The organism is Rufibacter roseolus (assembly GCF_017916365.1).
GTDB classification, from domain to species: Bacteria; Bacteroidota; Bacteroidia; order Cytophagales; family Hymenobacteraceae; genus Nibribacter; species Nibribacter roseolus.
The window spans coordinates 865,072-980,414 of record NZ_JAFMSU010000002.1; the positions used below are offsets into that span (position 1 = coordinate 865,072).

The window sequence follows — 115,343 nt, forward strand, 5'->3', positions numbered from 1 at the left end:
TAAGAATCCTTAAAGAATTTAGTAGGGTAACTGGAAGCACTTTTCTTTTGGTCTATTTGTGTCTCTTATACGTGTTTTTACGGTTGGGTTACCTAACTGTGGCCCCGTAGGCACAAACTTTCCGGCCTCCTGGGCAATGGAATTACCCCAGCTTCTTTTTCATCACTTTTTTTAGGTAGGCTTAAGTACGTTTACCTATACAATTTACCGTTTGCACCCGTGGAAATTATAATTAGATTGATATCTTTGGGAAGAGAAAGTTTTACCCTGTTACTAACTAACCTCTAGACATTTGAAAAAAGAAACTCCCCTCCGCTCAATAATTATTGATGATGATGAACTAAGCCGGATGATTCTGGAGCGTCATATAAAGGCTACTCCCAGCCTGGAACTGGTGCAAACGTTCAGCTCCAGTGTGGAGGGATTGGCCTGGTTGCTGAAGAACGATAGCGTGGACCTGCTTTTCCTGGACGTGGAGATGCCCGAGATGACCGGCATGGAACTGCTCAAGACTCTGCCCCATAAACCACAGACCATCCTCATTACCTCGCATAAAGATTTTGCCTTACAGGCTTTTGAGCTACAGGTAGCCGATTACCTTTTAAAACCTGTTGATTTCACCCGGTTTACGCAAGCGGTACTCAACGCCACCAAAAAGCTGGATACCAGAACCAACGGTACACCAGTTACCAACGGCAACTCAGAGGAGCTTTTTGTGAAGGTTGACAACAAGATTGTAAAGCTGAACCTGAACAATGTATCATTTATTGAGGCCAGAGGTGACTATGTGGTCATCAACACCGATACCAAAAAGCACATTGTCTATACTACTATGAGCGCCATTGACCAGAAACTGCCGCAAGACATGTTCCTGCGCATCCATAGGTCATTTATTATCAACCTGAAGAAAATAGAGCTCATTGAAGACGACTCAGTGTTCATGCAGGACAAGTACATTCCCATTGGTGGTTCTTACCAATCTAAGTTCTACAGCCGCCTGAACAAACTTTAGTCTTTCAATCTTCCTTATACCGAACTCCTGTTTAAGGCTCCTTTTTAACAAAAGAGCCTTCAATAGGAGTTTTTTGCTATGAAAGGATTTTTCTTTTAATTAATTTGAACATACGTTCATTCAATATAAATATAGCAGCCTATCTCAAAAAGGGTAACCCAACGCGAAACCAGCACCCAGAAAATCATTGACACAGCACTAGAGTTGTTTGCTGAACAAGGATTTGACCGCACCTCAATCAGGCAGATTGCGGCCAAGGCAGGCATTTCCCTGGGATTACTCTATAACTATTACCCAAGCAAAGAGGACCTCCTCAAAGAGATTCTGGTAAGAGGCAGGCAAGACATTCTGCAATCCTTTGAGAAGCCTGAAGGGCTTTCCCCTTATCAGTACCTGGAACACCATATCCGGACTACCTTCCGGCTGATGGAGCAGAACAAAAACTTCTGGCGCCTCTACCATAGCCTCAGGATGCAGTCTGAAGTTTTGAAGGCCTTGGAGAGGGAAGTACAAGCTGAAAACCATCTGGTGCTCCAATTGCTCTCCCAGAACCTGGCTGAGGCCGGGTCTGCGAACCCCACTATTGATGCGGTACTCATGTTTGCCACCATTGACGGAGTTGCCCAGCACTACCTCATACTCCCGGAATACCCGCTGCAGGAGGTAATAGAGAGTTACCTTATACAATTGAAGAATCATTTAGCCACTTAATCTTTACCGTTATGCAAGATCAATCATGGCTTGACAAAAGTGCCTACCCCTTCAAACAGCATTATCTGGCAGTACCCGGAGGACAGCTCCATTATGTGGATGAAGGTCATGGAGCTCCCATTTTATTTGTGCACGGCACGCCTTCCTGGTCCTTCCTCTGGCGAAACCAGATAACGGCACTTTCCAAAAATTATAGGTGCATTGCGGTAGATCACTTGGGTTTCGGACTTTCTGAGAAACCCCAGAACTTCTCTTATTTATTGGAGGATCACCGAGACAACCTTACTAGACTGGTAGAGCACCTGCAATTGGAGAACGTAACGCTGGTGGTTCATGATTTCGGGGGACCCATTGGGCTGGGCTGGGCCGTAAAGCAGCCCGAGAAAGTGGCTAAGGTGGTAGCGCTCAACTCCTGGATGTGGCCCCTTACCGAAGTTAAATCCATAATGCAGGCAAGCAAACTGTTCGGCAGCCGGTTTGGGAAGTTCCTGTACGTGAACCTGAACTTCTCCCCAAAATTCCTGTTGCCGCAAGCCTTTTACCAAAAGGAAAAACTTACCCGGGAGGTGCATCAACAATACCTGGGACCGTTCAGGGAAAGGAAAGACCGGCTAGGCACCTGGTACTTTGCCAAAGCCTTGGCCGGCGAGACTCCATATTTCACCAGTTTGTATAACCAAAGGCAAGTTCTGGACGGCAAACCTGCACTAGTGTTGTGGGGCACAAAAGACAAATTGATTCCGGCCTCATTTCTGGAAAACTGGCGAAAAACACTGCCGCAGCTAAAAGTATTGGAATTGGAAACCGGGCATTTTCTTCAGGAAGAAGCACCTGACAAAGTCACGAAAGCCATTCAGGCTTTTTTAGAGCAGCCGGTTTTACAGTAGGTTCTCTTACAGGACAGCCTGTGTAGCTCTTCCTTTTTTAGCTAGTACATTACTCGCCAGTATCTGTTTTCTTAAGGATGCCCTTCTCCACGGAACTGTCCAGGAGGGCTTTGGCGAATTCCCAGATGGTTTGGGAGCCATTCTGAAGCCCAACTGTTTTCTCCATCACTCTGTCATAAGGTACGTTGTACTCCATCCAGGTACCGCCTTCGTTGGAAACGTTCTGCAGAAGTGGCTCCAAACGGTCCATGGTGCGGGCAAACTTTGCCTCGGCGGTTTCACCCGCCTCAAATTCTTCCCAGATGTGCAGGAACTCCTCGGCTTGTTTTTGGGGCAATAAACCAAAGATCCGCTGGGCAGCTTTCCGTTCCACCTCGGTGTTGGTGTGGTTTAAAACAGTATCAAACAGGAAGGTATCGCCGGCATCAATCTCTACCAGGTCATGAATGAGTAGCATCTTCACCACTTTGAGTACATCCACCGGCTCGTTGGAATGCTCAGCTAATACCAGTGCCATCATGGCGAGATGCCAGCTGTGCTCCGCATCATTCTCGTGGCGGTTGCTGTTGAAGAGACGGGTTTTACGGGTAATATATTTCAGCTTATCAATCTCGTGGATGAAGGCGATTTGCTGAAGAAGAACATCAAAGGTTGTCATGATCAATCTCGTAGTTTGAGTAAAAGCAATTATCCTTAAGAAGTAAGTCTTTTTGATTCTACACCTGAGTCAAGTTGCTGGAGAAGCGCCAAGCCTTGAGGCCACTCCCCGAATCCTGCGGCTACGTTAATATGGCCCGCCGCTCCAATGTTCAGGAAGCTGCTGCCCCACTGCTTTGACAGGTATTCCGCCCGAACTAGTTCCATGTAAGGATCGTTGTCGCTGGCCACCACCACCGAGGGAAATGGCAGTTTTAGCAACGGAATGGGCCTGAATCCGGAGGTTCCCTCCGGAAAAGAAGCAGCTTCTGTGTCGCTGGGCGCAACCAACAGAGCTCCTTTGATCCTCCTATTGTATTTAGCGGCCCAAAACGCAATGGTGACACAGGCCAGGCTATGTGCCACCAGGATGAGGTTTTCGGGATTGTGCTGTTTTACGGCGGCCTCCAAAGTCTCTACCCAATCGGCACAGTCAGGGGTTTCCCAATCCAGCTGCTGCACCCTAGGAAAGTTAAATTGCTTTTCCCATAGCGATTGCCAATGCAGCTCACCGGAATTTCCCAAACCAGGGACGATGAGAATGGTAGCGTTAAAAGTCATTTCACTTCAATTAAAACTAACCCCTATTCGCGAGGCTTATGACGGCTTTCCAGTACCTGCACTACTTCAGCTAGTGAAAGCCCTGAGGCCTCTAACAGCACCAACAAGTGGAAGATCAAGTCAGCTGCTTCGCCTTTCATCGGTTCTGTGTTTCCGGCAACTGCATCAATGACCACCTCCACCGCTTCCTCCCCTACTTTCTGGGCCATTTTGTTCAGGCCTTTGTTAAACAGGTGATTGGTATAGGAGCCTTCAATAGGATTCTTTCTACGGTCTTTAATGGTTTGCTCCAGATTCGCGATGAATTGTAGCGCTTGCTCGGTTGGGGTGAAGTTCTGGAAGCTTCTCAGATGATAAGAGTCTCTGTCGCTCTCCACATCAAAGCAGGTTTCGGTGTTGCGGTGACAGGCTGGTCCGGTGGGGTCCACCAAAATCAGAAGTGTGTCCTGATCGCAGTCCAGTTCCATCTTCACCACCTTGAGCGTATTCCCCGAAGTTTCGCCTTTGGTCCAGAGGCGGTTCTTAGAGCGGGAGAAGAACGTCACCAAGCCTGTTGACTGAGTTTGCTCAAAGGCCTCCTCGTTCATGTAGCCCAGCATCAATACTTTACCGTTAGCGGCATTCTGGATGATGGCGGGTACCAGCCCCTCTCCTTTGTTGAAATCTATGGTCATGTTTTTAACCTATGTCTGCTTTTTAGATTCTCTGTTTTTGACATGAATTCAGAGAAACGAATCTTAAATAGCCTGTGCCTGTAAAGAAAAACCTCACAGGTTTTCAAAACCTGTGAGGTTTGGCTCTAACATCTTATATCAATTTTATTCTGCGCCAAAAACTTCTTCAAGCCGGGTAGCGGTACCTCCTGGAAGTGGAAGATACTGGCAGCCAACGCGGCATCGGCACCGGCTTCAAACACGTCTAAGAAGTGTTGCTCATTCCCGGCCCCGCCAGAGGCGATCACTGGAACAATTACGTTGCGGGAAATCTCGCCCGTAATATCTAGCGCGAAGCCGTTCTTGGTGCCGTCGTTGCTCATGGAGGTCAGCAGGATTTCTCCGGCGCCACGCTCTACCACTTCCTTGGCCCAATCCAGTGCCCAAAGTCCGGTATCTACTGTACCTGCCTTACTGAAAACCTTCCAGCCCTCCGGAGTGCTCTTGGTGTCAATGGCCACCGTCACGCACTGACTCCCGAAACGACTCGCCAGTTCAGTAATTAGTTCAGGACGGTGAATAGCCGAGGAGTTTACTGATACTTTGTCGGCGCCATTCTGTAACAGCACTTCAACATCTTCTACGGCACTGATGCCGCCACCCACGGTGAATGGGATATCAATGTAGCGGGCCACTTCGCGCACCAGTTCCACCAGCGTCTTCCGCTTTTCATTGGTTGCAGTGATGTCCAGAAACACCAATTCATCGGCGCCTTGTTTCGCGTACAAAGCCGCCAGTTCCACCGGGTCACCGGCATCGCGGATATCTTCAAAACGTACGCCCTTCACGGTGCGTCCGTTCTTGATATCCAGGCAAGGGATAATTCGTTTTGTGAGCATTTATAGATGCTAGTATTTAGATGTTAGATGCTGGACTTAAGAGTCAAGTCTGAACATCTTACTTATTTAATTCTTTTATTCCGCTGGCGCGAGCGTCCCGCTCGTGTCCGTAATCATACCTGAATCTTTTTTGCTTCTCAGCGAAGTCAGAATCAGCAATGCGTGGGGACACGAGCGGGACGCTCGCGCCAGCAAACCTTGTTAACTAGATAACTTCTTTAGCCAAATCTTCCAGGGAAATGGTGCCTTCATAGATAGCTTTACCGATGATAGCACCGTGTAAGCCTGCTTTGCGGAGCTGATGTACTTCTTCAATAGTAGTTACGCCGCCACTGGCGATGAACTGCAAGGTTGGAAACTGCTCCAGTAAACGCTGGTAAACCTCAATAGAAGAACCTTGAAGTTTACCGTCTTTGCTTACATCGGTGCAGATGAACGTTTTTCCGCCTTTTTCAGCAAAAGAAGCCAAAAACGATTCAAGTGTTAATTCACTTTGTTCGGCCCAGGCATTAATGGCGATGCGGTTGTCTTTGAAGTCAGCGCCTACAATGATGCGGTCAGCACCGTACTCCTTCAGCCAAGCTTCTACTGTTTGCGGCTCCCGTACGGCAATGCTACCAGCAGTGATTTGTTTGGCTCCGGCATCAAACGCCTGACGGATGGCTTCTGAGCTTTGCAGGCCTCCACCGTAATCAATGTGCAATTTAGTCTGGCTGGCGATACGCTCCAGTACCGGAAGGTTCACGGGTTGTTTGGCACGGGCACCGTCTAAGTCTACCAGGTGCAACCGACGTAAGCCGAGGCCTTCAAACTGTTTCGCTACTTCTACCGGGTCTGTGTGGTACGTAGTCTGCTGGGAAAAATCACCCTCGGTGAGGCGAACGCACTGGCCGCCAATAAGGTCAATAGCCGGAATAATGTCCATGGCTTAGAGATTTAAGAAGTTCTGAAGAATGTGCGCTCCCGCAGGGCCGCTTTTCTCGGTATGAAACTGAACCGCGTAGAAGTTCTTGTACTGCAGGGCGGCACTGAATGGCTCTGGATAAGAGCTCTGCGCAATGGTATGCTCTGTTACCGGAGCATAAAAGCTATGCACGAAGTAAGCGTACTCCTCTTCCTGTATACCAGTGAATAAATCACTCTTCAAGTGGTGCAGATTGTTCCAGCCCATGTGCGGCACTTTGATAGCCGCATCAAATTTCTTCACGGGCACTGGAATAATGCCCAGCATTTCAGTATCACCTTCTTCAGAGTGCTGGCAGAGCAATTGCATACCGAGGCAAACACCCAGGAATGGCTGCGTAAGCGTAGGCAACAGCAGATCCAGGTTATTAACCTTAAGTGCCCGCATCGCCGATGAAGCTTCGCCTACACCCGGAAAAATCACTTTATCGGCTGACTGAATCTCTTCGGTATTAGAGGTAACGGTGGCGTGAGCACCCAATCGCTCCAGGGCGAAAAGCACACTCTGCACGTTACCCGCTTTATAATCTACTATGACGATTTTCATTATAGAACACCTTTGGTACTTGGAATCTCCATCTTGTTCACGTCACGCACTAACGCCATCTTGATAGCTTTGGCTACTGCTTTGAAGATAGCCTCAATTTTGTGGTGCTCGTTCTCGCCTTCGGCCTTGATGTTGAGGTTAGATTTAGCCGTGTCTGAAAAAGATTTGAAGAAGTGCATGAACATTTCGGTTGGCATGTCTCCTACTTTCTCGCGGGAAAACTTAGCATCCCACACCAACCACGGGCGACCAGAAAAGTCAATAGCTGCGTGTACTAAGGCATCATCCATTGGTAACAGGAAGCCGTAGCGGTTAATACCGCGTTTGTCGCCAATGGCTTGCGCGAAGGCTTCCCCTAAAGCCAAAGCGGTGTCTTCAATGGTGTGATGCTCGTCAATGTGCAAATCGCCTTTCACGTGAATGCGCATGTCTACGCCAGAATGCCGCGCCAATTGGTCCAGCATATGGTCAAAGAAGCCAACACCCGTCTGCATGTCAGATTTACCTTCGCCGTCCAGGTTGATTTCAACACTGATTTGCGTTTCATTGGTGTTCCGCTGAATAGTAGCGGTACGGGCAGGCAAACGCAGGAAGTTATAAATGGCATCCCAATCTGTGCTGATGAACGAAGCATCTTCATTTGCGATATCTTGTAACAAGATGCTTTTAGAACCTAGATTCTTCGCCATCTGCACATCGGTAAGGCGGTCGCCAATCACGTACGAGTTCGCCAGGTCATATTCACCGGTCAGGTACTGGCCCAGCATGCCTAAGCGTGGCTTGCGATTCGGGCTGTTTTCGTGCTCAAAGCTGCGGTCAATATGGATGTGCGCGAACTTGATGCCCTCGCCTTCCATAATCTCCAGCATCTTGTTCTGGTAAGGCCAGAAGGTATCTTCAGGGTAAGAATCTGTACCTAAGCCGTCCTGGTTAGTTACCATCACAAACTCATAGTCCAGCTCTGTAAATATTTTGTGGAGGTTACGAATGACCTTCGGGTAGAAAGAGAACTTCTCAAAAGAGTCTACCTGATAATCGGTAGGTGGTTCCAGGAGAATGGTACCGTCGCGGTCTATAAATAAAACTTTTTTCATGGTTTACAGAGTGGCTTCTTGAGCGGAATAAGCGTTCAGTGATTCTAAAAGATTATCGTTTTCGGCAGGTGTGCCAATGGTGATGCGCAAGCAATTCGCACAACCCGGTTGAGTTGAACGGTTACGAACTACTACGCCACGCTCTAATAAGTAGACATACAGTTCATTGGCGTTCGGCACCTGTACCAGCACGAAATTGGCATCTGACGGGTACACCTTTTCAATCAGCGGAAGTGCTGCAAAAGCTACTATCAAACGAGAGCGTTCCTGGATGATAACTTGCAGCATATCCTCCAGTTGTGCAGTTTTATCTAAAGCGGCACTTACCAGCTCCTGCGTTACTACGTTAATGTTGTAAGGAGGCTTGATTTTATTCAGATAACCGATGATTTCCGGTGAAGCGAAAGCCATTCCTAAACGAAGACCAGCCATTCCCCAAGCTTTGGAAAGCGTCTGCATCACCATCAAGTTCGGGAACTCGTTTAAACGGGTGATCCAGCTAGGCACATTGGTGAAGTCTATGTACGCTTCATCCACTACTACCAAACCGTTGAAAGAACGGATAAGCTTTTCTACCGTGGCAGGCTCCAGAATATTTCCGGTGGGGTTATTAGGCGAGCACAGGAAAAGAATCTTAGTAAGCTCGGTTTGTTTTTCGGCTATTTTCTCAAAAACAGGCTGAAAATGCTCATCTAACGGTACACGCTGAATGCCAATGTTATGGATGTTAGCACTCACCTCGTACATGCCGTAGGTTGGAGGCAACAACAAAACCTCGTCACGGCCCGGCTCACATACCAGACGCATCAGCAGGTCAATAGCTTCATCAGAACCGTTTCCTATGAAGATTTGCTCTGGTCTAACCCCTTTCAGCTTTGACAGTTTTTCTTTGATGATTTTCTGGTAAGGGTCTGGGTAGCGGTTGTAATCAACGCCCCCTGCCAGACTGCCCAGGTTATTTTCGTTTGCGTCCAGATAGACGCTGGCTTCGCCTTCAAACTCATCACGCGCCGAGGAATACGGCTTCAGTGACTTCAGGTGCGGACGAATGAAATTATCTATTGAAAACATTGGTAAATGTGCTAATTAAGTAATGTGCTGATGTGCTATTTTAAGTGCTTCAACACATCTTCTTCTGTACAATCTAAATCCTTCTTTCTCATTTTGTCATCTTGGAAAGATCTTGTGGGCCAACAGCAGGTGCGATGAATAAAAGCTCTTTCAGTACGCTCACCAAATCCTTTCAGGATGACAAAGAGGTTTTTCTTAGGCGAACCGTCACTGCATTCTTGTGCGCGTGCAACCCTTCTGCCTCCGCCATAGTTTCCACCGCTGGTCCTATGCGCTCTAATCCCTCACGAGTCAGTTGCTGGAACGTAATCTTTTTCACAAAGCTATCCAGGGAAACACCGCTGTAGTTACGGGCGTATCCATTAGTAGGTAGCGTGTGATTTGTTCCTGAAGCATAGTCACCTACAGACTCTGGACTAAAGTGGCCCATGAAGACAGAACCAGCCTGCGTTACTCCTTCGGCTAGTGCTTCTGGTGCCTCTATTGAAAGGATTAAGTGCTCAGGTGCATACAGGTTAGAGAAGGCCAGCGCTTCCTCCAACGTATCTACCACCACCCCAATACTGTTGTTCAACGCTTGTTCAGCTACCGTTTGCCTAGGCAGTTTCGCTACCTGGTCTGCTACGGCAGCCTGTACGTTTTTAAGCTGATTTTCAGAATTCGTAACAAAAACAACCTGTGAATCTGGGCCGTGTTCTGCCTGTGAAAGTAAGTCAGCCGCAACAAAGTCTGGATCAGCAGAGTCATCGGCAATCACCAATACTTCAGAAGGACCTGCCGGCATATCAATGGCTACTCCCATTTGGGTCACCATTTGCTTAGCTGCGGTTACATACTGGTTACCCGGTCCGAAAATTTTATCTACAGCCGGTACCGTTTCCGTCCCGAATGCCATAGCGGCAATGGCCTGCGCTCCACCTGCTTTCAGGATGCGTTTAATGCCAAGTCTGTTGGCGGTATAGAGAATAGTGGCGTTGATAGAACCGTCTGCGCTGGGCGGAGTAGAAAGAATGATTTCGCGGCAACCGGCAATCTGGGCGGGAATACCCAGCATGAGCAGCGTAGAGAACAAAGGTGCAGAACCACCCGGTATGTACAAACCAACCTTCTGAATTCCCACTGACTTTCTCCAACAAGTAACCCCTGCCATGGTTTCTACTTGTTGAACCGGTTCACGCTGGGCTTCATGAAAACGCTGTATATTGCTGTAAGCTAAATCTATAGATTCCTTTAACTCTTCAGATACTTGCGGAATGGCAGCGGCAACTTCTTCCTCGGTTACCCAAACGCTTTGCAGCGTGGCCTTATCAAATTTGGCCGCTAACTCAATCAGAGCTGCATCTCCGCGTTGCTGAACCTGGTCAAAGGTCTGCTGCACGCCTGCTCGCAACTGGTCCAGCTTTTGAACCGGACGCTGAGTAAGAGCTGCCCATTCCTCTTGTTTAGGATATAGATAGGTTTTCATGCTTACCCAATCATCTTTTCAATTGGAACCACCAAAATACCCTCCGCCCCTGCTTCTTTCAGTTTCTGGATGATATCCCAGAAATCATCTTCGTTCACCACAGAATGCAGCGAACTCCAGCCTTCTTCGGCTAACGGAATAATGGTGGGCGACTTGATACCTGGCAACAGCGGCTTGATCTGCGGAATGGCCGAGTTAGGCGCGTTCAACACCACGTACTTAGACTTCTGTGCTTTCTGCACCGCCTCCATCCTAAACAATAACTGCTGTAATAGACGGTTTTTTTCCTGGTCCAGGTTTTGGTTAGAGATGAGCACCGCTTCAGATTTGAAGACCGTTTCCACCTCGCGCAGACCGTTGCTGATCAAAGTAGAGCCAGAAGATACAATGTCACATACTGCATCTGCCAGCCCAATGCTGGGGGCAATCTCCACCGAGCCGCTGATGGTATGAATATCGGCTTGTACGCCTTTAGAGGTTAAAAATTCCTGTAACAGGTTGGGGTAAGAAGTAGCAATGTTCTTTCCCTGTAAAGAGGTGACATCGGTGTAAGTATCTCCTTTAGACACCGCCAAAGACAAGCGGCATTTACTGAAGCCCAGGTTCTTGACAGATAATTCCTGCAAACCTTCCTCTACCAGAACGTTCTGGCCCACAATGCCAATATCAGCCACACCGTCGGCTACGTAGCCGGGAATATCATCATCGCGCAGGAACAAAATTTCAAGCGGGAAATTAGTGGCTTCGGTCTTGAGTTTGGAAGAAGTACTGATAAAGGAGATGCCGCATTCACGGATCAGTTTCAAAGAGTCCTCTGAAAGGCGCCCGGATTTCTGGATGGCTAGCCGAATCATAAATTATGTAAGTGCTTTTGAAAGCGTAGAAGAAGAAACAAAGATAGTAGCTGATTCGCTGATCTCTGAGAAAAGCGACGGCTTAAATGGGGCCCTGCCCCTGAATGGACGATATGATGATATAATTCCTCCTAAGAGGAATGATGGAAAAGATGGCAATGCACCCCATGAACCGCGGTTGCGGCTTTTGAAAGGGAAATATTTTTGTAGGTGCTGCTCATAATGTAGTCCAAAGGTAGTACGTTCTCCCTTTAATCAAATAGATACGTCTTCTTTTTTGACTTGTTTTCTTCAGTTAAATACGCAATATTTGTATTTTACAATTTAAACATGAAAAAGGATAAACTAAATTGGCGATTTGGTTTGCCTTTTGCTTCTGACTAAAAGTTGCAGCAGTTCTGTTTTAGTGTTCAACCCGTAATTACTATGCGAAAATACCTGATAGCGGTCACACTCCTTTTCTTTACCGTCTCTGGCTTTGCCCAGACTATGCTCAAATTACCTCAGGCTAGTCCAAGAGCCAACCTTACCTACACCATTGGAGTCACCGATATCACCATCAACTATGGCGCCCCCGGCGTGAAGAACCGCGAAATTTGGGGCAAATTGGTTCCTTACGGGAAAGTCTGGCGTGCCGGTGCCAATGAAGCCACCACTATTAAGTTCAGTACCGAGGTTCAGATTGCACAGGAGAAAATCCCGGCTGGTACTTACACCTTATTTGTATTGCCAACAGATTCTACCAATTGGTCTTTGATCTTGAGTAAGCAAAAAGGCCTGTGGGGTACCGATGGCTACGATCAAAGCCAGGATATGGTCCGGATTCCGTTTTCCCCGCAATGGTCAGTCTTCCACGAAACCCTGCAGTACTCCGTTCAGGACATCACCCCAAACAGCGGCCGCCTTTCTTTGAATTGGGCAAACAAGCAACTAGTCATCCCTATTAAGGTAGACGCGCACAACCAGACCCTGAAACTCATCAAAGATTCCCTCTCCTCGGCTAAGCCGACTGATTGGGCTATTCTGGCCCAGGCCGTTGGTTACCTCCTCCAGCAGAACTCAGACCATGAGCAAGCCCTTGAATGGATAAATAAGTCCATCAACATTGAAGAGAATTTCTTTAATACCTGGCTTAAAGCCAAATTGCTGGCCCAAAAACATGAATACGCCGAGGCTCTTGAGTTGAACAAGAAAGCACAGAAACTGGGTAGGCTGTCCAAAGAATCGTATCAAGCATACGCTGATGAAATTGAAGACGCTGCCGTTCTTTGGAAGGAAAAGCGTTTCGCAGTGAATTAGTTTTTAGGCTCTTTTTTTTAAATTGACTTAAATACAGCGAGGCCGCCCATTAATTGGCGGCCTCGCTGCATATACAGTGAATATTGCCTTCGTGTTGAAGACAACGACGAATCCAGTCTAGTGATGCTTCTTCATATATGTTTTTGAGGGCCCTTGATTTATTTAGTGCTTTTTTCAAAGTCAAATCCCTCCAGGTAAGAGACTTTCCACTGGCCATTTGATTTCTTAACCTTAAATCTATACCTGAATTCCTTCCAATCTGGGGAATGGTTCAATCCAAGTTTACCCCATTTCCACTGAAAGCTCCCTTCGTTATCTTTCAATACCAATGCCTCTACCTCAACAGAAGCCCATGGGTTAGGGGTATCATAGGGAACGTCTTGACATAGGCACCAGGGATCTACGTCATTCGCAAAGGAAAACGTTGGTAGTTCGCCCACCAGCCATTCATCCAATTCTTTGTTTTTGAGTTTCCTATTTAGCGTCAGGATTATTCTATCATAATCCTCTATAAACTCATCCGAAAATATCCCGGTTTTTCTAAGACTTTGTAGATTAGCTCTGTGCATGCTCATATCAAAACCTATGTAAACGGCCCCTTTGCCATCGGTCAAGGCGGGTAACAGGGTTATTGCCTTTTCTGAGTTGCTCCAACTCAAAACTTGCCTTATCAGGTTTTGGATTTCCTCTTCGTCTTTTGACAATACATTTGGTTTCGCGGCCTCAGTGTTGCTTTCTTTTTCTGCAGCCACCACCTGAAAATTTTGCCTGCCACTCTGAGCTTGTGCCAAGGCAAGACTATCAATTTGCCTAATGGTTTCTGTTTCTACCTTGTTTTTCTGATTACAACTAAAAAACACCAATAAGGAAACCAGAGCCAGCGACCTAAATATTACCATGGGGATTTTTTTAAATCTATTCTATCCAGAGACTGCCAACTAAAGACAAACCGCATTAACCTGTTTTAAGGCCGTTTTCTACAATTTGGCTATAAAACGAAGGTTGAACAAGCGGCCTGTCAGGTAATTAGGTACGGCGTAAGTAATGCCATTATAATCACGCACGTAGTTGTAGGAGATCACGTTATTGGCGGCAATAAGGTTAAGGACTTCCAGGCTTAGCCAAAGGCTTTTGAGCCCAAAGTTGCTGGAGTTCTCCGTTCCCCTGATGGTGATGAGCTTAGAGAAACCTATGTCAACCCGTTTATACGACGGCCCAGGGAAACCGCTTCTCAGGCTCAGGTTACTAGGCGGACTGAAGGGCAATCCGGTACTGAACACCATGTTCAGGTACATGCGCAAAGTGGGGTTGTTTGGCAGATGGTCCTGAAAGAAAACCCCGAAATTAAGTAACTGATCAGTGGGCCTCCGGATATAACCGCGAGGTTCTTTCTTAACTATTTGGCCCGTCTCCGGATCGGTGGTAATGGTGGAGTCACCCGACAGATTCTCGCGCGTTCTTAACAAACCCAAGCTAAACCATGATTCCTCTCCTTTAATAAATTCCCCGTTCACCCGTACATCAACCCCCATGGCATAGGCAGTGGCTTTTACCTGGGGCAGGTACCGGATGCGCATGTTGTCCTGATCATATGGAATCACCGAAGGCAGGTATTTGTAGTAGGCCTCAGCAGTCAATTTAAATGGCCGACCCCATTTCTGGAATCGGTACTCGGTTCCTGAGATGAAGTGCCAGGATTGCTGATTGCTCAGGTCTGTTATCAGGTTGCCCTGGACATTCCGCAGCTCCCGGTAAAGGGGTGCTTGTACGTACAGGCCTGTAGCCAGCTTGAAAGACCAGTCCGGCAGACTTGGGAATTGCATGGCATACTGTATTCTGGGGCTTACGGAAAGCTGCTTGTTCACCGACCAATAATGGAACCGTAAACCATACGTGAGGGTCTTCAGGCTGTCCAAGTTCCATTGGTGCTGGGCAAAACCCTGGTAGCGCCAGGAAGCCAACTCCTGTTCGTTTTGCAAGTTGGTAAGGTCAAAGACGTAATCTGAGGAATCCTGGAAAGAGTACTCGTTCAGGACATCCCTGATGTTCTCACGGCTGCCTTTGATACCGGCACTGAACTGGTTTTTGGTTGATGGTGACCAGGTGGTTCTTAATTCCATGGTCTGTAGGGCCGCCCGCAAGCGATTACGGGAGTACTCATACCGCGTTCCCACTCCCCGTTCTCCGGCGCACCGGTTGAAAGGCGATACCCCGGGTGTAGGCATGGCGTCACAGAACCGGTAACCCGCTTCTAGATCACGGAATTCTCTTTCCTGGCTGTATAATCCAGAATAAATGAATTCCGTCCGGAATTCTGGCGAGAAGTCATGCTTCAGCCGTAATCCGCCCTGGTAAGTGGTGTAGCGCATTTGTTCCTGCCCGTCATAACCTACCAGCAGGCGCAGCATCTGGAACTGGTTCCCGAAAGTGGTTTCGCGGGTTTCAGGGCGAACCTGATAGTTGTTGTTGGCCACGTTGCCTAAAAAGCTGAGTTGCGTTCTCGGTTCCAATCCTGTCTTCCGGTGTTCTTCAGAAGACAAGTCATAGGTGAGATACGTCTGCACATCGCCGAACTTAGGCCGGTAATCACCTTCCACTTCCAGGCTGTTCAACACGTAGGCCGCGGTTTTATAACGGGCGCCTACCAGGTATCCAAGCCGTCCTTTGCTGGCAATGCCTTCTGCGTGCACAGATCCACCAGTTAGGCTCCCCGAAAGTGAAGTCGCAAATTTAGTGGGTGTTCGGTACTGGATGTCCAGGACAGAGGAGAGTTTATCGCCGTACTTGGGCTGCCAACCACCCGAGGAAAATGTGACATCCTCCACCAGATCAGGGTTAACGAAGCTGAGACCTTCCTGCTGGCCGCTGATGTTAAGGAAAGGCCGGTATACCTCAATGCCATTCACATACACCAGGTTCTCGTCAAAATTGCCGCCCCTTACTGAGTAACTGGACGACAGTTCATTGTTGCTGGTAACGCCAGGCAGTGTGAGCAGTATTTTATTGAATTCCTGGAAAGGCGCCGGCAAAGTCTGGGTCAAGCGCGGATCCAGCCGGGTAATACTTACCTGGTCTCGGGTGTCTTCCAGATTTCGCCCCCTGATCCTGACCTCGGAGATCTGGCTATTTTCTTCCTGCAACTCCACGGTGACAAATCTCCTTTCCTGGGGCAGCAACTGGATTTCCTCGCGTTTGGTCTGGTAACCTATGTAGCTCACTACTAACCAGTACCTGGTATTGGGTTCAAGCTTTAAAGTAAACCTGCCTTGGGCATCTGAGATGGTGGAAATCTCATGGCCCTGCAAACCGACGGTAGCGCCAACCAGAGGTTTTTGGGCATCGTCCTGGACAATGCCTTGCAGGTAAGCCTGCTGGGCCATGGCCGGTAAACCCAGTAAAAAAAAGAAAACCCAACACCAACCCGTCCGCATGCGCATGACTTTTAAAAAGAGATTTGTTTCAGGTCCTGGATGGTTTGTGTGGGATCCTGCGCATTAAACACAAAAGACCCGGCTACCAAAACATCTGCCCCCGCCTTTAGCAGCAAAGGCGCATTCTCCACATTCACCCCACCATCAATTTCTATAAGGCAGGAAGATTCCTTAGCGGTTATCAGGGATTTCAGTTCTTTGATTTTCTGGTAGGTATTAGAGATAAACTTCTGCCCGCCAAAACCAGGGTTCACAGACATCAGAATCACCACGTCAATGTCCTGAATCACCTCAGATAGCAGGGAGACTGGCGTATGCGGGTTCAAGGCCACCCCAGCCTTGGCGCCACTGGCTTTGATTTGCTGCAGGGTACGGTGGAGGTGCGGACAAGCCTCATAATGCACCGAGATAATATCGGCACCGCCATCCCTGAATTGCTCAATGTACAGCTCTGGGTGCTCAATCATGAGGTGAACATCCAAAGGCTTTTGGGCCACTTTCTGGATGGCTTGCAGAACTGGAAACCCGAAGGAGATATTAGGTACAAAACGTCCGTCCATTACATCCACGTGGATCCAGTCGGCAGCGCTTTGGTTGAGCATTTCAACATCATGGTCTAACTGGCCAAAATTGGCAGCCAAGACTGAAGGGGCAATTAAATGAGGCATCAGGGAAGATTTTCTATTTATGCAAAGCAACACTTTCTAGCCGCAAAAAGCAATGCGTAGTATAATACTGGTTTAAACCGGTCAAGGGTTTAATGTTTAAAGCCTGTATTCTCAAAGGATGGTCAAAACGAGGTGAATGAAGATAAACAAAAAAGCCTCGCCATGGAAATCACAACGAGGCTTTGTCTTTTTTTTAAGGAGAGCTTATTCTACTTTTCCGGTGCTTTCCAGAGATTCCACCCGGTCTGAACCGGTTATTATGTAGTCCTCGCCATAAGGGCAGCTTGCTCCCGAGGAATCTTCGCAATAGGTATAGTCCTTATTCGTACGGCTAACCGGCCCAACTCCTAACGCCAGAACCTCATTTCTTTTCTCCAGCTCAATTGTATTCTTACTTTCAGCCTGCACCAGGGTTAAGGTATTCTCATAGTTCTTACCGTTTTCTGAGAAAGCATCCCCTAAATTGGCATAGGTGTAATAAACCGGATTCTCGTGGTCTTCGTTCTTGAAGGCATTGGAAACAAAAGAATACCCGTCCTGTACCGGGAACACCATATGAACCGTGGTCTGGTTGTTTTCCAAGATGCGCAGATCAGTGGAAGACATGGAGATAAGCTTCACGCCAGAAACGGTCCAGGCACTTTCTGGAGAATTCCTGCGGCTAACCTCTACCCGGAACCACTCACGACCGGTCTGGTCGGTGGTGATATCCTTGATTAGTTCGCGAGTTTGGAAAGTAGTGGTTTTGGTGACCTGATTTCTGGAATACTCGTTCTCTGTGACGTTGAAAATCCAAAATCGTCCCACCTCAAGGGGGAAATACTGGTAACCCAAGCTATTTGGGTCTCTGGTGATTTCATCATCTCCGCAGGAGGAAAGCAGGCTGGTCAACAGGACCACAAAGAGCAAGATTCGTTTCATATATTCTGTTTGACTTCTTAGTCTACAATAAAGCTGGTTTCAATCCAACCACCGCCAATCACGTCGTCTCCTTCGTAGAAAACGGCGGCCTGGCCAGGAGCGATAGCATTCACGCCCGCATGGAATTTTACCAGCATTTTGTCGCCTACCTGTTCAATGGTGGCAGCGGTGCCTGGGTCATTGTAACGCACTTTGGTAATGGTTTCAGTAGGTAGCCCGTACAGATTCTCGTACTTGACCATGCTCAGTTTGCCCACGTTCATGCCGTTCTTCGCTAATTGCTCATAATTGCCCAGCACTACCCTATTCGTTTCTTTCTCAATTCTGGTTACAAACGCTGGGTAACCAAGGGCCACGCCCAAACCTTTCCGCTGCCCGATGGTGTAGAAAGGGTAGCCTTCGTGTTTGCCCACTACAGTACCGTCTTCCAGCACGAACTCACCGCCGGCTACTTCGGCCTGCAGGTTGGGCACTCTTCTTTTCAGGAAGCCACGGTAGTCATTATCCGGGATAAAGCAGATCTCGTAAGACTCGGCTTTCTTCACCAGCGCATCAAAACCGCGGTCCGTGGCCATTTGCCGGATCTCTGTTTTATGCAGTTGACCCAACGGGAAAATGGTGCGGCTCAAACTCTCCTGCGAGATTCCCCACAGCGCGTAAGACTGGTCTTTGTTGTGGTCTTTTCCTTTGGAGATGACAAAGCGCCCGTTCTCTTCGCGTATGTTGGCGTAATGGCCTGTAGCGATGAAGTCACAGCCCAGTTTATCGGCGCGACGCAGCAAGGCGTCCCATTTTATGTGGGTGTTGCACAGCACGCAAGGGTTTGGCGTGCGACCGGCAATGTACTCATCGGTGAAATGGTTAATGACGTAATCCCCAAACTCCTCGCGGATGTCAATGATATAATGCGGGAAACCCAACTGCACCGCAATGTCACGGGCATCGTTGATGGAATCAAGGCTGCAGCAGCCGGTTTCCTTTTTGCTTCCCCCGGAACTGGAGTAGTCCCAGGTTTTCATGGTCATGCCCACTACTTCGTATCCCTGCTCGTGCAACAGCACCGCTGCCACGGAGGAATCAATGCCGCCACTCATAGCGACCAATACTCTTCCTTTTGAACTCATTTTTTCTGAAATAAAACGGGATTCACAGTCCCGCCGAAAAACAATGCTGCAAATATAGTGAATTTAAGGGGCTTTTGCGTCCGCTGAGGATCAGGTACTTACTTAAAGCTCCTTCTAAAACCCTGAAGACAAAAAATAAGTTTAACAGTTCACAGACTAGGTTTAGCGCCGGAAATACGCAAAATTATGAGGCTGTTGTAGGCTGCATAACCTAAACAGCTTACTTTTGGACCCGGAAACCCCCATTTTATGGCTCTTTCCCAGAAAACAAGTAAAAAACAAGCATGGCACTTAATACAATTGTTCTTGTAAACCAGATTACCAATTTAAGTGATGCCCGCTACTGCGCCGGAATGGGCGTGGAAATGCTGGGCTTTTCTTTGCAACCTGGCCACCCGCAGCACCTTACCCCGGCAGCTTTCAAGGAGATCTCAGGTTGGGTTTCCGGCGTTAAACTGGTGGGCGAAGTGACTGACCTGCCCGCGCAGGAATTAGAGGAATTGCTGCTGGAATATAAGGTAGACATGCTGCAACTCAACAGGCTTTACTTTATAGAGGAACTGGACGAGTTGCCTTTACCCATTATCCTGCGCGTGCTCATTGACAAAGACACCGTAGAGGAAAACCTCCTCAACACCCTGGAGACCTACCATCAACACGTAGAATACTTCCTGATTGACTCAGAGGACTTCTCTTTCATAGACAATACCAACCTCCGTTTCCTGCGCGATATTTCCAAAAAGTACCCTATCCTGCTAGGCTTCGGTCTTACCAAGGAAAACACCCGCGAGGCCCTGGAGAAAATCCACCCTGCTGGGATCGCCCTCAAAGGCGGCACGGAAATCCGCCCTGGCTTTAAGAACTTCGATGAACTGGAGGAGATCTTTGAACAGCTGGAAGATTAGGGTAATGTGCTAATTTTTTGATTTGAAGATTTGAGGATGTGGAGATTTGAAAATGTGCTGATGTGCAGATATAAAAATCACACCTATTCCTTTCCTACATCTAGTTAAGAAATTGAAATCCCTTTTGGGCCTGTTTTCATGAAAACAGGCCCAAAAGGGATTTCTCATTGGAGAGCTGCAAGTCTTGCCTGCTATGCTATGGCTAAATTAAAAAGCTAATCAGAGGATCATCTTATTTAGAAATTTACACACCAACACATTTCCAAATCTTCACATTTCACCATAAGCACATTAGCACCTTACCTCATTAGCACATTAATGAAAGCACATTAAAGCTGGTACTGCAGGTATTTGATAGGGACGCCCAACTCCAGGTACTTTTTCTCGAAGGTGGTGTAGATACCCATTGTGTGCTCCAGCAGGTCAGACTCGTATAGGTCTTTGGTGTAAAGGAGTTTAGGTGCGCCGCGTTCCTGTAGCACTTCCAGGGAATAGTCAAAAAGAAGCTCGCTATCTGTTTTTAGGTGGAGCTTGCCACCGGGTTTCAGGATGCGCTCGTACATCTCCAGGAACCGCGGGGAAGTGAGCCGGCGTTTGATGTCGCGTTTGCGGGGTTGCGGGTCTGGGAAGGTGATCCAGATCTCGTCTACCTCCTGCTCCCCGAAATGCTGGTCCAGGTTCTCCAGGAAGATGCGCAGGAAACCTACGTTGTATAGACCGGCTTCCTCGGCCAGGGAGCTCCCTTTCCAAATACGGTTGCCTTTGATATCAATCCCGATAAAGTTCTTGTGGGGGAACATCTGGGCCATGCCCACGGTGTACTCGCCTTTTCCGCAACCTACCTCCAGGATGAGCGGTTGCTCCTTCAAGAAGAAGTCGCGGTTCCAGTGCCCTTTCAGTTTCTCAAAATTATCTTTGCCTGGTTCTACCACGTTTGCTCGGGTGGCATTCACCGCAAATTTCTCTAGTTTTCCTCTGCCCATTAATTATAGTTCGGGTATTTCTGCAACCACAAAGGTACTACCGCCAATGAAAATTACCTCATCCTCCTGGGCAAAGGCTTTAGCGGCCAGAATGGCGTCTTCCACGGTGGGGTAAGCAGAACCTTTTAAACCGGCAAACTGCGCCTCCTCCCAAAGCTTTTGCACTGGCAAGGCCCTCGGGATCTGGGCTTCGCAGAAATAGTAACGGTAACTAATCGGTAGTAAGCGCAACACACTGGCAATGTCCTTGTCATTCACGGCCCCAAAAACAAAGTGTACTTGATTGGGCTGCATGGCCAGCAGTTGGGTAACTACCGCCCGAAGCCCGTCAACGTTGTGGCCCGTGTCACAGATGGTCAGAGGATGCTGCCCCAGCACCTGCCAACGGCCTTTCAAGCCGGTAAGCGATTGTACATTGCGCAAGCCCTCGCGCAGGTGTGCTTCCGTAATGGTAAAGCCTTGCTCATTCAGGTTTTCAACGGTAGTCAGAACACCCGGTAAGTTAAAGCGCTGGTAACTCCCAAGCAGTGAAAGCTCCAGTTGATCCAGGTACAGGTCATCTCCTTTATAGATAGCGTAGTAAGAAGACAAGCCTTTGATAGCTTGCAACGCTACCCGGTATGTTTGGTCTGCGAAGGTGAGCGGACTTTGGGTTTGGCGGCTCTTTTCCTCAAAGATGCCTGAAACCGAGCTTTGGGTGGTGCTGATGACCGCCGGCACCCCGGGTTTGATGATCCCGGCTTTCTCCCCGGCAATCTCCTGCACAGTGTTCCCCAGCAGAGCCTGATGGTCCAAGCCTATGTTGGTGATAAGCGAAACTAGCGGGGTAATGATATTGGTGGAATCTAACCGGCCACCCAAACCCACTTCAATGATAGCGATGTCTACCTGCTCCTCCACGAAATAGTCAAAGGCCAAGGCTACCGTCATCTCAAAAAAGGAAGGCTTCACCTCTTCAAACAACGCTTGGTGCTGTTGGGTAAAAGAGGCCACCTTCCCGCGGGAGATCATCTCTCCGTTCACCCTGATGCGCTCGGTGAACTCTTTGAGGTGGGGCGAGGTGTACAGGCCTGTTTTATAGCCGGCCGCTTGCAGCACAGCCGCCAGCATGGAAGAGGAACTGCCTTTGCCGTTGGTGCCGCCTACGTGCACGGTTTTGAACTTGTGCTGGGGTTGATCTAAGGCATCAGTGAGAGCCACAATGTTGACCAGGCTCTTCTTAAAAGCAGCGTTGCCGATGCGGTGAAACATCGGCAACTGCTGATATAGGTATTCTAAGGCTTGTTCGTACGTCACGAAGGTCGTCTTTAGTTGGATCTTATAATAAAGGTGATGGTTCCGGTAGCGCCTGCGCTGGCATTGCCTCCGGTGGTTCGGCTAAAAGAGGTTCTCTGTACTTGCTCCTTATACCAGTTCACTACTTTAGGGCTTACGTTGCTTTCCAGTACTTTCACGCTTACCAATTCCCCGTTCCCGTCAATCTTAATCTGGAATTTCACCACCCCGGTTTCATCATCAAAGGGGTCTGGTTTTGGGGCTACGTCGTAACGCCAACCGGGCATGTTCAAGCCGCTTCCACCTCCACCGCCGCCGTTGCCTTTGCCGGGAGTGCCGTAAAGCGCCCGGGAGTCAAGCGAGCCGTTAGGATCACCCTGGTCGCCCACTTTGCCGGGACGGTCCCCGTTGTTGTTGCCGGTGGGTTTATTGCTGGTACCGTTTGTTCCGTTAGCACCTGCTGTGGTGGATTTTCCGGGGTACAGGGCTCTGGGTTTCTCCACTACCGGTGTAGGCTTGGCTACTTCGGTTTTCGGGGTTTCACGGGGCGTGGTGACCGGTTTTGCCTCTTCCTTGGGCGGAATGGAAACTGGCCCTTCGTCAACGGTGGTTACTACTTTCTCCTGCTGGGTTTCCGTTGCGGGAGCCTGTGGTTGCGGGGTTGGCGCCGGAGTTGCTGGCTGGTCCAGTTGGCGGGCTGGTTTGCTGTCTTCCCGGTTATCTGAGGCATTGGCGCTGGCCGTGGTCTGCAAATCCCCGAAGCCCTCGGCGTCTAAGCCATAGTTAAGCACGATTCCTTCCCCTCCGGACAAGGGCGGATCGGGCGACTTGAAAATCACAAAGTAGAAGACCGCGAAAAGCACCATGTAAAAAAGGATGGTACCTGCCAGGGCTTTCAGCTGATCTTTCTTAACTACTGAATTCTGCATACACTAAATCAGGAAGCGGCACTTGGGCTTTGCGTAGCCATAATCATTTTCACCTTTAGCTTGGAACCCACCTCCAGAATGTCTACCAGTTTCTGTACGTTCAAAGAGGCATCCACGCGCAAAACCACAGTGGCTTTCTCAATATTTGTGCCAGTCAGTTCCTTGGCCAATTCCATCTCCAGGTTCTCAGGCGCCACCGGGCGCTTATTGACGAAATACTCCCCCGTGGAGGTCACCGATACGTTAATTGGTTCCTGCGCCACTTCTTTAGAAGACTTGGCACTAGGCAAAAGTAATTTCACGGCGTTTGGGTTGGCCATGGTAGAGGCGATCAGGAAGAACAGCAACAGGAAGAACATGATGTCGTTCATGGCCCCTGTCTCTACGTGCGAGGTAGAGTGTCTTTTTTGGCGAAGCTTCATAAGCTTAGTTCTCCTGTAATAAGTCTGTAAACTCTAAGGCGTTGTTCTCAATCTTGAACACCACTCTGTCCACCATCAGGCTGAGGTAATGGTACCCAATGTGGGCGATAATCCCCACAATAAGACCTGCCGCCGAAGTCACCAGTTTCTCATACAAACCACCTGAGATCTGGTTGATCCCGAAATCATTGGAAACGGAGATCTGATAGAAGATTTTGATTACCCCGGAAATCGTTCCCACGAAACCAAGCATTGGCGCAATACCGGCAATAATTCCCAAAATGCTGATGTTTTTCTCCAGACGGGAAACTTCCAGTCTACCCACGGCCTCAATAGAGGTTTCAATGTCTTTCAAAGGCGAGCCAATGCGGCGGATCCCCTTTTCAATCATGCGGCTCAGCGGAGTAGAGGTTTGGATGCAAAGCAATTTAGCGCCCTGTAAATCACCTCTGAGCACCAGGTTCTTCACGTTGTCCATGAAGCTGGCTGGCTCCCGGCTGGCTCTTTTAATGGCCAGGTAACGCTCAATCATGATAAACACCGCCGCAAAAGCCAAGATGAAAATAGGCACCATAACCCAACCTCCACGCCAAACCATGTCTAAAAGAGAAATAGAGGGAGCAGCTTCTGCGGTGGCTGCGGCATTAGAGGCAACATTCACCGCTGTGTCAGTAGCGGTGGTAATCTGAAGAAGAAAGAAATTCATGTTAATAGTTATATACCCAAAGTTCATTGCTGATTTTAGAGCGCAACGCCGGTAATGCAGCGAAGGCCTCGGCCTCAGTGGCGTAGTCCGCTACAGAAACCCGTTGGTGTTTGGTATCATAGATGGAGGTAATGATCTTAGCCTCCAGGCCTTTCTTAGCAAAGCGCTTCTGGTGCATGGCCGCGTATCCGTTTGAAGAGGAGAACACGCCCATGATGATGTAAAAACGGCCGGTCTTGCGTTTAATTGTAGCAGGCTCCGCAACTTCTGCTTTTTCCGCCTTTTTAATTATTGGTTTAGCTACGGCTACCTTTACTTCTTTCAAAGGAGCAGGATCGGTCACCTTCGGAGCCGTTGCAACCGCCACTTCTTCCTTCACTGCGGCTAATGCTTCCGCCGGTTTATTTTCTTCCGTTAACGTTACAGGGCTGGTTTTTGGAAAAGAGGCCAAAAGGGAGTCTTCAGTGGCCAGTTCCTCCTCTAGCGTTGGATCTACCGGCAAAGCCGACTTATATTGTTCCGTTAACTGGGCTTGCTCAAAAGCATCTACTTCAGGAACTTGGGGTTCTTCTTTCTGAACCGAGGCCACGTTCTCAGAACCGGTCAACAGAGAGACAGGGTTCAGGGAGCTTAAAGCCACATCGCCTTGCATAGACAGCAGGTAAATGGTAGCTACAGACACGCAACCCACCACCAGGCTGGCACCAATACGGTATAGCTTCCGGAATTTGCTTCCTGCTTTTTTGCCTTCCTCGGGTTGAAGAGTCTGGTCCTGGTATTTACCTCTGAGGATAAGCGTCTCTTTACCGGCTATAGGTTTGGCAACCAGTTCCGGTAACCCAAAAGCCTGCTCCAGGAAGTTGTCGCTCTCCAGGTTCTCAAACACCAGCTTGTGCTCGGCGTTGTAGCGGAACACACCTACGTCTTCCAGTTCAAACCGGTGCTGGGTTCTCAGTTGCTCTTTCAGTTCGGTCACAAACTCCGCTACCGCCAGCTGGGCCTGCGGCATAGGCCATTTTTGTTTCTGGGCCAGGGTGGAGATCAAAAGCCCATCGTTCACCTTCAGTTGCTCATTGAAGGCAACCCTTTTGGAAGGCGGCGAAAACATGTGTTTCACCGGATGGATTTTGGCCGGCGTATAATGCGTAATCAATCCCCCGAAGTTGGGGATGATTACGCAGTCATAGGCGTACAGCAGCGATTTTATGTGGCTTTGAACCATATTTTTTTAGAATGAATAGGTAACCCCACCAATAAAGGAAATTCCTTGGGTTGGATAATTCACGAAACGTTGGTACTTGCTGCCCAGCAGGTTATTACCCATTAAGAAGGCAGAGAACCTTGGCGTGAAGCGGTAATCGCCCTTCAGGTTCAGGTCCACCACGTTGTCTGTCTCTTGCAGCAGCTTAGTACCATCTGTACGGGTTATTTCCCCGAACGAACTGCTAATATAGTAAAGTTCACTGTTCAAGAGAATCTTGTCAGAAAGATTATATGAAGCGAAGGCCGTCGCGATCATGTCTGGCCGGTGGAAAGGCTCACGCAATGAGGTAGTTGTGTAGTTGTTGCTTTCCACCTTGGCACCCAGCCTTAAATCCTCAGCCTGGTTAAAGGTCAATTGCCCGAAGAACTGGAACACCTTAGTTACCCCGTCGTCATACAGCAGGTCAAACTTAGCCGAATCTGCTACCGAGTTGTTGTAGAAGTACAGGTTGCGGTAGTTCTGGAGGGCTACCCTGCCCGTAAAATTAACTGATTTGCTGATGCTACCGTTCACCCCTCCGTAGATTTCCAGGCCTTTGTTTACGTCCGCGATCTGCAGGTTCTGGTTCAGCCAGGGATTTTCCTTGCTCAGGGAGAACAGCGTGTTCCGCTGCAAATCTCCACCAGCCCCCACAAACATGGTCAACTTGTCCTGGATCACCTGGTAATTTGCCTCCAGGGCCGGGTAGACGTTGAATTTGCGGGCATCATTTACCGTGTCACCGGTATAGGCGATAGTGGCACCCAGCATTAAACCCAGACGGTCCATCTTCAGGGCGTACGCCGGACGAACCTTGAAGAACCCACGGCCATAGGTATCATTGCCTTTCAGGCTGGTGTAGGCGAGATCCAGATCCACCTTGATCTTTGATTCTGCACTCAGGTCATAAGCCGTTTCTACCCTCCCGAACAGGTGCGTCTCTTTGGCGTTGTAATCATCTCCTGTGTAAGTGAGCCCTACTTTTCCATCGTAATGGAAGATGTTCTTTACATCCGTCAGGTTATTCAAGTGACCCTCTACCAAAAAACGGTTATATACCTGTTTAATAGAGTTCTTATCAACTTCTGCAACATTGCTGCCACCGTAGAAATAGTTCTGGTCGCGCTCGTACCGTACCCGACCCCCTACAGCTACCGGACCATAGTAAAGTTCTCCGTTGCCCTGAACGTAACTACTGGCCGAGCCGGAGTTCTCAATGGGACCGTGTGCCGAGGAAAGGTGCCCTACCTGCGCCCCGAAGGAAGACTTGTCGTTTCGGGTATTATGGAAATAGCCCTGCCCGTAGAATGTACCATAGTTCCCGAGACCGCCTTTCACGTAATTGCCATATTGCTTGGAAAGTTGCTCAGACTCTATGGCCAGCACCTTCATGGGCAGGTTTATGTAATGCTCAGGTAAGCGGTACTCGTTGAAGCGGTACGTTACCTTGCGGTCTCCCAAAGTGGGTGGCTGAATGAGGAACTTCTGAAAGTTACGATTGGCCTCCGGGAGCTCCAGTGTACGGTTCTTCTCAACTACAATTTCGGTGCTTTCCAGTTTGTTTCCTTCGCCCCAACCCGTCTGCTGTGCCTGAGCGGCCGGTATCAAGCCTAATAAAAAGAGAGCAGAGACACCCGCCCATTTAGTTGTATATCTCATGGTCTTATTCTTTAGGGGTGCTGGTTGACGGGGTAACACTATTTTCCAATGCAGCCAGCTTCGCTTTCGCCTCGGTTTTGATTTCCTCCAGCGGTGAGTTCTCGATAATTGAATTCAGAGTGGCTTTGGCCTGGAAGGCCTCGTTCTGCGCCACGTACACATCGGCAATGAGCAGGAAGGATTTTCCCAGCCAAAGTTCATAATCACCGAAGGTCTTGCTGAAGTCAAAGGCGTGGTCTAAGGCTTCTTTGAGTTTCTTCTGTTTGAAGTAGATCTCGCTGAGCAGGTAGTGCGCCTCGGCCCCGTTAATGTCGGTGGCCGAAGTGGCTGCGGTAGCGAATTCCTTTTCCGCCTGCTCCAGACGACCCAAGGCATAGCTAGCCTTTCCTCTGTACAGCAAGGCTGAGTTATAGGCGTTAAGAGTGGCGTTGCCCCGGGCAATCAGGTCATCGGCAATGAGAATGGTGTTGTTGTAGTCACTGGTGAAGTAGAAACTCTTCATCAATCCTAACAAAGCACTGGCCTGCTCCTTTTTGTTGGCAGCCAGGTCACGTAATCTGGAGTAGAAATTGGCGGCCTCCGTGTAGTTGCCGTTCTCAAACTCCATATCGGCTACGCGTTGTACGGCTTTGCTCAGGTACTCAGATTTTCCTTCAAGGGCCACTTCTTTGAGGCTGCGCAGGGCACTGGTCGTGTCACCGCTCCGCAGGTAAGAATCACCCAGGAAATAGCGGGCGTTGGGTACTGAGGCACTGGCTGGATAACTCTTCAGGAAACCTTCGAACTTAGGAATCGCCTGCTTGTACTTTTCATTAAAGTAAAGCGACTTAGCCGCTTCAAACTCAACGCTTTCCAAGGCATCACTTTCTGGGTTCGCCGACTTAAACTTGGCCAGGTAAGTATCCAGTTGCTCGGTTTCGTTCGTGGCGCCCAGTGCTTCCTGCAGACTGTACAAGGCACTGTTGGCTACCTCATGGGTTGGGTATTGGTCAATGACCCGTTTGAAATCGGCAATGGCCTCATTCTGGCGCTTGAGGTTTAGGTAGGCTACCCCGCGTTTCTGCAAGGCGTTTGGCACCAAAGTGCTGGAGGAGTAACTGTCCACCAAAGTGGTGAAAGAAGCAATGGCCGGGGCGTAGTTCGAGCTCTCAAAATCAATGATCCCCTTCTGGTACACGGCGTCATCGGCGTAGCGGGACTTTGGATATGACTTGAGCAAAGACTGCAAGCTCTGAATGGCCTGGTCTCTCCGGCCGGTCAGGTTATAGACCACTGCCTTCTGGAAGTACACGTAGTCGGCATCCGGGGTACGGGCGGCCATGGCTTGGTCATAGTAACTCAAAGCCTGGCTGTAGTCCTTGGTCACGTAGTAGCAATCCGCCAGCCGGATCATAGCATCAGCGTAGTTGGGGTTGCCGGCTTTGATGGTGTTATCATTCAAGTAAGCCTTGAAGTGCACCAAGGCTTTGTCGTACTGCTTCTCGTTGTAGTAGGCGTACCCAATTCCGTAACGAGACTTCACGTAAAATTCGGTGCGGCCCGAGTTTACGGTCTGGAACACGGCGCCATAGCTGTTGATGGCTTGCGGCCAGCGCTGCCCGATGGAATAAGCCTCACCCTTCAGGAAGTTACTACCGGCCTCAATCTCTTTGTTGTAAGGAAAGCCCAGTGACTTGTCCAGCATGGCCACGGCCTGCTGAAACAGCTGGTCATTGTAAAGTTTTACGGCCTGGTAATAGGTTACCCGTTGGTAGGTCTCGTTGATGCGGTGACTGCGCTTGGGCAATTTCTCAATGTGCTGGATGGCCTCTAGGTAATTGCTGGAGTTCAGGTAAGCCTCACTGAGGATATCGTCTACCTCGCCACTGAATCTTGAATCTGGATAATCTTTGGTAAAGGAAGCCAGCGAGTTGATCACCTCAGAGTTGTTACCCAGTTCATAGTTGAGCTGCGCGTATTTCACGGTAGCCCCTTCCTTCACATTCTTGTCAATGTTGAGTTTGCGGGCCTGGTCAAAGGCGCCCAGCGCAAATTGCTTGTTGTTGTCTTTGAGGTAACTCAGACCCAGGTGATAAGAGGCGTTCTGCCCCAGGGAGTCGGATTGGAAAGCCACCGCCTTAAGGTTCTGGATAGCGCTTTTGAAGTCATTGTTCTTGTAGTCGGTGATACCCATCTTGTATTGCACCGTCTTGTCAAGGGACTTCTTGCCTTGCGCGTAGCTCTTGAAGTACTTGGAGGCGTTCTTAAAATCATTGCGCTGGAAATACGCGTCGCCAACGAGGACTTCAATCTCTTTGGGGTTCTGCACCGGAGGCGTCATCTGCAGCGATTTCTCCCCGTAGCTGATTACCTCTTGGAAGTTCTTTTCTTTGTAGAGCACCTCGGTGAGCATGTAAGGTACTACCGGGCGGTACGTCTCATCTTTCTCCGCTACCTGCAGGTCCAGCTTGGCTCCAATGTAATCTCCCTCACGGTACGCCAGGTAACCGGCGTAGTAGCTGGAAGCATAGGTATACTTGTGGTTGCCTTTCTTATTGCGGTCAAACAGCTCTTTGGCCTTGGCGTAGTTCTTCTTGGAATAATAGGCGTACCCCAGCTTGAAGTCAGATTCTTTCAGTTGGGCATCGTCCAGGCGGTCGGCCGGGGCCTTCTCCAGGTACTCAATGGCTTTGTCGTAGTTCTTGTTGTCAAAAAAGGTAGTGCCTAGCTCGAAGAAAGCAGTGGCCGCCTTTGGGTGCGCCGGGTACCGGGAGGCGAACTGCAACACTAACTGTTCTGCATCGGGGTGGAACAGGTGCAGGCCGCTCACAGCGTAATAATACTGAGCATCGGCGGTTCTCAGCGGGTCATTGATGAGCCGGATGTACTGGGCGAAGGCCTGCTGGGCTGCCCCGAACTTCTCGCGGTCAAACAATTCTAACCCTTCCTGGAAAAAACGCTCTTCTGAGCGGAATGTCAGGGATTGCTGCGCGTGGGCAACCTGAGTCCCTCCCAGCAAGGCGGTAGCCAGGGCTAACTTGTGCGGTAGTTTCATAGTCAATTAGGCTTTGGGCCGATGCCTGATGGTAAACAGAATCTGCTCTGCTCCGGCGGGCCTGTCCTTCAAAATTAGAAAAATTAGAAAGAAAGAATCCAGCTTATTTTCGCAAACGGCTCTTTCTGGGAACGTTAATATAGTGGTTTTAGCATAAAGGCAGCCTACAAAAATTCCTGTTTCAAAGCGTCTTTTTGTAAATGGGGCCCTAAACGCATTCTAGCTGTAAACCGGCACCTGGTGCATCATTTTAAACACCAATTCCTTGAGAATGGCAGCGTCTGACATGGAGCCACCCTCAATGCCTTTGCTCTGCAAATCTGCCACGTGGATGAACTGGATGATCTGCAGCACGCGCCTGTAAGGGTACACCCTGAGGGCCTGCATATACTCTTTGGCGAGGAATCCGCGGTTACCCAGCTCTTTGGCTACCGTTTGCTCCGTGATCTGCGGCAGCAGGTGCAGGGTCATCAGTTTGGAGAAAAAGGAAAACAGCAGCACCAGGTTGGGGATGAGCGGGTTGTCCTTGGGGTTTGATTCAAAGTAATTGAGGATACGGTTGGCCTTGAGCACATCTTGGCGTACCAAGGCATTCTGCAGTTCAAAAATGTTATATTCCTTGCTGATGCCGATGTTCTCCTGCACCAATCGCTCGTCTATGGTTTGCCCAGGCTTGAGGTTAATGGACAATTTCTCAATTTCATTCGCTAAACGGGAAAGGTCTGACCCGATGAACTCGCCCAGCATCATGACCGCCTGCGGCGAAGCCATGAGGTTCTTGCCCTTGATGAACTGATTTATCCAGCCGGGCACCTGGTTGTCGTAGAGCTTCTTGGTGGTGAGGAACACCGCCTGCTTGCTCAGCAGTTTGCCCAGCCGTTTGCGGCCATCCACGGTTTTGTGCTTGTGGCAAAACACCAGGATGGTAGAGGTGAGCGGATTGGTGAGGTAGGCTTCCAATTGTTTGGCCGCGGGGTCCTTTTCGGGATCAGCTTCCAGGTTGGGCAGGTTCTGCGCCTCCTTCACAATCACCACCTGCCGGTCAGACATCATGGGAAACCGCTTGGCCTGAAGTAGCACGGTGGGCACATCAGTGTCCTTGCCGTACATCACCACCTGGTTGAAGCCTTTCTCCATGTCATTCAGGGCATGCTGCTCAATGTAGTCAGAGATAAGGTCAATGTAGTACGGCTCATCGCCCTGCAGGAAATACACAGGGGCGAACTCACGGTTCTTCAGTTGCTTCAGGATATCGTCTGCGGTAAGCGCCATGGATAGTGGTTCTCTGGGAATTGGAAAGTAACGGAATCCCAAAGTTACCCATTTTTAGTTTTTAGTTGTTAGTTGTTCGTGATTAGTGTGCCTTGTTCAAGTGCCCGGGATTTTCTGTTTTCGGGCACTTTCCTTAAAAAAAGCCATAAATCGCAGAATCAAGAAGTTTACATTCTAAGGGAAAAAATCATCCTTTTCCTCTGGCACCTTGCTCTAAAAACTAATTAGGAACAACAGGCAACTGCCCCCTCCTTTTAAAAGATTCTTATCTTTGGCGCAAGCAAACTAGAAGCACATGAATTTAATTGAAGAACTGCGTTGGCGCGGCATGTTGCAGGACACCATGCCCGGTACTGAAGAACAACTGAACGCAGGCATGACCACCGGCTACATAGGGTTTGACCCTACCGCCTCCTCCCTCCACATAGGTAACTTGGCCACCATTATGCTGTTGGTTCATTTGCAGCGGGCGGGCCACAAACCAATAGCCTTGGTAGGCGGCGCCACCGGCATGATCGGGGACCCATCTGGAAAGAACGCGGAGCGCAACCTGCTCTCAGAAGATGTTCTGCGCGCAAATCAGGAAGGCATCAGAAAACAACTGGAGAAGTTCCTGCAATTTGAGGGCGTAGCCAATTCCGCCGAGATCGTGAACAACTATGACTGGTTCAAGGAGTTCTCTTTCCTGGATTTCCTGCGCAACGTGGGCAAGCACCTTACGGTGAACTACATGATGAAGAAGGAATCTGTGCAGAAGCGCATTACGGCCCAGGAAGGCGAGAACGGCGCCGAGGGTCTCTCCTTCACCGAGTTCTCTTACCAGTTGCTGCAGGGCTACGACTACTATCACCTTTACAAGCATAAGAACGTGCGCCTGCAGATGGGCGGCTCTGACCAGTGGGGGAACATCACCTCGGGTACCGAGCTTATCCGGCGGATGGATGGCGGCAAAGCCTTTGCCCTCACTACTCCCCTGGTGACCAAAGCCGATGGCAGCAAATTCGGTAAGTCTGAGAGCGGAAACGTGTGGCTGGACCCCAACATGACCTCGCCCTACAAGTTCTACCAGTTTTGGCTCAACGTAGCCGATGAAGAAGCCGAGAAACTGGTAAAGCGCTTCACCTTATTGACGCAGGAAGAGATTTCAGCCCTTGTAGCCGAGCATCAGCAGGCACCGCACCTGCGTGTGCTGCAGAAAGCCTTGGCCAAAGAAGTAACCACCACCGTTCACTCCGCAGCAGAGTACGAAAGCGCAGTTGAAGCCTCCCAAATCCTGTTCGGGAAAGGCGATCTGGAGACCCTTCGCGGTTTACCAGAGTCTACCCTGCTGGCCGTGTTTGAAGGCGTGCCCCAGATTGAGGTAGCCAAAGATTCTTTAACCGCTGAAACCCTCTCGGTGGACTTTCTTTCTGAGCTGACCCAGAACCAGATTTTTGAGTCAAAAGGTGAGGCAAAAAAAATGATCCAGAACGGCGGCGTGAGCATCAATCGGCAGAAAGTGGGGAAACCAGACGAGGCACTGAGCCAGGATCTGCTGCAGGGAAAATACCTGGTAGTGCAGAAAGGAAAGAAGAATTACTACCTGGTGAAAACAGTGTAATGACCTAAGTTGGCCTAAAAAGCCTTGTTATTATTTATCTCCTATTTCTGGCCTGTTCTCTTGAAAACGGCCCTGAAATAGGAGATTTCCTTTTTAGGCAAGGGCGTAAAAAAAGGTGGGCTTTTGGACCCACCTTTTTTTATAATATCTTATAACAGAGCAACTTATTATTTTGCAGCGCCTTCGCTGTTTTTCATGTCCTGAACTTCCTTACGGATGTCTTGGGCCATGTTTTTCAGATCTTGCATGCCTTTTCTTACACGGGTACCGGCAGCTGAGTTCTTCTTGTCGTAGAATTTCTCGAAGTCGGCTTCCAGGGAAAGAACCAGATCCTTAAGTTTGGAAAAATTGTTCATTAGAGCTTGTTTAAATGGTTTAACATGTTGTTTAATGGCTCTAATATAGGAATTTTAAAATAAGGTGCAAAAAAATAAGCGTTTGTATTAAATTCTTAAAAAGTCCCTTTCTAGGCAGGAACTGAGGTTTTTGTGTAAAGCCCTTTGTCAAGCTTAGCCGAAATGGCTTCGAAAGCAGAAATGGTTTCTGCCACATCTTCCAGGGTGTGAGCAGCGGTTGGGATAAGGCGCAGCATAATTACATCCTTAGGCACTACCGGGTACACCACAATAGAGCAGAAAATATTATAATTCTCGCGTAAATCAAGGGTAAGCGCAGTAGCGTCAGGAATCTGGCCGTTCAACAACACAGGCGTTACCGGAGACTCGGTGGTACCAATGTTGAAGCCTTTCTCCCGCAGGCCAGACTGCAATGCATTCACAACGGTCCAGAGGTTGTCTTTCAACTCTGGTTTAGTGCGCAGCAACTCCAGGCGCTTCAGGGCACCCACCACCAGGGTCATGGGCAGGGATTTGGCATAAGTCTGGGAACGCATGTTATAGCGGAGATATTCAATTACCTGCTCATTGCTAGCCACGAACGCGCCAATGCTAGCCATTGATTTGGCAAACGTAGAGAAGTAAACATCAATCCCGTCCTGCACGCCTAGGTGCTCACCGGTACCGGCCCCGGTTTTACCCATAGTCCCGAAACCGTGGGCATCATCAATAAACAGTCTGAAGCTGTATTTCTCTTTCAGGGCTACTACTTCGCGCAGCTTGCCCAGATTTCCGCTCATGCCAAATACGCCTTCGGTGATTACCAGGATACCACCGCCGGTCTCGTTGGTTAAACGAGTGGCACGCTGCAGCTGCTTCTCAAGGCTTTCCATGTTGTTGTGCTGGTACACAAAGCGCTTGCCCTGGTGCAGACGCACTCCGTCAATAATACAGGCATGGGACTCCGCGTCATACACAATCACATCATGACGGTCAACCAGGGCATCAATGATAGACACCACTCCCTGGTACCCGAAGTTCAAGAGGAAAGCATCTTCTTTCTGTACAAACTCGGCCAGCTCGCTTTCCAGACGCTCGTGGTTATTGGAGTTACCAGACATGATGCGGGCACCCATTGGTAAAGCCATTCCAAACTCAGCGGCGGCGTCAGCATCGGCTTTACGTACTTCAGGGTGGTTGGCCAAGCCCAGATAGTTGTTCAAGCTCCAGGTAAGCACCTGTTTTCCCCTAAAGGTCATGCGCGGCGCGATTTCGCCCTCAAGTTTAGGGAACGTAAAATATCCGTGCGCATAGTGAGAATGGCTGCCAAGCGGTCCGCGGTTGGCTAATAACTTTTCAAATAGATCCACTTTAGATAATGTTATGGCGGTTAATGATGTGAAGGCCGTGAAACTTCCTTCTTAAATCAATAAGTATAAACCTAAAAGGTAGGCAAATTTACATTGAATGTAAACAATTACAAAGTCAGTGCCAGAATGCCAGAGTAAAAACGCCTTTTAACTTTGCCCGGAATGAACTTTCTTTGAAGAACGAACCCAACTCTACTTGCCTACATGAAGAAAATTGAAAAGCTGCTGGTGGCCAACCGCGGAGAAATAGCCTTGAGAGTGATGCGCTCTGCCCGCGAGATGGGCATTAAAACCGTGGCCATTTATTCTGAGGCCGACCGCCAGGCCCTGCACGTGCGCTTCGCGGATGAGGCTGTCTGCGTGGGTCCGCCCGCCTCCAGCGCTTCCTACCTGCGGGCCGATGTGATCATAGACGTTTGCAAGCGCTTGGGCGTAGACGCCATCCACCCGGGCTACGGCTTCCTTTCTGAGAACGCCACCTTCGCGCAGCAGGTCCAGGATGCCGGAATCACCTTCATCGGGCCCTCTCCCGAATCCATTGAACTCATGGGCAGCAAGCTAGCCGCCAAAGCCGCCGTGGCCCATTACAACATCCCCATGGTGCCCGGCACCGAGTATGCCATCACTGATATAGAGGAAGCGAAGCAGATTGCCACTAACATAGGGTTTCCTATCCTGATCAAAGCCAGTGCCGGAGGGGGCGGAAAAGGCATGCGCGTGGTAGAAAGCGTTTCTGACTTTGAGCAGCAGATGCAACTGGCGGTGAGCGAAGCCACCTCAGCCTTCGGAAATGGAGCGGTCTTTATAGAAAAGTACATCGGGTCGCCGCGCCATATTGAAATTCAGGTCCTAGGCGATACCCACGGTAATATTGTGCACCTGTTTGAGCGCGAGTGTTCCATTCAGCGCCGTCACCAGAAAGTAATTGAGGAAGCACCTTCATCGGTTCTCACCCCAGAGCTGCGGTCCGCCATGGGCCGTTGCGCCGTGGACGTAGCCAAGGCCTGTGATTACGTAGGCGCCGGCACGGTAGAATTCCTGCTGGACGAGCACAAGAACTTCTTCTTCCTGGAGATGAACACCCGTTTGCAGGTAGAGCACCCCGTTACTGAGCAGATCACCGGATTGGATCTGGTGAAGGAGCAGATCAAGATTGCCCAAGGCACCCCCCTTCCCTTTTCCCAGGAGGACCTTACCATCACTGGCCATGCCATGGAACTACGTGTATACGCCGAAGATCCGGCCAACAACTTCCTGCCGGATATTGGGACCCTTACCACCTACAAACGCCCTCAAGGCCTTGGCGTGCGGGTAGACGATGGGTTTGAGGAAGGGATGGAAATTCCTATCTACTATGACCCCATGATCGCTAAGCTGGTCACCTTTGGGAAGGACCGCCAGGAAGCCATTGAAAAAATGATCCGGGCCATAGATGAATACCAGATCACCGGCATTGAAACCACCTTGCCCTTCGGGCGATTTGTGATGGAACACGAGGCATTCCGGTCCGGAGACTTTGACACCAAATTTATTGAGCGATACTTCCAGGATCCCTCGGTCCTCAAACCAGCTCCTTCCCAAGAGGAAGCTGAAATAGCCGCCGTATTGGCCGCCCTTTTCGCAGGACAAACCAAAAAAGCGAATACTTCAGGTATTTCAACCTCAACCTCAAACAACGGAACCATGTCTGACTGGCGGAAGAACCGCTTGAAGTAGCCTAAGTTAATGCAAAGCCCTGCGCTTTAAGCCTTTTTTAACAAAAATAGGCTTAAAGCGCAGGGCTTTGCAATTGTGGTTAAAGAAAAGATGTACGAGAGTTGTGCGTTGAGTTAGCGGGTGCGCTCTACGCACTAATGAACAGCCAATCTCCTGATTGGCGAAATAGGAAAGCAATTGGCACAGACGCTCGCAAGTAATCCAAACGCTACGAGGCCTTTGAAGCAAGCGGTATTGCGAATGGTAAAGACTTTAAATCCGGGTTAAAACAAGAAAACAAACTTGTAAAACCAAGGGGCCCCTTTTAAGCACGTTTTTAGGAAAACAGGCTTAAAAGGGGGCCCTTGGTTTTACAAACTATCTGGTTTAAATTAAATCAAAGAGGTTCTTTACTCCTATGAACCGCTCCCGGGTGAAACCTTCGCCGTAGGTTACCCCGATGGCATGGCCTAACTCCAAGGCGCGGGCTTCTATGAAGCGCAGGAACTCAGGAGAGGAAATGTAGGTGGCAGGTTCGTCGTTGTTGGGGCTGTCCTGGGTGAAGAACTGGGTTTTAAAAGCCCTGATAGCCTCTACCTTCTTCTCCCAGTACGGCGTAATGTCCACCACCAGATCAGGCGAGATGAACCGGTCCTGAATGTAGTGGTAGACGGCTTTGGGGCGCCAGGCCTGCTGCTCTGTTCCGTTCTCGTCCTGTGTTTTGATCTGCCGGAGACCGGAATAGAAACAAGCTTCAGAGACCAAATGACTGCCACGGCCATGGTCTGGGTGGCGGTCATGGATAGCATTCATGAGCACAATCTCGGGCTGGTATTTCCTTACTGCCTGAATCACTTTGCGCTGGTGTTCCTCATCGTTCCGGAAAAAACCATCGGCTAAACCCAGGTTCTCGCGGGCATCCAGGTTCAGGATTCTGGCCGAATCAGCAGCCTCCTGGGCGCGGATCTCGGGGGTTCCCCGGGTGCCCAGTTCTCCGCGGGTAAGGTCCACCACTCCTACTTTCTTGCCCTGGGCTTTATGGGCCAGCAGGGTTCCAACGCAACCTAGTTCGGCATCGTCTGGGTGGGAGGCAAATGCCAGTATGTCAAGCTTCATGTAATATCTTATTTGATGCGGAGATTACGGCCCGGCCGAAGGGTTGTTCTGCTGCTGATGTGGTTGAGGCGCGTAATCTGCGATACGGAAACCCCGTATTTACGGGCAATGGTACCCAGCACCTCACCGCTTCTCACTTTGTGGTACACCACTTTTCTGGCCCGGCTTGCCCCGTAAGAAGATTTCTTTTTCGCGCGGTTATAGTAGTTGAAGAGTGCTGAGGTCACCTTGAAGTTCTCGCCTTTCAAGAGGTACTCAGGAAAATCATACATCTCTTCGGGGTCAATGGGGTTTCCTTCGTAGCGAACCTCGTAATGCAGGTGCGGTCCCGAGCTGCGTCCGGTGCTTCCGCCCCAGCCTATTAACTGCCCTGCTTTCACGTACTGCCCTACCTTGGCGATGGGTTTGCTCAAGTGCCCATATACCGTCTCCAGCCCGTTTACGTGCCGTACCACCAGGTAATTCCCGTAGCCACCGCCGTCCCATTTAGAGATGCGAACCACCCCGTCAAAAGCCGTCTTCACCGAGTCGCCGGTATCCAGGTCCAGGTCAGTGCCGTAATGCCAGCGATAGCCCCTGAACCCGAAATCAGATGTCACCGGGGTTTTCACCAGCGGCATTTTGTACGGGTGCTTCTTGTTATAAAGGGTAAGCGCGATGGTGTCCTGAATCTGGCGGCCGTCTTTGCGGTAAGGGTTCAGGTTGTGGGTGTCCCAAATAGCGTAATAGGCCGCAATTTTCACCCAGGCACTATCATCCATCTGGATCTGCTCAGACATCTCCACAATGCTCTGTTCGCCCAGGTTCAAGGAACTGGTGTCTTCGCTGACGATGGAAAGTTTCTTAACCGGATTGAATTCTGACCGGTTGGGTTTGTCCTTGTCCTGCTGGGTCTCCTGCTTCACCTCCACCTGCGTATCAGGTTTCACGGGTTTGATCCGGGGAGACTTCCTCCTGAACAAGTCTTTATTGGTTCTTTTCCTCTGCGCCTCGGCCACATGTCCGGTAAGGACAAAGCCCGTCAGCAGCAGAAGTAAAAGTAGCTTCCTTATAAACATTTAATCCTATTAATCACCAGAGCTGAACTTTCTCAGGTCCGGCTTTAAAACTGAACAAGCCCCTATTTTATTGCTTTGGCAACACATAGCGGCTTGTTCTCCTTTATTTAATATTCCTCTAAAGAGGCCAAATATCGTTCGGCGTCCAGGGCGGCCATACATCCGGTGCCGGCGGCGGTAACCGCCTGGCGGTACACGTTGTCCTGCACATCGCCGCAGGCAAACACTCCGTCAATGTTGGTCTTCGATGTGCCCGGAATGGTCTTAAGGTAACCGCTCTCATCATGTTCCAGGTAAGGCTGGAAGATTTTAGAGTTGGGCTCATGCCCGATGGCCACAAAGAAGCCGCTCACCTTCAGTTCCGTGATCTCACCGGTCACCGTGTTTTTAAGGCGAGCACCCTCTACCGCATGTTCCCCAAGGATTTCCTCGGTCACGCTGTTCCAGATGATCTCAATATTAGGTGTGTGTTTCACCCGGTTCTGCATGATGATAGAAGCTTTCATCTCATCGCGGCGCACAATCATGTACACCTTGGAGCAGAGGTTTGAAAGGTAATGGGCTTCCTCGCAGGCGGTATCTCCAGCACCTACAATGGCCACTTCCTGCCCCCGGTAAAAGAACCCGTCACAAACCGCGCAGGCAGAAACACCGCTGCCGTTCAGCCTTGACTCAGACTCCAGGCCTAGCCACTTGGCCGAGGCACCTGTGGCGATGATCACGGTGTCTGCCTCTATTTCTTTCTGATCGTCAATGGTCACTTTGTGGGGCTTTCCGGAGAAATCAACGGAAGTAGCGATGCCATAGCGGATATCGGCCCCGAAGCGGGCAGCCTGCTGACGGAAGTCTTCCATCATTTGTGGGCCGTTGATGCCCTCTGGGTAACCAGGGTAATTTTCTACGTCGTTGGTAATGGTCAACTGACCACCAGGTTGCAAGCCCTGGTACATAACCGGTTTAAGACCGGCCCGTGAGGCGTAAATGGCGGCGGTATATCCGGCAGGGCCGGAACCTATTATCAGACACTTTACGCGCTCCTTTTGGTTTTCCATATCAGGTAATAATTTGGGAGTGCAATATTACGAATTATTTTAAAGACACCGGCAGATGAGCCGGTACCCTCTAAGGCCAACAAGGAAGTGATTCGGCGTAAATATTTCATTATCAAGGCTAAAACACATTTCATTTGCCATTGGGGCCTTTAGAATAGAACAAATTGTAGGCAATAACAATTCTTGCCTGTAAAAACATTCTTTAGACAGGTAGCTTAGCCCAAGGTTTAACCCACGCGGTTTAGATGTACTTTTTATAAAACAGGCGTAAAACTGCAATGTTGTAATCCTACAGACTATAAAAGCAAAAAGCCTTGGTCCGGTGAGAACCAAGGCTTTGGAGATGTTTTCACTAAACTATCCCAGGTAAGGCTTAAGAGCCTTGCTGCGGGATGTGTGACGTAAACGACGGATGGCTTTCTCTTTAATCTGACGCACACGCTCGCGAGTCAGGTTGAATTTCTCACCAATCTCTTCCAATGTAAGGGAGTGCTCACCATTCAACCCGAAGTAAAGCGTAATAACATCTGCTTCACGTTTGGTCAAGGTCGAAAGGGCACGCTGTACCTCTTTACGAAGGGAGTCGTTCATAAGGCCGGTATCTGGAGACTCTTCGTCTTCGTTTTCCAGCACGTCCAATAAACGGTTTTCCTCGCCTTGCACGAAAGGGGCATCCACGGACACGTGGCGACCGGAGATTTTTAAGGTGTCCACTACCTCAGCGGTAGTCAATTCCAGTACTTCGGCAATTTCTTCCGGAGACGGCTCACGCTCAAACTTCTGCTCCAGTTCTGAGAAAGACTTGGAGATTTTGTTCAAAGAACCAACACGGTTCAAAGGAAGACGCACAATTCTTGACTGCTCAGCCAAAGCCTGCAGAATAGACTGACGGATCCACCAAACGGCGTAGGAGATGAATTTGAAACCACGGGTTTCGTCAAAACGCTTTGCTGCTTTGATCAAGCCTAAGTTGCCTTCGTTGATCAAGTCACCCAGGGAAAGCCCCTGGTTCTGGTATTGCTTTGCCACCGACACCACGAAGCGAAGGTTGGCCTTGGTTAATTTCTCGAGGGCGAACTGGTCGCCTTCTCTGATGCGCTGCGCAAGCGTTACCTCCTCGTCTGGGGTGAGCAAGTCCACCTTACCAATCTCCTGCAGGTACTTGTCTAGGGATTGGCTTTCGCGGTTGGTAATCTGCTTGCTTATTTTCAGCTGTCTCATTGGAGTGTATTTCTATCTGTGTAAATCTCTGTATTGGTTGGCTGCTGGGATAACACCTCCCTAGGCTCCAAAAGTTCTCTTAAATCCAAAACACCTGCTAACTCTCCTATTTTAAAGCCGATTTAAATAAATCAGCCCTAAAACCCGGCCCTGCATGTCCAATTTTTGAACGTGCAGAACCGGGTTGTAAGATGCTAGTGCTTAGGCTTTTTTAGGAGCAGACTCCTGGCGCTCAGGCTTGGGCAACAAGGCTTTGCGAGAAAGTTTGAATTTGCCGGTCTTAGGATCGATGTCAACCAGTTTCACCTGGATTTCCTCGCCTAATTCCAACACACCTTCCATGCTTTCCAGACGCTCCCACTTCACCTCAGAGATGTGCAGCAGACCGTCTTTGCCTGGCATGAACTCCACAAACGCGCCGTATGGCTGGATAGATTTCACTTTACCGGTGTAGGTGTCACCCACTTCCGGAACGGCAACAATGGCTTTGATTTTAGAGACTGCCAATTGCATGGCCTCCTGGTTCGTGGCGAACACGTTCACGTAGCCTTTGTCGTTTTTCTCTTCAATCTGGATAACCGCACCTGAATCGCGCTGGATCTGCTGGATTACTTTACCACCCGGTCCAATGATAGCCCCGATGAATTCTTTATCAATAATAATATTGGTAGAACGTGGTGTATGTGGTTTGAAGTCGGCGTTAGGCTGCGCGATGGTTTTGTTCATCTCGCCCAAGATATGCAGACGACCGTTTCTGGCTTGTGCCAAGGCCTGGCCAAGGATCTCAAATGAAAGACCTTTCACTTTGATGTCCATCTGGCAAGCAGTGATACCTTTGGCAGTTCCGGTCACTTTGAAGTCCATGTCACCCAAGTGATCTTCGTCACCCAGGATGTCAGAAAGAACCGCGAAGTTGCCAGACTCCTCGTCCATGATCAAGCCCATGGCAATACCTGAAACCGGGGCAGAGATCTGGATACCGGCATCCATCAACGCTAAAGTACCGGCGCAAACAGTAGCCATAGAAGAAGAACCGTTTGACTCCAATATATCAGACACGATACGGATGGTGTATGGGTTTTCGTCTTCCGGTGGCAATACCTTTTTCAAGGAACGCATGGCCAGGTTTCCATGACCTACCTCGCGACGGCCAGTACCACGCATTGGTTTGGCCTCACCGGTAGAGAACGGCGGGAAGTTATAGTGCAACATGAATTTGTTGTAGCCAGAGAACATGGCTCCATCAATCATCTGCTCATCCAATTTAGTACCTAAGGTAACGGTGGTCAAAGACTGGGTTTCACCACGGGTGAAGATAGCAGAACCGTGCGCAGATGGCAGGTAATTTACCTCTGACCAGATAGGACGGATTTCCTCCAGAGAACGGCCATCCAAACGACGGCGCTCTTTCAAAACGGCGTCACGCACCGCTTCTTTCTCAGCATCATGGAAATATTTGCTGATCAAAGCAGGGTCATAAGTATGGTCTTCTGGCAATCCAGCAACAAACTCCTCTTTGATGGCTTTGAACGCTTCTTTGCGTTGGGCTTTCACATTGTTTCCAGCGGCGGCAACAGCGTACGCTTTGTCGTAAGCAGCTTTGAAGATCAGTTCTTTTAGTTCTTCGTCATTGGTTTCGTGGCTGTATTCGCGCTTGGTGGTATTACCAACTTCCTGGGCCAGTTCTACCTGAGCCTGAACTTGAATCTTGATGGCGTCATGCGCTACTCTGATGGCTTCCAGCATGTCTTCTTCAGACACCTCGCTCATCTCACCTTCCACCATGGCTACGCTGTCAGCAGATCCACCTACAATCAGGTCAATATCGGCGCGCTTCAGGTCAGAAAGCAAAGGGTTAATTTGGTATTCACCGTCAATGCGGGCCACGCGCACTTCAGAGATTGGTCCATTGAAAGGGATATCTGAAACGGAAATAGCGGCAGAAGCGGCCAAAGCAGCCAGAGCATCTGGCAACACCTCAGAATCAGCAGAGATCAGGTTGATGATCACCTGGGTCTCGGAATGATAATCGTCTGGGAACATAGGCCGCAGGATACGGTCTACCAAACGGCTGATCAATACTTCATAGTCAGAAAGACGGGCTTCTCTTTTAAGGAAACCACCGGGGATTTTACCGGAAGAAGCGAATTTCTCCTGGTAATCTACAGACAGAGGAAGGAAATCAACTCCTTCCCGGGCACCAACATTAGATACCACTGTTGCCAGTAGCATAGCATTTCCGCATCTTACCACAACAGAACCGTCTGCCTGTTTGGCAAGCTTACCAGTCTCAATAGTTATGTCACGGCCATTGGCCATGCGGATAGTTTTATTTATAGCGTTATATGACATCGGTCTTGATATAAATGCAATCAAAGTAAAATGCACCCACAGGCAGACAGCCCAGGGCGCTAAGAGCAAGAAGGGAAAGCAGAGGCAATAAAAAAGATTAGGGAATCCTTATTAATGAATTCCCTAATCTTTCTATGTGGATTATTTACGAATGCCTAATTCAGCGATAATAGCGCGGTAGCGCGTAATGTCGGTTTTAGTGAGGTAATTCAGTAATCTTCTTCTCTTACCAACCAGTTTCAAAAGACCCAAACGAGTGGAGAAGTCTTTTTTGTTCGACTTAAGGTGTTCTGTCAGGTGATTAATCCGGGCAGTAAACAAGGCGATTTGTGATTCAGCAGAACCGGTATCGGTGGCTGACTTTGAAAAACCGCTGGTTTGGAAGATTTCTTTTTTCGCTTCGGTAGTTAATTTCATTGCGTGTAACTGTACTTTTCTTTTTATCGCAGTTCAGATTATAAGGCGCAAAGTTAGTAAACAAACCCTTATATTCAAATATTTCATTGTAATAAAGAGCGGTTATTTCTTTTACTGCGCGCTGTTGGGCCTAAATCTGGCAGTTAGCTTGCGCCAGAAATCAAATTCCAACAGGTTAGAGTCGTTGCGGGCCTGATAGAGGAAAAAGAGCCCGATGGGCAACAAGATTAGATTTGCGGCCCACATTCCCACCATTACCGGCCAAACACCTTCTCGTCCCCACTTCTCCCCCAAAATACTAAGTACGTAATACACAATAAAAAAGGCGATGGAAATGATCACCGGCATGCCTAATCCACCCTTCCGGATAATGGCCCCCAGTGGTGCCCCTATGAGGAACATAATAAAACAGGCGAAGGCCTGGGTGAATTTGCGGTAAATCTCAATCTCGTAGTTGTTGCGCTCCCGCTGGATGGTGGTGAGCCTGGAGGCGTACGAGCTGGTGAAGCTTTTCACGTTACGGGCCGAGTTGGCCGCCGTCTGCACATCCTGCAGCGTAATCTTGGGTGAGAGTCTTTTGGGGTCTACCTTGATCTTGAGCGTATCGGTGGATTTTACCGTGCTGAAGTGCGAGTAAAAAGGCCTGACGTTGGGTTCTAACAGGGTGGTTTCTTTGGTAATCTGTTTCTGCAGTGAGTCTGTTACCTGGGTAAGCTGGTTGATGTTCTTCATCATCTTGTTATCCGCGAACCACTGTGCGTTGCTCCTGATCATCTGGAAGGAGGCCAGGTTTACCACAATCTTGTTCTTGGTGAAAGCCTGCCGCAGATAGCCCGTGCTCTGGCTAAACCCGGTAGAACTACTAGGGCGCTCCTCCGCGAAGGTTTTGCCATGGAACATTTCCAGCACCAGATATTGGTCATTGAACTGGGTGTACATTTTGCCTGAATCGGCGAGCATGACCACAGCATTCCCTTGCCCGTTGGAGTGGTCATAGATCATGATGTCTTTGAGAGTCTGACCATCCTCAAACTTCTTCCCTACCCTGATGCTGCGGTTAGGCAGCCCGTTGTAGAAAGAGCCTTCTTTGAGGTCAAGGGATGGTTTTTTCTGCCGGATGTCCCACATAAGGCTATATGCCTTAAGGTTAGCCTTGGGCACGATGGTGTTGTGGAAGAAAAAGGCGGCAATGGTGAGCAGCACCGCAAACAGGAAAACCGGCCGAAGAGTCCGGACCAAAGAGATTCCTGAGGTTTTAATGGCCGTTAATTCATGGTGCTCGCCCAAATTCCCGAAGGTCATAAGGGACGAAAGCAGAATGGCCAACGGAAAAGCCATGGGCGCCAGGTTAAGGCTGAAGTAAAACAACAGCTCTGAAATCACGGCTACCCCTAAATCCTTCCCGATGAGGTCATCCAGGTATTTGAGGATTACCTGCAACAACAGAATGAACTCTACAACGGCAAAGGTGAGAACAAAAGGCCCTATAAAGGACTTAAGAATAAGCTTATCTAATTTTTTCATGTAGTGTTACCGCTTCCTTCAGCACAGGCCGTGGGTTTTGAGCCCGCTTTCAGGAAAAGTGGCCCAATTTACAAAAAGCGGCGGAAAGGCCTGCTATCCTCCTATCAACTCCCGCAAGGTCAACACCTGGTTATCCCAAAGCTCGGTAAGTTGCTCCACGTCTCCCACGTCTGTGTAATCTACAACGCGCAAAAACTGTTCCTGCGTCAGTTCACCAGATTCAATTGAGAAATCAATGTAACTGTAGTCATGGGAAGTACCTTTGTTTGTGCCCGGGAAGGTGAATCTCACAGACTTGTTCATCCGGTGGCTCGTCATTTCCGCAATATGGTCCTGGTTATCCCAAACCAGGTTGTATTTACGGTCCCCTATCTGTTTGGCAGCATCACACAACCACTGAGACAAACCAGACGCCGTGCTCAGGTAAGGGTACAGCATCTTAGGCGATGCATTCAGAGAGTACTCTCTAATGAACTTTATCTTACTCATAGGACAATAAAGTTAAAAGTGTGTTAGGGTGTAGTTTAAGGTGGGGCGGATATGCTTCTTCAATTAAAAGAAAATTTTTTATAGAAAAAAACTTGTGCGGTTATAAATCTTTCTCCTACATTTGCACCACAATTCGGCGGGGTAGCTCAGATGGTTAGAGCGCAGGATTCATAACCCTGAGGTCGGCAGTTCGATTCTGCTCCCCGCTACAAGTTTAAAAATTAAGTTACCAAAAAGCCTTCAAACCAGCAGTTTGAAGGCTTTTTGCTTTACTTTCCCTATCTAACCTGCTCTGCTGCCCAGGTTTGCCAAAGAACAGCCTACACGTTCTCAAAAGTAATTTGTAAGAATTCATTTCAGAATAATAAGCAGAATCATGCATAGGCAGAATCGAACATTAATTCTAGCCTGTCCAACATTGATTTAGAAATATGCAAGTCTTTAACCTAGTTATGAATTGCTTATTGTTGACTTCTTATAAGAATAAGGAGTTAACTCATTGCATAAAATGAAAATATGTAAATAAGGTATATTTTGAAAAGTAGCTTAATTTCTTTTAGCTTAATATTTGAGGTATATCCCCCATTTTTCATTCAATTTTCATTGAAGAAAAATTTACTTATTACCAACTTGGATGCCAAAAAAAGGATCATTTGAAGAGTATAAACCATCACTAAAAAACAATTCAAATAAAGATCCTTTTTTATTTCATTATATCTATAAGGTACTAGGCAATAGACCATAATATTAGTTTACTTTATAAGATTCTTAAGGTTCAAAAGCATAATAAAGGTACATTTTTAAAAGGAATGAATATGTTTATTTAGGTCATCTTAATTGAATTAACCCAAGCTACTCTCTATACTCTTCTCTCAGTTGAGCGATACTATTATTTACTCTTATAAAAATTTTGTAGATAATGTTATAAGAACAAGTAGCTAAAGCTCATTACCCATATCATACATAGATAAGGGTTCTAAATTGAACCATCTTTAAACAACTAAAAAGGCCGGGGCAAAAGCTCCGGCCTTTTTCTATTAGTGTATTATAGTTTTAAGTGCGTTTTTCTCAAAGGAGGTTTAAAGCGCTGCTTTAAACGAAAGTTTACTGCTTGATCACCTTTTTAACTTCGTTTACCCCGTTTCCTCTAAGGCGGATGAAGTACAGACCGCTGGTTAAGTTCTCCAGGGATACAGTTTGGGTGATTTCCTTAGTTCCTTTAATAACAGACATTTGCTTGATGGTTCTTCCTGCCGTATCAATCAAATCTATTTGCACAGTTCCTTCCACTTGTGAACCTACCCGTACCTGAACTCTGTCAATGGTTGGGTTAGGAAACACTGACCAGGTCTGGGTGAAGGCATTCTCGTTCAAAGAAGTAAGACCTCCATCAGAGATAGTAGATGCCTGGGTAGTAGAACCAGATCCGCCCAGTTCAATCCAGTTGAAGTTCCAGCCAGCCTTTTTCACGTAGATCTGGATAGTCTGGGTTCCTGCTGCCAGAGCAACCTGGGTAGAAGTGGTCTTCCAGGTCTGCCACCCTCCGGTAGGAGCCACGTCAACAGTCTTCAAAACGGCTCCACTGCTGTTTCTAATCTCAAACTGACCAGCGCCCGTACCGGCGGTCCTAAAACTTATATTGTAAATTCCTGCGGTACTTACCGTCACGCCGTACTTCATCCAATCTCCGGCGTCAATTCTTCCAACGTCATACCCACCGCCCGTGTCTTTGCAACCTTCTACATAAACACCGCTCATGCTTGTGTATTTTTCGGCTTCAATTCTGATGGTTGGGATAGAAATAGAGTTGATAGGGGTTGAAGTGGAGGAAGTTACTGTGAAGCTCTGGCTTACTGGGGTAGCCGAGCTATAGGAGGTATTCCCACCCTGCAAGGCTTGTACCGTTACCGTACCAGTACCGGTTAAAGTCAGGGTGGTACCGCTTAAGGTAGCCGGACCAGAAACCACTTTGAAACTCACGGTTAGCCCAGAAGAGGCAGTTGCCTGCAGGTAAAAAGGAGCCGTACCAAATACTTTAGACTCTATAGCTGGGAATGTGATAGTTTGAGTCTTCAACCCTGTGGAAGTACCGGAGATGCCCTTAAAGAAAGATGGCGTGGTATTCAAGGTTAGCCCGGTAGAGGCTTGCTGGGTGAACTTACCAGTTGCGTAGAAATCCCACTCGTAACGGTCTACTTTGGAAATATTCAAACCTGCCGGGAAAGAGTAAGGCTGGGTGTAAGTTTCTGTTTTGTCATTAGGGTTTTTAGCCCAAAGAACATACACGTATTCACCATTCTTCACAAATGCCCCGCCTTCTACTGAGGCAGGCAAGTTCAGAGCAGCGGTACGGCCGGCGTCATAGGTATAATCTCTAATGAGCAAAGAGGTGGTCTTAAAACCTTTTCCCACCGGAGCCAGCTTTTCATATCCATAGGCATCTCTGGAAAGGTTTTCATAAAGGCCCATCAGTTTATAATCGCTTGTAATGCTTGTTCCGGCGGCCGGAGCATTCATGGCTTCTCCTACCCCGTAAATTTGGATCTGCTTGATTCCGTTCTTCTGCGCCAACACCATGGCCTTAATACCGAAATTACGCTGCATGTCATCAGAGCCGTAGCGCCAGTCAATGGTCCGGCGGTTAATATTGGTCTCCGTTACAATGAAATGCTTCTTGGGGTAGGTAGATCCGTTATAGCCGTATTTTATCAAAACGGCCTCTAACCAGTTTTTATGGGTGATTACCTGGGCGGCCGCGTAGTCAGAGTTGTGCAGGTACACAAAGCCTCCAACATTGCTATCCCATTTACGGAGGTTATGAGCGGGATATACGTGGTAGCTCACCATGTCAAAATAAGCTCCTGCTTTATGAGGGTACTGGCTAGACACCGCACCGCCATTAGGGTTATCGGTGTAGCGCAACATGGCATCCAGGAACTCAGGGTATCCAATACCACCTGGGGTCACGAAATCATCTGGATTGTATTTCTTCACCACTTCCCAGGTAATGCGCAGCATCCGGAGGTAGTTGAAAAAAGGAGCCCTGAAGTTTGACATCTCATTGGGTAAAGGAGCGCGGGTAAGCCAGTTAGACCGGGTGGCAGAACCTAAGTCTGGCTCATTCACTACTTCCCAGTTCTTTACATAGGGTCCGTAGGTCTGAACCAGCTTGTATACGTAATTGGCGTAGTAGTTATTTGAGTTTACAGTACCATCTGAATTCCAGATGGGCTCATAAAGATTCTTGAAGGACTTAGAGGAATAGGTACAGCCCGGATAAGTAGTGAGATCGCGGTGGGCTTCTGAAGGACCTTCCAGGAAAACAGTCACATCCTTCATTCCTAAGTCAATGGCGTAATACTTGAATTCATTCAGGCGGATGGCGTATCCCCATCTCTCCACAAAACTTTCTGGTAAGGTGGGGCGAATGGAATTCCCCCCGGCTTTGCTCACAATAGTAGCGATGCTTTTGTCATTCCAACCATTCCCGAAGACACCCATATTCGCGCCAAATCCAAAAGGAGCATTATAGGGTTTCACGCTTTCGTTAGCGGTGGGCTGTTGTGCAAATACTGAGAGAGAACTAATCCATAGACATAGAAAGAGCAGGGAGCGGTAAAGACCTAATTTCATTTTTCTAAGTTAAAGTTAATAAAGGGTCAGGTAATTTGGGGCGGGGATAAGCAGCTGCTATATTTCAAAACTAATTCAAAACCTTTTTAAAACAAACCTCGTATAAAACATTCTTAATATTAAACATCTACTATGTGCCTAATTTAAAAGTAGATACATACATTTTAACTATAATTAGTACAGTCGTAAACCAAATTAGGTAAATTATTTTGCCGGTTAATGTACAAAAAAGCAATTTTTGTACATTAACAACAATTTAGTTGTACCAACTTTAATAAAGGGTAATTAGACTAAATTTTGTATGGTTTTGGGGCTTCTTTTTAAGCTTTAGAATATTATCTGGATGTGCTCAAATTTTTATTGAAAAAAAAATTTCTTCGAACAGACAATAATTAGAACTTTACCACTATTAGTTGAATATCTATATTTTAATTAATCCATTAAACCCCTGAGTATAAATACGTTAAGGCGCAAGAATTTAAACCAAACCTGTAATACAAGCGGGGGAATTTTGATAAGCCACTTCCCCACCTTCAACCTTGATAAAAGCTTTTGAGCTGCCAAGCTCTTTTCCCTGCGGAAGTCACAGCTTTCGCCACAGGTCTTTGACTTAAGCCTTCGCTTCTGCAATAGGAAGTTGGATAATTAGTTGTGCTGCAACCTGTACCTTTCATTTTCCCCTCTCCTATTCTCAGCTTTAGGGATAAGAGAAAGAACATGGAATCTGCAGGAGGTTGAATCTGATCTATCTGCTTCGGGAAGGCTTTTGATTTTTTCAGGCTAAAAACAGCTGCTATGGACAAAGGCCTTGTAGACGTAGGGGATGTAGTTAAGCCCCTGGTGAAGGGAAAGCATGGCTTAAATAGCGAAGGCTTTAAAGGGGCTTGAAGATGCCGGAAAGATAAGGCACAAAAAAAGCCCAGCGGAGGCTGGGCTTTTCAAAGGTTATGAGCAGGAAAGCTTATCTTACTTTCTCAACAATTCCGGTGAAAGCTTCTGGATGGTTCAAAGCTAAGTCAGCCAAAACTTTGCGGTTCAGGTTGATGTTGGCTTTTTTCAAACCGCCCATTAACTGGGAATAAGACAGGCCGTTGATACGGGCTGCAGCATTGATACGCTGGATCCAAAGAGCACGGAAGTCTCTTTTCTTCGCTTTTCTATCGCGGTAAGCATAAAGCAAACCTTTCTCAACCGCGTTTTTGGCTACTGTCCAAACGTTTTTTCTACGACCAAAGTAACCTTTGGCCATTTTCATAATTCTCTTTCTCTTGTGGCGGGCCGCCACGGTGTTGACCGATCTAGGCATTTCTACTTTTTTTTGGGGCTGGTGATCTCGGTTTAATTCTTAGTTACCAGTTCCCGATGAAACAATTGGAAAAATTGAATGTAGTTAAGACGCAAGCATTCTCAACACGTTGGCCTGGTCAGCTTCGCTCACTAAACCTGTGTGGGTCAGATTTCTCTTCTGCTTGGTGGTCTTTTTGGTCAGGATGTGGCTCTTGTAAGCGTGCTTGCGCTTCACTTTGCCAGTACCTGTCAGGGTGAATCGCTTCTTAGCCCCTGATTTGCTTTTCATCTTTGGCATTTGGGTGTATATAAAAGTGTACTGTTATTTTTTCACTTTTGGTCCCAGGAACAGAAACATCCGTTTCCCTTCCAGTTTAGGCAGTTGCTCTACTTTTGCTACGTCTTCCAGCGCCTGGGCAAATTTAAGCAAAAGAAGCTCACCGCGTTCTTTAAAGACAATTGTACGGCCTACAAAGTGCACGTACGCCTTCACTTTTGCACCTTCGCCTAAGAACTGACGGGCATGCTTCAGCTTGAACTCGAAATCGTGGTCATCGGTGTTAGGACCGAATCTGATTTCTTTCATCACCACCTTAGTGGTTTTAGCCTTCATCTCCCGCTGTTTCTTCTTTTGCTCGTACTTGAACTTAGAGTAATCAATAATACGGCAAACCGGCGGATCTGCTTTTGGAGAAATCTCCACCAAGTCCAGATTCTGTTCCGTTGCAAGACGGCGGGCTTGGTCTATGCTGTATACACCTGGCTCCACGTTCTCCCCCACTACCCGAACGTCACGGACGCCGGTGATGCGCTGATTGATACGATAAGGTTCTTCGACCTTGCCACGTGGCACGTAGCGTTTGTTATTCGTAGAAATAGTTTTACCTCCTAAAGTTTAAGGTTGTACAATCAGGGTGCGAATATCGCCTTTTTCCCTGTAAATTAAAAGTATTTACCTAATATTTTAATTAAGCAATTCTGCCAATACGGCTCGGAAATTGTCAACAAAGGCATCTACGCGTAAAGTTCCCATGTCGCCTAAGCCGTGTTTCCGCACAGAGACAATCTCGTTTTCCTGCTCTTTTTCGCCTACAATGATCATGTAGGGCACTTTACTCACTTCCGCATCACGTATCTTCCGGCCAATTTTTTCATCGCGGGTATCAATGTATCCTCTGATGTCCTGCTCAGCGAGTTGGGCGTTCACCTTGTGGGCGTATTCATGGTATTTTTCAGAAATAGGCAGAATTGCCACCTGATCTGGGCTGAGCCACAGCGGGAAGTTTCCGCCGCAGTGCTCAATTAATACCGCCACAAAGCGCTCCAGTGAGCCAAACGGAGCCCGGTGAATCATTACCGGACGGTGTTTCTCGTTATCAGCCCCGATGTATTCCAGGTCAAAACGCTCTGGCAGGTTGTAGTCTACCTGGATGGTTCCCAGCTGCCACTTACGGCCCAAAGCGTCTTTCACCATGAAGTCCAGCTTAGGTCCGTAGAACGCAGCTTCGCCCAACTCAGTTACAGTTGGCAGGCCTTTCTCCGTGGCTGCTTCAATAATGGCGCGCTCGGCTTTCTCCCACAGCTCATCAGAACCAATGTATTTGGCTTTGTTCTCTGGGTCGCGCAAAGAAATTTGGGCAGTGTAGTTCTCAAAGCCCAAAGCCTTGAATACGTACAGCACTAGGTCAATTACTTTGGTGAACTCTTCCTTCACCTGGTCTGGGCGGCAGAAGATGTGGGCATCATCCTGGGTAAAGCCCCGAACGCGGGTTAAGCCATGCAACTCACCGCTTTGCTCGTAACGGTACACGGTCCCAAACTCGGCTAGACGCACCGGGAGCTCTTTGTAAGACCTTGGACGGGTCTTGTAGATCTCGCAGTGGTGCGGGCAGTTCATGGGTTTCAGGAAGAACTCCTCGTTCTCGTTGGGCGTCTTGATGGGCTGAAATGAATCTGCGCCGTATTTCTCGTAGTGGCCAGAAGTCACATACAGTTCTTTGGCCCCGATGTGCGGGGTTACTACGGGCTGGTAACCGGCTTTCATCTGGGCTTTGCGCATGAATTGCTCCAGGCGCTCGCGCAGCATGGTGCCTTTGGGCAGCCACAGCGGTAAACCCATGCCCACCTTCTCAGAGAAAGCGAACAGCTCCATTTCTTTGCCCAACTTCCGGTGGTCACGGCGTTTAGCTTCCTCCAGGCGCTCCAGGTACTCAGCAAGTTCTTTCTGCTTAGGGAAAGTGATGGCGTATACCCGGGTTAATTGCTTGCTCTTCTCATCGCCGCGCCAGTAAGCGCCGGCCACGTTCATGAGTTTGGCAGCCTTTATAAAACCGGTGTTAGGGATGTGCGGCCCGCGGCAAAGATCTGTGAAATTGCCCTGGGTATAGAAGGTGATGGACCCGTCCTCCAATCTTTCCAACAAATCCAATTTGTAAGGATCGTTTTTCTCGGTGAAGTAAGCAATCGCATCGGCTTTGCTGATAGGCTGGCGCACGTACTCGCTTTTCTGACGGGCCAGCTCCAGCATTTTCTGCTCAATAGCCGGAAAGTCTTCCTGAGAAAGGCTTCTGTCGTCGCCCAGGTCAATGTCATAGTAGAAACCATTCTCAATGGCGGGGCCAATTCCCAGTTTCACACCAGGGTATAAAGCCTCCAGCGCCTCAGCCATTAAGTGGGCCGAGGAATGCCAGTAGGTAGCCTTGCCTTCGTCATCGTTCCAGGTCAACAGTTGGATATTAGCATCCTCAGTAATAGGGCGCGTTAAGTCCCACACCTGACCGTTTACTTTCACGGCCAATACGTTGCGGGCTAATCCTTCACTGATGGAGGCGGCAATCTCTATACCGGTTACTCCCTCCTGGTATTCACGGACCGAACCGTCTGGTAAGGTAATGTTGATCATATATAAAGATATAAACTTCTTCGTTTTAGCACAGTTTCCGGCAAAATAGCTAAAAAACAGATACGGCGCGCAAAGTATCCATCATTGGTCGTTGCGGCACGGGCCGGTTGATGCGCTGCAAAGCTACACTATAGCGCCGGTTCTGCGGATATTTTCTGACTAAAAATGCGTAATGCGGTCTGGCTGCTGCTTTCTGGCCTGTCCACTCCAGGCAGGATGCCAAAATCCAGCGATTATGCTCCGTAAGTTTCAGGCCCAGTTCCTGTGCTTTTAGTAGCTGCGGCAAGGCCGTACTGTACTGTCTTTTCTTGTACCAAGCCTCGCCCAGGCCAGCGTAGCCTTCCGGATTCTCGGGTTGGAAATTGATGGCGCGGCTGAAACAGGCCAACGCCGTGTCAGTAAGATTGTGGTTAAGGTAATATTGCCCCAGCTGTTGCCACCAGAACCCATTCCTAGGTTGCTTCTTCACACCCACCTGGACCAACGGAATGGCATTCTCATACAAACCCCTGGCGGTGTAAATAGCACTTAGTTCCCGGTAAGCCGGCAAGGACACAGAATCCCTAATTAATGCGCGGCTAAGGTTATATAGCGCACGGGTGGTGTCTCCAGTGCCGGCCTGGGCCTTAGCCAGCAATACATAGTACTTTGCCTCTCCCGGACTTAATCTGATGGCTTTACTGCTATGACCCAGGGCCCTGTCATACAGCTTCAAACCCACGTAAGTCTCCGCCAGAATGGCCTCCGATTCAGGGGAGTAAAAGTTGAAGGCATTGGCCTGCATCATCATCTTCATGGCCTCCTGGTACTCCTTGCGACCAATAAGGATTTTGGCTTTCCAGAAGTATGCTTCTCCCAGCGCGGGGTCCATGGTGGTGGCAGTGCTGAGGTCCTTGAAAGCAGGTTGCACTTTGTCTATTGCCAGGTACAGTTTGGCCCGTTTCACATACCACTCCGGTTGCGGACTCCTTTGGTCCAATGCCCTGGTGATTTCGTTTATCTGGGTAAGTACGCTGCTATCCACCCGCTGGGGATTGAACATTCTTTCTTCTGAAGTTTTCTGGGAGCAGGCCGCGAGAAAACCAAAGCCCAACCATAAAAGCCAAAAAGAAATACGCATGCGGAAAATCAGGTACATAAATAGATAATGCAGCGAAGGTACCATTTCCAGTTTAGTTCTGCTGTGTTTTAGCACCTATTTTCTATAAACAGGCCAAAACCCTAAGGGTTCACGGATACTGACAGACGCACGCCCCACAACGGAGAATCCAGTTCTTTGTAGGTCAATCGGTGCACCAGATCCACCCGCAGCAACTGAAAGATGTTCTTGAAACCCACGTTCACCTCGGCGTAAGGGTCTTTCCCAAGGCTGCGGAAATTAACTCTATCAGTCGCGGCCGCATCCTCAGTGGGCTTGTTCTTATCCGTTAGCCGGCCGTAAAGCACCGTGCCACCTGCCACCAGCAACAATTTGGTTTTCTTCAGCAACGGCAATCGGTTGGTGAGGGAGAAGGCCCCTTCAAAATGGTGGTCATACCGCAAGGAGACATATTCATCTGTGGCAAAGGAGAAGAAAGGCATGAGGTTATAGCCTTGCAGGATGAAAAACGGGGTTTCATTCCCGATGGGTACCTGCAGCAAAGGCAACGGTACTTTGGTGAAGGTCTTGCCCGCCCTTAGGTAATACCGCCCATACCCGAAGATGCCCGCCCGCACCCGCTGCTCCACCGACAAAGAAACCTCCTGATAAGTGAGGTCAGAATTCATCAGTCCGCTCAGCCCAGCAGATAAGTCTAGCCCCACAATAGGTGCCGTGGAATTAGCGATGGGAATTTTCTCATAGTGCCTGATCAGGACCTTTTTGACAGAGGCGTATCGCAGGCTCAGGGTCACATCTGTAGTGCTGAAGCCGTCGTACTTGGAGACATCGTTTTTCCCACTCAAGGGCTTGGTATCAAAGGCTGGACGGTAAGTGGTATGCCGGAAAGTTACCCGCTGCCGGAAACCAGGCAGCCATTCCCGCTCGGCCCACATTTGCATCCGCTCCTGCTGGTACGGGAAATTCATCTTACCCCACCTGAACGCCGAAAAGAAAAGACTGTTCAGCTGACTATTGTTCAGGTCCATGGAGGCGGGCCCCACATCATTGAGGTAACTTACCCCCCACTCGGTCCATCTTTGGCGATTAGCGATGTATCTGATATTGAACAGACTTTTGAATGATTCATCTTTGGTGCCGTAGCCCACGTAGCCATTCAAGATCCAGTTAGGGTGAAATTCCTGCGTGGTGCGGCCGCCGAACTGTACCCGGTGCCCTTCTACCTTGTTGTACACGTAGGTCCCGAACACTGGTCCCCACTCAAATTTGTCATTGAGAGGCATGTGCCCTTCCACTGCCACCCGGATGATCTTAACGGCACTCTGGATTTGGGGAAGTTTGTTTATCTGGGCTATGGACTCCAGCCTTTTTTGCTCCTCGGGTGAGAAAGCCTGGGGACGCATTTCCTGCCAGTAATCGTCTTTGTGCTTGAGGGCAGAATCGCTGATCTGGTGGGTCATGTCAAAGAACTCCTCAGGCTTGGGTTGTCCCAGCACCAGGTCGGTATAAGTAGTGATGGTCTCTACAAAAAGGCGTACATCGGTACCCGGCAGGCCGGTGATCTGGAACTTGCGCTTACTCGACAATGGTAACAAAGAAGGCTTCTCCTCATCCCAGGCCTGTACAATCTGCAGGTTTTTGACAAAGTTGAGGGCCACGTCTTTGTTCAGCCGCAGTTCTATGCGGCGAAGTGAGAATGTGCCGTCGGTAATCCACATGGTACCTTCAAAGGTGAGGTCCTGTGAGCGTTTAGGTAGTATCTTGATGCGGTACACTTTACCGGTAGCCGTCTCTATGCTGTCTTCCAGGTCATAGTCATAGTAAGGGGCCCACTGGTTAGAGATAGGACTCACAAAGTCTTTGTCAAACATGCGCATCCAGTTCTGGTTAAGCGAGAAATGCTCGGCCTGGGCATTCAACAACTGGGCAATCTGGCTTTCCTTCTCAATGCCCACCCCTGCCACCTTGCTGGCTTTCAAAATCTCCTTAGATTTTTTAGGGTTCCGGCTAAAGAAGGTCTCTTTCACCGTCTCTGACTGGAAGATGGGCAAAGAAGCCGTACGGGAAGGTGCGTCACTCAGCGTGAGGCTGTCCAGGAACGGCGCATATCTCTTAGAAAAGCCTTTCTTTTTATCTGTGGCCTCCCGCTCCAGAATACTGCCTTTCATAAGGGTATAAGTCCCAAACTGGATGGCATCCTGGTTTTCGGGCAGGTAAAGGTGTTTGTTCCTGGCGGCCGCGCGCACAATTTTATAAGCCGGATTTTCTTTAGGCCGGACCACTATCTCCTGGATGGAAATACTATGCCGCTCCAAGGCAATATCCCCGTTGTTCATCAACTCTTTAGCTGATTTTACCACCGGCAAGTACCCCAGCAACGTGAAGGTTATTGTGTCAGTCAGGGTGAATTTCCGGATAATGTACTGGCCGGCTTCATCGGTAAAAACAGGCACCTTGGCGGACTGCAGGTGCACCGTGACATAATCAAGGGGTTTCTTGCTTTCCGCGTCAATGACTTTCCCCACCAATGGGGAGGTCTGGGCATGCGCTGTCCGTAAGCCAAGTAGCAGCAGAATACAGATTAGTATGTTTCTCACCCTTAGAAAATTGATTCCCTAATATAAAAAATTTGGCAAGCTTTATATTCAATTTGCCCTATTTAAATTTTGGCATTCTGAATTGAATTCGGGAAAGATTTAGAAGAAGCAAACGCTACACCTTATAAGCTTTCAAATAGAAGACAGCTTATATTTAAAAACCCCTATTCTTGATCAGCTTTTAGTCTATTTTTTTGAAATCAGCCCTAAAACGCAAAAGCACCAAATAGCCGCGGCAGCCTTCATCAAGGCTGCCGCGGCTATTTGGTGCTTTAAATGACAGGTGCTTAACTAAGACCTTACCTTTAAGATTTCCTGGAGCAGGATTTTACATTTTCTGCTAAGTTCCAGGTCTTCTGTAGTTACCAGCTTTTGATCTAGCGCACGCTGTAAAGTAGCCACGCTCTCACTATTGAGTTCTGCCTCCAGCTGCACACGGGCCAGGTCATAGTAATACAGCAGATTGGAAGGCTCCAGTTCTATGGCTTTGGTGAAAGCCTGTATAGCAAGTTCGTTTGATGCGGTGGGCAAAGGCAATTGGGTGAGCAACCGGTTGGCAGATCGCTCGGCAAAGGATAGGTTGGCTACTTTGAAAGCCCAGCGGCCCTTTAAGTGCCAGGCACCTGCCAATTTGGGGTCCTTGGCTAAGGCTTTGTCATTAAAGGTTTTGATCTGGGTTAGTTGTACCATCCGGTCTTTCATGGATACCGTCTGACAAAGATTGCTCAGGGAAAGCGCCATCACGTAATTGGGCTCGGCGGAGAGGCTGTCTACCTGCAGGGCTCTCTGAGCAAAGGCGAAGGCTTTCTGGAAATAAAGGCCCTTATGGGTGTCATCGGGGAATCTGCTGCCAATACGACCGCAGACAATGCTGGCCTTGGTCAAGGCCTCTGGTAAATCAGGATTAGAGGAAAGCAACAGTTCATATTTCTCAAGGGCTTCTACGTCCTTGAACTCCCTGAATAACTGATTTGCTTCCCATAGTAGTTTTTCCGAACCTAAGCCACCTGCTAGGGCAGCCAGGTTCGGAAAACTTATGAGTGTGATCAGGAATATAACGAGTCTAAAAGTCCTTTGCATACAACTCCCCCAGATTTACTTATTAGTCCAACGTAAGGGTAATCTACAAATTACTTTTAAAAAGTCCTAAAACAGGTTCAACTGTTTTTTGGGCGGCTTCACTGGTTTAAGTAGATCCCCTGTTTGTTCGTTATCTACGTCCAAATTCAATACAGGTTCCAAGTTATTTATTTCAAGGACCACCTGGTCTCCTGATGCAAAGGAGGCTGGTTGTTCTTGTATTATTTTGGGTTCTACCCTAACCGCTTTTATTATTTTAGTACCAGTTTTAGGCTTCACTTGCTCTGCTTCTTCCTCTTTTTGGATACTTACCCCAAAAATCTTGAAGTAATTAAGTTTGTTGCCCATAGCACGCCATCCTTTCACATCAATGAAGTCACTGAGCAACAAGGTTTCTGTCTCTTTATCAGACTTCTTGTCACGCTGCAGCTTAATCTCTGCTTTAGGTTCCGGATGCACCGTTGCAGCCAGTAATTTAGAGCCCTTTGTTTCCGGGATGAAGGCAAACCGTTTGCCCATAGTGCTGGTCTCCACCACGAAGCGCTTCACGTAGGTCACCTTGGTTTCTCCCTCGGTGTACACGGCAGATACCACCAACTCCGGTGAGAACTTATGGATCACCTCTATGTTAGGCACATCATAGTGATTAGACAGTTCAAAGGAAGTCAGCTCATATGAACCATCCTTGAAGATGACCAGAATTGAGTCATCGGTATTGAATGACCCTAAGTAGCGACCACGGTTCTCGGTGTTCAAACGCCCGATAACCTCATCGTAGTAGATTTCGCGTCCACCTCGGGTAGACTCACCCAGGGCTTTCTGCACTACTTTCTTGATCGGATGCTTCGTCACTATGTTGCCTTGCGAGCCTTTGCCTTTAATGAGCAATTCTGCGAAATCAAAGTCAAACTGCTTCACGCGGGCGGTGCTGGCCGGTTGTAAGGTGATGCTCACCAACTCAGACTCTGAGTTAGGGTTAGCCGTCAGATACACCACTTTGGAGTTCTTTTCGCCTTTAGTAAGGTCATATTCCTTATCACGGGTAATGGAGGTCACCGCGAAACGCTTGGCGAACGAGATGCCGGTCTTGCCATCTACGTAGATCATGTTGTAGACCATGTGCTCATCATTCTTGTTGTACACGCCAACATGGATGATGTCTTTGCCCATGAAGATCTTGTCACTGATCTTAGACACCATGAACTTACCGTCCTTCCGGATGGCAATGATGTCGTCCATGTCAGAGCAGTCACACACGAATTCATCTTTCTTGAGGCCATAGCCCACGAAACCGTCTTTGCGATTCACGTAAAGCTTCTGGTTGGCCACCGCAACTTTTTGGGCAGACACCACATCAAAGGTTCTGATCTGCGTCTTGCGCTCTTTGCCTTTGCCGTATTTGGCCAAAAGACCCTCAAAATAGCTGATGGCGTAACGCACAAGGTTAGCCAGGTTATCGGCAACCTCAGCCATTTCAGCTTCCAGTTTCTTGATGTACTCGTCAGCTTTGAAGGAGTCGAACTTGGAAATACGCTTGATCTTGATCTCGGTCAGGCGGATGATATCATCCTGCGTCACCTCGCGGCGGAGCAATGGCTTGTGCGGTTCCAGACCTTTGTCAATGGCTTCCAGCACGGCTTCCCAGGTCTCACACTCTTCAATGTCACGGTAGATGCGGTTCTCTATGAAGATCTTCTCCAGCGAGGAGTTGTGCCACTTGTCTTCCAGTTCACCCATCCGGATCTCGAGCTCACGCTCCAGTAACCGAACGGTTTTCACCGTTGACATGCGCAACAGTTCATCCACATTCAGGAAACGTGGCTTGTCATCAATGATGACGCAGGTGTTGGGCGATATAGAGACCTCGCAATCGGTGAAAGCGTACAGCGCATCAATGGTCAGGTCAGGCGAAATCCCCGGCGGAATGTGCACCTGGATCTCCACCTCGGCCGCAGTGTTGTCCACCACTTTCTTGATCTTGATCTTGTTGTTTTCACTCGCTTTTACAATGGAATCCATCAACGCCGTGGTGGTGGTACCGTAAGGCACGTCACGGATGATGAGCAGCGATTTGTCTACTTTCTCAATGGTAGCCCTTAAACGGATTTTACCACCTCTGCCCCCACCGTTGTAGTTGGTGAAGTCGGCAAGGCCACCCGTCGGGAAATCTGGCAGCAAGGTAGTTTTGCGTCCTTTGAGCACGTCAATAGAACCCTTGATCAGCTCCCGAAAGTTGTGGGGCATGATCTTGGTAGACAAGCCCACGGCAATCCCTTCCACGCCTTGCGCGAGCAAAAGCGGGAATTTTACCGGCAAAGTCACGGGCTCGTTCTTACGTCCGTCGTAGCTCAGCTGCCATTCGGTGGTTTGCGCATTAAACACCACATCCAAGGCAAACTTAGTTAAGCGCGCCTCAATGTAACGAGGAGCCGCCGCGCTGTCGCCGGTGCGCACATCGCCCCAGTTTCCCTGGGTTTCAATGAGCAGGTCTTTCTGACCCAGGTTCACGATGGCATCGCCAATGGAAGCGTCGCCGTGCGGGTGGTACTGCATGGTCTGCCCAATCACGTTCGCCACTTTGTTGAAACGACCATCGTCCATTTCCTTCATGGCGTGCATGATGCGGCGCTGAACAGGTTTGAAACCGTCTTCCAGGGCAGGAACGGCTCGCTCCAGAATTACATAAGAGGCGTAATCCAGAAACCAGTTCTCGTACAGTCCGGAAACGGAGCTTATCTCGTGGATAGTCTCCTCGCCTTCCAGTTGCGCATCAAGTTCCAGGTTGTTCTCGTTTTCCAATTCTTCGTTAAGCATATACCTCCTCTACTATATCTTTCTCTATTTTGAGATTCTCAATGATAAACTGCTGCCGCTCCGGTGTATTCTTGCCCATGAAATAAGACAGAATCTTCTGTATGTTCTGCTCAGTCTTACCCATGATTACCGGCTCCAGACGGATGTTGTCCCCTATGAACTTCCCGAATTCCTCCGGTGAGATCTCACCTAATCCTTTGAAGCGGGTGATTTCAGGGTTCTTGCCAAGTTTGCGCATGGCGTTTTGCTTCTCCTGCTCATTGTAGCAGTAGATGGTTTCCTTCTTGTTCCTTACCCTGAAGAGCGGCGTCTCCAGAATATACAAGTGACCGTTTTTAACCAGATCAGGGAAAAACTGCAGGAAAAACGTCATGAGCAGCAAGCGGATGTGCATGCCGTCCACATCGGCATCAGTGGCGACTACAACTCGGTTGTAGCGAAGACCTTCCAAACCTTCCTCTATGTTGAGGGCGTGCTGCAGCAGGTTAAATTCCTCGTTCTCGTACACCACTTTCTTCTTCAAACCGAAGCAGTTCAATGGCTTTCCTCTCAAGGAGAATACCGCCTCCAACTCCACATTTCGGGACTTGGTGATAGATCCTGAAGCCGAGTCACCCTCGGTGATGAACAAGGTGGTGAGCGCCTCTTTCTCCAGTTCCTTGCTTTCGCCGAAGTGGAAGCGGCAGTCACGCAGTTTTTTGTTGTGCAGGTTCGCTTTTTTAGCGCGTTGGTTGGCCAGCTTCTTGATGCCGGCCATGTCTTTGCGCTCGCGCTCACTCTGCTCTATCCGCTTGCGCAGGGCTTCGGCTACCGTTGGATTTTTGTGCAGGTAGTTGTCCAGGTGCTCCTTCACAAAGTCGTTCACAAAGTTGCGCACAGTCGGGCCGTCCGGTCCCACGTTGATGGAGCCCAACTTGGTTTTGGTCTGACTTTCGAAAACTGGCTCCTGAACGCGGATAGCAATGGCGCCTACAATAGAGCCCCGAATATCGGTGGCATCGTAGTCTTTCTTATAGAACTCGCGCACGGTTTTCACCACGGCCTCTCTGTAGGCCGCTAAGTGCGTACCGCCTTGGGTGGTGTACTGTCCGTTCACGAAGGAATAATACTCTTCGCCGTAATCGTTGCCGTGGGTTAATGCCAGCTCAATATCCTCGCCTTTCAGGTGGATAATGGGGTAGCGCATGCTTTCCTCGGCAATCTTCCGGCTCAACAGGTCTTTAAGACCATTCTCAGACAGGTATTTCTGGCCGTTGAAGTGAATGGTAAGGCCGGCGTTGAGGTACACGTAATTCCAAATCTGGTTTTCCAGGAACTCCGGGATGAAGTGGTAGTTTTTGAAAATGGTATCATCGGGCACGAAGACCGTGGTGGTACCATTGCGCTGATTGGAATCCTGTAGGGGCTCATCGTTCACCAGTTCGCCGCGCTCAAACTCGGCCACTTTGGTTTTGCCGTCTCTTACAGATTGGATTCTGAAGCTGGAGGATAATGCGTTCACCGCCTTGGTACCCACCCCGTTCAGACCCACCGATTTCTGGAAGGCCCGGCTGTCATACTTACCACCGGTGTTGATCTTGCTCACGCAGTCAATCACCTTGCCCAGCGGAATACCCCGGCCGTAGTCACGGACCACTACCTTATGGTCAGAAATCTTTACTTCAATGGTGCGACCATACCCCATCATGTGTTCATCAATGGAGTTGTCAATCACCTCTTTCACAAGAATGTAAATCCCATCATCGGGAGAGGACCCGTCACCTAACTTGCCGATGTACATACCCGGCCGCAGCCGGATGTGTTCACGCCAGTCAAGCGACCGTATACTATCCTCGTTGTAGGTAACATCAGTCAGTTCAGCCATGGGGAACTTAAGGGTTTAGTAGAATTAGGTAAAATAAAAGAAAATTTGCGTGTACTTTGACATTAATAGCCCGAAACAGCAATTTTAATGCAGAAACAGGTTCCAAAACAAGGCTTGTTGCCGGGCTGTTAAATTTTGCCAAAAACCAAGTTTTCTATTTATCTGTAACCAAATATAGTGCTTCGCAGTTCATTTAAGACCCTTCATTTTGCTTATATTTTTAGCCAAAACCTCAAATTTCTGATAGCCAATCATTTGAAATACTAAAATTTTTAGCCTTTTCAAATAAATCTTCTTCTACTGTTCATTCCACAGAAACCTAACCATGGAAATAAAACTACCTTCCTATTTTAAGTACACCGTTATTCTGCTGGGGCTATTTCTGCTCCTTCATTTTCTGCAGACCTTCTCCCCGGTGCTCATTCCTATTTGCTTTGCGGCCTTATTTGCCCTGCTGCTCCTGCCCATGGCCCGCGGCCTGGAAAAGCGGCTTCCCAGAGCCGTTTCCATTGTCATTTCGCTGGTGGTAGTCATTTTGGTCCTGGGCATGTTGATTTGGTTTCTCTCCTCGCAGATCGCTAATTTCTCTTCTGAACTCACGGAGATCAACAGCAAGTTGAGTATGCTCATCGCCAAGTTCCAGGCTTTCCTATATGACCGGTTCGGGATAAAGCCCACAAATAAGACTGAGTTCCTGCAGAAGGCCTTGGGCAACGTGACGCAGACGGGCACCGCCTTTCTGGGCAGCACCATTTCCCTCACCACCGGCGCGCTGACTGTGCTGTCGCTCATTCCTATTTATGTGTTCTGTATGCTGTACTACCGTGATCACCTGCGGCAATTCATGTTCCAGTTCATCACCAAAGATCGGCGCGAGCCGCTCATGGAAACGGTAGACAACATCCAGCGCGTGGTGCAGGGCTATCTCTCGGGTTTGCTGATTGTGATCTGTGTGGTATCAGTGCTCAACTCTATTGGCTTGCTCATCATGGGCGTGGAGTACGCTATTTTCTTCGGCGTTATGGCAGCCATCCTTACCGTAATTCCTTATATAGGTATCTTGATTGGGGCTCTGTTTCCGGCGCTGTTTGTGTTTGTGAACACGGGCTCGGCGGGCCAGATGCTCATCGTGATCGGGATATTTGCTTTTGTGCAGTTCCTGGAAGGCAATTTCATTACGCCTTTTGTGGTAGGTTCCAAGGTGAGCATCAACCCGTTTGCCGCAATTGTGGCGCTGATTCTGGGCGGCGAGATCTGGGGGGCCCCGGGCATGATCCTGTCCATCCCCATCATCGCTATTCTCAAGGTAATCTTTGATGCTTATGAGCCGCTGCAGCCTTTCGGGTTCCTGCTGAATGACATCAACCAGGGCCCTGCCGAGAACCGGCTCCTGAAGCGACTCAAGAGCCGCCGGAACCAGGTCAAAGGTCCCGTTTAGGGCCTGTTTACGGGAAAACAGGCCCTAAACGCTGAAACTTATACTTACATGGTCAAGTATAAACCACATGCCTGATGCATTGATTGTCAAACATTTAATCTGCTTTCTGGTTCGTTTATTATTTGTACCACTTATTTCAATAAAACCATGGATAATGTAAATAGCAAAGTTATCAGCACCCTTAATGATCTAGTGGAAACTGCCCGCGACGGGAGAAAAGGCTACGAGACCGCAGCCGATGCCGTAGACAATCCCCAGATGAAGACTGAGTTCCACCGCCTGGCCCAGCAGCGCGCCACCTTTGTGAGCGAACTGGAAAGAACGGCCCAGAGTTTGGGCGGCAGCACAGCAAACAAAACCACACTGGAAGGTGCCGCCTTAGAGGCCGCCGGCGCCGTGCACCGGGGCTGGATCAACCTGAAATCTGCGGTGGGCGCCAATGACAGCAAAGCCATTTTGAGCGAATGCGAAAACGGTGATGCCGCGGCCCTCAAAGCCTATGACAATGCCTTGCATGAAAAAGACCTGCCCGTAGACGTTTTAACCTTGATCCAACGGCAAAAACAGGAAATTGAGGCTGCCAAGCAAACCATCACTTCCTTGAAACAAAGCCTGTAAAATTAGCCTTACGGCACAAAAAAGGGCAGCTTTAAGAGCTGCCCTTTTTTGTGCCGTTTTCATGAAAATGCGTCCAAAACCCGGATGAAACGTTCTTTCCCTTTTCTTGGTTCTCATAATAGTTAGTACCTAGCATTATCATCCACCTTAACCCTAGCGCGTGTACGCCATTATAGATATAGAAACTACCGGTGGCCAACCCTCAGAAGACCGCATCACTGAGATCGCGATTTTCATCCATGACGGGAACCAGGTAGTAGACCAGTTTCACAGCCTCATCAATCCTGGAAGGCCTATCCCCTTCTTCATCTCGCAGCTAACGGGCATCACCGATGAGATGGTGAAAGACGCGCCCAAATTCCATGAGGTGGCCAAGCAGATTGTGCAGATCACCGAGGGAAACGTGTTTGTGGCTCACAACGTGCGCTTTGACTACTCCTTTGTCAAGAAAGAGTTCGCTGACCTGGGTTTTACTTTCCAGCGCAAGACCCTGTGCACCGTGCGCCTGAGCCGCAAACTCATGCCGGGCCTGCCATCTTACAGCCTGGGCAAACTCTGCAAGAGCATTGACATTCCGCTTCAGATGCGGCACCGCGCCATTGGTGACGCCGAGGCTACGGCCATCCTTTTTGACCGTTTGCTGAAAATTGACGAGAAAAAGGTGAATGACTCCCAGGATGATAAATTGCTGGAGACTTCTTCCATCTCAAAGGAAATCAAGACCTCCCTTTTGCCGCCCGCTATTTCCCGAGACATGGTAGATGCTTTGCCGCTGGAGGCCGGTGTCTATTATTTCCATGACGAGAGCGGCGAGATCATCTACGTAGGCAAGAGCAAGAGCATCCGCAAGCGGATTATCCAGCACTTCAGCATCGACTTCAAGAGCAAGAAGTCTATTGAGTTCAAGAACCGCATCGCCAGCATTACTTATGAGCGAACGGGTAGCGAGCTTGTAGCACTTTTGTTTGAGTCTGATGAGATCAAGAAGCGGAAGCCGTTCTATAACCGCGCCCAGCGGAGAAGCGTGTACCATTCGGGCATTTACTCTTACTATGACCAGGACGGCTACCTGCGGCTCACGTTTCAGAAGGCCAAGACGGAGGTTCCGCCGCTGCTCACCATGTCCAATCAGTTCCAGGCGAAGAACTTCCTTTACAACCGCGTAGCCAAGTACAACCTCTGCCAGAAGCTATGTGACTTGTACAAAACCAACGGCCCGTGCTTTGATTACCAGGTGCACCAATGCAAAGGCGCCTGCGTAGGCAAAGAATCTCCGGAGGAGTACAACCAGCGCGTGATTGAGTCGATTGACGCTTTCAAGTACGACTATGACACGTTCGTCATCATCGGGAAGGGACGCCACCCAGAAGAGAAATCAGTGGTGGTGGTAGACAACGGCCGGTACCTGGGTTTTGGATATTTCGATGAGTCATTCAGCGCCAGCTCGCTGGAAGATTTCAAAGGCGTGATCAAGTACTACAATGACAACAAAGACACGCAGCAGATCATCAGGGGGTACATGCGCACGAAGCACCAGGACAAAGTGCTGGTGTTCTCTGAAGATGTAAACGCCGAGATTTAAGCCTGTTTTCCAAAAAACAGCCCAAAACGGGGTTAATGCAGGCGGTGCCGCAAAAGCCAGCCGGCGCCGTTGAACTCTTGCGCAGCCGGGGTATATTCCTCTCTTTCCACGCCTTTGGTTTTGGGGTAATCGTTGCCGTCTTCCTCGTCAAACAAGAGGAGTTTCTGGCCGCTGAGTTGGAAGGACTGATGGACGGAGAGCACATCGGTGCCTTCGCCCCCATACAGCCGTACTTTTATCTTGTTTTCTCCTTTACCCTGCAGTACAAACGTATCTTCCTCGCCCAAACCATAGATTGAAAGGCGCTGGGTTTCTGATGGCAGGAAAACCTTTTCATGGAGCAGGGTTCGCTCCTGGTTTTTATGCAGGGCAAAATGCTGCACCAACAAACTGCCGTCTTCCCTGAAATTCAACTGGAACACATCCGGGGCATCGGTGCCGGGCAGCAGCACTTCCTGGTTCAGGATTTGGTAGAAAGTGGCAGCGGCTTTGGGCAGGTCGTCGCGCCGTGATTTCAGCTTGGCGGCAAACTCCTTTACAGACAATTCCCTTATCTGCGGAGGCCACTCCTGCAGTGCCTTGTCAATCACGGCATCGGTGAGGCTCTCCTGAAGCTTTTGGGCAGCGGCCTGGAAGTCTCCCTGCGTAAGATAGCCCAGGAAAAAAGCATCCATCTGCAAGGAGCTTCTGATCAGCCCCTTCACGTTCTTCTCCTTGATAGTTTTATCGAAACTCTGGTAATTTGGCTTAAAAACGCTTACCAATTTGGTTAGAACCCCATCGTTGAACTTGAAGAACGCGTGGTCCCGGTCACGCGGAATGGGTGCCAGTTCTGTGACTTCGCCTTTCCTGAACACCGACCAACGCCATTGGTCTTCACGGCGGCTCCAGTCGCTTAGCAACATGTCAAAAAGCCGGGACAAGAGATATCGCTTCCGGTCCACCTGGTAGGCAGGGCTTTTAATCAGGTCCTGAAAAGCGTTTTTGGAGCTCACGATGTCATGCGGCTTCCCAAAGCTCTCCAGGTCCTCCCAGTTGCCATCGGGGCGCTCTTCCAGTAAGGCCAACATATGGGCAAAATCTTTCCTGAAATCACCCAGGGCCGGATCATCTGCGATGTAGACCAACCTGGGGTTTGTATGGTACACGCCTGCTGCCTTGGCCAAAGCCGGAACTATAAAAGCCCCATACGGTTGGATCACGCTGGTCTGGTCGCGCATCAGTTTGGCGATAAAGGTCTTCTGCAGGTTCTTGGGCAGTGCTTTGGAGGGGTCTTTGTCTATGGACCGGAGCACGTACTCATGGCCGGTGGCATCTACGAGCCGAAGGTTCTTGGTCTGGAAACTCCCCCCTTCCTTCAAAGGTGTCACGCCACCCTGGAACTGGCTGATCCAGAAATAGGGTGCGGCCACCGGCTCAGCCCAAACCTTTCTATAGTGCTTGCCCCACCAGAACCTATGGAACCCACTTCTGAGGTAATGCTTTCCGGCCGCCACCATTACCGTGGAATCTGCCAAAGATGGGGCCGCCTGTGCGGCAGGAAGAAACAAAAAAGAGAGAAGCCAAAGGCAGCAGTATCTTAAATAGCTGTGTACCTTTCTTTTAAAGAATTCATGTACCATAGGTGCGTATTTATACCTAAAACCCCGGTGCTATGTTTTAGAACCTCTTGCCTTGTTTATGGCACATAAATTTAAAATCACGCTAAATCCAGGGTAAACCGCCGGGTAAAACCTTTCTGGTACACTTTCTGTATGGCAAAGAACTAATATTTGACTATGCGGAAACTACTGACCATATCCATATCCGTTCTTCTGATGAGTTACGGCTGCGCCCGGAAAGACTACTTCCAGGACTCGGCCTTGGTGGGCCCCGTGGAGCAGGAAAAGAACGCGAAGTGGGACTCAGCTACGGTGGTGGCGGGCAGACATTACGAGCGCGGCTTTCTGCACACTTTTTTCTGGGGCAAACATTACCGCAAAGTGTGGGCCCAACCGGTGACATTGCCGGTGTTTGACATCTCTAAAATGCACGGCGGCCTGAGCCCCGAAAAAATGGGCGGAGGTTTTCAGACTACCAGCCTCACCCTGGAGAACGAACAAGGGAAGCAGTATGCCCTCCGCTCCGTGGACAAAGATCCCCAGGAGATATTGCCTAAAGGTCTCAGAAAAACCTTTGTCACCAACCTGCTCAGGGACCAGACCTCGGCGGCGCATCCGTACGGCGCTTTGGTAGTGTCTGGCCTGGCGGGCGGGGCAAAGGTACCACACAGCCACCCCCGCTACGTGTACATTCCCAAAGACCAGAAAGGCTTAGGCAAAAGCTCCGCAGAGTTCCAGGACCGCGTGTTCCTGCTGGAAGAAAAGTACGAGGGCAAGGCAGCCATCACCGGCTATCTGGGCAATGCCAAAAACCTTGTAGACTCCAAGGACTTCCTGGAAAAAAGATTTTCTGAGCACTCTCACCAGCCTGACCAGCTATCTTTTGCCAAAGCCCGCCTTTTTGATGTTTTCATTGGTGACTGGGACCGGCATGAGGGACAGTGGCAATGGGCGGTATATGATACCAGCAACGTGACCACGTACTCGCCCGTGCCCAAAGACCGCGACCAAGCCTTCTTCAAGTTCGATGACGGATTGGTGCCCTGGCTCTTCAGTCGTCCTTGGGCGCCCCTCAAAAAGATGAAGACCTTCCACCACAAGGTGGCTTTCACCAAAGGTTATCTGCAGAATGCCCGCTTTATTGATGAGCGCTGCCTCAACGAGGTTACCCTGGAGCAATGGGAACAACTAGCCATGCAGCTGCAGACCCAACTCACGGATAGTGTTATCAGTGCCTCGGTGGAATTGCTACCCACTGCAGCTTATAAACTTACCGGCGAAGAGATCAAGCGCAAACTACTCTCCAGACGCGAACAGTTGCCTGCCATTGCCCGAGACATGTACCGTCACCTTTCCAAACACGTGCTGGTGCCGGGTACCGACAAAAAAGAGAAGTTCATTGTGCAGCGCCTGGCCAATGGTGACACCAGGGTGTTGGTTTCCCAATTGGCCGGAGATGAGAAAGAAAGAAACCTGCTGGTGTTTGACCGAATTTTCAAAAAAACAGACACGAAATCCATTTCCCTTTACGGCCTAGCCGATGAAGACGAGTTTATCCTTACCGGAAAAGGCCAGAAAGGCATTAAGGTGAACATCTACGGCGGCATGGGCGAAGACGACGTAAAAGACGACTCCTCGGTTAATGCCTGGGGCCGTAAAACCCGCGTCTATGACACCAAGCAAGGCATTGAAGTAGAAAAGGGAAAAGAAACCAAAATCAAGAAAACCCGAGATGTCAAAATCCACGCCTTTGACAGAGAAGGTTTGTAGATTAGGAGATTTGAAAATTTGAAGATGTGTAAAATGGAAAATGTGAGGATGTGGTGATTTATAGATTGTACGTATTGGCTTTCGATGTGAAAGTTGCTAGTAAATCACAAATGAAAAGTTGCTACCAATTCCAATTCCTACATCATCACATCTTCAAATCTTCAAATCTCCTCATTTTCAAATCTTCATATTTTCAAATCAACCAACTCTTTCACCTCGCGTTTCCACCAGGTGTTGTCTCGGCTTTGGCAGTCTTTTTGGAAGCCGTTGCGTTCAAGTATCTTCTCTGAGGGGGTGTTACCGGCTTCGGTTTCGGCGATGACGGTGATAATGTCAGGCCGGCGGGCGCACCAGTTGAGCAGACAATCTATGGCTTCGCGCATGATGCCTTGCTGCTGATAATCTGGGTAGGTGCCGTAGCCGATCTCCACTTCGCCGTTCTCGTCAGGCTCTCCTTTGAAGCACAGGTCACCGGCCATGGTTTGCTCCTTCTTCAGCACGATGGCCCACAGGGTGTAGAAATAGAATTTGTCGTGGTGGAGTGGCAACAAACGCAGGAAATACGTTTCCAGGGCGTCAGCCAGATCAGGCTCAATCTCTTTGGGCGTGTACTTGAGGCCCAATTGTTTCTCCAGCGATCCGTTGTTAGCGGCATACAGCTTCAACTGCGCAAGGGTCAGCGGCTGAATGTGAAGTCTTTCGGTTTCTATGTACATGGCTTCGGCGCTTTTCCGCCGGAAATATATTCATAAAAACTTATTTCACCTCTAACTTTATAGCTTTCAACATCTTAATGACAAATTCCTCGGTTCTGGAAAGGTACGGATTCTCTTTGCGCTTTTTGGCGTCGTGCTTTCTGAGGTAGTCGATCAGCTTGTCCTGTTTGAAGAGGTTCACCACCTCTGGGTGGATATAGTACTTACTGCACACGGTAGGCGTGTTGCCCAACTCATGCGCCACCATTTTAGCCGCCTCCTTTACCGATTTCTCTTTGGTGATTTCCGGGTTCTCGTCCAGCAGATGTTCCAGGCATTCCACCATGAGCACGGTGCCGCCCCAGGTCCTGAAATCCTTGGCTGTGAACTCTTCTGAGCTGAGGCTACGCAGGTATTCGTTCACGTCCCCAGACTCAACCGGTTGGCGGTTACCCTCCTCATCATAATACTGGAAAAGGTCATACCCGGGAATATCCTGGCACTGTTTCACCAGGCGGGCCAGGCGCCGGTCTTTGATGCTAATCTCATGTTTTACGCCTTTTTTGCCCACAAACTCAAGTTTCAGTTGGTCACCCTCAATCTTCACGTGCCGGTCACGCAGCGTGGTAAGGCCGTAAGACTTGTTTTCCTTGGCGTAAGTACGGTTCCCGATCCGGATGAAAGAGTTGTCCAGCAGTTCCACCACAATGGCCAGGATCTTGCGTTTTTCCAGTTTCTTCAGCTTCAAGTCTTTCTCTACCTGTTTCCTGATAAGTGGCAACGCATTCCCAAAGGCAATCATACGACCGAACTTGTTCAAGCTGCGCGCCTGCTGCCACTGCGGATGGTACACGTACTGCTTACGGCCTTTGTCATCGCGCCCAGTGGCCTGGATATGGCCGTTGGGCTGCGGGGAAATCCAGACCCCGGTCCAGGCCGGCGGAATCACCAGTTTCTGAATCCGGTTCAGGACCTTATCATCGGTGATAGGTTCGCCTTTGGCATTGAAATAGGTCACCTTCTTTCCTTTAATCTCACGGGTGATGCCAGGCTTGGTGTCTGGGAAATAGCGAAGGCCCGCCTGTTCGGCAGATACAACGGCATCAGCGTAGATAGCCTGAGGAGTTAACTGGTTTTCCATGTCTGGGGTAAAAGCAAGTTTTCTCTCCTTTAACCTTTTACAGGCATAAAGGTTGTAAACGCCGTTTTCGGCTTGCTTTTAACAGAACAACTTCAAAACAATGGGCTTTAAAACAAGCGCTATTAGAGCATTTCATCCGAGCAATGAAGGAGCCATTGTCATTTTTCAAAAGTTCACGTAAAACGGAGAACCACACTTAAACATCCTCATGAAACCAAGATTTCACATTGCGTCTCTTTATGCAAATACCAGTTTTTTGATAGCCCTGCTGGTGTTGTCATCTGTTCTGTTCACCGGTTGCGGCAGTGATAAAAACGGCGATGCGATGTTCTTCCCCATTGACAATGACCTGCAGCTAGGTATGCAGGTTTCGCAGCAGGTAGACTCTGCGTATGGCAGCAAAGGACAGCTGCTGGACCGTAACTCGCGTAACCCAAGAATAAGGGCGGCCTACGCGCACCTTGATGCCATTGTAGAGCGCCTGCTTGAGTCTGGTGAGGTGAGCTACCGCGAGGAATTCCCCTGGGACGTGAAGATCATCAATGACCCTGAGATTCAGAATGCTTTCGCTACGCCGGGTGGCCATATCTACGTGTTTACCGGCCTCATCAAGTACCTGGATAACGAAGACCAACTGGCCGGCGTGCTGGGTCACGAGATTGCCCACGCAGATCAGCGGCATTCTATTAAGCAACTGCAGAAACAATACGGCATCTCGGTGCTCACCAAGCTCATCCTGGGAAACGAAACCGGCAACCTGGAGCGGATTTTCACCCAGGTGGGTGGTCAGCTGGTGGGGCTTAAGTTCAGCCGCGATTATGAACGTGAGGCAGACGAGTACTCAGTCCGTTACCTGGGTGCCACTGACTTTTACGCCTGCGACGGCGCGGCCGGATTCTTTCAGAAGATGCAATCCCTGGAGGACAGAGGCACCCCGCCTGAGTTTATCAGCACCCACCCAGATCCAGCCAATAGAATCAGGGAGATCCAGGCCCGGGCCCAGCAGCAGGGCTGCAAAACAGGCACTGCGGCCAACACCGGGTACCAGGAGTTCAAGCGCAACCTGGGGCTATAATCGTATATATACTTATCTCAGGTTTATGCGTAAAAGCGAAAAAACAACGCAAAAACCTTTTTAAATGGCAAAGGATTTAAAACAAACCCTAGGCAAAGTCATTGAAAACGCTGACGATCAGTTTGACTTTATCATGCAGCGGATCAGGAATCGGTTTGGTCTCTACAAGCCTTTGCAGATAGTTTGTTACCGCAGCTATGGCACTGTGAACCGACTGTACCTCAAAGGCCGCGTGATGGCCAACCAGGGCATTACCTCGGCCGCCGACAATGACACCCTTTTGAAAAATCTGGTGAACATGTACCGCCGTTTTGAAAGCGACGAGGTGCGTGATGCCCAACTGCGTGTCTCTTTCCAGGGCCAGGAACACACAGTGATAACCGATAAAGAAGGCTATTTTACCATTAACCTGGAGCCTAAAACCCCGCTGCAGCTAGACGATATCTGGCACGAGATGGAAGTGGAATTAATAAAGGCGGATGTCTCTTCCTTTGAGGCCGGGGTGAAAGCCGAGGCCCACGTGCTGGTACCGCCACCCGATGCCGAATATGGCATTATCTCTGACATTGATGATACCATTGTGCTTTCCTCCGCCACGGATGTCATAAAAATGTCTCAGCACACCTTCATGAACAACGCCCGTACGCGGCTGCCTTTCGCGGGGGTATCTGCCTTTTACCGCTCGCTGCAGTTAGGCCGGAACGGTAAGCGCAACAACCCGTTCTTCTACGTGAGCAGCAGCCCCTGGAACATGTATGACCTGCTCCATGATTTCTTGGATATCAATGATATACCGGCTGGTCCGCTCCTGCTCCGTGATTTTGGCTTGATGCAGAACAAGTTCTTCGGGGCCGACCACATGAGCCACAAGTTCAAGGAAATCCAGAACATCCTGCTCACCTACCCTCACCTGAACTTTGTGCTCATTGGGGACAGCGGCCAGCAGGATGCGCCTATTTACCAGGAAGTAATCAAGCAGTTCCCCGGCCGGATCATCTGCGTGTACATCCGGGACGTTGAGTTGCCCGAGCGCGCGAAAATAGTGAATACCATCTCAGAGGAGTTGAAAGGCACCGTGGAGATGCTGCTGGTCAAAGACACTGCCACCGCTGCCAAGCACGCTGCAGATACGGGTCTCATCTTCCATGAAGAAATCAAGAAAGTGGAAGAGCAGAAAGAGATAGACAAGAGCGACAGCGTGGGTACCCCTACCCAACAAGCTCCGGCTCCCATCAGTAAGGACACGAGAAAAATTGGGAATTAAAAATTAGGAATTAAGAATTAAAAAGAGGAAGCGTTTTGGGACTGGTTTGTAGAAACCAGGCCCAAAACGCTTCCCCTTTTAAGATAAAACCTGCAGGAGGAAATTGTTACTCAAAAATCCAATTCCTAATTCTTAATTCCTCATTCTTAATTCTCAACTGGAGTGGTCGGCTACAATTTTCCATTTACCGGCTATTTTCCGGAAAACAAGCGAAAAATGACCTTGCAAATCGCCGATGCTGCGGGCCAGGTGCCACTTGCCTACTACAAATAAAGCATCGGGGCCAAGTCGGTCGGTTTTTAGTAAGGTGAAAGTCAGTTTACCCATCGCCTCTGGATTAGGGTAGCCTTTCTGGTAATTCTGCAGCGTCTTCTCCCAGCCGTAGGTGAGGCCGTTCTTCCCGATGAACACCAGGGAATCTGAATGCCAATAGGGCTCCATGAAGGCTTCCAGGTCGCCTTTGTTCCAGGCCTGGCTCTGCTGGGCCATGACTGCTTCAATGGCCTCTTTATCCTGGGAGGCTGATTGTTGGGAAACCGTACAGCCTACGCTGAAGAATAAAAGCAAAAGCCAAAGGCCCGCCAATTTTAAAAGAGTAGAGGTTTTCTTCATGCTCTATTTAAGCCAAAGTTTAATGTAATTACTTCCGCCCAGGCGGCCCATGTTCCGGACAATGTTGCGCCGCCGCCGAAGGGTATACCCAGAGGGACGGGCCGCGGAATACCGGATGGGGTTGGGCAGCACAGCCGCCAATAGGGCCGCCTGCTGCCGGGTCACGTCTTTGGGTGCGCATTTGAAATACTTTTTGCTAGCCGCCTGCACGCCAAATACATGATCGCCCATCTCGGCTATGTTCAGGTACACTTCCATGATGCGTTCCTTGCCCCACAGAAGCTCAATCATGAAAGTGAAGTACATTTCCACCGCCTTCCGGAGATAGCTGCGTCCGTGCCATAGAAACACGTTTTTGGCCACCTGCTGACTGATGGTGCTGCCGCCTACCGTTTTCTTGCTGGACATATTCCGTTGGAATGCCTGTTTAATGGCCTTGAAATCAAAGCCGTTGTGGGTGATGAACAGCTGGTCCTCGGCGGCAATCACCGCCAATGGCAGGTTAACAGACATGTCTTCCAGTTCAACAAACTGGTGCTGAATCTGTTCTACCTTCTCAGTTTTAGGACTGGGCTCAGACCGTTTCAGGAGCATGTGCAGCGTAGCCGGCGGATCAATCCAGCGGTAAGTGAGTACCCAAAGCACCGATACCAGGAACAGGGTAATACACAGCTTCAGGAAAAGCCATCGGGCATCTGCCCAGGTAAAGGGAACGGATATCTGCTTTTTAGCCATAACTCAACCTAAGCTGCCTAATTTAAAGTATTATGCTTTCACAAAAATAGAGAAATAGTGGCAGCAAGCAGAAAGGCTTCTTAAATTAGAAGCGTTTACCTTCAATCACGCGCTGTCTATGAGTAGATTTCTACCGCTCTTTCCGTTGAACATTGTAGTCTTTCCGGGCGAAAAACTGAATCTGCACATTTTTGAGCCCCGGTACCGGCAGTTGATCATTGAGTGCCAGGCCAAAGACACCACCTTCGGGATTCCGGTGTACCTGGAGAAAGGGCTGGGAGAATACGGCACCGAGATCAAGATCCTGAGCGTGGAGAAGAAATACTTGGGCGGCGAAATGGACATCAAGACCAAAGGGCTGGGCGTGTTCAAGATAAAGGAATTTCAGCGACAGGTGCCGGGCAGGCTGTACTCAGGCGGCGAGGTGGAAGACCTGCCCCTCATCCAGGATGATCAGCCTTACCAGCGCATCCAGATCGTGGAACTCCTGAAGCAGCTCTACAGTGCCTTGGGTATTCAGTCGCTGATGCTTAATCTTAAAGACAATTTTCAGTCTTATGACGTGGCACACCACCTGGGGTTCACTACTGAGCAGGAGTACGAATTGTTGCAGTGCTCCCGTGAAAGCGAGCGGCTGGAAATCATTCTGGACCACCTCACCCGCATCTTGCCGGTGGTACTGGAAACCGAGCGCCTGAAAGAAAGGGTGAAACTAAACGGCCACTTCAAACACCTTATTCCGCCCAACTTTTAGCATAAAATAAGAGTAATAGAAAGTGCTATTCTGGCATATACCTTACACAATGCTCTATCTAGTTGCCCTTTCCGTTTTCCTGGCCCTGTGCACCTGGTTTGTCTGGGCTTACCTGCAAGAGCGGAAGTATAGGAAAAAGCCGTTTTACGCCTTAGCTGAGATTGGCTGGCGCACTTCCACGCCCCCGCCGCCAGAACAACGAACGCATTCCATTGCCTTGGTAGGAGACGTGGGGGCCAACGGCTCTCTCAAAGATGACCACCTCCTGCAGGCCGTGGATTACTGGATCAAGGAAGCCGGCCAGGACAGCACCATCATCTTTCTGGGAGACAACATCTACCCCATCGGGCTGCCGCCCGAGGATAGTTTCAAACGCGCGCAAGCGGTGCAGCGTCTAGACCATCAACTGGACTTGTTCCAGGATTATCAGGGCAAAGTCATTTACCTCAGCGGAAACCATGACTGGCACAAAGGCCGCCCCGATGGCTATTCCTATGTACTGCGCCAGGAAAAATACATCACAGAGAAGCTCCAAGACGAGACGGCCTACCTGCCGCAGGGTGGAACCCTAGGCCCAGTCACTTGGGAAATAAATGACCAGCTCCTGATCCTGATCATCAATACGCAATGGTGGGTGCAAACCGGACACCGTCCGCTGGAAAGAAGCCCCGGTCAGCCCTACAATGTTTCCAGGGACTTCTACCCGGCCCTGGATGCTTTACTCAAGGAACACCAGGGCAAATTCATTGTGCTGGCCGCTCACCATCCGCTTTACAGCAATGCCTTACATGGAGGTAAATTCACGGTGAAGCAGCATCTGTTCCCGCTCACGTTCATCAACAAACGCGCCTTGATTCCCCTTCCGCTGGCGGGCTCCATCTTCAGGTTGTACCGAAAGTACATGGGTATGCACGAAGACATGTCCTACCCTCCTTTCAGAAAATTCAGGCGTAGAATTCTGCGGGTACTGCACCAGCACAAATCCATATTCTACGTGGCTGGCCATGACCATAACCTGCAGTACTTTCAGGTGAAAGGCAACCATTACGCGGTAAGCGGATCAGGGAGTAAAACCAACTTTGTGGCCAAAGGTGGCAAGGCTTCTTTCGCGCACGAGAGCAAAGGCTTTATGGTGCTGGACCAATACGCAGACGGAACGGTCTGGCTCAGGGTGATAGAACCTGCCATTAACCCCGGCGAAGAGCCGCTTATGGTTTTCCAGAAATGTATCTTTCAGGCAGAAATGGCCCCTAAACAGCCTGCGGCGGCAAAAGCACATGCAGGTTCTGAGGCTGCGCCCGAAAAGAAATAGTCTTGCCCAAGTCCTCTGGCTCACCATCTATCTGCGAGACCTCCTCTGCATGGTTGATAATACTCGCCGAGCTGCAACTGAACCGGTGGGTATAGACCGAGTCATCAATGGTGTCGGTGTAGAGGCGGTACAAGATACCCAGGCTGGATGCTTTAGGGAACGGCTCCAATACGCAAATCTCAAAGTTCCCGTCATTGATTACCCCCGTGGGGTTAATGGCCGCATTGCTGCCGAAAGCCCGGGCGTTGGTGACGGTGATCATGAAAGCCTCTCCATCAAAAATGGTTTTTCCATCGGTCCGGATGGTGTATTTCTTGGGTTCATAGGCCATGAATTCCTGCATGGCAATCCAGGCGTAAGCGCCGGGACCGCGCGTTTCTCCGCCGCAGAACCTTTTTACCACCAAGGCATTGAAGCCCATGTCGCAGATGTGGATGGAAAGGTGGCCGTTCACATCTAAGGTGTCAATGGCCATCTTTTTGTGATCAACCAAGAGTTGCAGCGCCTCGTCAAAGTTCTGCGGAATGCCCAGGTCTTTAGATAACCCGTTGCCCGACCCCATGGGAATAATGGAGAGCGCCACGTCTGAATTGATGATGGACTTGGCCGTTAGGCTCACCGTACCGTCCCCGCCCACTGCGCAGGCAATTTCAGGTTTATACGAAGCGAGCTTTTTCTTTAGCTTCTCCTCGTCATCTACCCCGGTGGTTTTGAAATACTCCACGGTAAGGTTGTGCTGCCGGCAGAAGGCCTTCAGGTCTTCCATCAATTCCTCTTTATCAATGTCCCCGGAGATAGGATTGATCACGAAAAGTATCTTACTCATATAATTTAAATCTTTGTTGTTCACCCCAGCCGTTTAGAGGCCAATTATATAAAAGTCACCAAAGAAAACGCCCCAATCAGTAACCAGACCACAAAACGCAGGGAGCCTCTCATATTTGTAGTTTTCTTAGCCTGTTTACTTTTCCGCCAGTAAAAGCCAAAAAAGGGCTGGAAGGCAGATATGGTTAAAAGAACGGCATTACTGCTACTTGGTTGCGAGAACTACGGACAAGGCCGCACCTGTTTTTTCTTGATATAGGTAGAATACTATATCATTTTTGATTGCACATACGTAAGAATGCCTGTAGCGCTAAGAGGCGTTTTAACACACTAAGAACAAACTGAAATGAATCTAAAAAGAACATTCGGCGCTATTCTTACAATCCTAGGGATTGTGGGCGTCATTTGGGGGGCTTATGCCTTTTTGGCCCATGGTGATTCCATGAATCAGATTTCCTCCCTGGTACCTTTTGTGGTAGGGCTAATCTTCTTCTTTACCGGAATCAGTCTCATTAAAGGCACCAAAGATACAGCCTGATAAAAACTAAAAAGCCTAAAAGCAGCAGAAGCCGACCCTTTCAGGTCGGCTTCTGCTGCTTTTAGGAAATGTGTTCCTACAAAATTATCTGCTCAACAATTTAGCTTGTTTGGCCAGGATCTCATTCTCAAAGTGCTTGATAGCAGAGTCTGTGTCTAGGTAAGCAGAAGTGTAGTTGGTAGATGGACCATCAATGTACAGCAAAGTGCCACCCTTAATGACCTGGATCACCTCAGAGGTGATTGCCTTTGGCAATGCTGGGCATCCATGGCTCCGCCCCAGACGACCCTGTTGCCTTACAAAAGCTTCGCTCACATAATCAGCGCCATGAACCACAATAGCTCTTTCTTTAGCTTTTGAGTTAAATCCGCGGTCAAGGCCATTCAGTTTCAGCGATAGTCCATGTTTGCCAATGTAGGTGTTCTCGGTTACGTAGAAGCCCAGGCTGCTCATGTGCGAGTTCACCGTGTTGGAGAATTTAAAAGCTCTGTCATTGCCAGAGCCCATTCCATGCGCTACCAGGCTATGGTAGAGCACTTTCTTTTTATTAAGGTCAACCACCCAAAAACGTTTCTCACTGCTGGGTTTGTTGAAATCCACTACAGTAAGCACCTCTTTGGTGCGGCTGAGTTTGTTATTCTTCTTAAGGTTGTAGAAACCGGTAGCGGCTCTCTTGAAAACGTCAAAGTCCAAACCTGCTTTTTTGAGGTCCGCTTCATCATAGAGGTTCTCCAGAAAGTCATCAAAGGCAACTTTACTTGAAGCTTCTACAGCTGTGGAATTTGAAACTGGACCCGCCCCGTTGGAGATGGTGGAACTGTTTGCAGGAGAAACGAATGACAAAAGTGAGATAAATGTGAAAACCGAGATTGCCTTTTTCATTCTTATTTCTTTTTGTGTGTCGCCTGTATAACCCCATTCCTTTCTACTTTTGTTCCAAGTTGTCTAAAATGGGCCATAAACTGTTCTTTCAGAAGATATATTCCTGGTCCTTCTTACACTATTTCAACACCTTATGAAGATACAGACATTTTTCTCAAAAAAAACGATTACCTACTTTCTATGTTGTTTTTTGAGCCTTTCATTTTTTTCCTGCTCCTCTGCGACAGATAACCTGAAAATGGATTCAGAAACCTGGAAAGCAGATTTGAACGGTTGTAAGGGAAACCGTCTCAAGTTAAGGGAACAGGTGGAGGATATCAGGCTTAAACTAGTTGGCTTGAAGGAGACCAGTATCAGAAAACTGTTTGGGAAACCAGATTCTGAGGAACTCTTAGAGAGAAGCCAGAAGATTTACATTTACTACATCTCCCCCGGCCCTAAATGTACCCCGGCAACAGAAAATAGCGCAAAGAAAGAGGCTCTGGCCGTGCGCATGGATGCATTAGGGACTGTACGGGAAGTCAATATCTTCAATGAGTAAACCAAAAGCCTATATAAAAAGAAAGCCATTCTCCTCAAGGGGAGAACGGCTTTCTAAGCAAGCGTCAACTCTTAGTTTTTCACTTTCTTTTTAGTAGTCTCGGTTTTGATTTTCACCTTGTCATTCTCGACTTTGGATTTACCCTCTGGAGTAATGATCTTGGTTTCAGACGGACTTGATTTATATTTAACAGATTCTGTTTTCAATTTTTCAGAATTGCCTTTTACTTTCATTTCGCCGCTGGCAGACTCTGCTTTCATTTTGTTGTCTTCAAGCTTCACTTTGTCTGAGCCGCTTTCCATTTTAACTTTATCGTCTTTAACCTTTACCTCGGTGGATGTAGTACCACCTTGGGTTGTAGAGGTAGACGTTCCAACTGTACCTGTGGTTGGCGTAGTCATGGTAGAACCGGCAGAAGCATTGGTGCTGGAAGCGCCGGTTTCAGTTGTTGCCGGAGCAGCCATAGCGCGGCCGTCCATTTCAAGGTAAGCGGTGAACTGCTTAGGAGTCAAAACCTGGGCGAACTCCTGGTCCAGCTGCTCGTTTACTTCTTTGATTTTGGCATCACGCATCTGAGCATCGTTGCCGTACATTTTCTCAATTTCGCTGAACTTATCAAATCTTGCCTGGTTCAACGCTTTCAATTTGATATACTGGCCTTCGTTCAGCTCCAGCTCATTATACATTTGACGGCTCATTTCCTGAGCGCTCATGGAGAGCACTGCACGGGATGTAGCAGCAGTTCCGGTTAAGTTGGTTTGGGCTTGTACAGTTAATACAGCACCAAATAATACTGCGGATAAGAATAACTTTTTCATGGTGTTTTTTGACGCTTTAGGTAGAATTTTTATCAAGAGCTCTTTGTGTTGTTATATATGTCCTTTAACGCGCCACAGAAACCTAAGTTATGGGAATTTTAATATTTTGTTATTGCACTTAAATAATAATTTAAAATTGAACTTGTTTCGTAAAAAACACCATTATCCATTTTTATATATAGTCTTTTTTTGATGTTTATAGCTGTTTGTGGCTCTAAAAATCACCAAACCCTATTTTGACCAAACTTCAGGAATATTTAGAATAGGGTTTTAGCCACACAATCCCTTACTCAGGCCTAAACCCAAGCCTCTCCAATATCTTCAAAAAGTATTGTTTCACTTCTATACCAACTTTGTATAAACAAAAAACCCTGACCAGAGAATGGTCAGGGTTTATAAAGAGAGATTTTAATTTGCTCAGGAGGTAAGTTTATGGTCTGGCCGCTTAAAGAACTGCATGGCTATGTACCCTACAAAAGCGCCTATTACCACGCCCAGGAGGATCCACATGATGGCCATAAGCCAGATGGCCTGCTCATTGCCGTAAGACTCATCTGCCGCGTAAGGATAAGAAACGGCCAGGTTAAAGACCTTGTCTGTCAATACCTGGAAAATGGTGAACAGCACCGAAGATACCAGACCCACGAAAAAGCCCACTCCTATTCCTTCCAGATAGCCCAGTTTTCCCGCTTTCGCTATTTTATAGCTTCTTATAGCTAGGCAAATGCCAATCACCAGGATAATTCCCGTTAAGAAGTGCAGAGACACATTTTCCAATAGGCCCAGCAGCCTAAGCAAGATCATATAGATAATTGCCGCAATTCCCGTCATTACTCCATAGTAGGTACCTGTCTTCTGTACCGATGTCCGACGTTGTTCCATTGTAGTTTTATTTTGTTTTAAGTTCAGTTTAACAGAGAACAGGTTCTCACCCAGTGCTCTAAAAAGTAGATATGGTTTATTATATACTAATTTCCTCTTGGAGGTGTTGTGCTAAACCTCCATTTTTTATATGAGTCAGCTTTAAGGTAACCCCAGAAAGGCAATCTTGTTTTGGCTGAACTGAATTAAGGCTTTGATTGTCTGTAGATAAGCGGATGGTCCAAAAAACTGGTTTAACGCTACTCATAAGGAGCTTTTCAGTTCTTTTGGTAACTTCGCCCCAGAAACGCTATATATATTTCACAGCAGCATGATCAGCACCAGCAACGTTAGTCTTGGCTACGGCAAACGCACCCTTTTTGAAGACGTCACCATTAAGTTCTCTCCCGGCAATTGTTATGGCCTCATTGGCGCCAACGGAGCCGGTAAGTCAACTTTCCTGAAAATATTATCCGGGGAGATAGACCCCAACACCGGCACGGTAGATATACCGGCCAAAATGCGCCTGGCAATCCTGAAGCAGAACCATTACGAGTACGATGAGTATCCGGTGCTCCAGACGGTGATCATGGGCCACAAACGCCTGTGGGACATCATGAACGAGAAAGATGCCATCTACGCCAAAGAGGATTTCTCTGAGGAAGACGGCATGCGTGCCTCTGAACTGGAAGCCGAGTTTGCCGACATGGAAGGCTGGAACGCCGAGTACGAAGCCGGTGAATTGCTTAGCGGCTTGGGTATTCAGCCAGACCTGCATTACACGCTTATGAAAGACCTGGGCGGTAATGAAAAAATTAGGGTATTATTGGCCCAGGCCCTGTTTGGTAACCCAGACATTCTGCTCCTGGATGAGCCTACCAACCACCTGGACGCTGAATCTATCATGTGGCTGGAGAACTTCCTTGACAATTTCCAGAACACCGTGATTGTGGTGTCCCACGACCGTCACTTCCTGGATGCCGTGTGTACGCACATTGCAGATATTGACTATGGCAAGATTCAGCTCTACGCCGGTAACTATTCGTTCTGGTATGAGTCCAGCCAATTGGCATCAAAGCAGCGGACAGACGCCAACCGTAAAACTGAGGACAAGCGCAAGGAATTGCAGGCGTTTATCGCCCGTTTTAGCGCAAACGCCTCTAAATCAAAACAGGCTACCTCCCGCGCCAAACTGTTGGAGAAACTCACCTTGGAAGACATTAAGCCGTCTAGCCGGAAGTATCCATATATTCAGTTCAAGCAGGAGCGCGAGGCCGGCAACCAGTTGCTGCAGGTAGACAACCTGACCAAGAGCAACGAGGACGGCGTGCTGTTCAAGGATGTTACCTTCACAGTAGACAAAAAGGACAAGATCGCCATCATCTCCCGGAACGACTTAGCCGCCACTACCTTCTTCAAGATTGTAATGGGCGAAGCCACACCGGACAGTGGCGAACACAAATGGGGCACCACCATCAGCGCGGCTTACTTCCCTAAAGACAACTCTGAGTTCTTTGACGTGGACCTGAACCTGGTAGACTGGCTGCGCCAGTTCTCCGTGGAGAAAGACGAAAGCTTTATCCGGGGCTTCCTGGGTCGCATGCTTTTCTCTGGCGAGGAGTCTTTGAAAAAAGCCAAGGTATTGTCTGGAGGAGAAAAAGTACGTTGCATGCTGTCCAGAATGATGCTGCAGAGCGGCAACATGCTGGTACTGGATGAACCCACCAACCACCTTGACCTGGAATCCATCACGGCTTTGAACAACGGCCTCAAAGATTTTCAGGGTTCCCTTATGTTCAGCTCCCATGACTTACAGTTCGTGGACACCATTGCTAACCGTATCATTGAACTTACCCCTAAAGGCATCATTGATAAACGGATGAGCTATGATGAGTACCTCACCAACGAAGACATCAAAGCACTGCGTGCCCAGATGTACGGCGTAAGCACGCTGGTGTAAGGGTTCTCGGTTTAGACCCGGTTTTCTAAAAACAGCCATAAAACAGAAAGGGCGATCCATTTGGATCGCCCTTTCTGTTTTCGGTAAAGACTATGCCTTACCCGCGTATCAATCTTAGCAAGACAACCACAATGGCAATCACCAGCAAAACGTGGATGATCCCGCCAACCTGGTCACCAAATCCTAAGAACCCGATGAGCCATACTATTACCAGCACCAGTGCAATGACATACAGTAAGTTTCCCATGGTGTTAACTTAGTCTGTTGGTAGATACAAAGAGTGCTGGATTAATATTGTGATTTATGCTCGGCGTATGAGACGCAGAAGTACCGCGATAACCGCAATCACCAATAAGATGTGAATGATACCGCCTACTTGATCTCCGAATCCCAAGAATCCGATCAGCCAGATAATTACCAGCACTACTGCGATGATATACAATAGATTTCCCATAGTTTTAGTTGTGTTTGGTTTTGGTTAATTGTTTTGGAGCGCTTTTTAATTGACGTTCCGATATCGATTTTTCTGCTTGTACGCAAGAATATTTTAAAAGATTTATATAGTCTTTTAAAAAGATATAATTACTTATGCACATGACAGTTAAAATAGGTTGGGGCTTTAAACAGGCTGTTTCTTGCTCCGGTACAGAATTATCATAGCTTTGCACCCTAAATTCACTAACTAACGCTCATTCTATGAACATAGCCGTCATTGGGTCTGGTACCATGGGCAACGGCATCGCCCACGTTTTCGCACAGAATAATTTCATGGTTTCCCTCATTGATATTTCCCCTGATTCTCTGGGCAGAGCCCTGGGCACTATCTCCAAAAATCTGGACCGCATGGTAGCCAAAGGGACCGTGACAGAAGAACAGAAAGCCCAGACTTTAGAGCGCATTACTACCTTCACCAACCTGGAGGAAGGCGTGAAAGATGCTGACTTAGTTATAGAAGCCGCAACGGAGAACGTGGACATAAAACTGGACCTGTTCCGGCAATTAGAGTCTTTTACAAAGCCATCCTGCATCCTGGCTAGCAACACCTCTTCTATCTCCATCACCAAAATAGCCTCTGTGACGCAGCGCCCCGATAAGGTTATTGGCATGCACTTTATGAACCCGGTGCCGGTGATGAAACTGGTAGAGGTGATTAGAGGCTATTCTACCAGCAATGAGGTAACCAATCAGATCCTGGACCTTTCAAAGCAATTGGGCAAGATCCCTGCAGAGGCGAACGATTACCCAGGCTTTGTGGCCAACCGCATTTTAATGCCCATGATCAATGAGGCGATCTATTCTTTATTTGAGGGAGTAGCCGGCGTAGAGGAGATTGACACCATCATGAAACTGGGAATGGCGCACCCTATGGGCCCCCTTCAACTCGCCGACTTTATTGGACTGGATGTGTGTCTTTCCATCCTGCGGGTCCTGCATGACGGCTTCGGTAACCCGAAATACGCGCCCTGTCCTTTGTTGGTGAACATGGTACAGGCCGGGCACAAAGGCGTGAAAAGCGGACAGGGCTTCTACAGCTACTCCCACGGCACCAAAGACCTGGTAGTGGCAGACACGTTCAAGAAACGCTAGAATTCACCGCAATCAATGAAAGCCGTTTAGGGTCCATTTTCATCAAAAAAGCTCCTAAACGGCTTCCGCTTTCTACGAGGTTTTATTGTATTCCGAAGTAAATCAATCCCCCGGATTTCTATTTAAAACAGAAGAGGCCAGCAACTTGCTGGCCTCTTCTGTTTGTGGGCTGATTTATGAAAATAAAGCCTTAAACAGCTACCGCGTTGTCACGCAAGGCATCGTTCAAAGATGTTTTCAGGTCCGTGCTTTCTTTCCGCTGACCGATGATCAGGGCGCAAGGAACCTGGAAAGATCCGGCTGGGAATTCTTTTGTGTAAGAACCCGGAATCACCACCGAGCGAGGCGGTACGTAGCCTTTGTATTCCTTCGGCTCAGCGCCGGTTACGTCAATGATCTTGGAAGAACCGGTAATGCACACGTTGGCTCCAATCACGGCCTCTTTGCCGATGTGGCAACCTTCCACCAAAATACTGCGCGACCCGATGAAGGCTCCGTCCTCAATAATAACCGGGGCAGCCTGCACTGGCTCCAACACCCCGCCTAGGCCCACGCCGCCGCTCAGGTGCACGTGCTTGCCTACCTGGGCGCAAGAACCTACAGTAGCCCAGGTGTCTACCATGGTTCCCTCGTCAACGTAAGCGCCAATGTTGGTATAAGAAGGCATCAGGATAACGCCTTTGGAAATATAGGCACCGTAACGGGCCAAAGCATGAGGAACCACCCGAATTCCCAATTGGGCAAAGCCGCTCTTCAACGGAATCTTGTCATGGAACTCGAAAGGACCGGCCTCAATGGTTTCCATTTGCTGGATGGGGAAGTACATGAGCACGGCTTTTTTCACCCACTCATTTACCTGCCATTTCTCCGTGCCGGTTGGCTCAGCCACTCTCAGTTCGCCGCGGTCCAGTTGGTGAATCACGCACCTGATGGCCTCCTGGGTAACTTTCTGGCCCAACAATGACCGGTCATTCCAGGCGGTTTCTATTGCTTCTCGTAAATCGTTCATTTTGTCTTTGTGAAAGAATAAGACATCAAAATTATTAAATTGTGGCGATGATTCGAAAACGAATTCTACTGGCCTCGCTTTTAAAGCCAGTCTCTGACACCCGTTTATACGAGAAAATCGGCCGAAGCCTTGCCAAACTCACTGACCTTGACGTACATGTGGCAGGTTACCAAGGTCCTTTACCCCAAACCCCAGAGATAGCCCAGATCACCTTCCACCCTGTTTTTCATTTTAAGCGGCTGTCCTTCGGGCGGGTTGCCTCACAAATAAAATTCTGGAAACTTTTAAAGACACTTCGGCCAGACCTTTTGGTGGTGGCCACCCACGAATTATTATTTCTAGGTTGGCTGTACTGTAAGCTCCACCCTTGTCACCTGGTTTATGATGTCCAGGAGAATTATTTCCTGAATCTCACTACCCAGAATGTATACACTAGCCTTATAGGAAAGATCCTGGGGCACACCGTGCGGGCGCTGGAGAAAACCCTTGCCCCTGCTATCCAGCATTTTTTCCTGGCGGAGAAATCCTATGCCCAAGAGCTTCCTTTTTTTGGCCATCGTTATACCGTCCTACAGAACAAGTTCCTACCGCCTGCAAACCATTATTCCACTTTAAGAACAATGCCGGTGTCTTTGGCAGACGTAAAGCCGTTACGCCTGCTGTATTCCGGAACCATTTCGCGATTGTATGGCGTGCTGGAGGCGGTTGAGTTCGTGACGCAATTACGGACCTTTGTTCCGCATGCAGAGCTGACCATCATTGGCTATTGCGCCGAGGCAGGATTCCTGCAGGAACTGAAAGCCAGAATTGAGCCGCTCTCATTTGTGACGTTAATAGGTGGTGATTCCTTGGTGCTGCATGAAGAGATCCTGGGGCAGGAGCAGCAACACCACATCGGCCTCCTGCCTTACCGGCCCCACCCCAGCACGTTCAACTGTATCCCCACCAAACTATTTGAGTACATAGGCAACGGCCTGGTGTTGATTATGGAGGAAAATCCGCTTTGGGCGGAAATCCTCCGTAAGCATAATGCTGGCCTCACTATCCCTTTTGCCCGGGTTTTAACCCAGAGCCAGGTAGAGATTCTTCTTCGAGGCACGTACTACAAGGCAGGCATTCCCAGGGAGGTATTCTGGGAAAAAGAAGAACAGGAAGTCCAGGCGGTAATTAGCCAGCTTCTAAGACTTTAAAATTGCTTTAAAATTTATTTAGGCAAACCTAAACTTTAATTTCAATACACGTATATTTGACCAACTATGACGAAAGAACTTAGAAACTCCCGCATTGCTGGCCTTGGCCACTATGTACCCGAGAAGGTAGTGAAGAACGCTGATCTGGAGAAACTGATGGATACTTCAGACGCCTGGATTGTGGAGCGGACCGGTATTCATGAACGCCGTTATTTTGAACCTGGCAAAGACACCACCGCCAACATGGCTGCCAACGCGGCCCGTAAGGCATTGGAGAAAGCCGGCCTGGAGGCCAAAGACCTGGACATGATTGTGTTCGCAACTTTGAGCCCAGATTACTTTTTCCCTGGCTCAGGCGTACTGTTGCAACGTGAACTGGGCATCTCTGATATTCCTTGCTACGATGTCCGGAACCAGTGCTCAGGCTTTATTTACGCCCTTGCCTTGGCAGATCAGTTCATTAAAACCGGCATGTATGACAATGTGCTGGTGGTAGGCTCTGAGATCCATTCTTCGGGGCTTGACTTCTCAGACAAAGGCCGGTCTGTTTCCGTGATTTTCGGCGATGGAGCCGGGGCTGCCGTTTTAACTCCTTCTGATAGCTTGGACCGGGGTATTCTATCTACCCATTTACATGCCCAGGGCGAATTTGCGGAGGAACTGATGACCAAGGGACCATCCAGTAACGATGCGGAGCGCCTCACTTACAAGACCATTGATAGCGGTGACATCTGGCCGGTAATGAACGGAAGCACCGTTTTCAAACATGCCGTCACCCGTTTCCCCGAGGTAATCAATGAGGCCTTAACCCACAACGGGGTTACCGCTGAGGATCTGGATTTGGTAGTGCCGCACCAGGCCAACCTGCGCATCACGCAGTTCATTCAGCAGAAAATGAAATTGCCGGATAGCAAAATCTTCAGCAACATCCAGAAATACGGCAATACCACGGCGGCCTCAGTGCCCATTGCGTTTTCTGAGGCTTTTGAAGAAGGAAGGGTGAAAGAAGGCGATTTGATCTGCCTCGCAGCGTTTGGAAGTGGTTTCACCTGGGCCTCGGCCTTGATTCGCTGGTAGACCGTCATGCAGAGTACCGCGGAAGAAAACTACATTAAGGCCATTTACAAACTGTCTGGCGGCGGCACCAACGCGGTAAGCACCACCGGTCTCTCTGAGACGCTGCAGACCAAACCAGCCTCGGTAAGTGATATGCTGCGTAAGCTTAGCGCCAAAGACCTGGTGCACTACGTGAAATACCACGGAGTGCAGCTCACCGAGGAAGGCCAACGGGTGGCGTTGAAGATCATCCGTAAACACCGCCTCTGGGAAGTGTTTCTGGTGCAAAAGCTCCACTTCACCTGGGACGAAGTGCATGAAGTGGCTGAGCAGATGGAGCACGTCAAGTCTGAGTTGCTCATCCAACGGCTGGATGAATTTCTGGGCCATCCGCGCATTGATCCGCACGGTGACCCCATCCCTACTGAGGCGGGGGAACTGCGCCAGGAAGAGCAGCGGGTGCTGGCCTCATTGGCGGTAGAGCAAAAAGGTGTGGTGTGCCGGGTTAAAGACTCGCAACCTGCCTTCCTGCAATACCTCAACCGGGTGGGTATCCAGATTGGAACCCAGCTGCAAGTAGTTGACAAGATACCTTATGATAATTCATTGGAAATCAGCATTGATAAAAGTAAGTCAGTGATTCTTTCTTCAGATGTACTGGAAAAGATTTTCGTCATCAATCCGTGAGGTGCGTTTACGCGCTGATTTTATGAAAACAGGCCCTAAACGTTGGTTCTTCTATACGCTTTTTATTCTTCTGCTTTGTGCAGCCTGCGCCCCCAAGGATACTCCTGGGGCGCAGGCCCACCAGCAGGGCAAACTGTACATCGTCACCACCACCAGTATTCTCCGGGATGCGGTGGCCAACCTGGTTGGGGACAGGGCGGTGGTGGTTTCTTTAATGGGCGCAGGGGTAGATCCGCACTTGTATAAAGCTGCCCTGGGCGATCTGCAAACCTTACGCGAGGCAGACATCGTCATCTACAACGGACTGCACCTGGAAGGCAAGATGGGTGAAGTGTTGGACAAACTGGCTCGGCAGAAGGTGGTCTGGGCGGCCGCCGAAGGGCTCCCCGAGGAGCTCCTCCGCCGGTCACCGCAGTTCCAGGACAGCCATGACCCGCACATCTGGTTTGACGTAGCCCTGTGGAGCCAGTTAGTGGAACATGTCTCCCAGAAGCTGCAACAGCAGGATAGTCGCAACGCAGCGCAGTACCGGGCAAACACCCAGGTTTACCGGGCCAAACTAGACAGCCTGCACCAATGGACCAAAACGGAGATCGCTTCCATCCCAGAGCGGCAACGCATCCTGATCACGGCCCATGATGCCTTCGGGTATTTTGGCCGGGCCTACAACATAAAGGTACAGGGCTTGCAGGGAATCTCTACCGTATCGGAGTTCGGACTACAGGATGTCTCCTCACTGGTAAACTTCATCGTGACCCAGCGGGTGAAAGCCGTTTTTGTGGAGAGTTCTGTATCTCAGAAAGCTATTGAAGCCGTAATGGAAGGCTGCCGCCAGAAAGGCCACGAGATTCAACTAGGCGGCACCCTGTATTCCGATGCCTTGGGTGAGCCCAACGGCCCAGCCGGCACCTACGAGGGGATGGTTAGAGCGAACGTGTCCAAGATCGTGAAGGCGTTGAAGTAGGATTGATTTGAAGATGTGGAGATTGGAAGATGTGGAGATTGGAAGATGTGGAGATTGGAAGATGTGGAGATTGGAAGATGTGGAGATTTTAAAAACCCAACCTTAGTCATCCTGAAAGGATCTTGTGGGCAAGCGTTGGTAATGCTTGCTCAGGCTACTAATTAAATCTCCAGCCGGTTCCTCCAAGTAAGATTAAAAAGATGAAGTTAAGGTTTATAAATGTTACTTATTCTTCATTAATATAAAGCCTTAGCTTCTTTTTTAGAAACAAATACTAGAAGTAAATTTCATTTAAAGTCCATGATACAACACGTCACGAATCCGGTTTTAGAGGTGCATGATCTTACGGTGAGCTATCAGCGGAAACCCGTGCTGTGGGACGTGGACCTGACCTTACCCCAGCAGGCGCTGGTGGGCATCATCGGGCCGAACGGGGCTGGCAAGTCCACCCTCATCAAAGCCATTATGGGCTTGCTACCGCTGAACAGCGGCTTTGTGGAGCTGTTTGGCAAGCCTTTGGAGGAGGTCCGCAAACGGGTGAGTTATGTGCCGCAGCGTGAGTCAGTGGACTGGGATTTCCCGGCCTCGGCGCTGGATGTCGCCATGATGGGTACTTACGGGCAGTTGGGGCTTTTCCGGAGGCCTGGTTCCCGCGAAAAGAAACTGGCCATGGAAGCCCTGGAGAAAGTAGGCATGCAGGATTTCGCACATCGGCAGATCTCCCAGTTATCTGGGGGGCAGCAGCAGCGGGTGTTCCTTTCCCGGGCATTGGCCCAAGACGCTGATTTATACCTCATGGATGAGCCTTTCGCGGGCGTAGACATTGCCACGGAGACCGCCATTATTGAACTGCTCCGGCAAATGCGCGACAATGGCAAGACGGTGGTGGTGGTGCACCATGACCTGCAATCGGCGCAGGATTACTTTGACTGGATCATTTTGCTCAATATGCGGCTAGTGGCCTCAGGCCCAACAGAGGAAACGCTCACGCCTCCCCTTTTGGAGAAAACGTACGGTGGCCGCTTAACCGAGCTCAGCCGCGTAAGCGAACTGCTGCAGAAAAAACAATTTCCTATCAGAGAAACCAAACCAACCCGCAAATGAATACCCTCTGGGACTTCCTGAGCATGTCAGACGCCAACGTGCGGTTTGTGACCATCGGGTCTGTGCTGCTTGCGGCCAGTTCAGCGGTAGTGGGCTGCTTTACCGTGCTCCGGAAAAGAGCGCTGGTGGGTGACGCGGTGGCCCACGCCGTTTTACCGGGCGTATGTCTGGCCTTTATCCTGACCGGTGAGAAAAACCCCTTAATTCTATTGTTGGGCTCTTTTTTGACCGGCTGGCTTTCCCTCATCATTATTGACCTTGTCACGGCCAATAGCCGGGTGAAAGAAGACACCGCCATTGGGCTGGTTCTGTCGGTGTTCTTCGGGATTGGCATTCTGCTGCTTACGTCCATCCAGCACTCCAACAATGAGAACCAGAGCGGTCTGGATAAATTCCTTTTCGGGAGCGCGGCGGCGTTGGTGGGTCAGGACCTCATCACCTTCGGGGCGGTGGCGGTGCTGCTGCTTTTGAGCGTGCTGTTGCTGTACAAAGAATTCAAGCTGGTAAGTTTTGACCTGGCTTATGCCCGTACCATTGGGTTGCCCGTGCGGGGCCTGGAGCTCTTACTGACCACCCTTACCGTGCTGGCAGTGGTAGTGGGTATTCAGTCAGTGGGCGTAGTGCTGATGTCTGCGATGCTCATCACCCCTGCCGCCGCTGCCCGTTTCTGGACTGACAGACTTGGAGCCATGGTGTTGATTGCCGCCCTCATGAGTGCCTTCTGCGGTGCCGCCGGCGCTTACGTTTCCTTTACGGCCCCAGCTATGCCCACCGGCCCCTGGATAGTGATGCTCTTGTCTCTGTTGGCTATAGTCTCGTTCATCCTGGCGCCCAAAAAAGGCTTGCTGGCCCGTTACCTGATGCAGCGCCGCTTACGCCGGCAGATGACCCGCGAAAACATCCTGAAAACCCTGTTTCATTTGGGCGAGGCTAAAGGCGAATACGAACACAGTTACTCTAAACAGCAGATTCTGGAGCGCCGGCGGCAGCCTTTGGTCCGGATGAAAAACGGCTTGAACGCGCTCCGGCGGCAAGGCCTGGTGCAGGAAAGTTCTAATGGTTGGGCCCTTACGCCTCCTGGGAAAAAGGAAGCTCAGCGCATTGTCCGGCTGCACCGCTTGTGGGAATTGTACCTGACAGAATACCTGCACCTAGCCTCAGACCACGTCCACGAGGATGCGGAGTCTATTGAACACGTGCTTACCCCGGAACTGGAAAAACGGCTGGAAGAGCTTCTGGACTATCCTACTGCAGATCCGCACCATACCATTATTCCCCAACAGCCATGAACATAGATGCCTTCTGGATTATTCTTACCGGCGCGCTGGTAGCCATTTGCTGCAGTCTGCTGGGATGTTTTCTCATTTTGCGCCGCATGGCTATGGTGGGAGATGCCATCTCGCACGCGGTGTTGCCAGGCATTGTGCTGGCCTTTCTCTTCAGCGGTTCCCGCGAAGTCTGGACCATGCTCATCGGGGCGGCTTTGCTGGGCGTAGCCTGTACCTTCCTGATAGAGTTCTTCCACAAAAAAGCCCGCGTCCAGGCAGATGCTTCCATTGGCGTCACTTTCACCACGCTGTTTGCGCTGGGCATTATTCTTATCTCGGTGTACGCCGGCAAAGTGGACCTGGACCAGGACTGCGTGCTCTACGGCGAGATTGCTTATGTACCCCTGGACATCTGGCTCACCGAAAGTGGTATGAACCTGGGTCCCCGAACGGTCTGGATTATAGGCGGAGTGCTGGTGGTGTTGCTGTTGTTTATCACAATATTTTACAAGCAGTTATACCTCACCTCCTTTGATCCGGCTTTCGCTACTGCCATCGGGCTCTCCACCACGCTTTGGTATTACCTCCTGATGGGCGCAGTGTCGCTGACCACCGTGGCAGCCTTTGAATCTGTAGGGGCTATCCTGGTGGTGGCTTTAATGGTGGGCCCACCGGCTACCGCCTATTTGCTCACAGATGACCTGAAGAAGATGCTCATTATCTCGGCCTTGGCCGGAACCATCGCCTCGGCGGCGGGCTTTTACCTCGCGCTTTGGTTGAACGGATCGGTGGCGGGCGCCATCTCGGCGGTAATCGGGTTACAGTTCCTGCTGGCCTTTGTCTTCTCCCCTGGTCACGGCCTCCTGGCTAAGCGCCGCCAACCGGTTGCGGTCATGAAGGCTAATGCCTAAAAATAACAAACTCTTTAGGTTAAAGGCATAAAATGTGTTAAATCCTTTTCCACCCATTTGCCTGTTTTAAGGCTGATTTATGGAAAAGGTGCCAGAAATAGCCATAGGCTTTAATATGGGTAGAAGGAATGTGAATAAACCCTACCAACGTTTTCCTCCTTTCCTTAGGACAACACAATAGTAGCCCCTTCTTTTCGTATTAATGGAAACAGAAAACAACCTGATCTATAAGCAGTAGCCGTCTTCCACTTCATGTACTTCCTCTTCTTAATTATAACCTCCTTTTTACCGTTTCTACACCCTTCTACCCCATCCTATAAACCGGCAAACTCGGCCATGGCGGTCCCTGCCGAGAAGCTGCAGTGGCTTACCCTGGAGCAGGCCATCCAGAAAAGCGAAACCAAACCCAAAAAGATCCTGGTGGATGTGTACACCGATTGGTGCGGCTGGTGCAAGAAAATGGACAAGCAGGTTTACCAGAACCCCGAGATCGTTAAGAAGCTGAACCAGGATTTTTACGTGGTGAAACTTAACGCGGAGCAGCGCCAGACAATTACCCTGCAGGGCAGAACCTATAAATACCTGGAGAAGTACCGGGCCCATGAACTGGCGCTGGCCCTCTTGAAAGGTCAGATGAGTTATCCTTCCACGGTTTTCCTGAACGAGAAACAGCAGGTCATGGAGCGGGTACCTGGTTTTATACCAGCCAAGGATTTTCTGCGCGCTTTGGCGTATCTTGCAGAAAAATAGCCGCTAAACGGCAAACCCTAAGGAGTCCATTGCATTGATACCTTCTAACCTATCCAAAGATACCATTGTGGCCTTGTCCACGGCCGCAGGCCACGGCGCCATTGCTGTCATCCGACTCTCGGGCCCTGAGGCGATTTCCATTGTTCAGAGCGTCTTCAAAGGAAAGAACCTTCAAAACCAGCCCTCTCACACGCTGCATTTCGGGACCATCAGAGATGACGAGAAGATTCTGGACGAAGTGGTGGTGTCTCTTTTCAAAGGACCTAATTCCTACACCAAGGAAGATGTCATAGAGGTTTCCTGCCACGGATCACCCTACATCACCGAACAGATCATCAAGTTGTTTCTCCGCAAAGGTGCCCGCCTGGCTGAGGCCGGCGAGTTCACCAAACGCGCTTTCCTGAACGGGCAATTTGACCTGGCCCAGGCCGAAGCCGTGGCCGATCTTATTGCCTCTGACTCTGCGCTGACCCACCAGGTGGCCATGAAGCAGATGCGCGGCGGCTTCTCACAGGAGATAAAAGCCCTGCGGGCGCAGTTGATCCATTTTGCCTCCATGATAGAATTGGAACTGGACTTCAGCGAGGAAGACGTGGAGTTCGCTGACCGCAGTGCCCTGCGTCGGCTGATCTCATCCCTGCAGCGCCTGATCACTGATTTGTTGCAGTCCTTTGAGATGGGCAACGTGCTTAAAAATGGGGTTCCCACCGTCATTGCCGGGAAACCCAACGCCGGTAAGTCTACTCTATTGAATGCCCTTCTAAACGAAGAAAAAGCGATTGTCTCTGACATTCCGGGCACCACCCGAGACGTGATTGAGGATGAGGCCCTCATTAGCGGCATCCGGTTCCGGTTTATTGACACGGCAGGCCTCCGGGAAACGCAGGACAAAGTGGAAGCCATTGGCGTTGCCAGAACGAAAGAGCAGTTGCAGAAGGCCTCTTTGGTATTGTACCTGTTTGATCTTGCCTCTACTACCCCACAAGAAGTTCAGGAAGAAATGTCTGCTCTTGACCTGCCGCAGGTTCCTTCCCTGTTGATCGGGAACAAAAAAGACCTTGCCTCACCCGAGCAACTCTCTACCTTTTCAGGCCTGGAGAACCTGGTCTTTATCTCAGCCGATACTAAAGAAGGTCTGGAAGAATTGAAAGATGCCTTGCTGGAGCAGGTACACGCCAATGAAGCTATTACCGGCGACCGCACCATTGTCACCAACCTGCGCCATTTCCAAAGTCTTCAGAAAACCTCTGATGCCTTGCAGGAAGTGTTGAAGGGCTTGGATGGTGGCCTCACCGGAGACTGGCTCGCCGCCGATATCCGCCGCTGCCTGTTTTACCTGGGTGAGATCACCGGTGAGATCACAACCGATGACCTGCTGGATAACATCTTTACCAAGTTCTGCATTGGCAAATAAATCAAGGTTTCTTTACTTGAACCAGTAAGTGAAATCAGATTTAGGCGAATACTTCTGCCAAGTAAATACTTCTGGTCGTTTTGCTTAGGGTCATTATAAAAGCTGGTCTTACAGGTTGCTTAAAACAACTTGTAAGAAAGCTTCTTAAGTTTAGAGGTTTCTTAACCTGATTACTGCCACCTTTATTAATCTTGTGTCTTGCGCTTGCGGTCCTTCTCCTCATCATTATCAGAGGTACTGCTTTTTGCGTTTTTGGCAGCAGCTTTGAGGCGGGCCTCATTTTCTTTTCTCTCCTTGAATTCCTTTTGCCGCTGTTTCTTTTGTTGATTTTCTGCTCTGGTACTCATATTCTTCTTTTAGTCAGGTTAAGAGAGGAGTATTTAATTTACTACTTCTCAGACATAATTTATATAAATATAGATCACATATTACCCTTGATAAGTTTTTCATTAACTGTATTCAAAACGGCACCCTACTCTTTTGTGGGACTCTATACCTTTAATTAGCCCCAAGTGGGGATTTGCTAAACCGAGAGGAAGCGCCTAGATTTAGGCACCAAGCTGTTAATAGAAACTCAAAGCCTAATCCTCCATTATTTAGCTACAACTTTCAGGCATGATCTGGTCAAATGAATTAACACAAAGGTTAGGCATTGAATACCCTATCATCCAAGCTCCCATGTTCGGGGTGACCACACCGGAAATGGTGACTGCGGCCACCAAGGCGGGTTGCTTGGGCTCCTTGCCGCTTGGGGATCTGCCTCCTGAAAAATGTATTGAGGTGATTGGAGCCACCAAGAAATTATCCAGCCGCCCTTTTGCAGTCAATATCTTCGTTATTGAGATTCCTGAAGTGACTGACCAACTCAAAACCAGGTATGCAGAGGCAAAGCAGTTTATCCAAAACCTGGCCCAACAACATGGTCTAACTGTCAACCTTCCAAGTTTTGAGAAAATATCTGTGAACAGGTACCAGGAACAGGTAGATGCCATTATTTCTGAAAATTGCAAGATGGTAAGTTTTACCTTCGGCAACCTTGATAAGGAGTCCATCCAAAAGCTGAAGAGTCACGGTACTACTCTAATCGGGACATGCACGTCTGTGAGAGAGGCGCAAACACTGGAGAGCTCGGGAATTGATATCATCTGTGTACAGGGGTTTGAGGCCGGCGGACACCGGGGAAGTTTTGAAGCGGGCTACCTGCCCCAGATTGGTGGGCTTTCTTTACTGTCCCAAGTATATGATGCTGTCAAGGTCCCGCTCATTTATGCAGGCGGCATCTACCATGCAAAGACCCTGCTGGCCTCCAGAACTCTTGGTGCCCAGGGATTCCAGGTTGGGAGCTTACTTTTAGGTTCTGCCGAGAGTGCCTTGGCGGATTTTGAAAAGGAAAGACTGAGAAAGGTAAAGGAAAGCGATATTGTGTTAACCAGAAGCTTCTCGGGGCGCTATGCCAGAGGAATCAGAAATGTTTTCATTGACGCTGTAGAAAACACCGAGCATATCCTTCCTTATCCCTATCAACGGCTATTAACCAACGAGTTGCGCAAAGTAGCTAAAGCCCATGGTAACGTGGACTTTTTGAGCATTTGGCTTGGGCAATCCATTACAGATTATAGTGGCCAGTCCACGAGTGAGATTTTACAAAACCTGGTATCTGAAACAGAGAAAAAAAGCGGAAACTAATCTGGTATGGTACCCAGAATTTGCTGAAGTAATTTACAGCCGTTTATGCAAAACTGTAAATGGCCCAATAGCACACCTAAAAGAACATGGAAGAAATCACCATAAGAAAAGCGACCCTCACAGACATTGAGTTACTTCAAAAAATAGGCAGACAGACTTTCTCCGAGACGTTTTCCGTGAGCAACTCAGAGAAGAACATGAAGAAGTACCTGGAAGAAGGCTTTTCACTAGAAAAACTGACAACTGAACTGACGGATCAGAATGCTGAATTCTATTTTGCGGAGCTTGCCGGAGAGGTGATTGGTTATCTGAAACTGAACTCCGGACAGTCGCAGACAGAGTTACAGGACGACAAAGCCCTGGAGATTGAGCGGATCTATGTACTGAAGGATTTCCATGGGAAAAAGGTGGGGCAAATACTCTATGAAAAGGCCATTCAGATTGCCAGGGAAAGGAACGACTACTTCGTCTGGTTAGGTGTATGGGAGGAAAACCAAAGAGCCATCAACTTCTACAAAAAGAATGGGTTTATTGCCTTTGACAAGCACATCTTTAAATTAGGTGATGACGAGCAGACAGACATCATGATGAAACTTCAGTTGCAAGGTTAATGGACTTCAGTATACAGCCCGTTTTAGAAAATGAAAGGGTAATCCTTTACCCTTTGCAGGAAGAGGACTTTGAGGCTTTGTATAACACCGCCTCGGACCCTAAAATCTGGGAGCAGCACCCCAATAAAAACCGATGGCAGCAGGACATCTTCCGGACGTTCTTTGAAGGAGCAATGCAAAGCAAGGGCGCCTTTAAAATCGTAGACAAAGCCACTGGGGAAGTAATAGGCAGTACCCGGTTCTATGGCTACAACGAGCAGGACAATAGCATCTTAATTGGTTACACCTTTTACGCCACCTCTTCCTGGGGCAAGGGGATTAACCTTGCGGTGAAGGGCATGATGCTGGATTACATCTTCCAGTTCGTTTCTAAGGTGTTTTTCCATATTGGGGCTAAAAACATCCGGTCGCAGATTGCCACCATCCGCGTGGGCGCTGAGAAAGTTGCCGAGGAAGAAGTAGCCTATATTGGCGAGGCCTCTCAGTTAAACTTTGTCTATGAAATCAGTAAAGAAAAGTGGGCAAGGCTAAAAGGAAGTAATTAAGGACCTGCGGCTAAAAGTCTGACCAGAATAGAGAAGGCATAAGAATTTCCTACTCCATCACTTACTCGGCCCTCAAGAATTCAACCGGGTTAGCGTTGGCTGCCTTCAGAGTTTGCGAGAGAATGGTGGCAAGGCCCAGAATCATCATGATCATCACACTGATGAATATTTCCAGAAACCCTATCTCTATACTGTAATGCTGGGTAGTGGCCAACAGGTGGGTGAACATGAAGTACATCACCGGAATGGTAATGGCGCTGGCAATGACCATCAGGATAAAGAAGTCTTTTGATAGAAGCAGCACCAGGCTTTCTGAGGAGGCCCCCATTACCTTTCTGATGCTTATTTCTTTGTAGCGTTTTTTAATGGTGAAAGACACCGTACCCAACAACCCCAGGCAGGCCACGGTGATCGCCAGCAAACCCAGGAAACCCCACAGCTTCATAACCATGATATAGAAGTCATAGGCGCTTTTGATCTCCTGGGAGAAAAGCTGGGCCGTGAATTTCCCCTCACCGCCTATCCTTTTCCAGAGCGTTTCCATAGCTGTGAGGCTGCCCGCTACATCACTGGTCTCCAGTTTCAGGTTGGCAAAATGGAAGGTGTCTGGGTTATACTCAAAAAAGAAAGGAGTGATTTCTTCTTTCAGGTCCGCAAAGTGAAAGCTTTTCAAGACACCCCCAATGCGCACCGCTTTTCCCTCGGGTAAGACAAACCACCTGCCAATGGCCGCAGAGGGTTCTGTCAGCTTCAGCTTTTTCACAAACTCCTCGTTTACAATAATCTGTTTGGCATTGCCGGCTTTATCCTGGGTAAAGTCGTTTCCGGCCAGTAATTTCAATTTCATGTTAGAAATGAAAGCCTCGTCTACTGAGATAGAGAAAGCCCCTATGGAGTCTTCCTGATGCAGGAACTGGAGCTGCCGTTCAGGACCGGGTTCAATTCCCAGCAAATGCGAAGACATGGAAATTCTCTTCACCGAGGGCACTTTCCCATACTCGTTTTTGAATATCTGCGGATCTACATTCTGCAGTTCCACATCCAGCACATTGGCTTGGTCAAAGCCGAAATCATAATTCACTGAATACTGGTACTGCCGCAGCATGATAACCACCGCCATGATAAATCCCAGAGAAAGCATGAATTGGGTGGTCAGGACCACTTTCCGGAAAAGAGAACGGCCGCTGGTTTTTACTTCCTTTCCCTTTAGCGCGTTCACCGGCGATAACCTGGAGAAATATAGCGCAGGCACAATGCCGGCAATGATCCCCACCAGCACGGCGAACAAAAGGAAACCCAGGAAGGTAACCCAGGTGGGAGATAAATCAATGGGAGAGGTCTCCACCATCTGGCTAATGAAATCGGTTCTAATTATTTCGTAGATCATTCCGGAGAGCAGCAGCGCCACCAGCACAATGGTGGTAGATTCCACAATGAACTGCAAAAAGATCTGTTCTTTCTGGGCGCCAAAGACCTTCCTCACCCCTATTTCCCGCATCCGCTCCAATGACTGTGAAATAGAAAGGTTGATGTAGTTGGAACAGGCTGGCACCAGCACGACCAGGGTGATCAATCCGGTGAGGAAAAGTGACAAGTAATCCCAGGTTTGGCCCAAAGAATCATACAGCTGCGGACCGGGTACAATGTCATCTAAAGCCTGCAGTTTAAAGGATAATTTAATCTGCTGCTTTGCATACTGCTGTTTGGCCACCTTATTGAGGGAGTACTGGATGTTTTCCGGATCAATACCCTCCAAAATCCGCAGATACACAAAAGAATTCTCAAAGGATCTCCAGCCTTCCTCGCGCTGCAGAAAACTGGTTCCCTTATCAGAAATGATAGTAGCGAAAGACGCAATGGCCCCAAATTGCATGTGTGAGTTCACGGGAAGGTCTTTTAAGATGCCGGTCACCACAAAATTCCCGTAGCCCTCCATCCTGATCATTTCCCCTATGGCCTCTTTCTCCCCGAAGATCTTTCTTGCCTCAGTCTCAGAGATCACAATGGAGTTAGGGTTTGTGAGCGCCGTTGTTTTATCACCTTTCAGTAAAGGGAAATTGAAAACCTCAAAAAAGGCAGGATCAGCAAAATAGCCACCCAACCGTATTTTCTTTTCGCCATACACTGCATCTCCATAGAGGGACCTATGGACCCGGACCACATTTTCAATTCCCGAGAAGTTGTTTTCCAGGTGATCGGCCAAGCCGACGGGAGCGGACGCAAACCTGGGGTTTTCTACCTTGTCATGCACCTGCGTGATGACCCTGTAGATACGCTCTTTATGCGGATGAAAATTGTCATACCTGGAAAGGAAAGAAAGCAGGGCTATAAACAAAAGGCTCAGAGACATACCCAGGGCTAACCCAAGGACATTAAGAACCGTGAAGAACTTATTCTTGGAAAGGTTTCGGTAGGCCGTTTTGAATAGATTCTTGAGCATAGCTGAGTGTATATAGAGTAGTGGCGATTTGTCTCTATAACAGATGTTGTACCAACTCAACTGCGACCTGATTTTCAGCTATTTAAACAAGAGTACTTTGCTGTTTTGTTCGGTATCACACAGTGGGTGTGCGATATTGTACACCTTCATTAATGGCCACATGCCCAGATGGTCCTTTCTCCGTTGCTGTGCAAAAGGTTAGGTTCACGTACCTTGAAACTGGTGCGGCCTTGCCAGAGCGTACAATTATCCTTGCCGGTTACTAGGGCCATGCACAGAGCAGATTGCCTCTTTGATTTCCGGAGGGACAAACTCTGCGGCTATTTCCATGCAGTTACCAAGGCTATTCCTCCATTCTTCTACCTCGCTTTTTTTGGATACTTTCTGCCACTTGCCACAACTTGCTATCCTTCAACCAACTGGCTTTTTACGCGCTCTGTTTATCAGAATGGTCTAATTTAAACGAGCAGAAAGGTCAATTCACCATACTGCTATCACTATTAGGTCTATTTTTTCTAAAAAATACCATATACCCTATTGCTTTGTATAAATTTTTCTTTACATTCATTAAATAAAACAGTACCAGATTCAATTTTATATCAGAATGGAACAATGATAGAATCCCAAATCTTAACTGTAAGCAATAGAATCAACTGGGAGAAGATGGCAGAATTGTCTCTGGATCTTTTCTGCACTTTAGATCAGGCAGGGGTGTACCTCTATGCCAGCGAGGCCTGCCAGGATATGCTGGGCTACCGCAGCTGGGAAGTTGAGGGAATACACTACACAGATCTAGTACACCCGCAAGACCTGACCAGAACCCAGCAGGCATTTCAGGTAGCGGCTAACGGAACAAGGCAGCAATTTGAGAACCGCATGATCCATAAAGATGGCCAGGAAGTGTGGGTGCTTTGGTCGGTGGCTTGGTCAGAGGAAGAGGGCACCATGTTCTGCGTAGGGCGGAATATCACCGGCTTTAAGTTCAGGGAACAAAAGCCCCAGCAGGCTGGGCAGAGTTTCAGGCCTGTTTTCAGGAAAGAGCCCCTGAACCATCAAGGTTCTTCCCTCCTTACCTCTAATGTGGAGGAAAGCGGGTGCCAGGAAACCAAGCTGCAACTGTCTAAACTGACCCTAGACTTGCAAAGGAAGAACGGGGATCTCCAGCAATTCACCTACATCGTGTCCCATAACCTGCGCAGCCCGGTGGCCAATGCCATGGGACTCGCCAACTTGCTGGCCACCACAGACCGGAACTCGGCTGCCTTTGACCGGTCTTTGTCTTTCCTGCGCCTGAGCCTGTTGCGCATGGACAATGTGCTCAGGGATATGAATACGATCCTGACCATTAGGGACCGGAGGGGTAATGTAGAGCGGGAGAAGGTAGATATCAAAGAGGTGATTTTGCAGGCCATGTCTTCTCTAGAGGACCAACTAAGAAGTGCCGGAGCTACCATCAACCTAGATATTACCGATGGATTATCTGTGCAGGCCAATAAGGCTTATGTATACAGCATCATCCTCAACCTTCTGTCTAATTCCGTGAAGTACAGGGCCGTAGAACGGGAATTGGAGGTAAACATCAAATGCTACCTTAATGACAAGAAAGAAACAACTATCTTCTTTTCAGACAACGGATCGGGATTTGATATGGAGAAGAACCGCAACAATGTCTTCAAACTGTACAAGCGCTTCCATGCCCACACCGAGGGGCGCGGCATGGGTTTGTTTCTCATCAAAACACACCTTGATTCTTTAGGCGGCCGCATTGACGTAGACAGCAAGGTAGGCCAGGGCACCTGCTTTTTAATCAACTTACCATAGCCTTAGCATTCAAACTACTGTCGGAACAATTTATAGGTTTCATCCTCTCTTTTGCCGGTGTTTTTTAAAAAATAGGCTCTAAATACCTTCTTAGACTTAACTAAACAAACATTTTATATACCATTCAATAATTAACTATTCCTTAACCACTTACATCATTTCTCAAACAATACTTTACTTACATTCAACTAAACTTTAATGCATACTTTATTCAATCACCAATTACCCCTTAAGTTTTATGCAGAATTCTATACCCTTAGGACAATTCCTGAGATTAACCCAAAATTTAAAGCTGTCAAATCTGCAGCACATGATGAGAAACCAGAACCTGTTGAAACTGGTAACGGGTGAGGCGTTTTCGCCCTGGGAGTATATCTGTGCCACCTCCTTTATAGATGATCATTCCCACTTTGGGCAATACCTGATCAATATCACTTACCTGGGTTACGACCAGACTTGCTTCTACTTCCGGGATAAAGATGGCTACCTCATCAAGAGCAATTACATCTTCACCAGCCTGGGCCAAAGACCTACCATCGTGTTAACCAGGGTCAGTGTCCATTCCCCCGAGGAACTGGGAACCGTACTCCAGCTTAATCTGAATCAAAAGGCGCCCCAACCTACTTGCGCAGGAGACTTGGCCTTCATCTAAAAGCTGGTTCCCATGTTTACACCCTACTGCCCTTAGTAATCCAACATATTCTGCCTGGCCTTCTCTCTTCTTAGATCCCTCCTATCCAATTAATGTTTTGCTCTAAGAATCTCCCATTTGCCGCCAATGGTGTTGGGGAGAAACTTAAGGGCTTGACCTTAACAAGAAAACTGTTTCCTTTTATCTGGCTGCAGCAAAACAAACCATTACCTTACATCGGGTCTGTTACCGGAAAATGTCATAACTTACGCTATTTGTTTAGGGCCGATCTCAGGAAAACGGCCCCAAATGTAAGACCTACACAAACCAACAGACAGCCCATGAGTCAGTTTTCAGAACAGCAGTTACGGGAGGCGTTTCCGGCCTTGAGACCAGTAGAAAACAAGAAGCCTTTCCTCTTTTTTGATGGACCGGGCGGCACCCAAATGGCCCAACAGGCAGTAGATGCTATGGTGGGCTACATCTCGCAGGGCATGGCCAACCTGCACGGCGCCTTCCCCACTAGTATCCGTACCGATGATCTTCTGCTGGAAGGCAGAAAAGCCGTTGCCGATCTGCTGAACTGCGCCTCTACAGAGGTGGCCTTCGGGCAGAACATGACCTCGCTTGCGTTTTCCATTGCGCGCAGCCTAGGACCGTTCCTCACCAGTTCTGACGAGGTAGTGGTCACGGAGCTGGATCACCGGGCCAACGTGGATCCGTGGGTAACCCTGGCGAATGATAAAGGCGCTACCGTGAAGTTTATTCCCGCCAACCCCAATACCTACACCCTGGAACTAGGCAGCCTGAACGAGATCATCACCGAGAACACCAAGCTGGTGGCAGTGGGTTTGTCTTCCAACGTGACCGGCACCGTCACCGATGTACAAAGCATCATCGCCCGGGCCAAGGAGGTGAACGCGCTGGTGGTGATAGATGCCGTGCATGCGGTGCCGCACCTGACCATGGATTTCAAAAAACTGGGCTGCGACGTGCTGTTGTGCTCGGCTTACAAGTTCTTCGGTCCTCACCTGGGCATTGCCGTGATTGCTGCTTCTTTGTTTGAGAAACTACCAGTGTACAAACTGGCCCCGGCTCCCCAGGCAATCCCCGATAAACTGGAAACAGGCACCCAAAACCACGAGGGCATTGCGGGGCTGGTGGGCGCCATACAATTCATCCAAAGCTTAGGCGAAGGTTCCACCAGGAGGGAGCAACTCACTTCCGGCATGCTGCGCATTGCCAACCATGAAGACGAACTGGCCTACCGGGTGGAAAGCATCTTGATGAATACCCCGGAAGTACGTCTTTACCGCGCGCCGGAGGGCACTCCTAAAACGCCAACGTTTGCTTTTACCATAGAGAACGTGAACGCCCGCGAAGTCACCACATGGTTTGCCCGGAACTACAACATGTGCATCGCCGATGGACACTTTTACGCCTCCACTTTGGCTGAGAAGCTACAAGTAAATCCTTTGGGCGGCTGGGTTCGCATCGGGTTGGCGCCTTACAATACTTTGGAGGAGATTCAGCTATTTGAACAAGCCTTGCAGGAGTTTATTTCAACCCAGGTAAAGAAGCCACAGCCTTCTCAGGTATAGGCTTTTGTTTAGGGGCTGTTTTCGGAAAATCGGTTCCTAAACAGCTTTAAAGGTTATTCCATAATGAAGCTACCAAGCCTCTGGAGATGCGTTTATCAAGAGGCTTGGTAGCTTCACTTTTCTCACCTAAGAAAAAGCCACTAGATGCTGGTATGCGTTTGTTCTGTCTCTGGCCCATGGGGAAATAACGGTACTACCTGGTAGGTATTGAACCATAAGACAGGGGCTGATGTGATCTTCTGCGGTGAGTGGATTATTCTCCTTAATTTGCAGCCTCAAAAAGAAGAAAAAGGTGCTGGAGATAATCTATGAAGATGCGCACTACGTGGCCATCAACAAGCCCAACGGTTTACTGGTGCACCGCACCCGCATTGCCGAAGAGAAAAAGGAGTTTGCCCTGCAACTGCTGCGCGACCAACTGGGGATACGCGTACACGCCGTGCACCGCCTGGACCGGGGAACCTCTGGCGTGCTGCTTTTTGCCAAATCACCGGAAGCGACAGCCCCATTGGTGAAAGCCTTTGCCGAGCGGCAACCGGATAAAACCTATTTTGCTATCGTGCGTGGGTACGCCCCCGAGGCAGGCACCATTGACAGCCCCATCCGCCCTGACAAAGACCACCAGCACAAAGAAGCCCAGGATGCCATCACCCACTTCAGCCGTTTGGCCACTGTGGAATTGCCCATCCCTGTGGGTCGCTACCAAACCGCCCGCTACAGCCTGGTCAAGATCAAGCCGGAGACCGGCCGCATGCACCAGATCAGGAAACACTTTGCGCACCTCCGGCACTATATTATTGGGGATAAAAAGCACGGCGACTGGCGCCATAACCTCATGTTCCTGGAGCAACTGCAAAGTTCAACCATGCTGCTGCATTCTGCTTCCTTAAGTTTTGAGCATCCGTTTACCGGCGAAAACGTGGAAATAAAAGCCTCTATGCCAGAGAACATGCGCCGCCTTTGCCAGGAGTTTTCCTGGTTAGAGATAGTGGACCAACAGCAGGAACTTCCGTTGCCAGTGCCGCCCATTAGTGAGTGATCCATTGGTCAACCATCCAATCTAAACTGGTACAATGTTTTAACCTATACCCTCACCACCACCTTTCCTACGGTTTTGCCGCTTTGGAATAGCCTAATGGCCTCGTACATTTGGTTAAATTCAAACACGTGCCCAATGTGCTGGGGCTTAAGGCCGAGGTCCTGCAACTCCCGGAGCAAGCGGTGCATCAAATCTGTCTGCTCGTAGAGGTAGATGAGGTTGAAGCCCATGAGTGATTTGTTCAAGGTAGGTAACTTGAGCGGGTCTATTTGCGGGCGCCGCAGAAACTTCCAGATGAGTTTAGGGTAATTGGGTTTTGCGCCGTAGCTGGAGAAACTGGCATTGCCGTACACCACCATCCGGCCCATGGGTGCCATGATTTCCCAGCCTTGCTGCAGAATTTTCCCGCCAATGCATTCCATAATCAATTCCAATGGGCGCCCACGCAAGGCTTCCTCTAACTTTCTCTTGAAATCACCACCCCGCAGGATAACCGCATCATAGGCCTCTTCTTCCTGTAAAAACCTGACTTTGTTTTCCTGTCCCACACTGCCTATGGTATATGTCCCCAGTTTTTTACAGATGCGGTTGGCCAGGATGCCCACCCCACCGGCGGCGCTATGGATGAGCACTGTCATGCCCGGCTGTAGGTTCCCCAATTGGGTGAGGGCATAGTAGGCGGTGAGTCCCTGCACCAGGAACCCCGCCCCTTCCTCAAAGCTCCACTCCTGGGGCAAGGCAATGACATACCGGTGGTTAATATTCAGATGCGAGACATAACCGCCAAACTTAGTGGCACCCATGACCCGGTCGCCTACTTGCCATTCTGCTACTCCTGACCCAACGGCCACCACCACCCCTGAGAATTCCAGGCCCGGAATAAAGGAACCTGCAGGGGTCGCACTGTAAAGCCCCTGCATGGCAAAAATATCGGCGAAATTAAGCCCGATGGCCTTCACCTGAACGCACACTTCATCGGGTTTTGGATAGCTTATGCGCTCTGTTTGCAGGGCAAGGTCATGTAAGGAGCCTGCTTTGGGCATGCGGTAAACCTGGCGGGTGAGCATCATCTGATTATAAATTAATAGGCTAATACCACAACGAGACACCGGCTACCAGGTTAGCTCTTTTTGGTAGTAGAAGGGGTAAAAAATAAAAAATCCAACCATTCACCTATTGATTTAAATAGCTATGCTTCCTCCATAGAAAGAAGGCGAAATAAAATTTGGGGCAATAATTGCTAGAAGCATTTACTAGAACGAAGGAAGGTCCAATGTGAGGCTGGCTTTTTCTTTCTGATAGAGGTTGAACCTGATGGAAATATTGAACACAAACGGACAGCGTCTAACAAGTAATTCAGGCCTCATGCTTGAACTTTGTTGTTTTTGTCTAACCAAAATACAATATTGCTTATAAATAAATTTCAGCACGCAATTTGTAGTACAATAGGCATGGAAAGATATGCTAAGGAACAGGTTTCCAAAGAAGTACTAGAAGTTATTCTGGACCACTATGCCCCAAAACTCACGTCAAAGGGCTTCAGTCTGTTTGGGATAAACATAACCTATTACTTCCCGCAGGAGGAAACGGAGGGAGAAGAATGCAATCCGGTGGCGTTTTCCATCAAAGAAGATTCTGTAGACTCTTACTACATATTGGCTACCCAGGAAACCAATCTTCCCAGATAAAGGTCTTCACCCACAATGAAAGACCTGCGCATGTTGCAAATCAGCTTTCTTACCTGGGATAACCCTTTTGCAACAGGTTTTTTTGAAAAACAGCCCGGAAACAAGGACAGGATGACCGTGTAAATTCCCTTTGTTTTTCTTCGAACCAGGCCCAAAAACAGTTAAAAAGTAGGAATAGATTTTAGAGGAGAACAGAGCCGTGGCGGTGTTTTCGTTCATCGGGTAACAACTGGCAAGGCTTTAATTTTTGAGTGGTTTATGGAGAGAAAAGATTCTATACTGTTGGCTTTGCTGGCTAAGGTGGGGAAACTTCCGGAGCCTTATGATCATCCTACCCTTTCATGGGAGATTGCTGAGGAAACCCATCTGCCGCTGCACTGTGTCCTGGTGCTTTGCAAAGAACTCTCTGAGGAAGGTTTAGTGGCCATCAGCTCCCTTAATGAACCTCCCCTGCTGTACCTCACCAAAACCGGGGTGATCCGTGCCCGGCGGCATCAGGCGTAGCCTCCCAGGATTTTCAACTTAAGGATTCGCTCGCTATAAGGGATAAGGAAAGCCTTCATCTCCCTCTAACACTTCATAAAGAGAGCTCAGCCTGATTTTATTGACGCCTTCCTTCATCTATGTTTTGGCCCGGGAATGCAAAAACAGGCCGTATTTCTACGGCAGATCTGTAGGTTTAAGAAACTAAGCTCTGGGCTGCGTTGGCTTACCGGTGTGCTTTTTGGGTATCCTGATAAAAAAGGTGGTGCCTTTGCCTTCGGTGCTCTCAAACCAGATTTCTCCGCGGTGCCATTCCACAATGGTTTTCACGATGGATAAGCCCAGCCCAACGGTGGTTTCTCCCTTCAAGCCAGGTCTCCGGGCAGGCGTAAATTTCTCGAACAGGTTTTCCTGTAACCTTTCCGGGATTCCAATTCCGGTATCGGCTACCTTCACCAACACTGCATCTCCTACCTCTTCCAAGCTTACGGTAATAGAGCCACCATCTGGGGTAAATTTGAGTGCGTTGGAGATAAGGTTGGTGATGACCTGCATAAACTTAAGGTCATCAATCTCCACGAAGATCTCGTCGGCGCTGGAAACGAAATTTACTGCCAGCGGCAGCAGTTCCACGCCAAGTATTTCATACTCAATCATGGCTTCCCTCATCTTCTCCACCAGGTTCACCCTGCGGGTTACCAGATTGGTGTGGGAAGACTCCAGAAATTCCTGGTTCATGAACTCCCTGAGCATATCAGAACCTTGCTTGCTGATGCGTTCAATAAGGTTCAGTACATGCTGGGTATCCTCATCCTGGTGGTCCTTCAGTTGATCGGCCAGCAACCCAGACAGGTTCTGGATCATCCCTAGGGGTCCAGCCAGGTCATGGGCCAGAATGTTGAGCACACTGTTCTTCTTATTCGAAAACCGCTTCAGGTGATCATTGTACCGCCTGGCGGCACTTATATCCTCCATGTGGCCTACCAACAGTTTTCCAGAATCATTGTCTACCAGTGAGGCGGTAAGGCAAACCCATTGCTCCTCCAAATCAGGGAACTGTACCCTGAACTCAATGGAGGTGGGTACCCGCTGGTTTTGCAATTGCGCAAACCAATCCTGCACAAATTCCTGATCTTCTGGGTGTACAAAGGAGAGTAAAGTCTGGGGTTGGGCACTTCCAGTAGAAATCTTGAAAGAGGCTAGGAACTCAGGACTTTGATACGCAAATGCTTCTGCGGCTACATCATAAGCAAAAAAAGCCTGTCCGGTTTGTTCTAACAGAACCTGGTATAAGCCTGAAGAAGGATTCTGGGTTTCCATGTTGCAGTAATGACAGGTACATCTAAAGTCATCGCTCTCCAATCTACCAAAAAAAGAGAGGAAATGTTTAGCTAAGCAAAAATACGGACCACGCATCCTGCTTTTCCGCAATCCTTGATCCCCAATTCTGGCCAGAGAAAAGGATATCAATCCAACGCCTTCTTATTAGCTGATACTCAGGATAACTTTTTCTGATGGTAGGCAAAGCAACAGGGGGATAGCTGATTTAAGGCCATTTTTATGAAACATGCAGAAAACCGCTTTTAACTTTTAAAGCCCGGTTTACAGAAAAGACAATAGGTTTAGATGAAAACAAATCAGGAGAAACTGATTGGGCTAAAAAAGTAACAAAATTATATCTGGTAAAAATATATTTTGATTAATTATAATTATAGCTATATTAGAAGATTATAAAACCAATATTTTATGTAAAGTAAGCTTCTGCGCCAAAGTTAGGCACAAGGGAAAGAAAGCAGAAGGTAAGCCATTAAGGATTCATCAGAAAAAATTTTATATGCAGAAGAACTACTACCAATTGCTTGGCATAAAGGAATCGGCGTCTCCGCTGGAGATCAAGGATGCATACCGCAAACTGTCCAAAAGAATCCACCCCGATCTGAACCAGGGAGAGACCTTTTTTGAGGAATATTTTAAGGAAGTAAAAGAAGCATATGAAATTCTTTCTGACCAGGACAAAAAGCGGAGCTATGACACCCGCCGCTTCAGGCCCGCCATCACCAACAATGCTCCCCCTATCCCTAGTAACCTGGTGAACCTGGAGTATCAGGTTTCAAGGCTGGAATTGAAATTACGGGACCAAAACGAGCAGATGGCCACTTTGCAGGCCGAGAAAAAATCACTGCACCAGGAGCTTGAGTACTTTGTAAAAGCCTTGTTCGAAGTAAAGAACGAGCGCAGCCTCTTGCAGAGCAAAGTAAAGGAACTGGAGCAGGAAACCGCCTATCTCAGCAAACGCCCGGCTATCGTGGTAGAGAAAGCGCCGGACCGCAGCCGCGAACAGGAATTCCAGCGCAGAATCCAGGCCCTGGAACAGGAACTGCAAGGCGCGCAGAAGGAAATTGCCGGCAAAGACCAGGAACTAACCCAACAGACCCAGCACAAGCTAAAACTGGAAAAACGATTGCAGGACCTGGTGCTGGAAGCCGGTCAGGCGCAAGCGCGCGAGAAACAATTGCAGGCCCTGGCCCAGGAGGCGGCCCAGCAGAAAGCCCGGATGGAGGAACTGGAAAGACAAGCCGAGCAGGTAAAGACTGAGCTCCAAGGCAAAACCCGGGAGCTTGAACTGACGCTGCAGCACCGCAAAACCCTTCAAACTCACCTGCAGGAGCTGGAAAGCCGAAAGCCAGAACCTACCCAGGTGCCAGTAGCCAAAGGCGAAAAGAACGAGAAAACCCGCCACCAGCAGAACCAGCTCCTGGAAATCACCACCCAGAAACAGGCGTTGCAGAACCAGGTCCATGACCTGGAACTGGCCGCCGAGCAGCTGAAACAGGTGCTCCAGGATAAAACCAAAAGCCTGCAGCAAGAAAAAGCTCTGAAACAGGAACTACAGGCCAAAATCCAGACACTTACAGAGCAGGCTGCCCAGCAGCAGGAACAATTGCACCGCAAATCTCAGGAACTAGAAGCGGAAATCAAGGAGAAACAAGCGCAGCAAGCCAGAATCCAGGAGCTGGAACAAGAGGCAGCCCGCCAGGGAGCGCTGCTCAAGGCTAAAACTGAGGAATATACCCAAATAACGCAAAAACTGGGGGAACTGCAGGATAAGCTAAAGGCCCTAACCCAGAAGGAAACCAAACTGCACGCCACCATCCAGAAACTGGAAGCGCAAGCCGGTAAAGACCAAACCGAGTTGCAGGCCAGAGCCCAGGCCTTGCAAACCGCCACTGCCCAAAAGGAGGCCCTGCAGAAAGAATTGGAAGACCAAAAGAAAGCCACCGCCGCGGGCCAACAGGAACTTCAGCGCAAGGCCAAAGACCTGGAACAGGAAGGGGCCCTGAAACGCGCCGCCCAAAGCAAAATTCAGGAACTGGAGAAAGAGAAAGCAACCCAGCAGCAGAAGGTAACCGAACTGCAGAAAGAACTGGTGGCGGTTAAAGGCCGCTTCGCGCACCTGGCGCACCTGCAACCGTTTTTGGTGGAGCACATGGACTTCTTTAACTCAGCGGCACCTAAGGTCTATGGTGATTCCTTTGACCGCACCGAGATCAAATACATCTTCAGCCGCATGAAGATTGCCGTGCTCTCCGATAAACCCGGCAAGTTGAACGTGCTGGTAAAGTATGTGAAGCCCAACGGCCAGTTGTATTTCAACCCCAAGTCCTCTCCTACCGGCTACTCATTTGCGGCCACCCTCAGCTACAGCCCCGATGATGAATACCTGTACCTTTCAGGTTGGGGCAGCGACCGAGACACGACCTTCGTGGCCGGAGACCACCGCGTAGAGATCTATGACGAGACCGGCCGCCAACTCACCAAGGCCCACTTCATGGTGAAAGACAAAATTCTGAAGTTGTCTAAGCTGAAGAGCATTTTTTAGAAGGTGGCATGGAGTACCGGGAGTTGCAGGCAATGCATTAAGGCAAAGTAGATTCCGGTAAGATGCATCATGCTTTTATCGGGATGATGGCTGGGCTGGTTTATTCTAGCCTAAGCCGGCTTCATGGAGCTAATAGGTAGTTAAGGAATGATCATTTTGAGGCTAAGGCCTCACTGCAGTTTCAAACTGCAGACCATAATAGGTCCAAGTTGAAAACTTAAACCAGGGTTAAAGAACCAAGCTTCAAGAACCAGGCTTAAAGTCGTTTCCTGCCGTTAATTTTTAATTACAAAAGCTGATTCGCCGGTTAGCAGCAGCCTCGCCGTTTTTGGTGTTATAACCGACAACCGGTTGACGGATGGAATGCGCATGGGCAACCACAGGGATTGCCCTACATCCTACCCTGTCATTCGCTGGCGCGAGCGTCCCGCTCGTGTCCGTACGCATTCCTAATCCTCTTTTGCCATCTGCTTTTAATTGTTCAGGTATTCTGATGCATGGTAAAGCAACTTCCCGTAAAGCACTTCCCTCTCTTTTCATCTTGGAAAGATCTTGTGGGCGAACTATAAAAGCGTAAAAAAATGTCATTACTGTTCGCCCACAAGACCCTTTCAGGATGACAAAAGAGGACAGGCCTTTTGATTCAATATGCGTGCGGACACGAGCGGGACGCTCGCGCCAGCGGGGGAATGCTTCTTGCCCAGCACTCCTTTGAAATGCCGGTGTAGCGAGGGGACATGCGTAGGAGACAAGGCGGTGCCTGGTCTCTACACAGGGCTTGTGATGTGAAGGGAACGGCTGTTTCTCTTATGCTGCTACTTTTTGACCGTCTTTCTAAAATCGGGCTTAAAATGGATGGAAACGACGGCTTTTTTCCGGGGCTGCTTTCTTTTTAGTAGCTTTAATCTTACTAGAACCAACCTCTTTGCGTATGTACTGGACAAAAAGTGTTTTAGCGATATCCTTTGGTTTGCTGTTAGCCCATTCAGATCTTTCGGCGCAAGGCCAGGCCCAGGCACCTGCCCCCGCAGCGGTGAAGCCGGGCATGTACAAGAACCCGATGCCGGTAGCCATTGGCGACCCGTATGTGCTGTATGATGCGCCTACCCAAACGTATTACATGTACGGCACCGGCGGCGGGGCCAAAGATGGTTTCGGGACGTATTCTTCCAAGGACCTGGTGAACTGGAAACCCGAGGGGCAGGTGTTCAGGGGCAACATCCCGGGCTCCTGGGACGAGAAGAACTTCTGGGCGCCCGAGGTGTACCGCGTCAAAGACAAGTACTACCTGTTCTACTCCGCCGACTGGCGCCATAACCCCACCAACGAGGAAGAGAACTTCCGGATCGGCGTAGCCGTGGCCGATAAACCTACCGGCCCCTTCAAGCACCTCAGCGACAAACCTATCTTTGATCCGGGCTACCCCATCATTGATGCTAACCTGTACATAGACCCCAGCGGAAAGATGTACCTGTATTACTCGCGCTGCTGCTACAAACACCCCGTGGAGAGCGAGGTGGCTAGCTGGGCGAAGAAAACCGGCCTGTTCCCCGAGATTGAGGAAAGCTGGATCTACGGGGTGGAACTGAAGCCCGATTTCAGCGGTGTGATCGGCGAACCGGTACTGCTCCTGAGGCCGCCGGTGAAAATGAACGATTCGCAGTCTGAGTGGGAAAGCCGTTCGGTCACGGCCAAAGAAGTGAACCGTCGCTGGACCGAGGGTTCCTATACCTTTAAGCACGGCGATACCTATTACATGATGTACTCCGCAAATCACTTCGGGGGCGAGCACTACGCGGTGGGTTACGCCACGTCTAAAAGTCCGCTGGGCCCGTTCAAGAAAGCCGAGAACAACCCGGTTTTGCAGAAGAACACGCCCAAAGGCGGACTGGTGACCGGCACGGGCCACAATAGCGTGGCGTTCTCGCCAGATGGCAAGCAGATGTTCTGCGTGTACCACGGCCGCACCAAAGCTACCGGCGATGAGCGCGTGGTGTTCATTGATCCCATGAAGATCCAGAAAGACGGCAGACTGGTGGTGGAAGGCCCCAGCACCTCGCCCAAGCCATTGCCCCTGGGTAAGAAGTAAAGCTCGGTAAAATTTTGGCTCCGGAAATGGGTTTTTCACCTGAACCGGGGCTAAGATTTTAAATTATTTTCGGGCTTTATAGGCTCTAGGAGCCTTTAAATGGGGTTTGTAAAAGTTTCTGGTTTTCCTTGTACACCTAAGTAGAAAATCCCCGTATAGGATTGTCGACTAGGTATTTACAACAAATTTATGAACCACGGGACGGTAAAATTCTACAACTCAGATAAGGGCTTCGGCTTTATAACAGACACCCAATCTAACAAGGAATACTTCGTGCACGTGTCTGGCCTCATAGACCAAATCAGCGAGGACGATGAAGTGATCTATGAGCTTCAGGAAGGCCGCAAAGGCCTCAACGCCACCAACGTGAAACTGGCGTAAGTATTCCCCAAAAACAACGATAGATGTACCCCAAGGGCCTCTTCTGTATAAGGGGCTTTTGCAAGTACACCCAAGGAGATCCAGAAGGGCATGCCCCTGGCGTGAGGCGAACCCTCACAACCTGTCCTTTGCACTTAGGGAGGATGGAGAAAGTTCAGGGGAAACCCGCGTCCGTTTAAAGCCTGTTTCTAAGAAACCAGGCCCTAAACAGCGCATCCATCCGAAAGCCTTTGAAAGGAGATCTGCCCAGGCAAGAACCGCCTCGGCAGACTAGCTTCTCCTGCCCTTTTCCATAGGCTGGCAAGACCTTGCAGGCACAGAAGCTCAACGGCAGTATTTGGAAGAAGCCAGAAAATGGCCTTAGCAAGCATTAAACCAGGCTCTGGAAAGTATTCCGTTTATCTTGCGGTGGGAATGAACGAATACCTCAAGGCCCGTGTCTTAAGGGTACAATGAACAACAATATGAATCAAGGAACAGTAAAATTCTTTAATTCCGAAAAAGGTTTCGGTTTTATTAAAGACGCAAAAACATCTCAGGAGTACTTCGTGCACGTATCTGGTTTGATCGACGAGATCAGAGAGAACGACGAAGTAACCTATGAGCTCAAAGAAGGAAGAAAAGGACTCAACGCCACCAATGTACAACTGGCGTAGTCATTTGTCATAAACCTATTGCCTTTAAAGCCTCTCCCGCA

102 protein-coding genes, 1 tRNA gene and 1 pseudogene (1 of these 104 running past the window's edge) are annotated in these 115,343 nt (G+C 49.1%); 42 read left to right on the forward strand and 62 right to left on the reverse strand.

Annotated elements, in window-relative coordinates:
- A protein-coding gene (locus tag J3P35_RS12580) for a peptidase-C39 like family protein (RefSeq protein WP_317195377.1) crosses the window boundary here: on the reverse strand, nucleotides 1-40 show its 5' portion. The gene continues 746 nt to the left of window position 1, outside the view; the window shows 40 of its 786 coding nt (coding positions 1-40); its start codon is at nucleotides 38-40; the stop codon falls past the left edge of the window.
- Between the two features lie 252 nt (nucleotides 41-292).
- Between J3P35_RS12580 and J3P35_RS12585 the strand changes: the two genes are divergently transcribed.
- From J3P35_RS12585 to J3P35_RS12595, 3 genes are all read left to right on the forward strand, one after another.
- Nucleotides 293-1,012 (forward strand): LytR/AlgR family response regulator transcription factor, encoded by a 720-nt coding sequence (locus tag J3P35_RS12585; RefSeq protein ID WP_210464942.1) that lies wholly within the window; start codon nucleotides 293-295, stop codon nucleotides 1,010-1,012.
- A 186-nt stretch (nucleotides 1,013-1,198) separates the two neighbouring features.
- Complete coding sequence (locus tag J3P35_RS12590) at nucleotides 1,199-1,723, forward strand: TetR/AcrR family transcriptional regulator (protein ID WP_317195397.1); 525 nt, start codon at nucleotides 1,199-1,201, stop codon at nucleotides 1,721-1,723.
- Nucleotides 1,724-1,734: 11 nt separating this feature from the next.
- Nucleotides 1,735-2,610 carry an alpha/beta fold hydrolase gene (locus J3P35_RS12595; RefSeq protein WP_210464944.1) on the forward strand — a complete coding sequence of 292 codons (876 nt, stop codon included), beginning with the start codon at nucleotides 1,735-1,737 and terminating at the stop codon, nucleotides 2,608-2,610.
- Between the two features lie 49 nt (nucleotides 2,611-2,659).
- Here the strand turns inward: J3P35_RS12595 and J3P35_RS12600 are convergent, their stop codons facing one another.
- From J3P35_RS12600 to hisG, 10 genes are all read right to left on the reverse strand, one after another.
- The gene (locus tag J3P35_RS12600) at nucleotides 2,660-3,268 is read right to left on the reverse strand and encodes an HD domain-containing protein (protein WP_210464945.1); all 609 of its coding nucleotides are present in this window, start codon (nucleotides 3,266-3,268) and stop codon (nucleotides 2,660-2,662) included.
- Nucleotides 3,269-3,303: 35 nt separating this feature from the next.
- Nucleotides 3,304-3,867 (reverse strand): RBBP9/YdeN family alpha/beta hydrolase, encoded by a 564-nt coding sequence (locus J3P35_RS12605; protein ID WP_210464946.1) that lies wholly within the window; start codon nucleotides 3,865-3,867, stop codon nucleotides 3,304-3,306.
- A 23-nt stretch (nucleotides 3,868-3,890) separates the two neighbouring features.
- A complete protein-coding gene (gene hisIE / locus J3P35_RS12610) occupies nucleotides 3,891-4,541 on the reverse strand; it encodes a bifunctional phosphoribosyl-AMP cyclohydrolase/phosphoribosyl-ATP diphosphatase HisIE (RefSeq protein WP_210464947.1) in 651 nt (216 codons plus the stop codon).
- A 125-nt stretch (nucleotides 4,542-4,666) separates the two neighbouring features.
- Nucleotides 4,667-5,419, reverse strand: a complete 753-nt coding sequence (hisF, locus tag J3P35_RS12615; protein WP_210464948.1) for an imidazole glycerol phosphate synthase subunit HisF — start codon at nucleotides 5,417-5,419, stop codon at nucleotides 4,667-4,669.
- 205 nt (nucleotides 5,420-5,624) lie between these two features.
- Nucleotides 5,625-6,344 carry a 1-(5-phosphoribosyl)-5-[(5-phosphoribosylamino)methylideneamino]imidazole-4-carboxamide isomerase gene (hisA, locus tag J3P35_RS12620; RefSeq protein WP_210464949.1) on the reverse strand — a complete coding sequence of 240 codons (720 nt, stop codon included), beginning with the start codon at nucleotides 6,342-6,344 and terminating at the stop codon, nucleotides 5,625-5,627.
- 3 nt (nucleotides 6,345-6,347) lie between these two features.
- Nucleotides 6,348-6,929 carry an imidazole glycerol phosphate synthase subunit HisH gene (hisH, locus tag J3P35_RS12625; protein WP_210464950.1) on the reverse strand — a complete coding sequence of 194 codons (582 nt, stop codon included), beginning with the start codon at nucleotides 6,927-6,929 and terminating at the stop codon, nucleotides 6,348-6,350.
- The gene (gene hisB, locus J3P35_RS12630) at nucleotides 6,929-8,023 is read right to left on the reverse strand and encodes a bifunctional histidinol-phosphatase/imidazoleglycerol-phosphate dehydratase HisB (protein ID WP_210464951.1); all 1,095 of its coding nucleotides are present in this window, start codon (nucleotides 8,021-8,023) and stop codon (nucleotides 6,929-6,931) included. The genes hisH and hisB overlap by 1 nt, the downstream gene beginning before the upstream one ends.
- 3 nt (nucleotides 8,024-8,026) lie before the next feature.
- The gene (gene hisC, locus J3P35_RS12635) at nucleotides 8,027-9,094 is read right to left on the reverse strand and encodes a histidinol-phosphate transaminase (protein WP_210464952.1); all 1,068 of its coding nucleotides are present in this window, start codon (nucleotides 9,092-9,094) and stop codon (nucleotides 8,027-8,029) included.
- 172 nt (nucleotides 9,095-9,266) lie between these two features.
- Complete coding sequence (hisD, locus tag J3P35_RS12640; RefSeq protein WP_210464953.1) at nucleotides 9,267-10,559, reverse strand: histidinol dehydrogenase; 1,293 nt, start codon at nucleotides 10,557-10,559, stop codon at nucleotides 9,267-9,269.
- A gap of 2 nt (nucleotides 10,560-10,561) precedes the next feature.
- Nucleotides 10,562-11,413 carry an ATP phosphoribosyltransferase gene (hisG, locus tag J3P35_RS12645; RefSeq protein WP_210464954.1) on the reverse strand — a complete coding sequence of 284 codons (852 nt, stop codon included), beginning with the start codon at nucleotides 11,411-11,413 and terminating at the stop codon, nucleotides 10,562-10,564.
- A gap of 426 nt (nucleotides 11,414-11,839) precedes the next feature.
- Here hisG and J3P35_RS12650 point away from each other — a divergent pair, with 426 nt between their 5' ends.
- The gene (locus J3P35_RS12650) at nucleotides 11,840-12,712 is read left to right on the forward strand and encodes a DUF2911 domain-containing protein (protein ID WP_210464955.1); all 873 of its coding nucleotides are present in this window, start codon (nucleotides 11,840-11,842) and stop codon (nucleotides 12,710-12,712) included.
- Nucleotides 12,713-12,870: 158 nt separating this feature from the next.
- Here the strand turns inward: J3P35_RS12650 and J3P35_RS12655 are convergent, their stop codons facing one another.
- The 5 genes from J3P35_RS12655 to mnmA all read right to left on the reverse strand — a co-directional run bounded on the left by J3P35_RS12655 (nucleotide 12,871) and on the right by mnmA (nucleotide 18,856).
- Nucleotides 12,871-13,611: a hypothetical protein gene (locus J3P35_RS12655; protein WP_210464956.1), complete on the reverse strand. Its 741-nt coding sequence runs from the start codon at nucleotides 13,609-13,611 to the stop codon at nucleotides 12,871-12,873.
- A gap of 78 nt (nucleotides 13,612-13,689) precedes the next feature.
- Nucleotides 13,690-16,149 (reverse strand): TonB-dependent receptor, encoded by a 2,460-nt coding sequence (locus J3P35_RS12660; RefSeq protein ID WP_246850198.1) that lies wholly within the window; start codon nucleotides 16,147-16,149, stop codon nucleotides 13,690-13,692.
- Between the two features lie 5 nt (nucleotides 16,150-16,154).
- Entirely contained in the window at nucleotides 16,155-16,811 is a 657-nt protein-coding gene (gene rpe, locus J3P35_RS12665) for a ribulose-phosphate 3-epimerase (protein WP_210464957.1), read from the reverse strand.
- A gap of 204 nt (nucleotides 16,812-17,015) precedes the next feature.
- Nucleotides 17,016-17,732 carry a hypothetical protein gene (locus J3P35_RS12670; protein ID WP_210464958.1) on the reverse strand — a complete coding sequence of 239 codons (717 nt, stop codon included), beginning with the start codon at nucleotides 17,730-17,732 and terminating at the stop codon, nucleotides 17,016-17,018.
- Between the two features lie 17 nt (nucleotides 17,733-17,749).
- On the reverse strand, nucleotides 17,750-18,856 hold the full coding sequence (mnmA, locus tag J3P35_RS12675; protein WP_210464959.1) for a tRNA 2-thiouridine(34) synthase MnmA: 1,107 nt from the start codon (nucleotides 18,854-18,856) through the stop codon (nucleotides 17,750-17,752).
- Nucleotides 18,857-19,140: 284 nt separating this feature from the next.
- Between mnmA and trpF the strand changes: the two genes are divergently transcribed.
- Nucleotides 19,141-19,761, forward strand: a complete 621-nt coding sequence (gene trpF, locus J3P35_RS12680; protein WP_210464960.1) for a phosphoribosylanthranilate isomerase — start codon at nucleotides 19,141-19,143, stop codon at nucleotides 19,759-19,761.
- Nucleotides 19,762-20,090: 329 nt separating this feature from the next.
- On the opposite strand, the gene trmB is transcribed toward trpF, so the two are convergent.
- The 9 genes from trmB to holA form a co-directional block, all read right to left on the reverse strand.
- The gene (gene trmB, locus J3P35_RS12685) at nucleotides 20,091-20,744 is read right to left on the reverse strand and encodes a tRNA (guanosine(46)-N7)-methyltransferase TrmB (RefSeq protein WP_210464961.1); all 654 of its coding nucleotides are present in this window, start codon (nucleotides 20,742-20,744) and stop codon (nucleotides 20,091-20,093) included.
- A gap of 3 nt (nucleotides 20,745-20,747) precedes the next feature.
- A complete protein-coding gene (locus J3P35_RS12690) occupies nucleotides 20,748-22,040 on the reverse strand; it encodes a bifunctional folylpolyglutamate synthase/dihydrofolate synthase (RefSeq protein ID WP_317195378.1) in 1,293 nt (430 codons plus the stop codon).
- An 11-nt stretch (nucleotides 22,041-22,051) separates the two neighbouring features.
- A complete protein-coding gene (locus J3P35_RS12695; protein ID WP_210464962.1) occupies nucleotides 22,052-22,948 on the reverse strand; it encodes a hypothetical protein in 897 nt (298 codons plus the stop codon).
- 8 nt (nucleotides 22,949-22,956) lie between these two features.
- Nucleotides 22,957-23,370, reverse strand: coding sequence for an ExbD/TolR family protein (locus J3P35_RS12700; protein WP_210464963.1), 414 nt, complete (start codon nucleotides 23,368-23,370; stop codon nucleotides 22,957-22,959).
- A gap of 4 nt (nucleotides 23,371-23,374) precedes the next feature.
- Nucleotides 23,375-24,076: a MotA/TolQ/ExbB proton channel family protein gene (locus tag J3P35_RS12705; protein WP_246850199.1), complete on the reverse strand. Its 702-nt coding sequence runs from the start codon at nucleotides 24,074-24,076 to the stop codon at nucleotides 23,375-23,377.
- A gap of 1 nt (nucleotide 24,077) precedes the next feature.
- Nucleotides 24,078-25,298 (reverse strand): HU domain-containing protein, encoded by a 1,221-nt coding sequence (locus J3P35_RS12710; protein WP_210464965.1) that lies wholly within the window; start codon nucleotides 25,296-25,298, stop codon nucleotides 24,078-24,080.
- Nucleotides 25,299-25,304: 6 nt separating this feature from the next.
- A complete protein-coding gene (locus tag J3P35_RS12715) occupies nucleotides 25,305-26,978 on the reverse strand; it encodes a TonB-dependent receptor (RefSeq protein ID WP_210464966.1) in 1,674 nt (557 codons plus the stop codon).
- Nucleotides 26,979-26,982: 4 nt separating this feature from the next.
- Nucleotides 26,983-30,012 (reverse strand): tetratricopeptide repeat protein, encoded by a 3,030-nt coding sequence (locus tag J3P35_RS12720; protein WP_210464967.1) that lies wholly within the window; start codon nucleotides 30,010-30,012, stop codon nucleotides 26,983-26,985.
- A gap of 219 nt (nucleotides 30,013-30,231) precedes the next feature.
- Complete coding sequence (holA, locus tag J3P35_RS12725) at nucleotides 30,232-31,284, reverse strand: DNA polymerase III subunit delta (protein WP_210464968.1); 1,053 nt, start codon at nucleotides 31,282-31,284, stop codon at nucleotides 30,232-30,234.
- 295 nt (nucleotides 31,285-31,579) lie between these two features.
- Here holA and tyrS point away from each other — a divergent pair, with 295 nt between their 5' ends.
- Nucleotides 31,580-32,884 carry a tyrosine--tRNA ligase gene (gene tyrS / locus J3P35_RS12730; RefSeq protein ID WP_210464969.1) on the forward strand — a complete coding sequence of 435 codons (1,305 nt, stop codon included), beginning with the start codon at nucleotides 31,580-31,582 and terminating at the stop codon, nucleotides 32,882-32,884.
- Between the two features lie 167 nt (nucleotides 32,885-33,051).
- On the opposite strand, the gene J3P35_RS12735 is transcribed toward tyrS, so the two are convergent.
- Both J3P35_RS12735 and J3P35_RS12740 read right to left on the reverse strand, forming a co-directional pair.
- Nucleotides 33,052-33,240 carry a histone H1 gene (locus tag J3P35_RS12735; protein WP_210464970.1) on the reverse strand — a complete coding sequence of 63 codons (189 nt, stop codon included), beginning with the start codon at nucleotides 33,238-33,240 and terminating at the stop codon, nucleotides 33,052-33,054.
- Nucleotides 33,241-33,350: 110 nt separating this feature from the next.
- Nucleotides 33,351-34,589 carry an aminotransferase class I/II-fold pyridoxal phosphate-dependent enzyme gene (locus tag J3P35_RS12740; protein WP_210464971.1) on the reverse strand — a complete coding sequence of 413 codons (1,239 nt, stop codon included), beginning with the start codon at nucleotides 34,587-34,589 and terminating at the stop codon, nucleotides 33,351-33,353.
- A 204-nt stretch (nucleotides 34,590-34,793) separates the two neighbouring features.
- Here J3P35_RS12740 and accC point away from each other — a divergent pair, with 204 nt between their 5' ends.
- Entirely contained in the window at nucleotides 34,794-36,305 is a 1,512-nt protein-coding gene (accC, locus tag J3P35_RS12745) for an acetyl-CoA carboxylase biotin carboxylase subunit (RefSeq protein ID WP_210464972.1), read from the forward strand.
- A 366-nt stretch (nucleotides 36,306-36,671) separates the two neighbouring features.
- Here the strand turns inward: accC and bshB1 are convergent, their stop codons facing one another.
- From bshB1 to J3P35_RS12785, 8 genes are all read right to left on the reverse strand, one after another.
- The gene (gene bshB1, locus J3P35_RS12750) at nucleotides 36,672-37,400 is read right to left on the reverse strand and encodes a bacillithiol biosynthesis deacetylase BshB1 (RefSeq protein ID WP_210464973.1); all 729 of its coding nucleotides are present in this window, start codon (nucleotides 37,398-37,400) and stop codon (nucleotides 36,672-36,674) included.
- Between the two features lie 8 nt (nucleotides 37,401-37,408).
- The gene (locus tag J3P35_RS12755) at nucleotides 37,409-38,329 is read right to left on the reverse strand and encodes a M23 family metallopeptidase (RefSeq protein ID WP_317195379.1); all 921 of its coding nucleotides are present in this window, start codon (nucleotides 38,327-38,329) and stop codon (nucleotides 37,409-37,411) included.
- Between the two features lie 236 nt (nucleotides 38,330-38,565).
- Complete coding sequence (gene trxB / locus J3P35_RS12760) at nucleotides 38,566-39,510, reverse strand: thioredoxin-disulfide reductase (protein ID WP_210464974.1); 945 nt, start codon at nucleotides 39,508-39,510, stop codon at nucleotides 38,566-38,568.
- A gap of 357 nt (nucleotides 39,511-39,867) precedes the next feature.
- Nucleotides 39,868-40,731, reverse strand: coding sequence for a sigma-70 family RNA polymerase sigma factor (locus J3P35_RS12765; RefSeq protein ID WP_048920485.1), 864 nt, complete (start codon nucleotides 40,729-40,731; stop codon nucleotides 39,868-39,870).
- 201 nt (nucleotides 40,732-40,932) lie between these two features.
- On the reverse strand, nucleotides 40,933-43,083 hold the full coding sequence (gene pnp / locus J3P35_RS12770) for a polyribonucleotide nucleotidyltransferase (protein WP_210464975.1): 2,151 nt from the start codon (nucleotides 43,081-43,083) through the stop codon (nucleotides 40,933-40,935).
- Nucleotides 43,084-43,224: 141 nt separating this feature from the next.
- The gene (gene rpsO / locus J3P35_RS12775; RefSeq protein WP_062545232.1) at nucleotides 43,225-43,500 is read right to left on the reverse strand and encodes a 30S ribosomal protein S15; all 276 of its coding nucleotides are present in this window, start codon (nucleotides 43,498-43,500) and stop codon (nucleotides 43,225-43,227) included.
- Between the two features lie 111 nt (nucleotides 43,501-43,611).
- A complete protein-coding gene (locus J3P35_RS12780; RefSeq protein ID WP_210464976.1) occupies nucleotides 43,612-45,024 on the reverse strand; it encodes an LptF/LptG family permease in 1,413 nt (470 codons plus the stop codon).
- Nucleotides 45,025-45,117: 93 nt separating this feature from the next.
- Entirely contained in the window at nucleotides 45,118-45,513 is a 396-nt protein-coding gene (locus J3P35_RS12785; RefSeq protein ID WP_210464977.1) for an START-like domain-containing protein, read from the reverse strand.
- A gap of 135 nt (nucleotides 45,514-45,648) precedes the next feature.
- Here J3P35_RS12785 and J3P35_RS12790 point away from each other — a divergent pair.
- Nucleotides 45,649-45,722, forward strand: a tRNA-Met gene (locus J3P35_RS12790).
- Between the two features lie 895 nt (nucleotides 45,723-46,617).
- Here the strand turns inward: J3P35_RS12790 and J3P35_RS22205 are convergent.
- The 10 genes from J3P35_RS22205 to J3P35_RS12840 form a co-directional block, all read right to left on the reverse strand.
- On the reverse strand, nucleotides 46,618-49,053 hold the full coding sequence (locus J3P35_RS22205) for a carbohydrate-binding protein (RefSeq protein WP_210464978.1): 2,436 nt from the start codon (nucleotides 49,051-49,053) through the stop codon (nucleotides 46,618-46,620).
- Nucleotides 49,054-50,107: 1,054 nt separating this feature from the next.
- A complete protein-coding gene (gene rplT / locus J3P35_RS12800; RefSeq protein WP_149091147.1) occupies nucleotides 50,108-50,452 on the reverse strand; it encodes a 50S ribosomal protein L20 in 345 nt (114 codons plus the stop codon).
- An 84-nt stretch (nucleotides 50,453-50,536) separates the two neighbouring features.
- Complete coding sequence (gene rpmI, locus J3P35_RS12805; protein ID WP_066622245.1) at nucleotides 50,537-50,731, reverse strand: 50S ribosomal protein L35; 195 nt, start codon at nucleotides 50,729-50,731, stop codon at nucleotides 50,537-50,539.
- Nucleotides 50,732-50,755: 24 nt separating this feature from the next.
- Nucleotides 50,756-51,286, reverse strand: coding sequence for a translation initiation factor IF-3 (infC, locus tag J3P35_RS12810; RefSeq protein WP_223808873.1), 531 nt, complete (start codon nucleotides 51,284-51,286; stop codon nucleotides 50,756-50,758).
- A 111-nt stretch (nucleotides 51,287-51,397) separates the two neighbouring features.
- Complete coding sequence (gene thrS, locus J3P35_RS12815) at nucleotides 51,398-53,335, reverse strand: threonine--tRNA ligase (RefSeq protein WP_210464979.1); 1,938 nt, start codon at nucleotides 53,333-53,335, stop codon at nucleotides 51,398-51,400.
- Between the two features lie 49 nt (nucleotides 53,336-53,384).
- Nucleotides 53,385-54,377 (reverse strand): tetratricopeptide repeat protein, encoded by a 993-nt coding sequence (locus J3P35_RS12820; RefSeq protein WP_210464980.1) that lies wholly within the window; start codon nucleotides 54,375-54,377, stop codon nucleotides 53,385-53,387.
- Nucleotides 54,378-54,556: 179 nt separating this feature from the next.
- Nucleotides 54,557-57,031: a DUF5686 family protein gene (locus J3P35_RS12825; protein ID WP_210464981.1), complete on the reverse strand. Its 2,475-nt coding sequence runs from the start codon at nucleotides 57,029-57,031 to the stop codon at nucleotides 54,557-54,559.
- 291 nt (nucleotides 57,032-57,322) lie between these two features.
- Entirely contained in the window at nucleotides 57,323-58,111 is a 789-nt protein-coding gene (locus J3P35_RS12830) for a hypothetical protein (protein WP_210464982.1), read from the reverse strand.
- A gap of 66 nt (nucleotides 58,112-58,177) precedes the next feature.
- The gene (locus J3P35_RS12835; protein ID WP_210464983.1) at nucleotides 58,178-60,925 is read right to left on the reverse strand and encodes a DNA gyrase/topoisomerase IV subunit A; all 2,748 of its coding nucleotides are present in this window, start codon (nucleotides 60,923-60,925) and stop codon (nucleotides 58,178-58,180) included.
- Complete coding sequence (locus J3P35_RS12840) at nucleotides 60,918-62,789, reverse strand: DNA topoisomerase IV subunit B (protein WP_210464984.1); 1,872 nt, start codon at nucleotides 62,787-62,789, stop codon at nucleotides 60,918-60,920. Before J3P35_RS12840 ends, J3P35_RS12835 begins: the two co-directional genes overlap by 8 nt.
- 325 nt (nucleotides 62,790-63,114) lie before the next feature.
- On the opposite strand from J3P35_RS12840, the gene J3P35_RS12845 reads away from it, so the two are divergent.
- The 3 genes from J3P35_RS12845 to J3P35_RS22210 all read left to right on the forward strand — a co-directional run bounded on the left by J3P35_RS12845 (nucleotide 63,115) and on the right by J3P35_RS22210 (nucleotide 66,427).
- On the forward strand, nucleotides 63,115-64,227 hold the full coding sequence (locus J3P35_RS12845) for an AI-2E family transporter (protein WP_210464985.1): 1,113 nt from the start codon (nucleotides 63,115-63,117) through the stop codon (nucleotides 64,225-64,227).
- Nucleotides 64,228-64,374: 147 nt separating this feature from the next.
- Nucleotides 64,375-64,845 (forward strand): ferritin-like domain-containing protein, encoded by a 471-nt coding sequence (locus tag J3P35_RS12850; protein ID WP_210464986.1) that lies wholly within the window; start codon nucleotides 64,375-64,377, stop codon nucleotides 64,843-64,845.
- 160 nt (nucleotides 64,846-65,005) lie between these two features.
- Nucleotides 65,006-66,427: an exonuclease domain-containing protein gene (locus tag J3P35_RS22210; RefSeq protein ID WP_210464987.1), complete on the forward strand. Its 1,422-nt coding sequence runs from the start codon at nucleotides 65,006-65,008 to the stop codon at nucleotides 66,425-66,427.
- 32 nt (nucleotides 66,428-66,459) lie between these two features.
- On the opposite strand, the gene J3P35_RS12860 is transcribed toward J3P35_RS22210, so the two are convergent.
- Entirely contained in the window at nucleotides 66,460-67,944 is a 1,485-nt protein-coding gene (locus tag J3P35_RS12860; protein ID WP_210464988.1) for an alpha-amylase family protein, read from the reverse strand.
- A 261-nt stretch (nucleotides 67,945-68,205) separates the two neighbouring features.
- Between J3P35_RS12860 and J3P35_RS12865 the strand changes: the two genes are divergently transcribed.
- A complete protein-coding gene (locus J3P35_RS12865; protein ID WP_210464989.1) occupies nucleotides 68,206-69,798 on the forward strand; it encodes a hypothetical protein in 1,593 nt (530 codons plus the stop codon).
- Between the two features lie 185 nt (nucleotides 69,799-69,983).
- Here the strand turns inward: J3P35_RS12865 and J3P35_RS12870 are convergent, their stop codons facing one another.
- Complete coding sequence (locus J3P35_RS12870) at nucleotides 69,984-70,514, reverse strand: GNAT family N-acetyltransferase (protein ID WP_210464990.1); 531 nt, start codon at nucleotides 70,512-70,514, stop codon at nucleotides 69,984-69,986.
- 40 nt (nucleotides 70,515-70,554) lie between these two features.
- Nucleotides 70,555-71,634: a DNA topoisomerase IB gene (locus J3P35_RS12875; RefSeq protein WP_210464991.1), complete on the reverse strand. Its 1,080-nt coding sequence runs from the start codon at nucleotides 71,632-71,634 to the stop codon at nucleotides 70,555-70,557.
- Between the two features lie 208 nt (nucleotides 71,635-71,842).
- On the opposite strand from J3P35_RS12875, the gene J3P35_RS12880 reads away from it, so the two are divergent.
- Nucleotides 71,843-72,709, forward strand: a complete 867-nt coding sequence (locus J3P35_RS12880; protein WP_210464992.1) for a M48 family metallopeptidase — start codon at nucleotides 71,843-71,845, stop codon at nucleotides 72,707-72,709.
- Nucleotides 72,710-72,773: 64 nt separating this feature from the next.
- Nucleotides 72,774-73,973: an App1 family protein gene (locus tag J3P35_RS12885; protein ID WP_210464993.1), complete on the forward strand. Its 1,200-nt coding sequence runs from the start codon at nucleotides 72,774-72,776 to the stop codon at nucleotides 73,971-73,973.
- A 153-nt stretch (nucleotides 73,974-74,126) separates the two neighbouring features.
- On the opposite strand, the gene J3P35_RS12890 is transcribed toward J3P35_RS12885, so the two are convergent.
- Together J3P35_RS12890 and mtgA are read right to left on the reverse strand one after the other, a co-directional pair.
- The gene (locus tag J3P35_RS12890; protein WP_210464994.1) at nucleotides 74,127-74,585 is read right to left on the reverse strand and encodes a YybH family protein; all 459 of its coding nucleotides are present in this window, start codon (nucleotides 74,583-74,585) and stop codon (nucleotides 74,127-74,129) included.
- A 3-nt stretch (nucleotides 74,586-74,588) separates the two neighbouring features.
- The gene (mtgA, locus tag J3P35_RS12895) at nucleotides 74,589-75,320 is read right to left on the reverse strand and encodes a monofunctional biosynthetic peptidoglycan transglycosylase (RefSeq protein ID WP_210464995.1); all 732 of its coding nucleotides are present in this window, start codon (nucleotides 75,318-75,320) and stop codon (nucleotides 74,589-74,591) included.
- Nucleotides 75,321-75,438: 118 nt separating this feature from the next.
- Between mtgA and J3P35_RS12900 the strand changes: the two genes are divergently transcribed.
- Nucleotides 75,439-76,074, forward strand: a complete 636-nt coding sequence (locus J3P35_RS12900; protein WP_210464996.1) for an LON peptidase substrate-binding domain-containing protein — start codon at nucleotides 75,439-75,441, stop codon at nucleotides 76,072-76,074.
- Between the two features lie 49 nt (nucleotides 76,075-76,123).
- Nucleotides 76,124-77,386, forward strand: coding sequence for a metallophosphoesterase family protein (locus J3P35_RS12905; RefSeq protein WP_210464997.1), 1,263 nt, complete (start codon nucleotides 76,124-76,126; stop codon nucleotides 77,384-77,386).
- Here J3P35_RS12905 and J3P35_RS12910 read toward each other — a convergent pair.
- Both J3P35_RS12910 and J3P35_RS12915 read right to left on the reverse strand, forming a co-directional pair.
- Nucleotides 77,325-78,212 carry a diacylglycerol/lipid kinase family protein gene (locus tag J3P35_RS12910; protein WP_210464998.1) on the reverse strand — a complete coding sequence of 296 codons (888 nt, stop codon included), beginning with the start codon at nucleotides 78,210-78,212 and terminating at the stop codon, nucleotides 77,325-77,327. The two genes, J3P35_RS12905 and J3P35_RS12910, sit on opposite strands and share 62 nt — an antisense overlap.
- Nucleotides 78,213-78,833: 621 nt before the next feature.
- Complete coding sequence (locus tag J3P35_RS12915) at nucleotides 78,834-79,631, reverse strand: murein L,D-transpeptidase catalytic domain family protein (protein WP_210464999.1); 798 nt, start codon at nucleotides 79,629-79,631, stop codon at nucleotides 78,834-78,836.
- 238 nt (nucleotides 79,632-79,869) lie between these two features.
- Here J3P35_RS12915 and J3P35_RS12920 point away from each other — a divergent pair, with 238 nt between their 5' ends.
- Nucleotides 79,870-80,172 (forward strand): hypothetical protein, encoded by a 303-nt coding sequence (locus J3P35_RS12920; protein ID WP_210465000.1) that lies wholly within the window; start codon nucleotides 79,870-79,872, stop codon nucleotides 80,170-80,172.
- A 71-nt stretch (nucleotides 80,173-80,243) separates the two neighbouring features.
- On the opposite strand, the gene J3P35_RS12925 is transcribed toward J3P35_RS12920, so the two are convergent.
- Both J3P35_RS12925 and J3P35_RS12930 read right to left on the reverse strand, forming a co-directional pair.
- Nucleotides 80,244-81,026, reverse strand: coding sequence for a hypothetical protein (locus J3P35_RS12925; protein ID WP_210465001.1), 783 nt, complete (start codon nucleotides 81,024-81,026; stop codon nucleotides 80,244-80,246).
- A gap of 381 nt (nucleotides 81,027-81,407) precedes the next feature.
- Entirely contained in the window at nucleotides 81,408-81,872 is a 465-nt protein-coding gene (locus J3P35_RS12930) for a DUF4199 domain-containing protein (RefSeq protein WP_210465002.1), read from the reverse strand.
- A 310-nt stretch (nucleotides 81,873-82,182) separates the two neighbouring features.
- Between J3P35_RS12930 and J3P35_RS12935 the strand changes: the two genes are divergently transcribed.
- Entirely contained in the window at nucleotides 82,183-83,811 is a 1,629-nt protein-coding gene (locus J3P35_RS12935; RefSeq protein WP_210465003.1) for an ABC-F family ATP-binding cassette domain-containing protein, read from the forward strand.
- Between the two features lie 97 nt (nucleotides 83,812-83,908).
- On the opposite strand, the gene J3P35_RS12940 is transcribed toward J3P35_RS12935, so the two are convergent.
- A complete protein-coding gene (locus tag J3P35_RS12940; RefSeq protein WP_210465004.1) occupies nucleotides 83,909-84,058 on the reverse strand; it encodes a lmo0937 family membrane protein in 150 nt (49 codons plus the stop codon).
- Between the two features lie 54 nt (nucleotides 84,059-84,112).
- Nucleotides 84,113-84,265 (reverse strand): lmo0937 family membrane protein, encoded by a 153-nt coding sequence (locus tag J3P35_RS12945; RefSeq protein ID WP_210465005.1) that lies wholly within the window; start codon nucleotides 84,263-84,265, stop codon nucleotides 84,113-84,115.
- Nucleotides 84,266-84,507: 242 nt separating this feature from the next.
- On the opposite strand from J3P35_RS12945, the gene J3P35_RS12950 reads away from it, so the two are divergent.
- Complete coding sequence (locus J3P35_RS12950; RefSeq protein WP_210465006.1) at nucleotides 84,508-85,398, forward strand: 3-hydroxyacyl-CoA dehydrogenase family protein; 891 nt, start codon at nucleotides 84,508-84,510, stop codon at nucleotides 85,396-85,398.
- A 190-nt stretch (nucleotides 85,399-85,588) separates the two neighbouring features.
- Here the strand turns inward: J3P35_RS12950 and J3P35_RS12955 are convergent, their stop codons facing one another.
- Nucleotides 85,589-86,407 carry a 2,3,4,5-tetrahydropyridine-2,6-dicarboxylate N-succinyltransferase gene (locus tag J3P35_RS12955; RefSeq protein WP_210465007.1) on the reverse strand — a complete coding sequence of 273 codons (819 nt, stop codon included), beginning with the start codon at nucleotides 86,405-86,407 and terminating at the stop codon, nucleotides 85,589-85,591.
- A 47-nt stretch (nucleotides 86,408-86,454) separates the two neighbouring features.
- On the opposite strand from J3P35_RS12955, the gene J3P35_RS12960 reads away from it, so the two are divergent.
- The 9 genes from J3P35_RS12960 (at nucleotide 86,455) to mnmE (ending at nucleotide 95,751) form a co-directional block, all read left to right on the forward strand.
- On the forward strand, nucleotides 86,455-87,597 hold the full coding sequence (locus J3P35_RS12960; RefSeq protein WP_210465008.1) for a glycosyltransferase family protein: 1,143 nt from the start codon (nucleotides 86,455-86,457) through the stop codon (nucleotides 87,595-87,597).
- A 66-nt stretch (nucleotides 87,598-87,663) separates the two neighbouring features.
- The gene (locus tag J3P35_RS12965) at nucleotides 87,664-88,674 is read left to right on the forward strand and encodes a 3-oxoacyl-ACP synthase III family protein (protein ID WP_210465009.1); all 1,011 of its coding nucleotides are present in this window, start codon (nucleotides 87,664-87,666) and stop codon (nucleotides 88,672-88,674) included.
- Between the two features lie 6 nt (nucleotides 88,675-88,680).
- Complete coding sequence (locus tag J3P35_RS12970; RefSeq protein WP_210465010.1) at nucleotides 88,681-89,340, forward strand: metal-dependent transcriptional regulator; 660 nt, start codon at nucleotides 88,681-88,683, stop codon at nucleotides 89,338-89,340.
- Nucleotides 89,341-89,362: 22 nt separating this feature from the next.
- Complete coding sequence (locus J3P35_RS12975; RefSeq protein WP_210465011.1) at nucleotides 89,363-90,304, forward strand: metal ABC transporter solute-binding protein, Zn/Mn family; 942 nt, start codon at nucleotides 89,363-89,365, stop codon at nucleotides 90,302-90,304.
- Between the two features lie 300 nt (nucleotides 90,305-90,604).
- Nucleotides 90,605-91,408, forward strand: a complete 804-nt coding sequence (locus J3P35_RS12980) for a metal ABC transporter ATP-binding protein (RefSeq protein ID WP_210465012.1) — start codon at nucleotides 90,605-90,607, stop codon at nucleotides 91,406-91,408.
- Entirely contained in the window at nucleotides 91,405-92,697 is a 1,293-nt protein-coding gene (locus J3P35_RS12985; RefSeq protein ID WP_210465013.1) for a metal ABC transporter permease, read from the forward strand. The genes J3P35_RS12980 and J3P35_RS12985 overlap by 4 nt, the downstream gene beginning before the upstream one ends.
- On the forward strand, nucleotides 92,694-93,587 hold the full coding sequence (locus tag J3P35_RS12990) for a metal ABC transporter permease (RefSeq protein WP_246850200.1): 894 nt from the start codon (nucleotides 92,694-92,696) through the stop codon (nucleotides 93,585-93,587). The genes J3P35_RS12985 and J3P35_RS12990 overlap by 4 nt, the downstream gene beginning before the upstream one ends.
- Nucleotides 93,588-93,923: 336 nt before the next feature.
- Nucleotides 93,924-94,337: a thioredoxin family protein gene (locus J3P35_RS12995; protein WP_210465014.1), complete on the forward strand. Its 414-nt coding sequence runs from the start codon at nucleotides 93,924-93,926 to the stop codon at nucleotides 94,335-94,337.
- A 34-nt stretch (nucleotides 94,338-94,371) separates the two neighbouring features.
- Complete coding sequence (gene mnmE / locus J3P35_RS13000; RefSeq protein ID WP_210465015.1) at nucleotides 94,372-95,751, forward strand: tRNA uridine-5-carboxymethylaminomethyl(34) synthesis GTPase MnmE; 1,380 nt, start codon at nucleotides 94,372-94,374, stop codon at nucleotides 95,749-95,751.
- Between the two features lie 185 nt (nucleotides 95,752-95,936).
- On the opposite strand, the gene J3P35_RS13005 is transcribed toward mnmE, so the two are convergent.
- A complete protein-coding gene (locus J3P35_RS13005) occupies nucleotides 95,937-96,098 on the reverse strand; it encodes a hypothetical protein (protein ID WP_210465016.1) in 162 nt (53 codons plus the stop codon).
- A 268-nt stretch (nucleotides 96,099-96,366) separates the two neighbouring features.
- Between J3P35_RS13005 and J3P35_RS13010 the strand changes: the two genes are divergently transcribed.
- The 3 genes from J3P35_RS13010 (at nucleotide 96,367) to J3P35_RS13020 (ending at nucleotide 98,593) form a co-directional block, all read left to right on the forward strand.
- Nucleotides 96,367-97,437, forward strand: coding sequence for an NAD(P)H-dependent flavin oxidoreductase (locus J3P35_RS13010; RefSeq protein WP_210465017.1), 1,071 nt, complete (start codon nucleotides 96,367-96,369; stop codon nucleotides 97,435-97,437).
- Between the two features lie 86 nt (nucleotides 97,438-97,523).
- Nucleotides 97,524-98,048: a GNAT family N-acetyltransferase gene (locus tag J3P35_RS13015; protein ID WP_210465018.1), complete on the forward strand. Its 525-nt coding sequence runs from the start codon at nucleotides 97,524-97,526 to the stop codon at nucleotides 98,046-98,048.
- On the forward strand, nucleotides 98,048-98,593 hold the full coding sequence (locus J3P35_RS13020) for a GNAT family N-acetyltransferase (RefSeq protein ID WP_210465019.1): 546 nt from the start codon (nucleotides 98,048-98,050) through the stop codon (nucleotides 98,591-98,593). Before J3P35_RS13015 ends, J3P35_RS13020 begins: the two co-directional genes overlap by 1 nt.
- Nucleotides 98,594-98,654: 61 nt before the next feature.
- On the opposite strand, the gene J3P35_RS13025 is transcribed toward J3P35_RS13020, so the two are convergent.
- Nucleotides 98,655-101,033, reverse strand: coding sequence for an ABC transporter permease (locus J3P35_RS13025; protein WP_210465020.1), 2,379 nt, complete (start codon nucleotides 101,031-101,033; stop codon nucleotides 98,655-98,657).
- Between the two features lie 612 nt (nucleotides 101,034-101,645).
- On the opposite strand from J3P35_RS13025, the gene J3P35_RS13030 reads away from it, so the two are divergent.
- The 4 genes from J3P35_RS13030 to J3P35_RS13045 all read left to right on the forward strand — a co-directional run bounded on the left by J3P35_RS13030 (nucleotide 101,646) and on the right by J3P35_RS13045 (nucleotide 106,125).
- Nucleotides 101,646-102,854 carry a PAS domain-containing sensor histidine kinase gene (locus J3P35_RS13030; protein WP_210465021.1) on the forward strand — a complete coding sequence of 403 codons (1,209 nt, stop codon included), beginning with the start codon at nucleotides 101,646-101,648 and terminating at the stop codon, nucleotides 102,852-102,854.
- 310 nt (nucleotides 102,855-103,164) lie between these two features.
- Nucleotides 103,165-103,506, forward strand: coding sequence for a hypothetical protein (locus tag J3P35_RS13035; RefSeq protein ID WP_210465022.1), 342 nt, complete (start codon nucleotides 103,165-103,167; stop codon nucleotides 103,504-103,506).
- 320 nt (nucleotides 103,507-103,826) lie between these two features.
- The gene (locus tag J3P35_RS13040; RefSeq protein WP_210465023.1) at nucleotides 103,827-105,086 is read left to right on the forward strand and encodes a cysteine desulfurase-like protein; all 1,260 of its coding nucleotides are present in this window, start codon (nucleotides 103,827-103,829) and stop codon (nucleotides 105,084-105,086) included.
- Between the two features lie 292 nt (nucleotides 105,087-105,378).
- Nucleotides 105,379-106,125 (forward strand): pseudouridine synthase, encoded by a 747-nt coding sequence (locus tag J3P35_RS13045; RefSeq protein WP_210465024.1) that lies wholly within the window; start codon nucleotides 105,379-105,381, stop codon nucleotides 106,123-106,125.
- 44 nt (nucleotides 106,126-106,169) lie between these two features.
- Here the strand turns inward: J3P35_RS13045 and J3P35_RS13050 are convergent, their stop codons facing one another.
- Complete coding sequence (locus tag J3P35_RS13050; protein WP_317195380.1) at nucleotides 106,170-107,195, reverse strand: alcohol dehydrogenase catalytic domain-containing protein; 1,026 nt, start codon at nucleotides 107,193-107,195, stop codon at nucleotides 106,170-106,172.
- A 381-nt stretch (nucleotides 107,196-107,576) separates the two neighbouring features.
- On the opposite strand from J3P35_RS13050, the gene J3P35_RS13055 reads away from it, so the two are divergent.
- On the forward strand, nucleotides 107,577-107,813 hold the full coding sequence (locus tag J3P35_RS13055) for a hypothetical protein (protein ID WP_210465025.1): 237 nt from the start codon (nucleotides 107,577-107,579) through the stop codon (nucleotides 107,811-107,813).
- A 6-nt stretch (nucleotides 107,814-107,819) separates the two neighbouring features.
- Here J3P35_RS13055 and J3P35_RS13060 read toward each other — a convergent pair whose 3' ends face one another.
- The gene (locus J3P35_RS13060) at nucleotides 107,820-108,032 is read right to left on the reverse strand and encodes a hypothetical protein (RefSeq protein ID WP_210465026.1); all 213 of its coding nucleotides are present in this window, start codon (nucleotides 108,030-108,032) and stop codon (nucleotides 107,820-107,822) included.
- 39 nt (nucleotides 108,033-108,071) lie between these two features.
- Between J3P35_RS13060 and J3P35_RS13065 the strand changes: the two genes are divergently transcribed.
- Nucleotides 108,072-108,317: a hypothetical protein gene (locus J3P35_RS13065; RefSeq protein WP_210465027.1), complete on the forward strand. Its 246-nt coding sequence runs from the start codon at nucleotides 108,072-108,074 to the stop codon at nucleotides 108,315-108,317.
- A gap of 183 nt (nucleotides 108,318-108,500) precedes the next feature.
- Here J3P35_RS13065 and J3P35_RS13070 read toward each other — a convergent pair whose 3' ends face one another.
- Nucleotides 108,501-109,577 (reverse strand): PAS domain-containing sensor histidine kinase, encoded by a 1,077-nt coding sequence (locus tag J3P35_RS13070; protein WP_394371291.1) that lies wholly within the window; start codon nucleotides 109,575-109,577, stop codon nucleotides 108,501-108,503.
- Between J3P35_RS13070 and J3P35_RS22295 the strand changes: the two are divergent.
- The 5 genes and pseudogenes from J3P35_RS22295 to J3P35_RS13090 form a co-directional block, all read left to right on the forward strand.
- Nucleotides 109,576-109,626: pseudogene (locus J3P35_RS22295) on the forward strand (hypothetical protein); the annotation flags it as partial. The gene J3P35_RS13070 and the pseudogene J3P35_RS22295 overlap by 2 nt on opposite strands.
- A gap of 504 nt (nucleotides 109,627-110,130) precedes the next feature.
- On the forward strand, nucleotides 110,131-112,176 hold the full coding sequence (locus J3P35_RS13075) for a DnaJ domain-containing protein (RefSeq protein WP_210465029.1): 2,046 nt from the start codon (nucleotides 110,131-110,133) through the stop codon (nucleotides 112,174-112,176).
- A gap of 931 nt (nucleotides 112,177-113,107) precedes the next feature.
- A complete protein-coding gene (locus J3P35_RS13080) occupies nucleotides 113,108-114,265 on the forward strand; it encodes a glycoside hydrolase family 43 protein (RefSeq protein ID WP_210465030.1) in 1,158 nt (385 codons plus the stop codon).
- Between the two features lie 189 nt (nucleotides 114,266-114,454).
- Complete coding sequence (locus J3P35_RS13085) at nucleotides 114,455-114,646, forward strand: cold-shock protein (RefSeq protein WP_210465031.1); 192 nt, start codon at nucleotides 114,455-114,457, stop codon at nucleotides 114,644-114,646.
- A 464-nt stretch (nucleotides 114,647-115,110) separates the two neighbouring features.
- Complete coding sequence (locus J3P35_RS13090) at nucleotides 115,111-115,302, forward strand: cold-shock protein (protein WP_210465032.1); 192 nt, start codon at nucleotides 115,111-115,113, stop codon at nucleotides 115,300-115,302.
- Nucleotides 115,303-115,343: the final 41 nt, after the last annotated feature.

Coding starts and splice junctions, on each gene's coding strand:
- J3P35_RS12655 (WP_210464956.1), bottom strand. CDS start 13,611: ATGGTAATATTTAGGTCGCTGGCTCTGGTTTCCTTATTGGTGTTTTTT.
- J3P35_RS12870 (WP_210464990.1), bottom strand. CDS start 70,514: ATGTACATAGAAACCGAAAGACTTCACATTCAGCCGCTGACCCTTGCG.
- J3P35_RS12995 (WP_210465014.1), top strand. CDS start 93,924: ATGGCGGTCCCTGCCGAGAAGCTGCAGTGGCTTACCCTGGAGCAGGCC.
- J3P35_RS12780 (WP_210464976.1), bottom strand. CDS start 45,024: ATGAAAAAATTAGATAAGCTTATTCTTAAGTCCTTTATAGGGCCTTTT.
- J3P35_RS13005 (WP_210465016.1), bottom strand. CDS start 96,098: ATGAGTACCAGAGCAGAAAATCAACAAAAGAAACAGCGGCAAAAGGAA.
- J3P35_RS12950 (WP_210465006.1), top strand. CDS start 84,508: ATGAACATAGCCGTCATTGGGTCTGGTACCATGGGCAACGGCATCGCC.
- J3P35_RS12940 (WP_210465004.1), bottom strand. CDS start 84,058: ATGGGAAACTTACTGTATGTCATTGCACTGGTGCTGGTAATAGTATGG.
- J3P35_RS12695 (WP_210464962.1), bottom strand. CDS start 22,948: ATGCAGAATTCAGTAGTTAAGAAAGATCAGCTGAAAGCCCTGGCAGGT.
- J3P35_RS12905 (WP_210464997.1), top strand. CDS start 76,124: ATGCTCTATCTAGTTGCCCTTTCCGTTTTCCTGGCCCTGTGCACCTGG.
- J3P35_RS13065 (WP_210465027.1), top strand. CDS start 108,072: ATGGAGAGAAAAGATTCTATACTGTTGGCTTTGCTGGCTAAGGTGGGG.
- J3P35_RS13060 (WP_210465026.1), bottom strand. CDS start 108,032: ATGAACGAAAACACCGCCACGGCTCTGTTCTCCTCTAAAATCTATTCC.
- J3P35_RS13090 (WP_210465032.1), top strand. CDS start 115,111: ATGAATCAAGGAACAGTAAAATTCTTTAATTCCGAAAAAGGTTTCGGT.
- J3P35_RS12840 (WP_210464984.1), bottom strand. CDS start 62,789: ATGGCTGAACTGACTGATGTTACCTACAACGAGGATAGTATACGGTCG.
- J3P35_RS12715 (WP_210464966.1), bottom strand. CDS start 26,978: ATGAGATATACAACTAAATGGGCGGGTGTCTCTGCTCTCTTTTTATTA.
- rpsO (WP_062545232.1), bottom strand. CDS start 43,500: ATGAAATTAACTACCGAAGCGAAAAAAGAAATCTTCCAAACCAGCGGT.
- J3P35_RS12935 (WP_210465003.1), top strand. CDS start 82,183: ATGATCAGCACCAGCAACGTTAGTCTTGGCTACGGCAAACGCACCCTT.
- J3P35_RS12975 (WP_210465011.1), top strand. CDS start 89,363: ATGAAAACAGGCCCTAAACGTTGGTTCTTCTATACGCTTTTTATTCTT.
- J3P35_RS12880 (WP_210464992.1), top strand. CDS start 71,843: ATGAAACCAAGATTTCACATTGCGTCTCTTTATGCAAATACCAGTTTT.
- J3P35_RS12835 (WP_210464983.1), bottom strand. CDS start 60,925: ATGCTTAACGAAGAATTGGAAAACGAGAACAACCTGGAACTTGATGCG.
- J3P35_RS12965 (WP_210465009.1), top strand. CDS start 87,664: ATGACGAAAGAACTTAGAAACTCCCGCATTGCTGGCCTTGGCCACTAT.
- J3P35_RS12650 (WP_210464955.1), top strand. CDS start 11,840: ATGCGAAAATACCTGATAGCGGTCACACTCCTTTTCTTTACCGTCTCT.
- J3P35_RS12990 (WP_246850200.1), top strand. CDS start 92,694: ATGAACATAGATGCCTTCTGGATTATTCTTACCGGCGCGCTGGTAGCC.
- rpmI (WP_066622245.1), bottom strand. CDS start 50,731: ATGCCAAAGATGAAAAGCAAATCAGGGGCTAAGAAGCGATTCACCCTG.
- rplT (WP_149091147.1), bottom strand. CDS start 50,452: ATGCCTAGATCGGTCAACACCGTGGCGGCCCGCCACAAGAGAAAGAGA.
- J3P35_RS12900 (WP_210464996.1), top strand. CDS start 75,439: ATGAGTAGATTTCTACCGCTCTTTCCGTTGAACATTGTAGTCTTTCCG.
- J3P35_RS12710 (WP_210464965.1), bottom strand. CDS start 25,298: ATGGTTCAAAGCCACATAAAATCGCTGCTGTACGCCTATGACTGCGTA.
- rpe (WP_210464957.1), bottom strand. CDS start 16,811: ATGCCTCATTTAATTGCCCCTTCAGTCTTGGCTGCCAATTTTGGCCAG.
- hisG (WP_210464954.1), bottom strand. CDS start 11,413: ATGATTCGGCTAGCCATCCAGAAATCCGGGCGCCTTTCAGAGGACTCT.
- J3P35_RS12910 (WP_210464998.1), bottom strand. CDS start 78,212: ATGAGTAAGATACTTTTCGTGATCAATCCTATCTCCGGGGACATTGAT.
- J3P35_RS13080 (WP_210465030.1), top strand. CDS start 113,108: ATGTACTGGACAAAAAGTGTTTTAGCGATATCCTTTGGTTTGCTGTTA.
- trxB (WP_210464974.1), bottom strand. CDS start 39,510: ATGGAAAACCAAAAGGAGCGCGTAAAGTGTCTGATAATAGGTTCCGGC.
- trmB (WP_210464961.1), bottom strand. CDS start 20,744: ATGGGCAGAGGAAAACTAGAGAAATTTGCGGTGAATGCCACCCGAGCA.
- J3P35_RS13035 (WP_210465022.1), top strand. CDS start 103,165: ATGATGAGAAACCAGAACCTGTTGAAACTGGTAACGGGTGAGGCGTTT.
- hisB (WP_210464951.1), bottom strand. CDS start 8,023: ATGAAAAAAGTTTTATTTATAGACCGCGACGGTACCATTCTCCTGGAA.
- bshB1 (WP_210464973.1), bottom strand. CDS start 37,400: ATGAAGCTTGACATACTGGCATTTGCCTCCCACCCAGACGATGCCGAA.
- J3P35_RS12915 (WP_210464999.1), bottom strand. CDS start 79,631: ATGAAAAAGGCAATCTCGGTTTTCACATTTATCTCACTTTTGTCATTC.
- J3P35_RS13015 (WP_210465018.1), top strand. CDS start 97,524: ATGGAAGAAATCACCATAAGAAAAGCGACCCTCACAGACATTGAGTTA.
- J3P35_RS12920 (WP_210465000.1), top strand. CDS start 79,870: ATGGATTCAGAAACCTGGAAAGCAGATTTGAACGGTTGTAAGGGAAAC.
- J3P35_RS12850 (WP_210464986.1), top strand. CDS start 64,375: ATGGATAATGTAAATAGCAAAGTTATCAGCACCCTTAATGATCTAGTG.
- J3P35_RS12605 (WP_210464946.1), bottom strand. CDS start 3,867: ATGACTTTTAACGCTACCATTCTCATCGTCCCTGGTTTGGGAAATTCC.
- J3P35_RS12820 (WP_210464980.1), bottom strand. CDS start 54,377: ATGTTCAATCCCCAGCGGGTGGATAGCAGCGTACTTACCCAGATAAAC.
- hisC (WP_210464952.1), bottom strand. CDS start 9,094: ATGTTTTCAATAGATAATTTCATTCGTCCGCACCTGAAGTCACTGAAG.
- mnmA (WP_210464959.1), bottom strand. CDS start 18,856: ATGAGTTCAAAAGGAAGAGTATTGGTCGCTATGAGTGGCGGCATTGAT.
- J3P35_RS12595 (WP_210464944.1), top strand. CDS start 1,735: ATGCAAGATCAATCATGGCTTGACAAAAGTGCCTACCCCTTCAAACAG.
- J3P35_RS12930 (WP_210465002.1), bottom strand. CDS start 81,872: ATGGAACAACGTCGGACATCGGTACAGAAGACAGGTACCTACTATGGA.
- hisA (WP_210464949.1), bottom strand. CDS start 6,344: ATGGACATTATTCCGGCTATTGACCTTATTGGCGGCCAGTGCGTTCGC.
- J3P35_RS13075 (WP_210465029.1), top strand. CDS start 110,131: ATGCAGAAGAACTACTACCAATTGCTTGGCATAAAGGAATCGGCGTCT.
- J3P35_RS12830 (WP_210464982.1), bottom strand. CDS start 58,111: ATGCAAAGGACTTTTAGACTCGTTATATTCCTGATCACACTCATAAGT.
- J3P35_RS13040 (WP_210465023.1), top strand. CDS start 103,827: ATGAGTCAGTTTTCAGAACAGCAGTTACGGGAGGCGTTTCCGGCCTTG.
- tyrS (WP_210464969.1), top strand. CDS start 31,580: ATGAATTTAATTGAAGAACTGCGTTGGCGCGGCATGTTGCAGGACACC.
- J3P35_RS13030 (WP_210465021.1), top strand. CDS start 101,646: ATGATAGAATCCCAAATCTTAACTGTAAGCAATAGAATCAACTGGGAG.
- J3P35_RS12885 (WP_210464993.1), top strand. CDS start 72,774: ATGGCAAAGGATTTAAAACAAACCCTAGGCAAAGTCATTGAAAACGCT.
- J3P35_RS12945 (WP_210465005.1), bottom strand. CDS start 84,265: ATGGGAAATCTATTGTATATCATCGCAGTAGTGCTGGTAATTATCTGG.
- J3P35_RS12875 (WP_210464991.1), bottom strand. CDS start 71,634: ATGGAAAACCAGTTAACTCCTCAGGCTATCTACGCTGATGCCGTTGTA.
- J3P35_RS13010 (WP_210465017.1), top strand. CDS start 96,367: ATGATCTGGTCAAATGAATTAACACAAAGGTTAGGCATTGAATACCCT.
- J3P35_RS12660 (WP_246850198.1), bottom strand. CDS start 16,149: ATGCGCATGCGGACGGGTTGGTGTTGGGTTTTCTTTTTTTTACTGGGT.
- J3P35_RS12960 (WP_210465008.1), top strand. CDS start 86,455: ATGATTCGAAAACGAATTCTACTGGCCTCGCTTTTAAAGCCAGTCTCT.
- J3P35_RS12705 (WP_246850199.1), bottom strand. CDS start 24,076: ATGAATTTCTTTCTTCTTCAGATTACCACCGCTACTGACACAGCGGTG.
- J3P35_RS12600 (WP_210464945.1), bottom strand. CDS start 3,268: ATGACAACCTTTGATGTTCTTCTTCAGCAAATCGCCTTCATCCACGAG.
- J3P35_RS12700 (WP_210464963.1), bottom strand. CDS start 23,370: ATGAAGCTTCGCCAAAAAAGACACTCTACCTCGCACGTAGAGACAGGG.
- hisD (WP_210464953.1), bottom strand. CDS start 10,559: ATGAAAACCTATCTATATCCTAAACAAGAGGAATGGGCAGCTCTTACT.
- accC (WP_210464972.1), top strand. CDS start 34,794: ATGAAGAAAATTGAAAAGCTGCTGGTGGCCAACCGCGGAGAAATAGCC.
- holA (WP_210464968.1), bottom strand. CDS start 31,284: ATGGCGCTTACCGCAGACGATATCCTGAAGCAACTGAAGAACCGTGAG.
- hisF (WP_210464948.1), bottom strand. CDS start 5,419: ATGCTCACAAAACGAATTATCCCTTGCCTGGATATCAAGAACGGACGC.
- J3P35_RS13020 (WP_210465019.1), top strand. CDS start 98,048: ATGGACTTCAGTATACAGCCCGTTTTAGAAAATGAAAGGGTAATCCTT.
- J3P35_RS12865 (WP_210464989.1), top strand. CDS start 68,206: ATGCGGAAACTACTGACCATATCCATATCCGTTCTTCTGATGAGTTAC.
- trpF (WP_210464960.1), top strand. CDS start 19,141: ATGGCACTTAATACAATTGTTCTTGTAAACCAGATTACCAATTTAAGT.
- J3P35_RS12890 (WP_210464994.1), bottom strand. CDS start 74,585: ATGAAGAAAACCTCTACTCTTTTAAAATTGGCGGGCCTTTGGCTTTTG.
- thrS (WP_210464979.1), bottom strand. CDS start 53,335: ATGATCAACATTACCTTACCAGACGGTTCGGTCCGTGAATACCAGGAG.
- pnp (WP_210464975.1), bottom strand. CDS start 43,083: ATGTCATATAACGCTATAAATAAAACTATCCGCATGGCCAATGGCCGT.
- J3P35_RS13085 (WP_210465031.1), top strand. CDS start 114,455: ATGAACCACGGGACGGTAAAATTCTACAACTCAGATAAGGGCTTCGGC.
- J3P35_RS12985 (WP_210465013.1), top strand. CDS start 91,405: ATGAATACCCTCTGGGACTTCCTGAGCATGTCAGACGCCAACGTGCGG.
- hisIE (WP_210464947.1), bottom strand. CDS start 4,541: ATGACCATAGATTTCAACAAAGGAGAGGGGCTGGTACCCGCCATCATC.
- J3P35_RS12955 (WP_210465007.1), bottom strand. CDS start 86,407: ATGAACGATTTACGAGAAGCAATAGAAACCGCCTGGAATGACCGGTCA.
- J3P35_RS13055 (WP_210465025.1), top strand. CDS start 107,577: ATGGAAAGATATGCTAAGGAACAGGTTTCCAAAGAAGTACTAGAAGTT.
- mtgA (WP_210464995.1), bottom strand. CDS start 75,320: ATGGCTAAAAAGCAGATATCCGTTCCCTTTACCTGGGCAGATGCCCGA.
- J3P35_RS12735 (WP_210464970.1), bottom strand. CDS start 33,240: ATGAACAATTTTTCCAAACTTAAGGATCTGGTTCTTTCCCTGGAAGCC.
- J3P35_RS12720 (WP_210464967.1), bottom strand. CDS start 30,012: ATGAAACTACCGCACAAGTTAGCCCTGGCTACCGCCTTGCTGGGAGGG.
- J3P35_RS12765 (WP_048920485.1), bottom strand. CDS start 40,731: ATGAGACAGCTGAAAATAAGCAAGCAGATTACCAACCGCGAAAGCCAA.
- J3P35_RS12785 (WP_210464977.1), bottom strand. CDS start 45,513: ATGAGTAAGATAAAGTTCATTAGAGAGTACTCTCTGAATGCATCGCCT.
- J3P35_RS13025 (WP_210465020.1), bottom strand. CDS start 101,033: ATGCTCAAGAATCTATTCAAAACGGCCTACCGAAACCTTTCCAAGAAT.
- J3P35_RS13050 (WP_317195380.1), bottom strand. CDS start 107,195: ATGATGCTCACCCGCCAGGTTTACCGCATGCCCAAAGCAGGCTCCTTA.
- J3P35_RS12845 (WP_210464985.1), top strand. CDS start 63,115: ATGGAAATAAAACTACCTTCCTATTTTAAGTACACCGTTATTCTGCTG.
- J3P35_RS12980 (WP_210465012.1), top strand. CDS start 90,605: ATGATACAACACGTCACGAATCCGGTTTTAGAGGTGCATGATCTTACG.
- hisH (WP_210464950.1), bottom strand. CDS start 6,929: ATGAAAATCGTCATAGTAGATTATAAAGCGGGTAACGTGCAGAGTGTG.
- J3P35_RS12670 (WP_210464958.1), bottom strand. CDS start 17,732: ATGAAACGAATCTTGCTCTTTGTGGTCCTGTTGACCAGCCTGCTTTCC.
- J3P35_RS12970 (WP_210465010.1), top strand. CDS start 88,681: ATGCAGAGTACCGCGGAAGAAAACTACATTAAGGCCATTTACAAACTG.